We start from the raw sequence: 115,343 nt of genomic DNA, 5'->3' as shown, positions 1-115,343 counted from the left end.
GCGCATTGTGCGTGTGCCCCTTGACCTCGATCATCCATATTGGATCGAGGACCCGGCCTTCTCCGTCGACAATCACATGATCTTCCATGTGGCCGAGAAGTGGGAGCAGGCGCGAGCCGTTCTGGCCGGGGTGCTCCAGGCCCCGATGGATGACCAGCGACCTCCGTGGGAGCTGCATGTCATCTCCGGTGTTCGGGGGGTCGACGGCGTTTCAGGGGAGGTCACGGTCGTGGCGCTCAAGACACATCACGCGGCGGCGGACGGCACGCTCAGTGCCCTGATCGCGCGTCGCCTTTTCGCGCCCGATCCTGCCGAGCCGGACCCGCGTGATTCGAGCACCGACGCGAGGCGGTCTCCCTCCCAACTCGAGCTGTTGTCCCGGGCGATCTGGTCGACTCCGCGGAACTTGGGTCGGCTCGCCCATGGTCTGCTCAAAGCGCACTCGGCGCAGCGAGAACTCCGGCTCGGAGCCGAGCAAGGGCTGTACAGAGCACCCATAGCGGTTCGCCCACGCACGACCTTCAATCAACCGCTGGGTCCGGACCGCGTGTTCAACACGGCGGCCTTTCCTCTGGGCGACCTGCGCGCGATGAAGTCCGCACTGGGCGAGGTGACCATCAACGATCTGGTTCTCGCGGTGGTCGGCGGGGCCATGCGGGCCTACCTGACTGAGACCGGCGATGCGCCCGATCGTTCGATGGGCGCGGGGGTCCCGATGTCGACTCGCGCGACCAGAGAGGCTACATCGAGGAACCAGTTCGTCACCATGTATGTCGATCTGCACACGGACATCGAGGATCCGATCGACAGGACGCGGGCGATCCACGACTCTGCTCTCGACGAACGCGTTCGTACGACCACGCCTGCGTCGGCCACGCTCGACGAGCTCGCAGGCGCCATTCCGGGCGTTCTCTTCCGGGCGGGGCTGGCTGTTCTCGGGGCGATGCCCAAGCGCGAGTCGTCGAGTGTCAGCTTGGGAAACACCCTGGTCTCGAACGTACCCAAGGGCGCGGCGGACATGAAGCTGGGGGAAGCCACGGTGGCCGCGACCTTCGGCCTGTGCCCGCTCATCGGGCTCGCCGGACTGGCTCACAGGGTCGACAGTGTTGGCGACGTCCTCACGATCAACGTCACCGCCGATCCTCGCCAACTTCGTGACGACCGCCGATACGTCGAGTTGCTGCGCGAGTCGTACATCGAGCTCGAAAGTGCAATCATGAACGGCGCCAAGGCGTCACAGTAAGCAAGGTGCCGACGGCCGGTCAGCTGTGCAGCACCGTCAGCATGAGGGCCTGCATCCGGCCGCGGGCCTGCGCGCCGGTGTCGAAATGCAGCAGCCTGCCCACGTCGAGGGTCTGACCGAGGGCCGCGTGCACGAGGAACCTGGCCTCGACCGCGGACAGTTCGGGCCGAACCGCGGTGAGCAGGTGGACCCACTCCTCGACGTGCAGGCGCTGCACGTTGCGGAGGTTCGTGCGCTCCTGCTTGGGCAGGTTCCCGATCTCGGCGAAGTACACCGAGAGCACCTCGGGATGGGCGAAGGCAAGGTCGATGTAGGTTGCCGAGAGTCGACTCAGCGCCTCGTCTGGGTCGGCGGATGCGCCGAGTGCAGCGGCCGTCGCCAAGGCCAGGCGATCGGCCGCCCTGTGGAACGCGGCCGCCAGCAGATCGGCCTTGCTGGGGAAGTGTCGGTAGACGCTGGACGCGTTGATGCCAGCCGCGGCGCCGATCTCCTCGATGCTCGATTCGTGGTAGCCGCGGTCGTTGAATATCTTCACCGCCTCCGCGAGCAGTAGTTCGCGCTTGGATGTCACGGCGAGTCCGCGCTGTGCTGTCGGATCGTCGATCGTGGTCGTCGCGGGCGCGGCCGCGGCCAGGTCACACCGCAGCACACCCCACGCGGTACCGAGCAGGAGTTTCTCGATCCGGCGATTCGCCAGCGCGGCGCTGTGGGCGGTGATGCTGCCGATCACGCTGAGCGCGGCGGTCGCGAGGATCACCGCTTCGCGTTCGGTGAGTTCGGACCTCATCTCGCGCAGCGGCCGCGCGACATTCTGGGTCACTGCGGCGAACTCGGCACGCATCAGGTCCCGGTCGTCGGGCCGGAGGTAGCGGCCCTCCCACCGGTAGAGCCCACCGGTCTTCCGATTCTCGACGGTGGTCACGATCAGCGCTCGCAGCACCCGGTCCAACTGGGCCTCCGGGGTGCGGTCCGGATCGTCCGCCTCGACGGCGGCATCGGAGGCCGATCGCAGCCCACCGACCGTCCCCATCGCGGCGTGGACCAGCAATGCGTACTTGTTCGGAAAGTGGCGATAGAGGGCTGGCCCGGAGATGCCGAGGGTGGCGGCGATGTCGTCCACGCCGACCGCGTGATAGCCCCGTTCGCTGAAGGCCTGCGCCGCCACCATGGCGATCTGCGCCTTGCGGTCCTTCGGCCGTCGCCGAACGGGCGCGGCGGCCGAAGTCGGCCGGCCGGTGGTCGTCTGGGGCATCGACGTCTCCTGACTTCGGTCTCCGCATCTTAACCGAGAGTCGTGCGTCTACGGCCCAAAAGCGAAGTCGGGATTCCGGTGCTGAGGGCGATGGTCCCGCCGGTGTTTCGGCGCAAAGTCCGGACTAGCAACGATATTCGCTATTGACAACCATGGGCCGGTGCATGAAAGTTAACCGCAATTCGCACCATGTGAGCATGCTCACTGGCGGAGGCGCGACCGCGAGCCCGGTCCTCGCCCGCCTCCTCGTCCGCCGACCCGAAAGGGGAAACATGACCATGTCCCGACCTGCAGCGGCGCCGCTGATCTTCGACGCCGTGCGCACACCGCGCGGCCGAGGAAAGGCAACCGGATCGCTGCACTCGGTGAAGCCGATCGACCTCGTGGTCGGCCTCATCGCCGAGATCCGCCGCCGCAATCCCGGGCTCGATCCCAGCGAGATCGACGACATCGTGCTCGGCATCGTCTCGCCTCTCGGTGAACAGGGCGCGGTCCTGCCGAGAGTGGCGGCCGTGACCGCGGGCCTGCCCCAGACGGTGGCGGGCGTGCAGGTGAACCGGTTCTGCGCGTCGGGACTCGAGTCCGTGAATCTGGCGGCCCAGAAGGTGGCCTCGGGCTGGGAGGACCTCGTTCTCGCAGGCGGGGTCGAGTCCATGTCGCGGGTGCCGATGGGATCCGACAGCGGTGCCTGGGGAATGGACCCCGCCACCAACTACGCGACGTACATGGTTCCCCAGGGGATCGGCGCCGATCTCATCGCGACGATGGAGGGCTTCAGTCGAACCCAGGTCGACGAGTTCGCGGTCCGGTCACAGGAACTGGCGGCGAAGGCGTGGGCCGACGGGCGATTCGACCACTCGGTGGTCCCGGTCAGGGATCGGAACGGAATGGTGGTCCTCGATCGCGACGAGCACATGCGCCCCGATGCGACGGTCGCCGGGCTGGCGGCGCTCAAGCCCTCGTTCGCCTCGATGGGCGAACAGGGCGGGTTCAACGCGGTGGCGCTCCAGAAATACCACTGGGTCGAGCGGATCGAACACGTGCACCACGCGGGCAACTCGTCGGGCATCGTCGACGGCGCGACCCTGATGCTGATCGGGACGGCCGAGGCTGGGGCCAGGGCGGGACTGAAGCCGCGGGCGCGCATCGTCTCGACCGCGGTCGTCGGGTCGGAGCCGACGATCATGCTGACGGGCCCGGCGCCGTCGGCGAACAAGGCGCTGGTGAGGGCGGGGCTCACCGCCGAGGACATCGACCTGTTCGAGATCAACGAGGCCTTTGCCTCCGTCCCGCTCAAGTTCGTCAAGGACATGGACATCCCGATGGACAAGGTCAACGTCAACGGTGGCGCCATCGCCATGGGGCATCCGCTCGGCGCGACCGGGGCGATCATCCTCGGCACCCTGCTCGACGAACTCGAGCGTCGCGACAAGCGGTACGGGCTGGCGACCCTCTGCGTCGGCGCAGGCATGGGCATCGCCACCGTGATCGAACGCATCTGAGCCGCGACTTTCTGAATCGGGAGATCAAAAACCATGACCGACAACGCAATCCGATACGACATTGATTCCGAGGGCATCGTAACGCTCACCCTCGATGACCCAGCGCAGTCCGCGAACACGATGAACGAGGGGTTCATCGTGTCCCTGGGAGCGGTGGTCGACAGGCTGGTGGCCGAGCGCGATTCCATCACGGGGGTGATCCTCACCTCGGCCAAGAAGACCTTCTTCGCCGGCGGGGACCTCAATGACATCCTGAGGTCGCAGCGGGGCGAGGCCGAGGCCGTGATCGCCAACGTGAACCGGATCAAGGCACCGATGCGTCGGCTGGAGACGCTGGGCAGGCCGGTGGTCGCCGCCATCGGGGGTGCGGCGCTCGGCGGTGGCCTCGAACTCGCGCTGGTCTGTCACCACCGGATCGCGGTCAACGCCGCATCGGTCGCGGTGGGGCTGCCCGAGGTGACCCTCGGACTCCTCCCCGGAGGTGGTGGCATCGTGCGGACGGTTCGGCTGCTCGGCGTGGTGACGGCGCTGACCCAGGTTCTGCTGCAGGGCCAGCGACACTCGCCGGACAAGGCGCTCGCGCTCGGGCTTGTCGACGAGTTGGTGGAGGACGCCGACGACCTGGTGCCTGCGGCCAAGCGGTGGATCGCCGCGAATCCCGGCGCGGAGCAGCCATGGGACGTGAAGGGGTACAAGATCCCGGGCGGCACGCCTGCAACTCCCGCGCTGGCCGCGAACCTGCCGGCCTTCCCCGCGAACCTGCGCAAGCAGCTCAAGGGCGCGCCCTACCCGGCGCCGATCGCGATCATGAGTGCGGCCGTCGAGGGTGCGCAGGTGGACTTCGACACCGCCCAGACGATCGAGAACAGGTACTTCGCCGACCTTGCGACCGGGCAGATCTCGAAGAACATGATCCGCGCGTTCTTCTTCGACATGCAGAAGGCGAACTCGCTGTTCAAGCAATACGGTGGCGCGGACCGTGAGCCCGTGCGCAAGGTGGTGGTGCTCGGTGCCGGGATGATGGGTGCCGCGATCGCCTATGTGTGCGCGAGATCCGGGATGGACGTCGTACTCAAGGACGTCTCCCTCGAGGCCGCACAGCGGGGCAAGGGCTACTCGAAGAACCTCCTCGACAAAGCCGTCGCCAAGGGCCGCAGCACGCAGGAGAAGGCCGACGCGATTCTCGGTCGGATCCTGCCAACCGACCGCCCCGAGGAAGCCGAGGGCGCCGAACTCGTCATCGAGGCGGTGTTCGAGGATCCGGCAGTGAAGAACAAGGTGTTCGCGGAGATCGACGAGTTCATCGCCCCGGACGCGCTGCTCTGCTCGAACACCTCGACGTTGCCCATCACCCTGCTCGGAGCCGGGGTCTCGCGCACCGAGGACTTCATCGGCCTGCACTTCTTCTCGCCGGTCGACAGGATGCCCCTGGTCGAGATCATCAAGGGGGACAAGACAAGCGACGATGCGCTCGGCCGGGCCCTCGCCGTCGTCCAGCAGATCGGCAAGACCCCGATCGTCGTCAACGACAGCAGGGGCTTCTTCACCAGCCGCGTCATCGGAACGTTCACCAACGAGGGCATCGCCATGCTCGGCGAGGGCATATCGCCCGCCTCGATCGAACAGGCGACGCTGCAGGCCGGCTACCCGGCTCCGGTGCTGGCACTGATGGACGAACTGACCCTCACCCTCCCGCGCAAGATCCGGGAGGAGACCAGGTCCGCGGCGATCGCGGCAGGTCAGGAATGGGTGGCGCACCCCGCGGACGCGGTCGTCGACCGGATGATCGACGAGTTCGGCCGCAGGGGACGGTCCACCGGCGCGGGCTTCTACGAGTACGTCGACGGCAAGCGGGCCGGCCTGTGGTCGGGTCTGTCGGCTTTCGGCGGCACCACGGTGATCCCGTTCGGAGACATGGTGGAACGAATGCTGTTCATCGAGGCGATCGAGACCGTCCGCTGCCTCGAGGAAGGCGTGCTCGACACCGCGACCGATGCAAATGTCGGCTCGATCCTCGGTATCGGCTACCCGGGCTGGACCGGTGGCGTCGCGCGTTACATCGATCAGTATCCCGGCGGGGCACAGGGGTTCGGCGAGCGTGCCCACGAGCTCGCGCAGCGCTACGGCGAGCGCTTCGCGCCACCGCAACTGTTGCTCGACAAGGCGGCCGCGGGCGGCACCTTCGAAGAAGGGAACTGACATGCTGAGCACCAGGTTCACCGAGGCATTCGGCGTCGAGTACCCGATCGTGCAGGGCGGGATGATGTGGGTGGGTCGCGCGGAACTCGTCGCGGCCGTTGCCGATTCAGGCGCACTCGGCTTCCTGACGGCGCTCACCCAGCCGACGCCCGAGGATCTGGCGCGGGAGATCGCCCGCTGCCGGGACATGACCGACAGGCCGTTCGGGGTGAACCTGACGATCCTGCCGTCGATCAACCCGCCGCCGTACGCCGAGTACCGGCAGGCGATCGTGGAGTCGGGGGTGCGGATCGTCGAGACGGCCGGCTCCAATCCGATCGACCACCTTCCCCACTTCAAGGACGCGGGGATCAAGGTCATCCACAAGTGCACCAGCGTCCGCCACGCACTCAAGGCGGAGCAGATCGGTGTCGACGCGGTGAGCATCGACGGCTTCGAATGCGCGGGCCACCCGGGCGAGGACGACGTGCCCGGCCTGGTCCTCATCCCGGCAGCGACTGCGCGGGTACGCATCCCGGTACTCGCATCGGGTGGTATCGCCGACGCCCGTGGACTGGTTGCCGCGCTCGCGCTCGGCGCGGACGGCGTGAACATGGGCACCCGGTTCATGTGCACGCAGGAGTCGCCGGTCGCGGAGCAGGTGAAGCGGCAGATCGTGGCGAACAGTGAGCTCGACACCAGGCTGATCTTCCGCACGCTCCGGAACACGGCACGGGTGGCGGCGAACGCGGTCAGTGGCGAGGTCGTCGGTATCGAGTCGCGTGGCGGGGCGACCTTCGACGATCTTCGGGACCTGGTGGCCGGTGCACGCGGACGCAAGGTCTTCGAGGACGGCGACCTCGACGCGGGCATCTGGACGGCGGGGCAGTGCCAGGGTCTGATCCACGATGTACCGAAGGTGGGTGACCTCGTGTCGCGGATGGTGGCGGAGGCCGAGGAGATCATCACAGGCCGTTTGGCGGGGATCGCTTCTGTGGCCGAGCCGGTGGGGGCCCTCCGATGACCGCGGCCCCCGAACGTGAGGTGATCGGCGGTCTGAGGGTCGAGTTGGCGGAGGGAGTCCTGCGGATCACCATCGATCGTCAGGAGCGGATGAATGCGCTCGATCTGACCTCGATGAATGCTCTCGGCGATGTGCTGACAGGCCGGGCGACCGAACCGGCGGTTCGCGTCGTCGTGATCACAGGTGAGGGGATCGCGTTCTCGACCGGCGCCGACCTCGCAGCTGCCGCAGAGGGTCCCGAGGCGGATCCCCGCGTGGTGATGGAGTCGGCGAACCGGGTGATACGCGCGATCCTCACGCTGCCGGTACCGGTGATCGCGAGGGTGAACGGGCCCGCGGCGGGCGTCGGCGCGTCGATCGCCTTCGCGGCGGATCTGGCGTACGCGGCGCCGAGGGCGTACTTCCTGTTGGCCTTCGTGAACGTCGGGCTGATGCCCGATGGCGGATCGAGTCTGCTCGTCCCCGCGGCGATCGGGCGGGCGAGGGCGACCGAGATGGCGCTGCTCGGCAGGAAGCTCGGCGCAACTGATGCCGCCGCGGCGGGGTTGATCGCCCAGGTGCTCGCCGAGGACGAACTGTCGCCCCACGTGGACGCCGTGGCGGCCAGGTTGGCTCGCGGGCCGCGCCGCGCGATCGAACTGACCAAACGTTCGCTGACCGCCGCAACTCTCGCGCGGATCGACGAGGCGATCGAGCGGGAAACCGAGGGCCAGATCGAACTCCTGGCGGCACCGGATTTCCGGGAAGGCGTCGCCGCGATGCTCGGCGGCCGGGCGCCCGACTTCGGGCGCTGACGGCCGTCGGGCCCGGCTGCCGGGACGCGAGCCCTGATTGGACAAACGTCCAGTTCGGGCCGGGTCCGGCATGCGAATCCTTGTTAACAAAAACGCCGCATGGCGGGTCTTGTATTGCCATACTGGGCGCATCCGTGAGGGTACGTCAGCCACACCGTGCCAGGGAAGGAACACAGATGTCGTTCAGCGATGATCTGCTCTCGCAGCCGCTGCAGTCCCGGAGGAACCACTGGAACAATCAGGTCGCCACTCACGCGCTGATGCGGCCGGATGCGGTCGCACTGCGATTCCAGGGAGCCACCACCACCTGGGCCGAGCTTCATCGGCGCTCGGAGTCGTTCGCGGATGCGCTCGCTCGGCGGGGCATCGGGGCAGGCGACCGGGTGCTACTGGTCATGCTCAACCGTCCCGAGTTCCTTGAGGCGGTTCTCGCGGTCAATTCCCTTGGCGCCATCGCAGTTCCGGTCAACTTCCGCCTGACGCCGCCCGAGATCGCGTTCATCGTGACCGATAGTGGCGCCACCGCGGTCGTCACCGACGTGCCGTTGGCGCCACTGGTCGCCGCGGTGCGCGGTCAGGTCCCGGCACTGTCGACCTGCGTCGTGGTGGGCCAGCCGGGTGTGGAAGGGGCGCTCGGCTACGAGGAGTTGCTCGCGGAAGGCGGGTCGGCGCATGCGCCGATCGACCTGGTCGAGGACACACCTGCCCTGATCATGTACACCTCCGGCACGACCGGTAGCCCGAAGGGGGCTGTGCTGTCGCACGCGAACATGCAGGCGCAGGCACTCACCTGTATCCGGGCCCTGCGCATGTCGGGCGGCGACGACATCGGGTTCTGTGCCTCGCCGATGTTCCACATCGCCGCGCTCGGCAGTATGGCGCCCTCCCTCGTGCTCGGTGTGCCGACGGTGATCCATCCGCTCGGCGCGTTCAACCCAACCGAGTTGCTGGACGTATGGGAGGCGGAGCGCGTGACCACGGCCTTCCTCGTACCGGTGCAGTGGCAAGCAGTGTGCGCGGAACCCACCGTGCGGCAACGTGACCTGGCGCTCCGGGTCATCAGCTGGGGCGCTGCGCCCGCGTCCGACGTGGTGTTGCAGGCGATGTCGGACACCTTTCCCGACGCGGTCAACGTCGCGGTGTTCGGGCAGACCGAGATGTCGCCCATCACCTGCGTCCTGGACGGCGAGGATGCGGTGCGCAAGCTGGGGTCGGTCGGCAAGGTCATCCCGACGATCCAGGCCCGCATCGTGGATGACGAGATGAACGATGTGCTCGCCGGGCAGGTCGGCGAGATCGTCTACCGGGGCCCCACGATGATGCGCGAGTACTGGCGCAACCCACAGGGCACAGCCGATGCGTTCGCGGGCGGCTGGTTCCACTCCGGAGACCTCGTCCGCCAGGACGAAGAGGGGTTCATCTTCGTCGTCGACCGCAAGAAGGACATGATCATCTCCGGCGGCGAGAACATCTACTGCGCCGAGGTCGAGAACGCGCTCTTCGCGCATCCGAAGGTGTTGGAGGCGGCAGTGATCGGACGCTCCGACGACCGGTGGGGTGAGGTCCCTGTGGCCGTCGTCGCGCTGCGGGGTGACGATCTCACCCTCGACGAGCTGTCCGAATTCCTCGATGAGCGACTGGCCAGGTACAAGCACCCGAAGGAATTGATCATCGTGGACGCGCTGCCGCGCAACGCCAGCGGCAAGGTGGTCAAGGGTGACCTGCGCAAGAACCACGGATCGGTGTCGATGACCGCCGGCTGACAACGAGGCGGGGTGGGCGTGGGCGACGATGAGGGTCGTCCACGCCTCCGCATCGCTGCATCGGAGGTTCTCCGCTCGTCTCGCGTAGTCTCAAAGCTCTGTTAACTCGTGTCGTATCTGCGTGTATCAGATAGAACGAAATATTCTGTTGACAACGAGTTTTGCGCATCTCGATCGAGATGCTGCGCGGTCGTCGTGGCCGAAATCCATGAGAATCATCGTTTACTTAATCCTTGCGGTGGGCTGTCTGCCGTGAGAGGCTTCACACACTCGGAGCCCACAGGGCTTCGATCGCGAACTGGCTGAGAGGGGGCTCTGGCGATGACGTACGAACTACCGGTCGCCAAGGGGCCCGTTCGCGACGTCGCGAACCAGGGCGGGTACCTGATCGGTTTCGCGGTTCTGTCGCTCGTCGGGTTGGCTCGCGCCGTGTTCCGGCGTCGTTTGTCGCTGCACGAGACCATCACCCAGACGTTGTTCATCGGCCGGGTCAGCACCGGCCCCTCGTTGCTGCTGATGATCCCGATCGGCGTGTTCATCGCGGTGTCGGTCGGCGAGCTCGCGGGCCGGATCGGCGCGGGTGGGTACTCGGGCGCGGTGGTGGCGTTCATCATCGTCGGTCAGGCCGCCGCGCTCGTGTGCGCGTTGATGATGGCGGGCGTGGCGGGTTCGGCGATCTGTACCGACCTGGGGTCACGCAAGATCCGCGAGGAGATCGATGCCATGGAGGTCATGGGCATCGACGTCGTCGAGCGTCTGGTCGCGCCCCGGCTGGTCGCCGCGGTGGTGGTCTCGCTCGCGCTGTGTTCGATGGTGACCTTCGGCGGCGTGATGGCCTGCTACCTCTATCATATTTACGTTCAACATCTTCCGGCCGGAACGTTCATGTCGACCTTCAGCCAGTACGGGCGGATGTCCGACTTCGTGATGGCGCTGGTGAAGGCGGCGATCTTCGGCCTCACATCGACCCTGGTCGCAACCTTCAAGGGCTTGCACACCAAGGGCGGACCGCGCGGAGTCGCGGACGCGGTCAACGAGGCGGTGGTGATCGCCTTCGCGCTGGTGTTCATCGTCAACGCCGCGCTGTCCGCGCTCTACACAGTGATCGTCCCGGCTGTGGGGTCCTACTGATGGTGGGCTTCGACACGATGGTCCGCGCGCGACGTCGGTCAACGGCGCCCGCCAGGGCGGTCTACGGAGCACTGGTCGACGTCGGCAAGCACGTGACCTTCTACTCACGGACGGTCGCGTCGATTCCGTTCGCGCTCACGAGGTACCGCAAACATGTCCTCGGTCAGATCAGCGAGGTCAGCTTCGGCACGAACTCGCTGCTCTCCGGGGGCGGCACCGTCGGAATCGTGTTCGCGATGTCGCTGGCCGCCGCGATGATGCTCGGTGTCGAGACGCAACGCGGACTCGAGCTGGTCGGGATGACGACGATGTCGGGAATGCTCTCCGCCATCGCGAACACCCGCGAGCTCGCCCCTGTCGTGGTCGCGATCGCGCTGGCGGCCAAGGTGGGCACCGGATTCACCGCGCAGATCGGCGCGATGCGGATCTCGGACGAGATCGACGCGCTAGACGCGATGGCGATCCGCTCGATCCCGTTCCTCGCGGGCACCCGGGTGCTGGCCGCCATGGTCTGCGTCCTGCCCATCTTCATGGTCGGATTGCTCGCGAGCTATCTCTCGACACGGCTGGTGATCGTGTTCTGGGGTGGCGCCTCCGCGGGAACTTACGACTACTTCTTCCACCTTGCACTGTCCCCGCAGGACCTCGTGTACTCCGCCCTCAAGGCGGTGGTCTTCGCCGCGGTTGTCTCGCTTGTGCACTGCGCGTACGGCTACTACGCCTCGGGCGGACCCGCGGGGGTCGGGCAGGCTGCGGGCCGCGCCCTGCGCACCGCGATCCTCGCGATCGGCGTCCTCGATGTGCTGATGACCTTCGCGCTGTGGGGACTGGTCCCCGAGATCCCGGGAATGGGGGTCTGAGGTGGACCAGTTCACGGGGCGGTCGCGTGCGAGCCTCGCGCTGCGCGGGGCGATCGCGGTGCTGGTCGGTGCGCTCGTCGCGGTGACGATGGTGCTGCGCGGATCGGGGAATCTGCGCAGCGATCCCGTGGTGGTCGTCGCCATCCCGGCCTCGGCCGGCCTGATCACCGGTGAGGCGCCGGTGCGTTACTCCGGTGTCAACATCGGCCGGATCGCCGGAATCGACTCGGGCACAGAATCTTCTGTGGTGCGCCTGCAGATCGATGCCGCCGCGATCGGGCAGGTTCCGTCCTCGGTCCGCGCACGGGTAGTACCCCGGACGTTCTTCGGGGACATCTACATCCAGCTGGTCGACGCCCCGGACGCTCAGGCGGGGTCCGCGCTCGCGGACGGCGACGCGATAGCGGTGGATGCCGGTCCGGACGCGGTGGCGCTCTACGGGGTCTACAAGAAGATGGTCGACGTTCTCGACCAGATGCAGCCACAGAAGATGCAGACCGCGCTGACCGCGCTGGGCCAGGCGCTCGACGGCCGGGGGGAGACGGTCGGTCGAATCGTCGACCAGCTCGGTTCGGCATCACGAACGCTGGCCCCAGCCGCAGAGCGGTTCGTCGCCGCCACTCCCGAGTTCCGTTCGGTGATGGCGGCGCTCGACTCGGCCACGCCGGACGTGCTCGCCACCCTGACCGCGGCGACATCGGTGTCGCAGCGAATGGTCGATCACGGCGGGCAGGTTGCGGCGATGTTGGGGAGCGCGGCGGGATTCGCCTCGGTGGCGTCATCGTTCGTCGGGGAGCAGCGCGATCAGATCATCACCGTGGTCGATTCGACCGGAACCATCCTGGCGACCACCGCGGCGAACCCGTCGGGGTTGGTCGACACCCTGACCGGCGCCGAGACCTTCGGGGCGGCGGGCGCACGCGTGTTCGCCACCGGAAAGTTCAACATCACCGCGGTGCCGACGTTCCAGGGTCCGCTGCCGTATACGGCGTCCGACTGCCCGCACTACGGAGACGAGTATGGCGCCGACTGCGGTGGGGCCCAGTCCTTGTCCGCGCAACCGGGACGCCAGCCCGTGGTCGACGTGGGGCGTGAGGCGCCGGTGCTGAACCTCCTCGAGGCCGGCCTGGGGGAGAAGAGCACGAGCACCGATCCGGAGGCAATGCCGAACCCGGCGACCGTCGTCATGCTCGGACCGATGGTGCGGGGCAGCGAGGTGACCGTCCGATGAAGATCGGTTGGGTGCCCGCGCTGAAGGCCATCGGCTTCTGCGTCACCGGCGCGCTGTGCGCGTCGTTCGTGGCGAACACGCTGACGGTTCCGGTGCGCGGGGCCACCGACCGGTACACGCTCGAATTCACCGACGTGGAGGGGCTGAACCCCGGCAACCCGGTGACCATGGCCGGCGTCCGCGTCGGTCGCGTCGAGACCATCGACTTCGCCGACGCGGGCGGCGGCACCAGCAAGGCCGTGGTCCGGATCGAGGTCGGGTCGGAGCACACGCTGGCCAGGGACGTCACGGCCGCGGTCCGATACGGCGACATGCTCGGCGCACGCTACATCGCGCTGACACAACCGGACGGTGCCACGTTCGACACGGTGGCGCTCGCGACCCGAAACGACCGGCAGCGCCCGGCCGCCCTCGAGCCGGGCGGGCTGATCCCGGTCGCGCAGACCACGCCGCCCGTGGACCTGACCGCGCTGATGAACGGGTTCCGTCCGCTGTTCGACGCGCTCGCCCCGGATCAGGTCAACACCCTCACCCGCGGATTCGTGGAGACGTTCAGCGGTCAGGGACAGACGATCGCGGCCCTGCTCGCGCAGATCGGCTCCCTGAGTACCGGGCTGGTCGATCGGCAGGACGTGATCGAGCGGTTGGTCGACAACCTGGCCTCGTTGCTCGGTTCGGTCGAGGCGAGGGCCCCTCAGCTCGAGCAGTTGCTGGCGGGGCTCAGCGGGCTGAGCACCTCGGTGGCGGGCAACAGCGATCAACTGATCGCGCTGCTCGGCGACGGTAATCGTGCCGTTGCTCAGATGGCACAGGCGATGGCCCGGTCCAACGGGGCGTTCGGGAGATCGGTGACCGACCTGAAGGCGGTGACCGACAGTTGGGTCGCGAGCACCGACGAGTTCAACGCCTTCGTGGCGAAGATGCCGGAGTTCGGGGCCACGATCAACCGGATGGGCAGTTACGGCGGGTTCGTCAATCTCTACCTCTGCAACTTCACTCTGAAGGCGGGCGACGTGGAAGCGAACATCTTCGGCACCACGCATTCCCCGGTGTGCTCATGATGTTCCTGGTGAAACTGATCGACATGTTCGTCGGCGTCGTGCGGTTCCTGTTCACCGGCGACCGACGGCCGGGCAGTGGCACGCCGATGGTCCTCGGCGCGCTCGGGATCGTTGCGCTGGTGGCGGGCCTCGGCATCGCGATCGGCGCGCCGAAGGCGTGGTACGTGGCGCGGACCAGTCCCTTTGTCGCCGAGCTCGACAACGCCGCCGGATTGTCCGGCGGTGACCCGGTCTACGTGGCCGGGGTGCCCGCCGGTCGGGTGGAGGAGATCGAGCTGGCCGGCGATCATGTGCGCGTCGACTTCCGGCTGGACAAGCAGCAGCCATTGGGCAATCAGAGCACCGCAACGGTGCGGCTCAAGACCGTGCTCGGCAAGCGATACCTCGAGATCGTGCCCGCCGGGGTGGACGACGGCGGCACCGTCATACCGCGCTCCCGCACCACAGTTCCGTACAGCCTCGACGACGTCAGCAGGGACGCGACGGCGGCGGCCGAGGGTGTCGATGTCGACTCGATACAGGCGATGATGACCACGTTGTCACAGATCATGCCGGCCGATTCGGACCAACTCGGGAAGACCCTCGCCGGGCTCAGTGGCGCATCGGCCGCGTTCGCCGAGAACGGGCAGCAGATCGACGAACTTCTCACGATGTCCCGGTCGCTCTCAGATCTCGTTGTCCGTCAGAGTGATTCGCTGGCGACGACCATGTCGAACGCGCAGACCGTGGTGCAGATCCTCGCCGTCAGGAAGCAGGCGCTGACCGAACTGGTGGACAACCTCAGTGCGGTGGTGGCAACACTGTCCACGTCGATGGCCGACCATCAGGAGGAGTTCGGCCAGCTGGTCACGAACCTCGTGTCGATCACCGACACACTGAGGACCAACGCGGGCAACATCGAGCTGATGATGGATCGGCTGCCACCCGCACTCCGTTCCGCGACCGATGCGACCGGAAACGGGGCCTGGACCGACGTCAATGCGCCCGCCGCGGTGATCCCGGACAACATGCTGTGCGCCCTCGGAGTGATGCAGGGGTGCAGATGACCACCGCTCGATTGTCGCGAGTCGCGACCGCGCTCGCGCTCGCCGTCGGGCTGGTGGCGGCGGGATGGTTCGTCTTCGCCCGCACCGACGACTCGAAGACCGTGTACGCGAACTTCGCCTACGTCAACGGGATCTACCCCGGCAGCAAGGTCACGGTGCTCGGGGTCCCGGTCGGGTCGGTGATCGCGGTGCAGCCCGAGGGCACCTCGGTGCGCGTGACGATGACGGTGCCCGGCGAGGTGGAGCTGCCCGCCGACGCGAATGCCTATGTGCTCAACCCGTCGGTCATCAGCGACCGACACCTCGAGCTCGGACCCACCTACGGTGGCGGGCCGAAGCTCGAGGACGGTGCCGAGATCCCCGTGGAACGCAGCCACGCCCCGATCGACTTCGACGGGCTGATGGGCAGCATCAGCACGCTGACCGATGCCCTCGGCGGCGCACCGGACCGGCCGGGTGGCAGCGCAGGCGACCTGTTGACCGAGGTCGCGGACAACTGGCGGGGCAACGGCGATCAGTTCAACGCCGCCATCAAGAACCTCAGTGCGGCAACGGGAGTGGTCGGAGCGCGGGCCGAGGACATCGGTGCGCTTGTGCGCAACCTCAACACGCTGATGACCGCGCTGGATGCCCGCCAGGTCAGCCTGGACACGCTCGTCGCCGACCTCGGAGAGCTGGGGGACGAGTGGTCGGCGCAGAAGATCGACATCGCAGGACCGCTGCAGGACCTGCGCGTGGTGCTCGATCAGGTCAACAGCTTCATGACCCGACACGGAGACGATGTGGGCACGATTGCCGAGAACACGCGGGTGCTCGGCGACTCGCTGGCGGCGAACCAGGCGGGACTCGCCGAGTTCATGGACGTGGTGCCGCTGCTGATGCAGAACCTGTCCAACACCGTCGGCCCCGACAATCGGGGCCGGATCCGGCTGAATGTCTCGACGGCGCTGACCCAGTTCGCCGTCGCGAAGCCGCTCTGCGATGCCTACCCGCTGCCGCTGTGCACCGGGGCCGGGTTCACCAATCCGATCTCGTTCCCGGTCAGTGCCTCCGATCCGCTCGGCATCGTCTCGGCGGTCACCGGTGGTGCACTGCCGCCGAGGGGGAACTGATGCGCCGCAGATTGATCGGTCTCGCCTGCGCCGCGGTGGCAGGCAGTCTGTTCCTCGCCGGCTGCGGCGTCGGCATCGCGGATCTGCCGCTCGGCCGCACGGCGGACGGTCCCGACTACGCGGTCACGCTGCAGCTCGCCACCGCGGATGGATTGCTGCCGGGTGCCGATGTGCTCAATGGGCAGAAGGTGATCGGTCGCGTCGCCGCCCTGGCGACCGACACGGTGGGGGCAAGGGTCTCGTTGAGTCTCGAACTCGCAACCGAACTGCCGGACAACGTCGAGGCGTCCGTGGAACTGCCGTCGGCGCTGGGGAACCCGTTCATCAGGCTCGCCGAACCCGCGCAGCCCTCGTCGCGACCGCTGCGGGAGGGCGATGTCATCGTCGAGTCCCGCACGACGATCGGACCGCAGATCGAGAGCGCGCTCGCCACCCTCGGCACGATCGTCAGCGGAAGCGGGTTGAGCCAATTGCAGACCGTCGTCGGCGAGTTGAACACGGCGTTTGCGGGCCGGTCGGGTGAGGTGCGGGGACTGATGGACACGCTGGCCTCTCTGATGGCAGGCGCCACCGCCAATCGGAGTGAGTTCGACGCCGCCATCGATCTCGCGGCGCGGGTCTCACAGCAGTTGGTGGACCAGCAACGCGTGGTCGACGGCTACCTCGAGGCGATGCCGGGTGCGGTCGAACTGCTCACGCAGCAAAGAGATTCCATCGCATCGCTGCTCGCCTCGACGACCGCACTGGCGAGCAATGCCGACGTAATTCTCGCCGCATCGCCGCGGGGCATCGACGGCATGCTCGCCGACGCCGGCACGGTGATCGGGGCGTTGAACAGCGTCAACGGCAGGATCGCCTCGACGCTGGACAACATGAACACCTTCCTGGGGAACTTCGGGCGCTCCGTGCACGGGGACTATCTGAACTTCGATGGCGCGCTCGACATCCCGGGCGGTATCGACAAGCTGATCACCGGGGGATCGCTGCCAGGCGGTGCCGTGAGCGCGCCGGCGGGAACACTGGCATCGTTGTTGGCAGGCGGTGTCCCGCTGCCTGCGCCGACCCCGGGTGGTGTCCGATGAGACGCCTCGTGCTGGTCCAATTGGTGCTGTTCGCCCTGACATCGGCGATCGTCATCCCGTTCGGCATCAACTACGTCCTCGGGCCGCAGGCGTTCGGGGATCCGATACGGGTGCATTCCACGATGACGGACGCGCTCGGGCTCACCGCGGGCACCAGCGTCACCTATCGGGGGGTCACGGTCGGGAAGGTGGCGGGTGTCTCGCTCGACCCCGACATCCGTGGTGCCCGTGTGGAGTTCGACCTCGACCCGGGGACCCAGATCCCGCGGGACAGTGTCGCCCGGGTCGGGATGGGGACAGCCGCAGGCATCCAGAACGTCGACATCTTCCCCAACACCGATCGAGGCCCTTATCTCACTGAGGGTGACGAGCTCGCCGCGCCTGCCGAGGAGCAGCCGGTCCAGATGAGTCAGATGATGTTGCAGGCATCCCGACTGTTCGAGGACATCGACCCGCGGGCGGTTCGCGATATCGGCACGGAGCTCGGTGCATCGTTCGACGGTCTCGGTCCGGCGATGGCGAGCATGATCGAGCACGGTGACCGGCTGTCGGCTCAACTCGACGAGCAGGCCCCGACGCTCAAGACCCTTCTCGAGCGGACCACGATTCTGGTCGGAGCGATGGCGGGACAGTCCGATTCATTCGGGCGGGGGATGGCGGCGGCGCGCAATTTCACCGAGCAGCTCGACTCGAGCGGGCCGGTTCTCGTCTACCTCGCCGACACCTCCCCACAGGCACTCGGCAATGCCAGGGCCCTGTTCGATCGCTACCACGACACATTCGGGGCCGTGCTCGCGAACCTGGTGACCGTCGCGCCGGTCATCTCGGACCGCAGCGACGCCCTCGCCGCCGGTCTCGTCGACATCCCGCGGGGTCTGGGCAAGCTGGAGTCGATCGTCACAGGGGACCGGGCGAACTTCGCTCTCGTCGCCACGCAGGGGCCGGTCTGCAGTTACGACACGGTGCGCAGGGCGGTCGGCGACGTGAGTCCGACCGAGACCGACCTCACCTACTACTGCCCGCCGGGAACGAACATTGCGCAGCGTGGTGCCAGGAACGCACCCCGCCCGGGCGGCCTCGGCCTGCAGAACGCGACGACGCCGGGGACGGCCATCGGTCCCCCTGTGGTCGCCGATCCGATCCTCATCCCGACCGGGGTCGAGGCATTGAACTACTGGAAATCGCTTCTGGAGGACCTCGGACATGGCAACTGACAACATGGTCGCGGCGCCGCCGCGTGATCCCGGCGCGATGCAGGCGACCGAGCACGCGGAGGACGACCCCCTGTCGGCTCCTCGCGCGATCCGTTCGCTGCGTCGACCACCGGTCCTCGTGGCGCTCCTGCTGGTGCTCGCGTTGCTCGCGACGGCAGCGGCGCTGACGATTCAGGTGCTCCGTGCCCGGCACCTCGACGAACTGCGCGCCGAGGCGGTCGACATCGCGCGGGAGTACTCGGTGGCGATGTCCTCGTTCGACTTCCAGAGCCTGGATGCGAACCGCGACGCGATCATGGAGATGTCGACCCCGGCGTTCGCGGACAAATACAACCAGATGGTCGACGCGCTCGCGCAGATAGTCACCGAGGGCAAGGGGCAGGCGACCGCCAGCGCGGACCATGTGGCGGTCGAGCGCATCGACTACTCATCCGCGCTGGTGCTCGTCTTCGTTGACCAGCAGGCGAAGAACGTGGTCTCGCCCGACGGCAACTCCCAGAAGTACCGGATGGTGGTCTCCCTCGTCCGTCAGGGCGACCGATGGGTCGTCGACAACGTCGACACGAAATAGCTGACGAGAACGGTCACCAGGACAGGGGAAATCGATGCCCGTGCACTACCCGAAGGACTCGGCCGCCGGACCGGCCCTGACCACGGCGCAGACCAGGATCCGGATCACCTCGTCTGCGCGCAGGTGGACGCGGCGACCCGCGCACATCTCCGAGGCACTGGATTTCTGGTCCTTCGCCGGCGGCGCGGCGAACGTGGTGATGCAGCTGGGCTGGCCCGAGGTGGCCTACGGGGTGATCGAGAGCAAGGTGGAGTCCGGCAGCCTGATGCGCCATCCCTGGAAGCGGGCCAGGACGACCTTTCAGTACCTCACCGTCGCGATTCTGGGAACCGACCAGGAACGTCTCGCCTACCGCGAGGCCGTCAACGTCGCGCACCGTCAGGTGCGCTCGGACGAGAACAGCCCGGTCAGGTACAACGCTTTCAATCGCGAGCTCCAGCTGTGGGTGGCGGCGTGCCTGTACATCGGGTTCGAGGACACCCACCAGCTCCTGCACGGCACGATGTCGGCGGAGGAGGCGGAGTCGTTCTATCAGTCGTCGAGCACGCTGGGGACCACCCTGCAGGTCACCGAGGAGATGTGGCCGGCCACCAGGGCCGACTTCGACCGTTACTGGAACAACGCCTGCTCGCGGGTGTCGATGGACGACACGGTCCGCACCTATCTGATGGACCTGGTGAACCTCCGGATGATCGGGTGGCCGCTGCGGCTGGTCTTCGGGAACCTGTTGACCTTCCTGACCGTCGGTTTCCTGCCGCCGCTGTTCCGTGAGGAGCTCCGCGTCGAGTGGAACGAGGACGATCGCAGGCGGTTCGAGCACCTGTTCGTATTCGTCTCGTTCGTCAACCGGTTTCTGCCTCGCTTCGTCCGGCACGGAGCCAACTACGTGCTGATGCGCGACATCCGCAGGCGTATCGGCGCCGGACGCGCGTTGATCTAGTCCGCCGGGGCGGGTTTCGCCGAAATGTGATGAACGCTAAGTTACTCGCTAGTAACAGGCGCGTGCTGGTAGCAAATAGCGCGTAACGCGTGTCGGCTGAATGGGTCTCCCGTCTTCGGTGTGCGATGATTTCGGTTGCTGTATTGCAGGTCATGACGGACTGCGTGCTGTGGCGGGGGTCATTGGGAGGTGGAGGCAGGCTACGCAACCTGCACAGGCCGATCGAGCGACCCTCGACGCGGTCGCTGGACCGTGCGCGCTGTTCACCGATCGCGGGCACCCTCGCTGACGTGGACTTATGCGCGTGACGCCAGGTTCCTTCGGGAAAACGGCTAACGCGGATCGGCCGAGCGGCGATGAGATGGATGGACTGAACGGAAGACCATTTCGCCGCTTGGGCGGGGCCATGACGGGATACAGCGACGAGTGTTGTCGAGATGGGGGAGCGAACGTTGGACGCCCTGGGTACGGTCGGACCTGCTGAACCTTCGGATGAAGGGGCGCAGGTGAGCGCGCACCCGCAGGATGCCGCACCGTTTCCGCTCTCGTCCGCCCAGCGTGGCATGTGGTTCGCTCAGCAGGCCGCAGGAGACGTTCCCCTCAACATCGCCCAGTACGTCGAGGTCGACGGCGTCCTCGACGTGGACGTCCTCACGGAGGCCTGCCGGTTCGCAGGCATGGAGCTCGGCTCTGCGTACATGCGACTGATCGCCGATGACGGCCTTCCGCAGCAGATCATCGATCGAACGATCGACGATCGCGTCGACTTCGTCGATTTCTCGGGGCACGAGGACCCGGTCGCGGCGGCGCAGGCCTGGATGCGCAACGACTACGGATCCGCGCGCGACCTGTTCGTCGAGCGCCTCAACGTGTCGACGGTTCTGAAGCTGGCCGACGATCGCAGCTACTGGTACTGCCGCTTCCACCACATCTCCATCGACGGCTTCGGTGCGATGAACACGCTCAACCGTGCCGCAGAGGTGTACACGGCGCTCGTGGAGGGCCGGGAGATCGCTCCTGGCAACGCGGCGGATCTCGTCGCGATCTACGAGGACGAGCTCGTCTACCGGAACTCCGACCGGTTCCAGCGTGACCGGGAGTACTGGATCGAGCGGGTCGCCGACCTGCCCGCGGCGCCCAGTCTCGCGGGCCGTACCGCGCCCGTCGATTCGCATGCCACCGTGGCGGGCGAGCAGGTTCCGCCGTCCACGGCCGAGCTGCTCGGCGCGACGGCGTCCGCGAGCGTCGTGGGTGAGACCCCGGCCATCGTCGCCGCCTTCGCCGGCTACCTCGCCGCGATGACCGGCAATGCCGACGTGGTGCTGAGCCTGCCGGTCTCCGCACGGGCGTCCGCGCTGCTGCGCCGGTCGGGTGGCATGGTGTCCAATGTCGTCCCGATCCGGCTGCGGATCGACGGTGACACCACCATCGACGACCTGATGGGGAAGGCGAACCTCGAGCTGACCGGCGCCCTGCGGCGCCAGCGGTATCGGCACGAGGACATGCGCCGCGACGCCGGAACCGTCGACGGCCAGCGCGGTTTCTTCGGACCGTCGATCAACATCATGATGTTCCACCGCGAGATCAAGCTCGGTGATCTCACGGGCCGCCTCACGGTGCTCAGCACCGGTCCCGTGGAGGACCTCGCCGTCAACCTCTACCCGAGCGTCGCGGGCAAGAGCGTGCAGATCGACTTCGAGGGCAACCCCAACCTGTACAGCGCGTCGGATCTCGACGGCTACCACCACCGATTCCTGAGCTATCTCGAGCGCTTCCTGTCGGCGTCGCGCGATTCCGCGGTGCGCGGCGTCGACCTCCTCGAGGCGGGGGAGGCGGAGCGTCTCCGATCGCTCGGCGCGGGTGCGTCGGCCCCCTTCGAGTCGAACATCCTCGATCGCTGGGAAGAGAGCGTTCGGCGTGACGCGGGCGCGGTCGCGGTTGTCGGTTCCGGCAAGACCGTCACAAGGGGTGAACTCGACCGGCGCGCAAATCAGCTTGCGCGCGAGCTGATCGCCAGGGGCGTCCGGGCCGACGACATCGTGGCGCTGATGGTGCCGCGGTCGGTGGACTGGGTCGTCGGGATGCTGGCCGCATGGAAGGCGGGGGCCGCCTACGCCTACGTCGACCCGACGCTGCCAACCGATCGGGTGCAATCGATCCTCGAGGACTGCGCGGTGAGCTGCGTGGTCGCCACGAGCGCGTGGGAGCGGGCGGGATTCGACGGACAGGTCATCCTGCTCGACGATCCGATCTCGCAGGCCGCCGTCGCCGAACTCGACCCCACCGCTCCCGCGAACCGGTGGGCCGAGCCGCACGCGGGCGAGCGCATCGCCTACGTCATCTCGACCTCGGGTTCGACCGGCAGGCCGAAGCCGACGCTCGTCCCGATGTCCGGGTTCGCGAACAACGTGGAGTGGTACCGGGGGCACGTCGCCCTCGAACCGGGCCAAGGTGTTCTCGTCGCGGGCTCGCCGAGCTTCGACCAGACACAGAAGAATGTCTGGGTCGCGCTCTCCGAGGGCTGGTCGCTCCACCTCGCAGGCGAGCCGTTCGATCCGGTGGAAGTGCTCGACATCGTCGAGGGTGGCGTCGCTCGGGCGGCGAACATGGCGCCGAGCCTGTTCAACGTCCTGCTCGATCACGACACCAGGGGCGTCCTTCCCGAACTCGATGCCGTCTTTCTCGGTGGCGAGGCCATGCGTACGGAGCGGCTGGGGCATCTCGCCGCGGCGGGTACCCGGCTGGTCAACCACTACGGTCCCACCGAGGTGACCGACATGACGACCTTCCATGAGTTGGTCGTCGACCACGCGAGCTACCCGGACGGACGGATCCCGATCGGTGGGGCGCTCCCCAACGTCGACCTGTATGTCCTCGACGAGCGCCTGCGGCCGGTCCCTGCCGGGGTGACCGGGGAGCTGTACGTCGGCGGTGCGGGTGTCGCGCGTGGGTACGGCAACCGGTTCGATCTCACGGCGTCGACCTTTGTCGCGGACCCGTTCCGCGGCGCCGGTGCGCGCATGTACCGCACCGGCGACGTGGTGTGGTGGAACTCCGATGGCGAGCTCGAGTTCCAGGGCCGCAGCGACTTCCAGGTGAAGATCCGCGGACTCCGGATCGAGCTGGGTGACATCGAGGCCGCGGTCCTCGCGCACCCCGACGTGGTTGCGGCCACCGTGCTGGTCCACGAGAGCGACCTCGGGCAGCGGCTGATCGGCTACGCCGTTCCCGTCGCGGGCGCCGACCTCGACGTCGCCGCCGTCATCGGTCACGTCGGCGAGCTGGTGCCCAGTTACATGGTGCCCGCGTCGATCATCGTGCTGGATCGGCTGCCGCTGACCGCGAACGGCAAGGTGGACCGGAAGGCGTTGCCGGAACCGGATTTCCGTACCCCGGTCTCGGCGTTCGTGGCGCCTGCCACCGCGATGGAGAAGACCATCGCCGCGGTGTTCGCCGAGGTGCTCGGCCTCGACGAGGTCAGCGTGGAGGACAGCTTCTTCGCGCTGGGCGGCGACAGCATCATGTCGATCCAGCTGGTCTCCCGCGCCAAGGAGGCCGGCGCGGTCTTCACGACCCGGGATGTGTTCGACTGCAAGACGGTCGCGGGACTCGCCGAGGTGGTCACGCGCCGTCAGCTCAGCGACGACGTCCAGGTCGTGCTCGACGAGTTGCCGGGCGGTGGCGTCGGTGACCTCCCGTTGCTGCCGGTGGTCCGATGGATGGTCGATCGCGGGCGCTTCGACCGGCTGGCACAGGCCGTCCTGTTGACGCTGCCCGACGCCGTCGACGACGGACATCTGCGTGACGCCCTGCAGTCCGTGCTCGATCACCACGATGCGCTGCGTTCGCGCCTGGCGCGACATGCGGACGGGGAGTGGAACTTCCAGGTCGGCGAGCCCGGTTCGGTGCGCGCCGGTGATCTCATGCGTACGGTCTCCCTCACGGTCGAGCCCGGTACCGATGAGTTCGAGGCAGCCGTCGACGAACTGCTCGACGCGGCCGCCGATCGCCTCGACCCCGCGGCCGGGGTGATGGTGGCCGTGGTCAGGACGACCTCGCCGTCCGGTGCTGGTCGGCTGCTGATCGTGATCCACCACCTCGCCGTCGACGGTGTCTCCTGGCGGGTGCTGATCCCCGACGTCGCGTTCGCGTGGTCGAACACCGCCGCCGGACAGCCGGTGGCGCTCGAGCCGGTCGGCACCTCCATGCGCCGGTGGGCGCACAGCCTGCTCGAGGAGGCGGGCAGCGACGCCCGCGCGGCCGAGTTCGACCGCTGGCGCGAGGTTCTCGACGGGCCGGACCCCGTGCTCGGCTCGCGCGCGCTGGACACCGCCGTCGACACGGCGGAGACCGCACGGACGGTCCGGATCGACATCTCGCCCGAGGTCACCTCGGCCGTGATGACCAGCATCCCTCGCGCGTTCCACGGCGGAGTCAACGACGGACTGCTGTCGGCGCTGCTGCTCGCGGTGGCCCGCTGGCGCCGCGACCGCGGCGTCGACGAGTCCTCGGTCCTGTTGTCCCTCGAGGGTCACGGACGCGATGACGACGTCATCGCCGGGGCCGATCTTTCCCGCACCGTCGGCTGGTTCACCAGCATCTTCCCGGTTCGCCTCGACCTCGAGGGCGCGGACCTCGACGACGCGCTCGCGGCGGGTCCGTCCGCGGGAGCGGTGGTCAAGGCCGTCAAGGAGCAGCTGCTCGCGGTTCCCGACGGCGGCCTCGGCTACGGCATGCTGCGTCACCTCGGGGAGGTGACCGGTGCCCGTTTGGCCGCCATGCCCGAGCCGCAGATCATCTTCAACTACCTGGGACGCACGGCTTCGGTCGGCGAGCACCTCATCGGCGCACCGTGGACGCCGGACGATTCCGTCGGCATCGGCGGATTCATGTCGACCACCGACGGCACGACCCCGTTGTCGGCGACCGTCGAGATCAACGCGGGCATCGAGGGCGAGGGGCCGAACGCGCACCTGGCCGCCTCCTTCACCTTCGCGGGCGGGCTGCTCAGCGAGGACGAGACCCGATCGCTCGGGCACTGGTGGGCCTGCGCCCTCGAGGCCATCGCGACCTTCGCCAGCGGAAGCGACGCGGGTGGATTGACGCCGTCCGACCTGAATCTCGTCGAGCTGTCGCAGAAGCAGGTGGACCGGCTCGAGCAGCGGTACCCGAAGCTCACCGACGTGTGGCCGCTCGCGCCGTTGCAGCACGGCATGTACTTCCATTCGCTGCTGTCCTCGGACGTCGACGTCTACACCGCGCAGATCCTGCTCGAACTCGGTGGCCAGGTCGATGCCGATCGTCTCCGGACGGCCGGGCAGGCGCTGATCGATCGGCACGAGAACTTCCGGACCGCCTTCGTCCAGGAAGAGGACGGTGGCGAGGTCCTGCAGGTGCTGCTGCACGACGCGCAGTTGCCGTGGACGCAGACCGATCTGTCGTCGATGGACCCGCAGGCCGCCGCGGTCGAGGTGGAGCGGATGCTGGAGGCGGATCGGACCACCCGATTCGATCTCGGCTCGGCGCCGCTGACCCGCTTCCACCTGATCAAGACCGCGCCCGCGAAGTGGCTGCTCACGGTCACCAACCACCACATCCTGATGGACGGCTGGTCGACCCCGTTGATCATCCGCGATCTGCTGACCCTCTACGCGGCGGCCGGCTCGTCCGACGTGCTGCCGAGGGCCCGCTCGTACCGGGACTTCCTGTCGTGGCTCGCGGCCCAGGACGCCGAGGCCACCAAGGCCAGGTGGCATCGGGTGCTCGCGGGCATCGAGGAGCCGACGCTGCTTGCGGCGCGCAGCGAGTCGGCAGCGGAGGATGCGGTGCCCGAGGAGGTGACCGCGGCGCTGTCCGCCGATCTCGACCGGCGCCTGTCCGAGCTGGGCCGGACCCTCGAGGTCACCACGAACACCTTGCTGCAGGCGGCCTGGGGCGTGGTGCTCGGCCAGCTCACCGCCCGCGACGACATCGTCTTCGGTGCCACCGTCTCGGGACGTCCGCCGGAGTTGGCTGGCGTGGAATCGATGGTCGGCCTCTTCATCAACACGGTCCCCGTCCGGATCGAGCTCGATTCCGAGGAGTCGGTCGCGGAGCTGCTCTCCCGTGTCCAGCGTGAGCAGTCCGAGACCCTCGGTCACCAGCACATGGGGCTGAGCGAGATCCTGACGGCGCAGGGCAAGGGAAACCTGTTCGACACCCTGGTGGTGCTCGAGTCCTACCCCGTCGACAGGCAGGGGCTCACCGAGCACTCCGACATCGCGGGCATGCGTCTGCTCGATGTCGGGGTCCGGGACGGCTCGCACTATCCGCTCGCGGTCGTCGGACTGCTCGGCGAGACGCTCGAGCTGAACCTCAAGTACATGCCGTCGGTATTCGACCGCGCGTCTGTCGAGGGCTTCCTCGGCCGCCTCGTGCGGGTACTCGAGGCGTTCGCGGCGGACCAGAATGCGCGCGTCGGCGGAATCGAGTTGCTCGGGGCCGACGAGCGAGCCCGGCTGGTGCCCGTGCGCGGCACGGACTCGGTCGCGGGATCGACTCTGCCCGAGCTGCTTTCGGCGGCCGCTGCGGCCAACCCGCAGTCGGTGGCGCTGGTCGCAGGTGACCGCGAGCTGACCTACGCGGAGCTCGACGAGCGCTCGAACCGGGTGGCCCGCGCGCTCATCGCGGCCGGTGTCGGCCCGGAGACGTTCGTGGCGCTGGCGTTGCCGCGCTCGGTTGAATCCGTGCTCGGTGTGTGGTCGGTGTCCAAGGCCGGCGGCGCGTACCTGCCGATCGACCCCGGATACCCCGAGGACCGGATCGCCCACATGGTGTCCGATTCGGGCGTGCGCATCGGGCTGACCGTCGCCGCGCACCGCGCGGGGCTGCCCGAGTCGGTCACCTGGGTCGTGCTCGACGATCCGCAGTTCCTCGCGCGCTGCGAGGAACTGGCGGCGGGCACCGTGGCCGACGCGGAGCGGTCGGCACCGCTGTGGCTCGAGCACAGCGCCTACATGATCTACACCTCGGGCTCCACAGGATTGCCGAAGGGCGTCGTCGTCACCCATACCGGGCTGGCGAACTTCGCCAGCGAGCAGCGGGAGCGGTATGCGGTGTCCGCATCCTCGCGCACGCTGCACTTCTCCTCGCCGAGCTTCGACGCCTCGGTGCTCGAACTGCTGCTCGCGGTCTGCGCAGGCGCGACGATGGTGATCGCCGGACCGGAGATCTACGGCGGCGAGGAGCTGCGTGCGCTCCTGGCGACCGAGGGCGTCACCCACGCCTTCGTCACCCCGGCCGCGCTGGCGACCGTCGATCCGTCCGGACTCGACACCGTGCGCACGGTCGTCGTCGGCGGCGACGCCTGCAGCCCGGACCTGGTGGCGCGATGGTCCGTCGGCCGGGCGATGTTCAACGCGTACGGCCCCTCCGAGGGCACGGTCGCGACCAACATCAGCGACCGGCTCGTCGCGGGCGAGCCCGTCACCATCGGCGGGCCGATCCGTGGCGTGTCGGCTGTGGTCCTCGACGCGCGACTGCGCCCGGTCCCGGTCGGCGTCGCAGGCGAGCTGTACGTCTCGGGGGTCGCGCTGGCCCGCGGCTATCACGGGCGGGCAGGCCTGAGCGCCGAGCGGTTCGTGGCCGACCCGTTCGGCGCCGCCGGTGGCCGGATGTACCGCACCGGCGACGTGGTGCGGTGGGTCGAGGCGCCTGGCAGCGATACCGGCCTGGCCATCGAGTACGTGGGCCGCAGCGACTTCCAGGTGAAGGTGCGCGGCTTCCGCATCGAACTCGGCGAGATCGACGCCGCGCTCGGAGCCCACGAATCGGTCGACTTCGCGGTCACGGTCGGGCGTCCCGGTCCGTCCGGCGACATCCTGCTGGCCTCGTACGTGGTCCCGGTCTCCGAAGATGCGGTCGACGCCGCGTCGTTGAAGGAGTTCCTCGGCCAGAGCCTGCCGGGGCACATGGTGCCCTCGTCGATCGTGTTGCTCGACGCGCTGCCGCTGACGGTGAACGGCAAGCTGGACCGCAAGGCGCTGCCGGATCCCGAATTCGCTTCGGCCGGAAGTGACTTCGTCGAAGCCGACACTCCGATCGAGGAGACGGTGGCCGCGATCTTCGCGGAGGTGCTCGGCTTGGATCGGGTGTCGGTCGGCGATTCGTTCTTCGCGCTCGGCGGCAACTCGCTCTCCGCGACGCGCGTGGTGGCCAGGGTGAACTCGGCGCTCGGATCGGCTCTCGGCGTTCGAGACCTGTTCGAGGCCGCCACGGTCTCGGAGCTGGCGGCGCGCGCTGTCAGTGCCGAGGGTCGGGCGGCGCGACCGGCCCTTGTCGCGGCTGACCGGCCCGATCACCTGCCGCTCTCGCTGGCGCAGCAGCGGATGTGGCTGATCAACCGTCTCGACCCCACCTCGCCCGCCTACAACATCGCGATCGCGGTCCGGCTGTACGGAAACCTCGACTTCGATGCGCTGGAGGCTGCCGTCTCCGACGTGCTGGCGCGGCACGAGTCGGTGCGGACCGTCTACCCCGAGGACGAGGGCATCCCGCGTCAGGTGGTGCTGCCGGTCTCGTCCGTGCCGATCGACCTGAACCCGGTCACGGTCGAGGAGGACCGACTCACCGAGGGTCTCGTCGCGTTCGCGTCGCAGGGCTTCGACGTCACCTCGGTTCCGCCGCTGCGGACCCGCCTGTTCAGTGTGGGCGAGCAGGAGTTCGTCCTCGGCCTGGTGGTGCATCACATCAGCGCCGATGGCGCCTCGATGGGGCCCCTGGCACGGGACGTCATGCTGGCCTATGGGCAGCGCGTGACGGGCCAGGCGCCCGGCTGGGAACCGCTCGCTGTGCAGTATGCCGACTACGCGCTGTGGCAGCGCGAGGTGCTCGGTGCGGAGGACGCCCCCGAGTCCCTCGCCTCGCGTCAGCTCGACTATTGGGAGCGCGCGCTGCGCGGGATGCCCGGGCTCATCGAGCTGCCGACGGACCGGCCCCGTCCGGCGCGACAGTCGATGCGCGGCGGCAAGGTCGACTTCGAGATCGGCGCGGACCTGACCGCGCGCCTGCACGAGCTCGCGCGCCGCAGCGATGCGACGCTGTTCATGGTCGTTCACGCGGCGCTGGCGGTCCTGCTGGCGCGCCTGACCGGTGGCGAGGACATTGCGATCGCCACCCCGGTGGCCGGGCGTGGCGAGGCCGCGCTCGACGACCTGGTCGGCATGTTCGTCAATACCCTGGTGCTGCGGACCTCGGTGGATCCAGGTGCCCGGTTTGCGGAGGTCGTGCAGCAGGCGAAGCGAGTGGACCTCGAGGCCTACGCGCATTCAGACGTGCCGTTCGACAGCGTTGTGGAACGTCTCAACCCGGAGCGCTCGCCCGCGTACTCGCCGCTCGCGCAGGTGATGCTCTCGTTCGAGAACCTCGGCCGCCCCACCCTGGAGTTGCCGGATCTCACCGCATCGGAATTCGACAGCGGCCTGGTGCCCGCCAAGTTGGACCTGCAGCTCACGGTTCTCGAGAACCGTGACGCCGAGGGCGCCGTGTCCACGCTGTCTGCCGCTTTCCTCTATGCGACAGATCTGTTCGACGAGCCCACGGTGGCACGCTTCCCGGATCGGCTTCTCCGGATCCTCGAGGATGTCACCGAGGACTCGGCCGCGATCGTGGGTGACATCGACATCTGGAGCGAACCCGCAGACACGGTGACCGAAGCCGAGGGCGGCGGACCCGGTGTCGACGACCTGCCCGCGTTGGTCGCGCAGGTGGCAGAGTTCGCCGCGGGCGATGTCGCTCTGAACCATGACGGTATCGCCGTCACCTATGGGCAGTTGGACGAGCGGCTCAAGCTGCTCACCGCATCCCTGGCGGATCGTGGCATGGCGGTCGAGGCGATCGTGACCACCGCGTTGACGAGCCTGGTGCCGACCATTCTGCTAGGGGCGGGCGGCAGCGGCGCGGGAGACGGGTTCGCGGACGTGCTCGCCCGACTGGTCGAGGATGCGGCAACCCGGGTGGCCGGCCACACAGACGATCCACTGGTGCGGGCGGTGACCGGAGGATGAGCAACCGTGCCCGGCCATAGGTCGGCCTAGCGTATCTTCTCAGGGCGGCGTGCCGCTGCCGCGGCGTTCGCGCCGCGGGCGGCCCGCCGCCGTTTTTGTGATCAGTGTTACTGCTTTCGGAGGACCTGTTGTCTGCTGCGGAACTGACTCGATCGATCTCCGCTCTCGCGTCGGACCGACCGGACACGGTCGTCGTGTCCGTGGACGGTATGTCGGCGACCTATCGGGAGCTGGACGAGCGGATGCAGCTGCTGGCCGGCCCGCTGGCCGACCGGGGAATGGACGCCGACGGGATCGTGTCGGTGGTGCTCACCGGCCTCGTGCCGACGATCGTGGCCGCCGAGGGCGGGATCGGCGCGGTGCTCGACCGGATCCGCAGCGACGCGGCCGAGTTGGCGCCAGGCGGACCGGATGCGAGTGCGCCGACCCTGGTCTCGCTCTTCGACGAACAGGTGTCCCGCACGCCTGACTCGGTCGCGCTGACGTTCGACGGCGAGTCACTGACGTACGCGGAGTTCGACGCGCGGGCGAACCGGCTCGCACGTCGACTCATCGCCGAGGGCGTCGGAGCCGAATCCCTTGTCGCGCTCGCCATGCGCCGGTCCTTCGACCTACTCATCGGCATGTACGCGGTCATCAAGGCGGGTGGTGGATACGTGCCCGTCGATCCGGACCAGCCCGCCGACCGGATCAACCACATCCTCGATGTCGCCGCCCCGGTCTGCGTCCTCACCACCTCACGCGACGGGTTCACGGCGGAGGGTCTCGTCCTCGACATCGACACCCTCGACCTCTCGGGTCTCCCGGGAACCCCCGTCACCGACGAGGACCGGGGCCGGCGGATCGACCCCTCGGGCATCGCGTACGTGATCTTCACATCGGGGTCCACCGGGAAGCCCAAGGGCGTCGGGATCGCCCATTCCGCGATCGTGAATCGACTGCTGTGGATGCAGGCCGAGTACCGGCTCGGTCCGGACGACGTGGTGCTGCAGAAGACTCCGGCCACGTTCGACGTGTCGGTGTGGGAGTTGTTCTGGCCGTTGCAGACCGGTGCGCGCATGGTGATCGCGAAGCCCGACGGCCACCGAGACCCCCTCTACCTATCGCGGGTCGTACTCGCCGAGTCCGTCACGACCGCGCACTTCGTGCCGTCGATGTTGGCGGTGTTCGCCGCGGAGCCCACGGTGCACACGTGTGTGTCGTTGCGGCAGATCTTCGCCTCCGGGGAGGCGCTCCCTCCCCAGACCGCCGAGGCACTGAGGGAGGTTCTGCCGCTGGCGCGGCTGCACAACCTCTACGGCCCAACCGAGGCCGCCGTGGATGTGACCTATCACGAGGTGACGGAGGCCGACACCGTCACGGTTCCCATCGGTGCCGCGGTGTGGAACACCGGGCTCCATGTCCTCGATCAACGACTGCACCAGGTCCCGAACGGGGTGGCGGGAGAGCTGTACCTCGCGGGCGTTCAGCTCGCGCGCGGGTACGTCGGACGGGCGGAACTGACCGCCGAGCGGTTCGTCGCGAACCCGTTCGAGCCGTCCGGCGAACGGATGTATCGCACCGGTGACCTGGTGCGCCGGGCCAACAACGGCGAGCTGGAGTACATCGGCCGCAACGACTTCCAGGTCAAGCTCCGCGGTCTGAGGATCGAGCTCGGTGAGATCGAGACCGCCCTGCTGGCGCATTCCGCGGTGTCCCAGGCGGTGGCGCTCGTCTGGGACGGCGCAGACGCCGAACAACACCTCATCGCGTACCTGGTGGGAACCGCCGGTGTCGCACCCGATGTCGAGGAGGTCCGCGAGTCGCTTCGACTGTCGTTGCCGGAGTACATGATCCCGGAAGCGATGGTGGTACTCGACGAGCTGCCGGTTACCGCACACGGCAAGCTCGATCGACGGGCACTGCCGGATCCGTCGCTGGACACCCATCGCGCCGAGTACCGGGAGCCGTCGACGCCAGCGGAGGTCGCGGTCGCGGAGGTGTTCGCGGAGATTCTCGGGGCCGAGCGGGTTGGCGCCGACGACTCGTTCTTCGACCTCGGTGGCAACTCCCTGTCCGCCGCGCGGGTGGTCGCGCGGGTGAACGCGGCGCTCGGCTCGGACGTGAGCCTGCGCGAGGTGTTCGACGCGCCGAGCGTGGCCGGTCTCGCGGAGCTGGCGGCCGGCAGTGCAGGCACAGGGCGGGCCCGACCCGAGCTGGTCGCTGCCGTGCGCCCTGAGCGGCTCCCGTTGTCGCTGGCTCAGTCCCGGATGTGGTTCATCAACCAGTTCGACACCGCCTCGCCCGCATACAACCTGCCGCTCGGTATCCGGTTGACCGGTGCGCTGGACGCCCAGGCCCTTGCGGCGGCGGTGACGAGTGTCCTCGATCGGCACGAGTCGCTTCGCACGGTGTTCCCGGACGACGGGCACGGCCCGCGCCAGGTGGTGCTGCCTGCGGACGGCCTCGACCTCGACCTGGTGCCCATCCCGGTGCGGGACGAGGCCGAGCTCGTGTCCCGCCTCGGTGGACTCGCGTCGCAGGGATTCGACGTCACTGTCGAGATCCCGGTTCGTCCCACGCTTTTCGAGATCAGCGCGACCGAGCACGTGTTGCTGTTCCTGGTTCACCACATCGCGGCGGATGGCGCGTCGATGGCGCCGCTGGCGCGCGATGTCGTGGCCGCGTACGCCGCCTTCGCTCAGGGTGTCGGTCCCGATCGTGCGCCGCTCGAGGTGCAGTACGCGGACTTCGCGATCTGGCAGCGCGAGCTGCTCGGCGAGGAGGGCGATTCCGACTCGCTGCTGGCCCGTCAGGTCGGCTACTGGGTGAACGAGCTCGACGGCATCCCGGACCTGCTGACCCTGCCGACGGATCGGCCGCGGCCGGCGGTGCAGTCGATGCGCGGCGACCGGTTCGGGTTCGAGATCGACGCCGACCTGCACGAGCGGTTGCGCGCGCTGGCACAGCAGCACGAGGCCACCCTGTTCACCGCAACGCACGCGGCATTCGCCGTCCTGTTGTCCAAGCTGTCCGGCACCGACGACATCGTGGTCGGCACGCCGGTGGCCGGTCGCGGTGAGGCCGCGCTCGACGACCTGGTCGGCATGTTCGTCAACACGCTCGCGCTGCGGACCGTCGTGAACCCGGCAGGATCGTTCGCCGAGTTGCTCACCGACACACGAGAATCGGACCTCGGTGCCCTCGTGCACGCGGACGTGCCGTTCGAGCGACTGGTGGAGATCCTGGCGCCGGAGCGCTCGACCGCGCATTCGCCGATCTTCCAGGTCGTGATGTCGCTCGAGAACAACGAGCCCGCGGTGGTGGAGCTGCCCGGATTGACGGTGAGCCCGGTCGACAGCGGCGTCGCGTTCGCCAAGTTCGATCTCCAGCTCGTGCTAGGAGAGAAGCCAGACGGCCCGGGGATGACCGGCGAGTTCGTCTTCGCCACCGACCTGTTCGACGCCGAGACCGTCCGGACCATGTCCGAGCGTTTCGTCCGGCTGCTGGATGCGCTCACCGCGGACCCGACCGCGCCGGTCGGCGACCTGGAGATCGTCAGCGCCACGGAGCGGGCCGCGCTCGCCCCGGTCGCAGGCCCGGCGGGCGAGGAGCCCATCGCGCTGCCGGACCTGCTGGCCGCGGCGGCCGCCGACCGTGACGCGATCGCCCTGATGTTCGGCGACGTCGCGCTGACCTACGGCGACCTCGACGACCGCTCCAACGCATTGGCCCGAGTTCTGATCGGCCGAGGTGTGGGACCGGAGTCGTTTGTCGCGCTGGCTCTCTCGCGCTCGATCGAGTCCCAGATCGCGTTGTGGGCGGTGGCCAAGTCCGGCGCCGCCTTCGTGCCGATGGATCCCGCGTACCCGATCGACCGGCTCGAACACATGGTGAAGGATTCGGGCGCGGTCCTGGGTCTGACCGTCGCCGACAGCGTGGCAGGGCTGCCTGCCGCCACCTGGCTGGTCCTCGACGACCCCGGCTTCGTCGCCGACTGGGACCGGCAGTCCACTGTGACGGTCACCGACGCGGACCGCGTCGCCCCGGTCGATGTGGCTCAGGCCGCGTACGTGATCTACACCTCCGGCTCGACAGGGATGCCCAAGGGTGTGGTGGTCCCGCATGCCGGCCTGGCGAACTTCGCGGTGGAGGAACGCGCCCGCTACGGGGTGAGCCCTGGGGACCGCGTGCTGCACTCGTCGTCCCCGAGCTTTGATGCCTCGATCCTCGAGCTGCTGATGGCGGTGGGCGCGGGCGCCACCCTGGTGATCGTTCCGTCAACCGTGTACGGCGGCATCGAGCTCGCCGAGATCATCGTCGGCGCGGGGGTGACCCATGCCTTCATGACGCCGTCCGCGGCCGCCGCTCTGCCCGTCACGGGGCTGGATCCGCTGCGGGTGCTGGTGCTCGGCGGCGAGGCGATGACCGCGGACCTGGTTGCGCGCTGGGCTTCCCGGGTACGGCTCTACAACGCCTACGGGCCCACCGAGGCGACCGTCATGGTCGCCTCCGGAGATCCGATCGCCCCCGGCGATGCGATCACCATCGGCGGCCCGATCCGGGGCGTGAACGCCCTGGTGCTCGACGCGCGGTTGCGGCCGGTTCCCGTCGGTGTCGCCGGCGAGCTCTACATCGCCGGCACACAGGTCGCTCGCGGCTACCACACCCGCGCGGCGCTCACGGCTGACCGGTTCGTCGCCGATCCGTTTGGTCCGGCGGGGAAGCGGATGTACCGCACCGGTGACGTGGTGCGGTGGGTCGACCGGTCGGCTGCCGGCGATCTGTCCGACCTGGTGATCGAGTACGTGGGACGCAGTGACTTCCAGGTGAAGGTTCGCGGCTTCCGTATCGAGCTCGGCGAGATCGATGCGGCGCTGTCGGCACACGGTTCGCTCGACTTCGCGATGACCATCGGTCGCACCGGGCCCTCGGGCGCAACGGTGTTGGTGTCCTACGTGATGGGCGCCGGCGACGTGGATGCGGACGCCCTCAAGGAGTTCGTGGGACGGTCGCTGCCCGCGCACATGGTCCCGTCGGCGATCGTTGTGCTCGATGAGATCCCGATGACGGTGGGCGGCAAGCTCGATCGGAAGGCGCTGCCGGAACCGGACTTCGGTTCGTCGGCGGAATCGTATGTGGCGCCGGCGAACCCGATGGAGGAGCTGCTCGCCGGCCTGTTCGCCGAGGTGCTCAACGTTGCCAGGGTGTCCGTGGTCGACTCGTTCTTCGCGCTGGGCGGCGACAGCATCGTCTCGATCCAGCTGGTGGCGCGCGCGAAGGCCGCCGGCGTCGTGATCAAGGCACGGGACGTGTTCGAGCGCAAGACCGTCGCCGGCCTCGCCGAGGTGGCCACGATGGCCGCCGACGGCGCCGGAACTGTGGTGCTCGAGGAGCTGCCGGGCGGTGGCGTCGGTGAGATGCCGCTGCTGCCGGTGGCCCGATGGGCGCACGAGCGCGGCGCGGCCGCCCGGTTCTCGCAGGCCGTGCTGCTCACGGCGCCCAAGGGGATCGATCGCGCCACCCTCGCAGGCACGGTCCAGGCGATTCTCGACCAGCACGACATGCTGCGAGCCGAGCTGGTGCCGGGTGCCGACCTGCTGCGCACCGGCGCGGCAGGCGCCGTGGTGGCAGATCCACTGATCACCCGGGTCGAGTTCGACGGCGAGAGCCTTCCCGGCACAGCCGGATTCGAGCGGCTTGCGGCGACGGCCCTCGACGCGGCAGCGGACCGTCTCGACCCCGTCGCCGGGGTGATGGTCCAGGTCGTCTGGTTCGACCCGGCGCCAGGAGCCGGGGAGGTCAACGGGCGCATCCTCGTGGTGCTGCACCACCTCGTGGTGGACGGCGTGTCCTGGCGCCTGCTGGTGCCCGCGTTCGCCGCCGCCTGGGGACAGTTGGTGGCGGGTGTCGAACCGACGGCGGAGCCGGCCGCGACCTCGGCTCGCCGCTGGGCCCACGCGCTGGCCGACGAGGCGCTCACCGACCGGCGGATCGCCGAGCTCGGGCACTGGCGCGCGGTGACCGCGGAATCCGAGGCGCCGCTGGGTGCCCGGCCGCTGGATCGGGCAGTCGACACCATGGACACGGTCGAGTCGATCACGGCGGAACTGCCCACCGACACCACCGAGGCGCTGCTGACCGCCGTGCCCGCCAAGTTCCGTGGCGGCGCACAGGACGGACTGCTGGCCGCGCTCGCGCTCGCCGTTGCGCGGTGGCGCCGCGCTCGCGGCCAGGAGGGCACCAGCGCGGGGATCACCCTCGAGGGCCACGGGCGTGAGGAGCAGGTGATCCCGGGCGCGGACCTCTCGCGCACGGTCGGCTGGTTCACCAGCGTGTACCCGGTTCGTCTCGACCTGGCCGGAATCGACCTCGACGATGCCTTCGCGGCCGGACCGGGCGCAGGCGCCGCGGTCAAGGCCGTCAAGGAGCAGCTGCTCGCGGTGCCGGACAACGGCATCGGCTACGGCCTGCTGCGGTACCTCAACCCGACGACCGCCGCGGAGCTGGGTTCCGCCGCGGAGCCGCAGATCACCTTCAACTACCTCGGTCGATTCGGAACCGACGAGATGTCGGACGAGATCCGTTCGCTCGGCTGGATCCCCGTCACCGACGGCGGATCCCTTGGCGGTGCAACCGATCCCGCGATGGCGGCCGCGTCCGCGCTCGATGTCAACGCATCGGTGCTCGCCGGCGGTGGGCTGTCGATGACGCTGAGCTATCCGCGAGGTGTGCTGACCAGGGGAGAGGTCTCGGAACTGGCGGAACTGTGGCGGGAGGCGCTGACCGCGATCGCGCGGCACGCCCGCTCCGAGGAATCGGGCGGGCTCACCCCGTCCGACGTCCCGCTGGTCGAGCTCACCCAGGCCCAGATCGACGGGTTCGAGCGGCGCTACCCGGGCCTCGAGGACATCTGGTCGCTGTCCCCGCTCCAGCACGGGCTGCTCTTCCACGCGTTGCTCGCCGAGGGCGTGCCCGGCGTCCTTGACGTCTACACCGCGCAGTTCTCGCTGAACTTCGCCGGGACCTTCGACGCGGATCGGCTCGGCCGGGCGGCGGATCGGCTGCTGGTGCGGTACCCGAACCTGCGGGCCGGCTTCGTCGTCGACGAGGCGTCGGGCTCGCTGCAGGTGGTGACCGCGCCGAGTCGTGTCCCCGTGACGGTGCACGAGGTGGGTGCGCTGGACGAATCCGCCCGCGACGCCGAACGGCGCCGCATCCTCGACGCGGATCAGGCCGCGGGCTTCGACATGGCGGCGCCACCGCTGCTGCGCCTGACCGTGCTGCGGGCAGGTGACGAGAGCTGGCAGCTGCTGGTGACCAACCACCACGTGATCCTCGACGGCTGGTCGACGCCGCTGGTGATCCGCGAGCTGCTCACCCTGTACGCCCTCGGCGGCGACGACGCCGTGTTGCCGCGGCCGCGGTCTTACCGCGATTACCTCGACTGGCTGTTCCGGCAGGACCGGGACGAGTCGTTGCGGATCTGGGGCGAGGCACTGGCCGGTATCGACGGGCCCACCCTGCTGGCCCCCGAGGTGGCGGGGGCCGCACACGCCGCCGCGCCCGGCAAGATCGAGCTCGCCCTCTCCGCCGAGCAGACCGCGCGGGCACAGGCGCTCGCAGGCGAGCTGGGCGTCACGCTCAACACCCTCGTGCAGAGTGCCTGGGCCCTCGTGCTGGGAATGCTCAGCGGCCGCGGCACTGTCGTGTTCGGCGCCACCGTCTCCGGCCGACCGGCCGCGCTGGCCGGGGTCGAGGAGATGGCGGGTCTGTTCATCAACACCATCCCGGTGGCGGTGCGGCTCGACCCGGCCGAGAGCGTGCGCGGGCTGCTCACCCGCGTACAGGCAGAGCAGGCGGACCTGCTCGACCACCACTACATGGGGCTCACCGACATCCACAAGGTGGCCGGTGATGCGGCGCAGTTCGACACCGCGGTGATCTTCGAGTCCTATCCGCTCGACACCTCAGGGGTCGGCGGCGACGTCGACATCGCCGGGTCGCGGCTGCTGGGCGTGGACTCCACCGCCGCCAGCCACTTCCCGCTCTCGGTGATCGCGGCAACCAGCGCGGACCGGCTGCACGTCGCAGTCGAGTTCCAGCACGAGGCCTTCGACGAGGCCACGGCGACAGCGCACCTGAACCGCCTGCTGGATCTGCTCGACCGGATGGTGACGGCACCCGATGCCGCTCTTGCGCAGGTGCCGCTGGTCTCGGACGCGGAGCGGGCGCTGCTCGACTCGGACAACCGCACCGAGCTGGCCCGCACGTCCGAGACGCTGCTCGAGCGGATCGACGCGCGCGTGGCACAGGATCCGGGCGCCCCGGCGGTTGTCGAGGGCGGCGTGACGATCAGCCGTGGCGAACTGGATCGGCGCGCGAACCTGCTTGCACACGAACTGATCGCGCTTGGCGTCGGGATCGACGACGTGGTGGCACTGGTGCTGCCGCGGTCGGTGGACTGGGTGGTCGGCATGCTGGCCGCGTGGAAGGTCGGCTCGGCCTACCTGCCGGTCGACACGAAGGCGCCGTCGGACCGGATCGCGGCCATCCTCGAGGACTGCGATGTGGCGGCCGTGGTGACCGCGCGGGCGTGGACCGACGAGATCGGGTACACCGGGCCGGTGGTGCGGCTCGACGACCCGACCACCCGGGCGCGGCTGTCCGATCGCTCGGAGTCCGCCCCGCCGAACCGCTGGCTCGAGCCGGGGGCGGGCGATCGCCTGGCCTACGTGATCACCACCTCGGGTTCCACCGGTCGGCCGAAGCCGACCCTGGTGCCGATGGCCGGCGTCCTCAACACCGCAGAGTGGTATCGCGGTGAGATCCGGCTCGCGCCGGGTGACGGTGCGCTGGTGGCGAATTCGCCGGTGTTCGACCAGACGCAGAAGAACGTGTGGGTGGCGTTGTCCGACGGTGGCGTGCAGTACCTGGCCGCGGACCCCTTCGACCCGGTCGAGATCCTGGAGATCATCGGCGGCGGCTCGGTGGTCAACGCGAACATGGCGCCGAGCGCCTTCGGCGCGCTGCTCGACGCGGACACCGATCAGCGGGTGCTGCCGCGGCTGCGGTCGCTGCACCTGGGCGGCGAGTCCTTCAACCTGGCCCGGCTCGCACACCTCGAGGCCGCGGGCACCCGGTTGCACAACAACTACGGGCCGACCGAGGCCACCGACATGGTCACCGATCACCGGTTGCGGTCGGTGACCACCGGCTACCCGGACGGCCGGGTCCCGATCGGAACGGCGCTGCCGAACTACGAGCTGTATGTGCTCGATCAGCACCTGCGCCTTGTGCCCCCCGGTGTACCCGGCGAGCTGTACATCGGTGGTGTCGGCTTGGCCCGCGGCTACGGAAACCGCTTCGCGCTCACCGCGTCCCGGTTCGTGGCGAACCCGTTCCGCGGTGGCGGCGAGCGGATGTACCAGTCCGGGGACGTCGTGTGGTGGAACACGGACGGCGAGCTCGAGTACGTCGGCCGCACCGACTTCCAGGTCAAGATCCGAGGCCTGCGGGTCGAACTCGGCGAGATCGAGGCGGCGCTGCTCGCCGACCCGCGGGTGGGCCGGGTCGCGGTGGTGGTGAAGACCACCGTCACCGGGATCGACCGGTTGGTCGCCTACGTGGTGCCGGCGGGCGGATCCGAGGGCCTCGCCGAGGCGGTGGTCGAGGTGGCCGGGCGCGCGCTGCCCGACTACATGGTCCCGTCGGCGGTCGTGGTGCTCGACGAGATCCCGTTGACGCCAAGCGGAAAGCTGGACCGCAAGGCCTTGCCGGACCCCGAGTTCGGCGGCTCCGAGGCGGACCACGTCGACCCGGTCGGCGCGACCGAGGAGGCCATCGCCGCCGTCTACGGCGAGCTGCTCGGGCTGGACCGGGTCTCGGCCACGGACAGCTTCTTCACGCTCGGCGGCGACTCGCTGGTCGCCACAAGGGCCGTCGCGCGGGTCAATGCGGCCACCGGGGCCACGTTGCGGCTGCGGGACCTGTACGAGGCGCCCACGGTCGCCGAGCTTGCCGCCCGGGTGAACGCGGCGGGCGCATCCGGTGCGGACCGCCCGGCGCTGGCGCCTCGGCCGCGGACCGGCCGGATCCCGCTCTCGCTGGCGCAGCAGCGCATGTGGTTCCTCAACCAGTTCGACACCGCGTCGGCGGTCTACAACGTGCCGATGGCCATCCGGCTGTCCGGCCGGGTCGACCTCGACGCGATGCGCGCCGCGCTCGCCGACGTGCTGGGTCGGCACGAGTCGTTGCGCACGGTGTTCCCGGACAGCGTGGACGGTCCCCACCAGGTGATCGTGGATGCCGACGGGGTCGACATCGAGGTAGACGTCGTCGCGGCCACAGAGGCGGACCTGGCCGAGCAGATGCTCGCCTTCGCCTCGCGTGGCTTCGACGTCACCGCGGAGATCCCGTGGCGGGTCCGGATCTTCGAGATCGGGGCGGTCGAGCACGTGCTGCTGATCTCGACGCATCACATCTCGTCCGACGGCTCCTCGGTGGCGCCGCTCGCGCGCGACCTCGTCACCGCCTACGTCGCGCGCGCCGCGGGCACCGCGCCGCAGTGGGCGCCGCTCGAGGTGCAGTACGCCGACTTCAGCCTCTGGCAACGCGAGGTGCTCGGTGACGAGTCCGACCCGGACTCGGTGCTCGCCAAGCAGATCGGGTTCTGGCGCGACCGTCTTGCCGGCCTTCCCGAACTGCTCGAACTGCCCACCGACCGGGTCCGGCCCGCGTCGCCGTCCTACCGTGGCGAGTCCGTCGAGTTCACCGTCGGGGCCGAGCTGCACCGCGGCCTGCGCGAGCTGGCCCGCACACACGACGCCAGCCTCTTCATGGTGGTGCACGCGGCGTTCGCGGTGCTGCTCGAGCGGCTCAGCGGCCAGCAGGACATCGCCATCGGCAGCCCCATCGCCGGTCGCGGCGAGCGGGCACTCGACGACCTCGTCGGCATGTTCGTCAACACCCTGGTGCTGCGCACCCGGATCGATCCCGATCAGACGTTCGCCGATCTGCTCGCCGATGTCCGGTCGGACGACGTGGACGCCTTCGGTCACGCCGACATCCCGTTCGAACGGCTCGTCGAGGCGCTCGAGGTGCCCCGGTCCACCGCACACCAGCCGCTCTTCCAGGTGGCGCTGTCGATGGCGAACACCGAGCGGGCAACGCTCGAGCTGCCCGATCTCGAGGTGGGCGAGCTCGCGGCACCCCTCACCGTCGCGAAGTTCGATCTGCAGCTCAGCCTCGGCGAGAACCCCGACACCGACGGCGCTGCCGCCGGGATCACGGCGGTGCTCGACTACGCCACCGACCTGTTCGATCCCGACACCGCCCGCTCGTTCGCCGAGCGTCTGGTCCGGATACTCGAGGCGGTGGTGGCCGAGCCGACCAAGCCCGTCGGCGATATCGGGGTCCTCTCGGCGGCCGAACGCGGCGAGCTGACCGCCTCGGCACCAGTGGAGGCGGGCCCCGTCACCCTGGCCGAGCTGCTGACCCTGAGTGTGAGGCTGCACCCCGATGACATCGCACTGGTCTTCGGCGACATCGAGTGGTCGTACCGCGAGCTCGACGAGCGTGCCAACCGGCTTGCCCGCGAGCTGATCGCTCGCGGCGCGGCGCCCGACACCGTCGTCGCGTTCGCGCTGCGCCGATCGCTGGAATCGGTGCTCGCGATCTGGGCGATCGCCAAGACCGGCGCCGCCTACATGCCGGTGGACCCGCGCTATCCGGTGGAGCGGATCGCGGAGATGTTCGGCGACGCCGATCCGATTGCGGTGCTCACGATCGGCGAGCATCTCGACCGGCTGCCGGCATCCGTTGCGGCCGTGGTGCTCGATGATCCCGAGACCGTCAGCGCGGTGGCCGCGCGTCCCTGCGGCGCGATGACCGAGAGCGACCTGCTCGGCGCGGTACACGTCGACCAGATCGCGTACGTCATCTACACGTCGGGTTCGACCGGTAAGCCGAAGGGCGTGCTGGTGCCGCATCGCGGCCTGTCCACTCTCGCGACCGACATCATCCGGCTGTACGAGACGACCCGCGACTCGCGCCAGTTGCACGTGTGTGCGCCGAACTTCGACGCCTCCGTCGGCGAGCTGATCGCCGCGTTCGGCGTTGGCGCGACCCTTGTGGTCGCCCCGGCCGATGTGTTCGGCGGCGAGGAGCTCGCCGAACTGATCGGCAGGCAGGGCGTCACCGGCATGGTGATCACCCCGAACGCGCTCGCCACGGTCGATCCGGCCGGGCTGGACTCGTTGCGTACGGTGATCGTCGGCGGTGACGTGTGTACCCCCGAGCTGGCCGCGCGCTGGTCGCCGGGGCGCACCTTCCGCAATGCCTACGGCCCCACCGAGGCCACCGTCATCGTCACCGCCACGGCTCCGCTGGTGGCGGGGGAGCCGGTGACCATCGGTGCGCCGATGGGCGGCGTGTCCGCATTCGTGCTCGACTCACGGTTGCGGCCCGTGCCGCGCGGGGTGCTCGGCGAGCTCTATCTCGCCGGACCCGACCTGGCCCGTGGCTACCACGACCGGTTCGCGATCACCGCGGATCGGTTCGTGGCGAACCCGTACGGCCCCGCGGGCAGCCGGATGTACCGCACCGGTGACGTGGTGCGCTGGGTCACGCGGGCGAGCGAAGCGACGGGGGATGTCACCGCCGAGCTGGAGTACGTCGGCCGCAGCGACTTCCAGGTGAAGGTCCGCGGCCTGCGCGTCGAGCTCGGCGAGATCGACAGTGTGCTCGGTGCGCACGAGAGCGTCGAGTTCGTGGCCACCGTGCCGCACGTGCTGCCGACCGGCACCACCGTGCTGGTCGCCTATGTGCTGCCCGCGGCCGGCCACGACCTGGATCCCACCGTGCTGACCGCATTCGCGTCCGAGCGGCTGCCCGTTCACATGGTGCCGGGCACCTACGTCCGGTTGGGCGCGATCCCGCTGACGTCCAACGGCAAGCTCGACCGTAAGGGTCTGCCGGAGCCGGTGTTCGAGCAGTCCGGTGAGTTCGTGGCCCCGCGCAATCCGATCGAGGAGGTCGTCGCGGGGGTCTTCGCGGACGTGCTCGGTGTGGACCGGGTGTCGGTGGGGGAGGACTTCTTCGACGCCGGTGGCAACTCGCTGGTCGCGACCCGGGTGATCGCCCGGGTGAACGCGGCGCTCGGAGTCCGGTTGGGTGTGCGTGAGCTGTTCGACGCGCCCACCGTTGCGGCGCTCGCGGTGGCCGCGGCGTCGGCCGCCGGCCGCGACGGCGACAGGCCCGCGCTGGTGGCCGGGCCGCGCCCCGATCGGGTGCCGCTGTCGATGGCGCAGAAGCGGATCTGGTTCCTCAACCAATTCGACACCGCCTCGGCCGCGTACAACATCCCGCTCGGGGTCCGGCTGACCGGCGACCTCGATGTCGATGCGCTGCACCGCGCCCTCGGGGACGTGCTCGCTCGTCATGAGTCGCTGCGCACGGTGTTCCCTTCGGACGGCGACGCTCCCCATCAGGTCATCCGGTCGGTGGAGGACTCCGCGATCGGCCTCGAGCTCATCCGGACCGCGGAATCGGATCTGATGCCGCGGGCGATCGAGTTCGCCCGCCGCGGCTTCGACGTCAGCGCCGAACTGCCGGTGCGCGCAATGCTGTTCGAGGTGGAGGGCCCCGACGCGCCGACCGCGCGCGACCACATCCTGATGGTCGTGGTCCATCACATCAGCGCCGACGGCGCGTCGATGGCGCCGCTGGCCCGCGATGTCATGCTCGCCTATGTCGCCCGTTCGCAGGGTCAGGCGCCGCAGTGGGAGCCGCTCGCGGTGCAGTATGCGGACTTCGCGCTGTGGCAGCGGGAGGCCCTCGGCGCCGAGACCGATCCCGACTCGGTGATCTCGAACCAGGTGGCCCACTGGCGCGAAACGCTGGACGGGTTGCCCGATCTGCTCGAGCTGCCGACGGACCGGCCGCGCCCGGCCGTGCAGTCGCTCGCAGGCGAACGCCATGAGTTCGCGGTGCCCGCGGAACTGGCGCTGCAGGTGGACCGGCTCGCCCGCGCGAGCGGCGCGACCCCGTTCATGGTGATGCAGGCCGCCTATGCGGTGCTGTTGGCGCACCTGTCCGGTACCGGTGACATCGCCGTGGGCACAGCGGTGGCCGGTCGCGGTGAGGAGGCCCTCGACCCGATCGTGGGCATGTTCGTCAACACGTTGGTGCTGAGGACGCGGGTCGATTCGGGTGCTTCCTTCGAGTCGGTGTTGGAGTCGGTTCGCGAGGGAGACTTGCGGGCGTTCTCGCATGCGGATCTGCCGTTCGAGCGGTTGGTGGAGATCCTCGATCCGCCGCGGTCCACGGCGCACGCGCCGCTGGTGCAGGTCTCGTTCGGGTTCGAGAACATGGACAGTCCGGTCTTCGAGCTGCCCGGGCTCACGGTCGCCGCGATGCCGGCCGACCTCGGGCAGGCGAAGAACGACCTGGAGCTGGCCTTCAGCCGGCACGGCGAGGCAGACGACGCGGCCGAGCTGCGGGGCACCTTCGTGTACGCGACCGCGCTGTTCGACCGTGTCACGGTCGAGCGGATGGCCCGGCGGTACGTCCGGATCCTCGAGGCGGTCGTCGCTGATCCGGGTGTGGTCGTGGGTGATCTGGATCTGCTCGACGCGGGTGAGCGTGAGCGGATGTTGGTGGAGTTCAACCGGACGCGGGTGCCGGTGGAGCAGACCACGCTGGTGGAGTTGCTGGACCGCTCCGTGTTGCGCAACCCCGATGCGCCGGCGATGACGTTCGAGGATTTGACGTTGACGTACGCGGAGTTCGATGCGCGGGTGAATCGTCTTGCGCGTCATCTGATCTCGTTGGGTGTGGGGCCGGAGGACCGGGTGGTCCTGGCGGCGCGGCGCTCGATGGAGATGCTGGTCGGGATGTACGCGGTGATGAAGGCCGGTGGTGCGTATGTGCCGCTCGATCCGGACCAGCCCGCGGACCGGATCGAGCGGGTGCTCTCCCTCTCACGCCCGGTCTGTGTGCTGACCACCCCGCGGGACCAGACGGCACTGCCTGCCGATGTGCAGGTCGTCGAGATCGACAGGGTCGACGTGGCGCACCTGGCGGCCACGCCGATCACCGATGCCGAGCGGGTGCGCCCGCTGCACCGGGCCAACCCGGCCTACGTGATCTTCACGTCGGGTTCGACCGGTGTGCCCAAGGGCGTGTCGGTCAGCCATGCGGCGATCGTCAACCAGCTCAGCTGGTTCATCGGCGAGTACGAGATGACCGCGGACGATGTGGTGATCCAGAAGACGCCGACGGTGTTCGATCCGTCGGTGTGGGAGCTGTTCGTCCCGTTCGTCGTCGGCGGACACCTGGTGATCGCCAAGCCCGAGGGACACCGTGACGCGGAGTACCTGATCGAGCTGTCCCGCCGCCATGGCGCCACGGTGCTCGGCTTCGTGCCGTCCATGCTCGCGGCGTTCCTGTCGGGTCCGGAGCTGGCCTTCCCGCCGTCGGTGCGGGCGCTCCAGCTGGCTGGCGAGGCGTTGAGCCCGGAGCTGGCGACGCGCACGATGCGGGCGTCGGACGTGCGGATCAACAACGCCTATGGTCCGGCCGAGACGACGTTGACGTCGGTGCACTACTGGGCGGACGGCTCGGAGACGACCACGATGCCGATCGGCATCCCGGTGTGGAACTCGCAGGCCTACGTCCTCGACGAGCGTCTGCACCCGGTCGCCCCCGGGGTCAGGGGTGAGCTGTATCTGTCGGGCGGTCAGGTGGCTCGCGGCTATCACGATCGGCCTGCTCTGACGGCGGAGCGGTTCGTCGCGAACCCGTTCGCCGCGGAGCCGGGTGCGGTCATGTACCGCACCGGTGACGTCGCCAGGTGGTCGAGCACTGGACAGCTGGAGTATTTGGGCCGCACGGACTTCCAGGTCAAACTCCGCGGCCAGCGGATCGAGCTCGGCGAGATCGAATCGGCACTGCTGGAGCAGCCGTCGGTCGAGCAGGCGGTCGTGGTGGCCGCGGACACCGAACGCGGCAAGCGGCTCGTCGCCTATGTGGTCGGATCCGGTGTCGAGACGTCCGCTCTGCAGTCCGTGCTGGCGGCAGCCCTGCCCGGTTACATGGTTCCGGATGCGATCGTGGTCCTCGAGCAGATGCCGGTGACCGGGAACGGCAAGTTGGATCGTAAGGCGTTGCCGGCACCGGACTTCGGTGGCGACGAGCATGCGTATGTGGCGCCGCGGACCCCGAGCGAGGAGGCCCTCGCCGCGGTGTTCGCGGAGGTACTCGGTGTGGATCGGGTGAGCGTGGAGGAGTCGTTCTTCGCGCTCGGCGGTGACAGCATCATGTCCATCCAGCTGGTCACGAGGGCCAAGGCGGCCGGGCTGTGGCTGACCGCACGGCAGGTCTTCGAGCATCGCACCGTCGCCGCCCTGGCGACCGTGGCCGAGGACGACAGCGCCCGCACCCGGGTGCTCGACGAGCTGCCAGGCGGCGGTGTCGGGGAGTTCCCTGCGACGCCGATCATGGCCGAGTTCGCCGAGCGTGGCGGATTGCTGCGCCGGTTCTCGCAGTCCAACATGGTGACCCTGCCCGCAGGCATCACCGCCGATGTCCTCGAGGCGACCGTGCAGGCCGTCCTCGACCGCCACGACGCGCTGCGGATGCGTTGGCACGCGGACGGTTCCGGCGGAACCGTGGCGGAACCCGGCGGCCTCGCGGCCGCCGAGGTGATCAGGCGGATCGACCTGGACACGGCCCCCGGCGACGAGGCATACGCGTCCTCGATCCGGGCCGAGTTCGAGGCCGCCGCCGACCGGCTCGACCCGGTCGCAGGCGTCGTCGCCCAGTTCGTGTGGTTCGCCCCGGCGGACCAGGCGGCGAACGGGCGCCTGCTCATGGTCGTGCACCACCTGGCGGTGGACGGCGTGTCCTGGCGGATCCTGTTGCCGGACTTCGCGTCCGCATGGGGTCAGATCCACTCCGGCGCGCAGCCGGAGCTCGCCCCAACGGGTACCTCGCTGCGCCGCTGGGCGCACGGCCTCGTCGAGGCCGCGGCCGGTCGGCGCGGGGAGCTCGCGCACTGGCGCGAGGTGCAGGGCGGCGACGACCCGGTGCTCGGTTCCCGGGCCGTCGACCCCGAGATCGACGTCGTCGAGACCAGCAGGACCGTCCGCGTCGAGGCGTCCGCCGAGACCACCGAGGCCATGCTCACCTCGGTACCGGAGACCTTCCGCGGCTCCGTCAACGACGGGCTGCTGGCCGCGCTGGCGCTGGCGGTGGCGCGGTGGCGCGCCGATCGCGGCGTGCAGGCCCCGGCCGCCCTGGTCGGGCTCGAGGGCCACGGCCGCGAGGAGGAGACCGTGCCGGGCGCGGACCTGTCCCGCACGGTCGGCTGGTTCACCTCCCTGTTCCCCGTCCGCCTCGACGTGGCCGAGATCGACATCGTGGCCGCCTTCGACGGCGGTGCGTCGACGGTCGAGCTGGTCAAGTCGGTCAAGGAACAGCTGCGCCAGGTTCCCGACAAGGGCATCGGCTACGGACTCCTGCGTCACCTCGACGCGGAGGGATCCGTGGCCCTCGCGGGCGGTAACGCCCCGCAGATCGGCTTCAACTACCTGGGCCGGGCCGGATCCGTCGAGATCACCGACGAGATGCGTTCGTTCGGCTGGGTCCCTGCGGGTGACGACGTCGAGCTCGGCTCCGCACTCGACCCGCGGATGCCGGTGACCGCCCTCGACATCAACGCGGTCGTCCAGCACGTCGATGGCCGCGAACGGCTCACCGCCGCTTGGGCTTTCCCGACCGGGGTGCTGTCGGAGGCCGAGGTCGACGAGCTCGCGCGGCTGTGGGTGGCGGCGCTCGACGCCGTGGCCAGGGCCGTCGACGCGCCCGGCGCGGAGGGGCAGACGCCGTCGGACCTTCCACTGGTGTCGCTCACCCAGCGCCAGATCGACGGATACCGGCAGCGTTTCCCGGCGCTGCGCGACATCTGGTCGCTGTCGCCGCTGCAGTACGGCATGTACTTCCACGCCAGCCTCGCCGAGGGTGTCGCGGTCGACGTGTACACCGCGCAGATGGTGATGGGGCTGGCAGGCGACGTCGACGCCGAGCGGATGCGCCGGGCCGGCCAGGCCCTGATCGACCGGCACGAGACCTTCCGCACGGCATTCGTCACCGATGACAGCGGTGTGGCGGTACAGGTGCTGCTCGACCGCGCCGAGCTGCCGTTCCAGGTGCTCGACCTGTCGCAGTTCGACCCGGTGGGGCAGGACGCGGAGCGGGCCCGGCTGGCCGCCGAGGACCGGGAGCGTCCGTTCGACCTGTCGGCGCCGCCGCTGATGCGGTTCCTGCTGCTGCGCCTGGCGCCGCAGCGGTACGAGCTGATCGTGATGACCCACCACATGGTCACCGACGGCTGGTCCACCCCGCTGATCATCAAGGAACTGCTGTTCCTGTACCTGACCGACGGGGACGCCCGTGCACTGCCGTCGGCCAGGACCTACCGGGACTACCTGGCCTGGCTCGGCGACCGGGACCTGCCGTCCTCGCGCCGGGTGTGGGCGGACACGCTCGCCGGTGTGGAGGGCTCGACCCTGCTCGTCTCCGGGGATCGGGGCCGCACCCAGACCTCGACGACCGGCCACCACGAGCTGGACCTGTCCGTCGAGTCGACCACCAGCGCGACCGCGCTGGCGCGGGAGCTCGGGGTCACCCCGAACACCCTCGTCCAGGTGGCCTGGTCGATCGTGCTCGCCGGGCTCACCGGCCGCGACGACGTCGTCTTCGGCGCCACCGTCTCGGGCAGGCCGCCCGAGATCGACGGTGTCGAGTCGATGATCGGCCTGTTCATCAACACGCTGCCGGTACGCGCGACGCTGCGGCCGGCCGAGACCGTGGCAGGGCTGCTCGGCCGCATCCAGCGCGAGCAGGCCGACTTGCTCGACCACCACTTCGTTGGCCTGGCCGACATCCAGCGGCAGGCAGGCGATGCCGCGATGTTCGACACCCTGGTGGTGTTCGAGTCGTACCCGGTCGACATGGCGGGCGCGACGTCGGAGACCGACATCGCAGGCATGCGGGTCGCAGGCGTCTCCGGTGTCGACGCCGCGCACTACCCGGTGGCGTTGACGGTCAGCCTCGGCGAGACGCTGCACCTGAAGTTCATGCACGTGACCGAGCTGGTCGACGCGCGGCAGATCGCCGCGCTCGCCGACCGGTTCGTCCGCGTGCTCGACCAGATGGTGGCCGAGCCGTCGGCGCGGGTGGCCGCGCTGGCGGTGACCTCAGCCGAGGAGCGGGCCGTGCTGGCCCCGGTGGCCGGCCTCCCGTCGGTCGCGCAGACGACCCTGCCCGAGCTGCTGACCGCCGCGGCCGCCGACCGGAGCCGGGTGGCCCTCGTGCACGGTGGCGACGGCAGCGAGATGACCTACGGTGAGCTCGACGACCGGTCGAACGCGCTGGCGCGGTTGCTGATCGACCGCGGGGCCGGCCCGGAGACCTTCGTCGCGTACGCGCTGCCGCGGTCGATCGCCGCGCAGGTGGTCGTGTGGGCGATCGCGAAGACCGGCGCGACCTTCGTGCCGCTCGACATCAAGTACCCGGCCGATCGCATCGAGCACATGGTCACCGACTCCGGCGCGCTGGTCGGGATCACCGACCGGGCGCACGTCGACGCCCTGCCCGGCGGGGTGGACTGGCTGCTGCTCGACGACCCGGCCTTCGAGGCCGAGCTCGGCCGGTACCCGTCCACGCCGGTCACCGATGCCGACCGGCGTGCACCGCTGCACACCGGACACGGGGCGTACATGGTGTACACCTCCGGGTCGACCGGCAAGCCGAAGGGCGTGCTCGTCACGCACACCGGCCTGGCGGACTTCGCGCGCCAGCAGCGCGAGCACTACTCGATCACGGCCTCCTCGCGGACCCTGCACTTCGCCTCGCCGAGCTTCGACGGTGCGGTGCTCGAGCTGCTGCTCGCGGTCGGGGCGGGGGCGACCATGGTGATCGTGCCGACCGGCATCGTCGGTGGACAGGAGCTGGCCGACCAGCTGCGGCGGCACCGGGTGACGCACGGCTTCGTGACCACCGCGGCGCTGGGCACCGTCGACCCGACCGGTCTGGACGAGTTCACCAATGTCGCGGTCGGCGGCGAGGCGGTGTCCGCCGAGCTGATCGCCAAGTGGGCGCCGGGCCGCAACCTGTTCGACGTCTACGGCCCGACCGAGACGTCGATGGTCATCACCATGAGCCCGCCCACCGTTCCAGGGGAGCGGATCACCATCGGCGGCCCGATCCGGGGTGCCGATGCCCTGGTCCTCGACTCCATGCTCCGGCCGGTACCCGTTGGCGTGTCCGGCGAGCTCTACTTCGCCGGACCGGCCCTGGCCCGCGGCTACCACAACCGGTTCGATCTGACTGCGGATCGCTTCGTGGCCAACCCCTTTGGACCGGCCGGCTCGCGGATGTACCGCACCGGCGACGTGGTCCGTTGGGTCGACGGGCACGGTCCCGACTCCGGCAATGCCGGCGGACTCGAGATCGAGTACGTCGGGCGCAGCGACTTCCAGCTGAAGATCCGCGGCTTCCGCATCGAGCTCGGCGAGATCGACGGTGTGCTGTCCGCGCACCCCGCAGTCGACACGGCTGTGACCCTGGGCCGCACCGGTCCGTCCGGGGCGACGCTGCTCGTCGCGTATGTGGTGCCGGCCCCCGGTCGGAGCGTCGATGCCGGCGAGCTGACCGCGCACGTCGGCCAGAGCCTGCCCACCCACATGGTCCCGGCCGCGGTGGTGGTCTTGGACGCGATCCCGTTGACAGTCAACGGCAAGGTCGACCGCAGGGCGCTGCCCGACCCGGACTTCGGGTCGGCCGTCGAGGATCACGTGGCGCCCGCGACGGAGACCGAGCGGGTGCTCGCCGAGCTGTTCGCGGAGGTGCTCGGCGTCGAGCGCGTCGGTGTCACCGATTCGTTCTTCGAGCTGGGCGGCGACTCGATCGTCTCCATCCAGCTGGTGGCCCGCGCCAAGGCGGCCGGACTGCGGCTGCGCACCCGTGATGTGTTCGAGCACCGGACGGTCGCGGCGCTGGCGCAGGTCGTCGCCCCGATCGCCGACACTGCCGCGGAGACCCTCGCCGAGCTGCCGGGAGGCGGCGTCGGCGACATGCCGCTGACCCCGATCATGCGGTGGATGACCGAACGCCAGGGCGGCCACGACCGGCTGCTCATGCCCGCCTACCTGGCCCTGCCCGCAGGTATCGACCGGGCCGGGCTCGTGGCCACCCTTTCCGCGGTCGTGCAGCGGCACGACATGCTGCGTGCGGCGATCCCGCCGGTCGAGGGCGAGCCGATCCTGCGGGTCGCCGAGGAGGTCGACGTCGACGGACTGCTCAGCCGGGTGGAGTTCGGTCCGGACGCGCTGCCCGGCACCGCCGGGTTCGATGCGTTGGCCGGGCCGGCGCTGGAATCCGCGGCCGCCGAGCTGAACCTGACCACGGGCGACGTCGCGCGGTATGTCTGGTTCGACCCGGCCCCCGGCACCGACGCGGTCGGCCGCCTGCTGCTCGTCGTGCACCACCTGGTGGTCGACGGGGTGTCCTGGCGGTTGCTGGTCGGCGACCTGTTCACCGCCTGGCAGGCGATCGCGGCCGGTGACGCGCCCGAGCCTGCCCCGGTCGCGACCTCCATGCGGCGATGGGCGCACGCCCTCGCCGAGGAGGCCGTCCGCCCGGCCCGCGAGGCCGAGCTGGACCACTGGACCGCGGTGGTCGAGGCCGAGGATCCGCTCCTGACCGAGCGGCCCCTCGACCCGAGCCGTGACCTGTTCGCCGACGTCGCGGAGGTGAGTGTCGAGCTCACCCCCGAGACCACCGACGCCCTGCTCACCGCCGTGCCCGCGGCGGTACGGGGCGGGGTCGACGACGGCCTGCTGACCGTGCTGGCCCTCGCCGTCGTGGCGTGGCGCGAGCGGCGCGGAGTGGCGGGCAGCTCGGCGCTGATCAAGCTCGAGGGTCACGGCCGTGAGGAGGACGTGGTCCCGGGTGCCGACCTGTCGCGCACCGTCGGCTGGTTCACCAGCATGTACCCCGTGCGGCTCGACCTCGACGGCATCGACGCGGCGGCGGCACTGGCCGGCGGCGCGGCCGTCGGTGACGCGCTCAAGTCGGTCAAGGAGCAGCTGCGGGCGGTGCCGGACAAGGGCATCGGCTACGGACTGCTGCGGTACCTGAACCCGCGCACGGCCCCGGCGCTGGCCGGGCACCCGTTGCCGCAGATCGGCTTCAACTACCTGGGCCGCATGGGTGGCGGCGAGGACCAGGCTGTGGGGACCCCGGTCGGCTGGCTGCCTGCCCCGGCCGGCGAGCTGTCGGTCTCGGCGGCTCCCGATCCGGACCTGCCTGCCGCCGCGGCGATCGACATCAACGCCGAGGTCAGCGGTGACCGGCTGACGGCCCGATTCGCCTTCCCGCAGGGTCTGCTTACGCGGGACGAGGTGGACGAGTTCGCGCAGCTGTGGGCGCGTGCGGCACAGGCCGTGGTCGCATGGGCGGTGCCGGCCGAGGGGCAGCGCCGGCAGGTGTTCACCCCGTCGGACCTGCCGTTGGTGCGGATCGGCCAGGCCGAGATCGACCGGCTCGAGCGCCGCTACCCGTCACTCGAGGACGTGTGGTCCCTGACCCCGCTGCAGCAGGGCATGGTCTTCCACGCCACCCTGGCGGAGAGCTCGACCTCGCTCGACGTCTACACCTCGCAGGTGGTCGTCAACCTCGGCGGCATCGTCGACGCGGACCGGATGCGGGCCGCCGCGCAGGCGCTGGTGGACCGGCACCCGAACCTTCGGGCCGGGTTCGTCCACGACGAGGACGGCAACCCGCTGCAGGTCGTCGTTGGCCGCGCCGAGGTCGCCTTCCGGTCGATCGACGTGGCCGGGCTGCCGGAGGCCGAGGCCGCCGAGCGGCTGCGACAGGTCCGCGCGGATGACCGCAATGCGCGGTTCGATCTGGCGGCACCCCCGCTGGTGCGGCTGTCGTTGGTGCACACCGCCGCCGACCGGTACGAGCTGGTGCTCACCACTCACCACCTGCTGGTGGACGGGTGGTCGATGCCGCTGATCTTCCGGGACCTGGTGGCGCTGTACGCAACCCGCGGCGACGCCTCGGCGTTCCCGCCCGCACGCTCCTACCGGGAGTTCCTGGCGTGGCTCGGGGCACAGGATGCGGAAGCCTCCCTCGATGCCTGGACGCGGTCGCTGGCAGGCACCGAGGACCCGACGCTGCTGGCACCGGAGGACCGGGGTCGCGAGCAGTCGTCGATGCCCGAGGTGCTGACGCTCGACCTGGACGGCCGGCGCACCGGCGCGCTCGAGTCCCTGTCACGGGACCTCGGCGTCACCCTCAACACGGTGGTGCAGGCGGCGTGGGGCCTGGTGCTCTCGCGCCTGGTCGGCCGTGACGACGTCGTGTTCGGTGCGACTGTCTCGGGTCGCCCGGCCGCGCTGCCGGGTGTCGAGTCGATGGTCGGCATGTTCATCAACACGCTGCCAGTCCGGGTGCGGCTCGACCGCGGCGAGACGCTGCGCGAGCTGCTGTCGCGGGTGCAGCTGGAGCAGTCCGAGCTGCTCGAGCATCATCACGTGGGCCTGCCGGAGATCCAGCAGCGGGCGGGCGGCGGTGCCGTGTTCGACACGATCACGGTGTTCGAGTCCTACCCGGTGGACGCGACCTCGGCCGGCGGCGACGGCGATATCGACGGCATGCGGTTGCTCGGGGTCGAGGGCGTGGACGCGAACACCTTCCCGCTCTCGCTGTACATCGAGCAGGGCGAGGGGCTGGAGATCCAGGCCAAGTACCTGCCGGATGTGTTCGGGCGGGAGCAGATGCAGTCGGTGATCGACCGTATCGATCGCGTGCTCGCGCGCCTCGTGGACGCTCCGGAGAGCACGGTCGCCCAGCTGGAGGTCCTCTCCGGTGCCGAGTTGGCCCGGCTCGACGAGCTCAACGCGACCGATCACGAGATCCCGGCGGCGACGTTGGCCGATCTCTTCGATGCCCAGGTGGTACGGACGCCGGATGCGGTGGCGCTGGTGTTCGAGGGTGAGGAGCTCACCTACGCGGAGTTCGATGCGCGGGCGAACCGGTTGGCCCGTCACCTGATCGAGATGGGTGTCGGCCCGGAATCGATGGTGGGCCTGGGGATCCGGCGTTCGTTGGATCTGATGGTCGGGATGTACGCGATCGTGAAGGCGGGCGGCGCGTATGTGCCGATCGATCCAGATCATCCGGCGGAGCGCACGAACTATGTGCTGGAGACGGCCGACCCGGTGTGTGTGCTGAGCACACGGCGTGACCGGATCGATGTCGATCCGCGTTTCGAGGTCGTCGAGATCGACCTGCTCGACACCTCGGGATACGACGACGCCCCGGTGACCGATGCGGACCGTCGGGCCCCGCTGCATCTGGACAACTCGGCGTACGTGATGTTCACGTCGGGTTCGACCGGTAAGCCGAAGGGCGTGGTCGTCACGCATCGGGCGATCGTGAACCAGTTGGTGTGGAAGCAGTCCGAGTACGGACTGGGCACCGACGACGTGGTGCTGCAGCAGATCGCGATGACGTTCGACGTCTCGGTGTGGGAGTTCTTCTGGGGCTTGCAGAATGGTGCCCGCCTGGTGATCGCCAAGCCGGACGGTCACAAGGACCCGTCGTACCTCGCGGAGGTCATCGCCGAGCACGGTGTCACCACGGCGACGTTCGTGCCGTCGCCGCTGGGTGTGTTCGTCGCGGTGGCCGACGCGCCGTCGTTGCGGACCCTGCGGCGGGCGTTTGTGATCGGTGAGGCGTTGCCGCCGGAGACGGCGGCGCGGTGGCGTGAGCTGACCGACGCGGGCCTGCACAACATGTACGGGCCGACGGAGGCGGCGGTGTCGGTGACGAACTGGGAGGCGCGTGCGGAGGACACGGTCACGACGCCGATCGGTTTGCCGCAGTGGAACGTCCAGGTGCACGTGCTCGACGCCGGTTTGCGGCCGACTCCGGCCGGGGTGGCGGGTGAGCTGTATCTGGCGGGTCCGCAGCTGGCGCGCGGGTATCTGACGCGGCCGGGGATCTCCTCGGATCGCTTCGTGGCGAACCCGTTCGGCGGTTCGGGTGAGCGGATGTACCGGACCGGTGACCTGGTTCGGCGCCGCGGGGATGGGGTGCTCGAGTACATCGGGCGTACCGATTTCCAGGTGAAGCTGCGTGGTCAGCGCATCGAGCTCGAGGAGATCGAGTCGGCCGTGCTCGGACACACCTCGGTGCTGCAGACCGCGGTGCTGGTCGTACAGGACGAGCGCACGGGTGACCAGCTGGTCTCGTATGTGGTTCCCGAGGACGGTCGAGAGGTCGACGGCGAGGAGCTCAAGCGCTTCGTCGGCGGCGCGCTGCCCGCCTACATGGTGCCGAACGCCGTGGTCGTGCTCGACGAGTTCCCGCTGAACGCCAGCGGCAAGCTCGACCGCAAGCTGCTGCCGGTGCCGGAGTTCTCCGACGCGGGCGAGTACCGGGCACCTAGCTCTGCCACCGAGGCCACCGTCGCGGGGGTGCTCGCGGAGGTGCTCGGCCTGGAGCGGGTGTCGGTGGACGCGTCCTTCTTCGACCTGGGCGGCAACTCGCTGACCGCGACCCGGGTGATGGCGCGGCTCGCCGAAGAGCTCGGGGTCACGGTGCCGCTGCGGGCGGTGTTCATGGATCCGACGGCGGCAGGCATCGCCGCGGCGATCGAGGGTGACGCCGATGGTGCGGCCGGTGAGGCGGGCATGTTCGACGTGCTGCTGCCGATCCGCACCGCCGGGGACCGGCCGCCGGTGTTCGTGGTGCACCCCGTGCTCGGGCTCTCGTGGGCGTACTCGGCGTTGTCGTCGGTGCTCGACCCGCGGATTCCGATCTATGGCCTGCAGTCGCCTGCCGCGTCCGGGGACACAGCGCTGCCGGGCTCGATCGAGGGGATCGCGGAGCGGTACGTGACGGAGATCCGGTCGGTCCAACCGGAGGGACCGTACCGGCTGGTCGGCTGGTCGCTCGGCGGCGTGATCGCACACGCGATGGCGGTGCGGTTGCAGGCCGACGGTCAGCAGGTGGAACGGCTGGTGATGCTCGACAGCTTCGCCGGCGACGCCGCCGATCAGCTCGGTGAGCAGGCGGTGACCGCGGAGGAGATCCTCGGTGGCTTCGGCATCGCGGGTGCGGCAGAGCTGGATCCTGAGTCGGCGTCGATCGATGAGGTGCTGGCGTTGTTGCGGGAGTCGACGGGTGGGCCGTTGTCGGCGGTGTCGGAGGACTGGCTGCGGCAGATGGTGGCGTCGGCGACGAACTCGATCGAGTTGATGCACCGGTATGTGCCGCCGACCGTCGACGGGGACATGGTGTTGTTCACCGCGGCGCACGGCCGAGAGGACGACTCCGTCGCGGCGCGCTCCTGGGCGGGTGCGGTGTCCGGTTCGGTTCGGCACAGGTCGGTGCACACCACGCACTGGGCCATGCTCTCGCCCGAGGCGCTCGCGGAGATCGGCCCGGTCCTGCGGGAACTGATGTCGGGCCCCGTCGAGTAGTCCGTGTGTCCCGCGTCACACCACTTCCGTCAGGTGTGACGCGGGCCGACGACGGGATTCGAGCCTGTTGGACGGTTCACGTAAGGTTCTGAGGGCGGCGAAACGTGTGGGGATTTCTGTCCGTGACGGTTCGCCGACGTTTAAACCGAGTGAAACGTCACGGAGGACCTGTTGTCTGCTGCGGATCTGACACGATCGATCTCCGCTCTCGCCTCCGACCGCCCTGACACCGTTGTCGTGTCGGTGGACGGTATGTCGGTGACGTACCGGGAGCTCGACGAGCGGCTGCAGCTGCTGGCGGGGGCCCTTTCCGATCGCGGCATGGATGCCGATGCGATCGTGTCCGTGGTCCTCACCGGTCTGGTTCCGACGATCGTAGCGGCCGAGGGTGGCATCGGTGGCGTGCTCGACAGGATCCACGCCGACGCATCCACCCTCGACCTTCCCGAGGAAGCCGCCGTTGCGCCCGCCGACGGGTGGCCGTTGGTCTCGGCCGTCGCGTTGTGGCAGGAGTGGGTCGAGCGCGATCCCGAGGCGATCGCCGTCGTCGAGGACGGCCGCCCGACCACCCGTGGCGAGCTCAACCGCAGGGCCAACCAGTTGGCGCGGGAACTCGCGTCTCGGGGCGTGCGACCCGATGATGTCGTCTCGCTGATCGTTCCCCGATCACTCGAGTGGATCGTCGGCATGCTCGCGGCGTGGAAGCTCGGCGCCGCCTACTCGCCGCTCGATCCCGCGTGGGCCATCGAGCGGACCGTGGGGCTCATCGAGGCGAGTGGGGCGAGGGCGGTGGTCGCGCTGAGCAGTTGGCCCGCGCTGGCCGAGGCTCCGTTCGAGGTGACGGTCCTCGACGATCCCGACACCGCGGCGCGCATGGAGGCGCACGAGGCGGCGGACCCGGATCGGGACCCGTGGACCGACGACGACGCGGGTATGCGACTGGCCTATGTCATCTCGACGTCGGGATCGACCGGCCGTCCGAAGCCGACGTTGGTGCCGATGCGCGGCGTGTCCAACACCTTCCAGGCCTACCGCCGCATGCTGGACTTCGGTGCGGGCACCGGCGTCCTGATGGCGAACTCGCCCCTTTTCGACCTGACCCAGAAGAACATCTGGGTCGCGCTCGCGTACGGCGGCGTGCTGCACCTCTCGGAGGACGGTTTCGACCCGCAGCCGATCCTGCGTCAGATCGGCTCGGGGGACGTCCGGATCGCCAATATGGCGCCGAGCGCCTTCGAGGTGCTGGCCGATCTCGACACCGAGGGCGTGCTGACGAACCTGGGTGCCGTGATCCTCGGCGGTGAGCAGATCAGGCCCGCCGCGTACAGCGGGTTGATCGGCTCCGGGACGCGGATGATCAACAGCTACGGTCCGACCGAGGCCTCCGACGTCACGTCGATCTATGAGCTGGACCTCTCCACGCCGGACGCCGAACAGGGCCAGATCCCGATCGGTACCGCCTGGGAGGGAGTCGAGTACCACGTCCTCGACGGCCGGCTGCGACCGGTGCCCGCGGGTATCACGGGTGAGCTCTACATCGGTGGCAATGCGGTCGGCCGCGGCTACGGGGGCATGACAGCACTGACCGCCTCGCGATTCATCGCGAGCCCGTTCGGAACCGGCGGCACCCGGCTGTACCGGACCGGCGACCTGGTGCGCGAGCGCAGCGACGGCGAGCTGGTGTTCCTGGGGCGCAGTGACTTCCAGGTCAAGATCCGCGGTCTCCGGATCGAGCTCGGTGAGATCGAATCCGCGCTGGTCGCCAATGCCGACGTTCTGCAGTCCATCGTCGTCGTGCACGACGACAACCGGGTGCAGCGGCTCGTCGGGTACGTGACCGCGGCCGCGGGCACGACGATCGACACCGATCAGGTGCTGGCCGACCTGGGTCGGACCCTGCCGGCGTACATGGTCCCCGACCTGTTGCTGGTACTGGACGAGATGCCGCTCAACACGAGCGGGAAGATCGACAGGAAGGCACTGCCACGCCCGCGGTTCGAGTCGCATTCCGATCACTACCGGGAGCCGTCCACCCCGGCCGAGATCGTGGTGGCGCAGATCTTCGGCGAGATCCTCGGCATCGAGCGGGTCGGCGCTGACGATTCGTTCTTCGAGATCGGTGGCAACTCGCTGTCGGCGGCCCGGGTGGTGGCGCGGGCCAACGCGGCACTCGGCTCGGACGTGAACCTGCGCGAGGTGTTCGACGCGCCGACCGTGGCCGGGCTGGCCGCGCTCGCGGCCGCTGGGGCGGGGACCGGTCGTCGTCGGCCGGAACTCGTGGCGCAGCCGCGACCCGAGCGGATCCCGTTGTCGCTGGCCCAGTCTCGGATGTGGTTCATCAACCAGTTCGACACCTCGTCGCCCGCGTACAACCTGCCACTCGGCATCCGGTTGACCGGCGCGTTCGACACCGAGGCCCTTGCGGCCGCGGTGACGAGTGTGCTCGAGCGGCACGAGTCGCTGCGCACCGTGTTCCCGGACGACGGGGACGGTCCGCACCAGGTGGTGTTGCCCACCGACGGCCTCGGCATCGATCTGACGCCGGTCCAGGTCCGTGACGATGCCGACCTGATGGCCACCCTCGGGGACCTCGCGTCGCAGGGCTTCGACGTGACCGTCGAGATCCCGGTCCGGCCGCGCCTGTTCCGGTTGGCCGAGAACGAGCACGTGCTGCTGTTCCTGGTGCACCACATCTCCTCGGACGGCGCGTCGATGGCGCCGCTGGCGAGGGACATCGTCGTCGCGTACTCGAGCTGGGTCAGCGGTGAGCGCCCCGAGTGGGCGCCGCTCGAGGTCCAGTACGCGGACTTCGCGATGTGGCAACGCGAACTGCTCGGCGTCGAGGACGATCCGGAGTCGCTGCTGGCGCGCCAGGTCGGCTACTGGGTCGACGAGCTCGCCGGGATCCCGGAGGTGCTGCCGCTGCCGACCGATCGCCCGCGTCCCGCGGTCATCTCCATGGAGGGCGCCCGGGTCGAGTTCGAGATCGGTCCGGATCTGCACGGCCGGTTGCTCGAGCTGGCGCGCGAGCACGAGGCGACCCTGTTCACCGCCGTGCACGCCGCGTTCGCCGTGCTCCTCTCGAAGCTGTCCGGCACGGACGACATCGTCCTCGGTACGCCGACCGCGGGTCGCGGCGAGCGTGAACTCGACGACCTCGTCGGCATGTTCGTCAACACCCTGGCATTGCGGACCGTGGTCGACCCGGCGAAGTCCTTCGTCGAGATGCTGCGCAGCACAAGGGAATCGGACATCGGTGCGCTCGCGCACGCGGACGTGCCGTTCGAGCGTCTGGTGGAACTCCTCGCTCCCGAGCGGTCGACCGCGCACTCGCCGATCTTCCAGGTTGTCATCGCGCTGGAGAACACCGAGGCCGCGGTCCTGGAACTGCCCGACCTCGTGGTCGGCGAGGTCGACCCCGGCGTGACCTTCGCGAAGTTCGACCTGCAGCTCTCACTGGGCGAGAAGGCCGATCGGTCGGGGATGACCGGCACCCTGGTCTACGCGACCGACCTGTTCGACGAATCGAGCGTGCGCACCCTCGGGGAGCGGTTCGTGCGTCTGCTCGAGGCGGTCACCGCTGATCCGTCGGTTCCGGTCGGCAACGTGGAGATCACCAGCCCGGACGAGCGGCGGGCCCTCACTCCCGTGCGCGGCGCGGATTCCGCGGCCTCGGTGTCGCTGGCGGACCTGCTGACCTCCGGAACCGCGGAACGCGGTGCGCCTGCCCTGGTCTCCGGCGACCGCGTGGTGTCCTACGGGGAGCTCGACGATCGATCGAGTGCCCTTGCCCGGGTGTTGATCTCGCACGGAGCAGGCCCCGAGACCTTCGTGGCGCTCTCGCTGGCGCGGTCGATCGAGTCGGCGGTCGCGGTATGGGCCGTCGCGAAGAGCGGCGCGGCGTTCGTGCCGATCGATCCCGCCTATCCCGCCGACCGGATCGAGCACATGGCCTCGGACTCGGGGGCGACGCTCGGCCTGACCACGGCGGGGGCGCTCTCCGGACTGCCGTCCGGCGTGCGCTGGCTGGCCATGGACGATCCCGGCTTCCTTGCGGACTGGAACGCCGAGCGCACGGATCCGATCCTCGACGCCGAGCGCACCACTGCTGCGCACGTGGACAACCCGGCGTTCATGGTCTACACCTCGGGATCCACCGGGCTGCCCAAGGGCGTCGCGGTCACGCACACCGGCCTGGTCAACATCGTTGCCGAGCACCGGGAGAAGTTCGGCGTGCAGGCCACGTCCCGGGTGCTGCACTTCGCGTCGCCGAGCTTCGACGGCGCGGTGTGGGAACTGCTGATGGCCTCGGTCGCGGGCGCGGCCGCCGTCATCGTGGCACCGGGCATCTACGGCGGCGACGAGCTGCGCGAGGTGATGCTCGAGCAGCGGGTCACGCACGGTTACACCGGACCCGCCGCGTTGAACACCGTCGATCCCACCGGTCTGGTGGACCTGGAGTCGATCTCGGTCGCCGGTGAGGCCGTCAGTCCGGAGCTGGTGTCCAAGTGGGCGCCCACCTATCCCTTCCGGAACCTGTACGGCCCCACCGAGACCACCATGATCGCGACCATCTCGGAACCGATGGTCGCAGGCGCGCCCGTCACCATCGGCGGCCCGATCCGCGGGGTGTCCGCGGTGGTCCTCGACGGGCGACTGCGCCCCGTCCCCTTCGGCGTGACGGGCGAGCTCTATCTCGCGGGTCCGGCGCTGGCCCGCGGCTATCACGGCCGTTTCGACCTGACCGCGGCCCGGTTCGTGGCCGACATGTCCGGTGGGGCGGGTGCTCGGATGTACCGCACCGGTGACCTCGTCCGCTGGGTCGACAGGTCTGCCGCGGGGGACCGGTCCCGGCTCGAGATCGAGTACGTGGGGCGCAGTGACTTCCAGCTCAAGGTGCGTGGCTTCCGGATCGAGCTCGGTGAGATAGACGGCGCACTGGCGGCGCACGATTCCGTCGACACCGCATACACGATCGGCCGGGAGGGGCCTGCCGGCGGCACCGTGCTGGTGTCCTACATCGTGCCCGTGCCAGGTGCCGCGCCAACGGACCGCGAGCTGATCGAGTTCGTGTCCCGTTCGCTGGCGCCGCACATGGTGCCCTCGGCGATCGTGGTGATCGACGCGCTGCCCGTGACGATCAACGGCAAGGTGGACCGGAAGGCGCTGCCGGAACCGGACTTCGGTTCGGCCGCGGACTCGTATGTCGCTCCGTCGAACGCGATGGAGGAACTGCTGGCCGGTCTGTTCGCCGAGGTGCTCGGCGTCGACCGGGTCAGCGTTGCCGACTCGTTCTTCGCGCTGGGCGGCGACAGCATCGTCTCGATCCAGTTGGTGGCCCGTGCCAAGGCCGCGGGCGTGCTGATCAAGGCCAGGGATGTCTTCGAACGCAAGACCGTCACCGGTCTCGCCCAGGTCGCGACCACGGCCGCCGAGGCGGGCGTCGCGGTGCTGGAGGAGATTGCAGGCGGCGGTGTCGGCGACATGCCGCTGCTGCCGGTGGCGCGCTGGGCACTGGAGAGCGGCGCGGGGTCGCGCTTCTCCCAGGCGGTGTTGCTGACGGCGCCGCTCGGACTCGACCGCGACACCCTGGCGGCGACGGTGCAGGCGGTGCTCGACCAGTATCCGATGCTGCGGTCGGTGCTGGCCTCCGCGGACGGGGGCGCACCCGTGCTGCGCACCCGCGAGGTCGGTGCGGTCGACGCGAAGGCGGTGATCGACCGGATCGAATTCGACGCCGAGAACACCCCCGGCAGTGCGGGATTCGAGCGGATCGCGGCCGCGGCACTGGACGCGGCCGCGGACCGACTCGACCCCGCCACCGGTGCGATGGTGCAGGTCGTCTGGTTCGATCCGGCGCCGCAGCTCGGTGAGGCGAACGGACGCCTGCTCCTGGTGCTGCACCACCTCGTGGTGGACGGCGTGTCCTGGCGCCTGCTGGTGCCCGCCCTCGCCTCGGCCTGGGGCCAGATCGTCGCGGGCGGTACGCCGAGCTTCGAGCCGGAGATCACCTCGATGCGGCGGTGGGCACACGCTCTCGCCGACGAGGCACGTTCGGACTCGCGGGTGGCCGAACTCGGTTACTGGCGTGAGGTTCTCGCGACGCAGGAGGCGCCGATCGGTTCGCGGCCGCTCGACGCGCAGCTCGACACCGTGGCGACGAGGGGACAGGTGTCTCTCGAGTTGCCCGCCGCGGTGACCGACGGACTGCTCACCGGGGTGCCCACCCGATTCCGGGGCGGTGCCCAGGACGGACTGCTTGCGGCCCTCGCCGTCGCCGTCGCCGCATGGCGGCGAGCCCGCGGCGGAAGCGGCGCGGGGGAGTCCTCGACCCTGATCACCCTGGAGGGACACGGCCGCGAGGACCAGGTGGCGCCGGGCGCCGACCTCTCGCGGACCGTCGGCTGGTTCACCAGCGTGTACCCCGTTCGGCTCGACCTCGGTGGCGCCGACCTCGATGACGCGCTTGCGGGCGGGGCGGCGGCGGGAACGGCGGTCAAGGCTGTCAAGGAGCAGCTGCTGGCGGTGCCGGACAACGGCATCGGGTACGGCCTGCTGCGGTACCTCAACCCCGAGACCGGCGCGGAGCTCAGCTCAGGGGCGGCTCCGCAGATCAGCTTCAACTACCTCGGCCGGTTCGGGACCGGAGAGCTCACCGACGAGATCCGTGGGCTCGGCTGGATCCCGGTCACCGACGGCGGCGAGCTCGGTGGTGCGGCCGATCCGGCCATGGCACCCGAGTCCGCGTTGGAGATCAACGCGTCGGTGCTGCCCGGCGGCGGCCTGTCGGCCACCCTGTCGTACGCGACCGGCGTGCTCACCGCGGCGGAGGTCGAGGAGTTCGCCGGTCTCTGGCGCACCGCGATGACCGCGATCAGCGAGCACACACGCACCGAGGCGGCCGGTGGTCTGACCCCGTCCGACCTTCCGCTGGTGTCGCTCACGCAGGACCAGATCGAGCTGTTCGAGTCCCGGTACCCGAGCGTCGAGGACCTCTGGTCCCTGTCCCCGCTGCAGCACGGCCTCCTGTTCCACGCGCTGCTCACTGAGGGCATGCCGGACGTGGTGGACGTCTACACCGCGCAGTTCGTGCTCGACCTGGCCGGATCGGTCGATGCCGATCGGCTGCGCCGCGCCGCCGACCGGCTCCTGGTCAGGAACCCGAACCTGCGCTCGGTGTTCCTCGTCGACGAGGCCGTGGGATCGGTCCAGGTCGTGGTCGGCGACACGCGGGTCCCGCTCACCGTGCACGATCTCAGCGGCCTCGACGAGGAGTCGAGGGCGGCCGAGCGGCAGCGGATCCTCGACGCGGACCGGGCGACGGGCTTCGACATGGCGACACCGCCGCTGGTCCGGTTGACCCTGCTGGCACTGGCGGCCGATCGCTGGCAGCTCGTGTTCACCAACCACCACGTGATCCTCGACGGCTGGTCCACCCCGCTGGTCATCCGTGAGCTGATGGCGCTCTACGCCGTGGACGGCGACGATTCGGTGTTGCCCCGGGCCAGGGACTACAAGGACTACCTGCAGTGGCTGGCCGGACAGGATCGTGCGCAGTCGCTCGAGACCTGGCGCGCGGCGCTTGCCGTTGCGGACGACCCGACCCTGCTGGCGCCGGCGGTGCAGGGCGTCAACCACGCCGCGGTGCCCGGCAAGGTGGAGGGCTCGCTCTCCGCCGAGGAGACCGCGGGCGCCGAGGCGCTGGCGGCCGAGCTCGGCGTCACGCTCAACACGCTGGTGCAGACGGCCTGGGGTGTCGTGCTCGGCATGCTCAGCGGCCGCGGCACCGTCGTGTTCGGTGCCACCGTGTCCGGCAGGCCGTCGGACCTGTCCGGGGTCGAGTCGATGGCCGGACTGTTCATCAACACGATTCCCGTTGCCGTGCGGCTCGATCCGCGCGAGGCGGTTCGTGACCTGCTGGCCCGCCTGCAGTCCGAGCAGGCCGGTCTGCTCGACCACCACTTCCTCGGCCTCACCGACATCCACCGTGCGGCAGGAGATGCCGCGCTCTTCGACACCGCCGTGATCTACGAGTCCTACCCGGTGGACACCTCCGGAGTGGGCGGCGACGTCGACATCGCCGGCATGCGGTTGATGGGTGTGGAATCCGCTGCCGCGAGCCACTTCCCGCTCTCGATCGTGGCGGCTCCGGTCGACGGCCGTCTGCACCTCGCCGCCGAGTTCCAGCACGAGGCCTTCGACGAGGCGACCGTCGCCGGTCATCTCGATCGCACGATCCGGGTGCTGCGCGAGTTCGTGGCGCGTCCGGAGGCGAACGTCGGCTCGCTGCGGCTCATCACCGACGACGAGCTGCGACTGCTCGACTCGTACAACCGCACCGAACTCGCCCGCACCTCCGAGACGTTGCTCGAGCGCATCGATGCGCGTGTCGCGCAGGACGCCTCCGCGATCGCCGTGGTGGCAACGGGCACGACCGTCACGCGCGGCGAGCTCGACCGCCGAGCCAACCGGTTGGCTCATGAGCTGATCGCGGCAGGCGTCGGCATCGACGACGTGGTGGCGCTGATCGTCCCGCGGTCGGTGGACTGGGTGGTCGGCATGCTGGCGGCGTGGAAGGTCGGCGCGGCCTACCTGCCGGTCGATCCGAAGGCGCCGTCGGACCGGATCGCGGCCATCCTCGAGGACTGTGAGGTCGCCGCCGTGGTGCTCGCGGACGGGTGGGGCGAGGAGCTCGCCTACTCCGGAGCGCTCGTGCGCCTTGGCGACGCGGACACCGAGGCCCGGCTCGCGAGCAGGCCCGAGACGGCCCCGCCGAACCGCTGGACCGAACCGGGTGCCGGTCATCGCCTCGCGTACGTGATCACCACCTCGGGATCGACCGGTAGGCCGAAGCCGACCCTGGTGCCGATGGCGGGCGTCCTCAACACCGCCGAGTGGTATCGCGGCGAGATTCTGTTGGAGCCGGGTGACGGTGCGCTGGTGGCGAACTCGCCGGTGTTCGACCAGACACAGAAGAACGTGTGGGTCACCCTGTCCGACGGTGGCGTGCTGCACCTGGCGGGGGACCCCTTCGACCCGGTCGAGATCCTGGAGATCATCGGCGGCGGCTCGGTGGTCAACGCGAACCTGGCGCCGAGCGCCTTCGCCACGCTGCTCGACGCGGACGCGGACCAGTCGGTCCTGCCCGCGCTGCGGTCGCTGCACCTGGGCGGTGAGTCGTTCAACCCGGCCAGGCTGGCGCATCTCGAGGCGGCGGGCACCCGCATCCACAACAACTACGGGCCGACCGAGGCCACCGACATGATCACCGATCACCGGCTGCACTCGGTGCTGACCGGCTACCCGGACGGTCGGGTCCCGATCGGTCCGGCGCTGCCGAACTACGAGCTGTACGTGCTCGATCAGCAACTGCGCCTGGTGCCCCCCGGTGTCGCGGGTGAGCTGTACATCGGCGGTCCGCTGGTGCTCGCCCGCGGCTACGGCAACCGGGTGGTGCTCACCGCGTCCCGGTTCGTGGCGAACCCGTTCCGTGGCGGCGGCGAGCGGATGTACCAGTCCGGCGACGTCGTGTACTGGAACGCCGACGGCGAGCTCGAGTACGTCGGCCGCACCGACTTTCAGGTCAAGATCCGAGGCCTGCGGGTCGAACTCGGCGAGATCGAGATGGCGCTGCTCGCCGACCCGCGGGTGGGCCAGGTCGCCGTGGTGGTGAAGACCACCGAGACCGGGATCGACCGGTTGGTCGCCTACGTGGTGCCCGCCGACTCCCCGGACGGACTCGAAGAGGCGGTCACCGAGATCGCCCGGGGCGCCCTGCCCGACTACATGGTGCCCTCGGCGGTCGTGGTCCTCGACGAGTTCGAGCTGACCCCCAGCGGCAAGGTCGATCGGAAGGCACTGCCGGATCCCGATTTCGGCTCCGCGGATGAGGCCTACGTGGCGCCGGCGACCGTCGTCGAGGAGATCGTCGCGGCCGTCTACGGCGAGCTGCTGTCGGTGCCCCGGGTGTCCGCGACCGACAGCTTCTTCGCCCTCGGCGGCGACTCGCTCGTCGCGACCAAGGTCGTGGCCCGGGTCAATGCGGGGACCGGGGCGGCGCTGCGTCTGCGCGACCTCTTCGAGGCGCCGACGGTATCCGAGCTGGCCGCCCGGATCGAAAACGGGGAAGGCCGCGCCGAGGCGCGCATCGAACTGGCGCCCCGGCCGCGCTCCGCCCGGATCCCGTTGTCGCTGGCGCAGTCTCGGATGTGGTTCCTGAACCAGTACGACATCACCTCGCCGGTCTACAACATCCCGATGGCGATCAGGCTCAGCGGCGCCCTCGACACCGACATCCTCCGGGCCGCGCTCGGTGACGTCCTCGAACGCCACGAGTCCCTCCGGACGATGTTCCCGAACACCGACGACGGTCCGCACCAGGTGATCGTGCCCGCGGCGGACGTCGACCTCGACGCGCGCACCGCGACCGTCGCGGAGTCCGAGCTGCCGGCCGAGCTGATCGCGTTCTTCTCCACGGGCTTCGACGTGACCACCGCGATCCCGTTGCGGGTCACGATCGTCGAGATCGCCGATGCGGATGCCGCCGAGCACGTGCTCGCGATGTCGATCCATCACATCTCGTCCGACGGCGCCTCGACCGCGCCGCTGGCCAGGGACCTCGTCACGGCCTACCTGGCACGCGTCGCCGGGGAGGCGCCGCGGTGGTCCCCGCTCGAGGTCCAGTACGCCGACTTCAGCATCTGGCAGCGCGAGGTCCTCGGCACCCCCGACGACCCGAAGTCGTTGGCGGCGCAGCAGATCGAGTACTGGAAGTCCGCGCTGGACGGGATCCCCGAGGTCCTCGAACTCCCGGGCGACCGGCCGCGGCCCCCGCAGCAGTCCTTCCGGGCGGGCAGCGTCGCCTTCACCGTCGACCCCGAGCTGCGGAGGCGCCTCGACGCGCTCGCCCGCGAGCACGGTGCCACCCTGTTCATGGCCGTCCACGCGGCACTCGCGGTGCTCCTCTCGAGGCTCGGCAACACCGACGACATCGCCATCGCGACCCCCGTCGCCGGTCGCGGCGAGCGCCAGCTCGACGATCTCGTCGGCATGTTCGTCAACACGCTGGTGCTGCGCACGGCCATCGACGCGAACGCCTCGTTCGCCGAGCTCCTCGAGCAGGTCCGGGAGACCGACCTCGGCGCGTTCGGCAATGCCGACGTGCCGTTCGAGCAGCTCGTCGAGGCCCTCAACCCGACCCGCTCGCGGGCGCACTCGCCGTTCGCCCAGGTGATCCTCGGATTCCAGAACCTCGAGCAGGCCGCGCTGGAACTGCCCGGTCTCACGGTGAGCGCACTGGAGAGCGGCCTGCAGGTCGCGAAGTTCGACCTGCAGCTGATGATGATGGAGAGTGATCCCGCCGGTGGCGGCGCGCTGACCGCCGAGTTCACCTATGCCGCCGATCTGTTCGACGAATCGACGGTCGCGGACTTCGCCACCCGCTTCCTGCGGGTCCTGGAATCGGTCGTCGAGGCGCCATCGCGCGCGGTCTCCGATGTGAGGCTGCTCGACCGCGACGAGCTGGCACGGCTCGCGCCGGTGTCGGGCGCCCCTGGGGTCGCGCCCGCGAGCCTGCCGGAGCTGCTGGCCGCGGCGGTCACGCTGAATCCGGACGCCAACGCGGTGGAGTACGGCGACCTCGCAGTGACCTATCGCGAACTCGACGAGCGCTCGAACAAGCTGGCGCGCAAACTGATCCGGCTGGGTGTCGGGCCGGAGGACTTCGTCGCGGTGGCGCTGTCGCGCTCGATCGAGTCGGTGCTCGCGGTCTGGGCGATCGCGAAGACCGGCGCCGCGTATGTCCCGCTCGACCTGTCGTACCCGCGGGAGCGGATCGAGTACCTGATCGCCGACTCCGGTGTTCGGGTCGGGCTGGCGACGGGCGCAGGCATGGCGACGCTGCCCACCACCGTGACGTGGCTGCCGCTCGACAGCGCCGAGCTCGCCGCGGAGGTCGAGGCCGAGTCCGCGGCCCCGATCGGCGACGCGGACCGGACCCGCCCGCTGTCCCTCGAGTCCGGTGCTTACATGGTCTACACCTCCGGCTCGACGGGTCGGCCGAAGGGCGTCCTGATCACCCACACCGGCCTGGCGAACCTCGCCGCGCAGGAGCGCGAGCACTTCTCGGTGACCCCGCAGTCGCGGACGATGCACTTCGCGTCGCCGAGCTTCGACGGCGCGGTCCTCGAACTCCTGCTCGCGTTCGGCGCGGGCGCGACGATGGTGATCGTCCCGCAGGGCATCTACGGTGGCGCCGAGCTCGGCGACTTCCTGCGCGAGCGGAGGATCACCCACGCCTTCGTGACCACCGCGGCGCTCGCGACGGTCGAGCCGACCGGACTCGACGCGCTCACCCATGTCGCGGTCGGTGGCGAGGCGGTGCACGCCGAGCTGGTGGTCAAATGGGCACCCGGCCGTCGGATGTACGACATCTACGGTCCGACAGAGACCACCGTCGTCGTCACGATGAGCGCGCCGATGGTGCCGGGCGAGCGGATCACCATCGGTGGCCCGACCCGGGGAACGGACGCCCTCGTGCTCGACGACCGTCTGCGGCCGGTCCCGGTCGGCGTGCCCGGTGAGCTGTACTTCGCCGGCGCGGCGCTGGCCCGCGGGTACCACGAGCGGTTCGCGCTGACCGCGGACCGGTTCGTGGCGAACCCGTTCGCGGAGACCGGCTCCCGGATGTATCGCACCGGCGACGTCGTCCGCTGGGTCGAGGTCGACGGCGAACTGGCCATCGAGTACGTCGGCCGCAGCGACTTCCAGCTCAAGGTGCGCGGATTCCGCATCGAGCTCGGCGAGATCGACGCCGCCCTCTCGCGGCACGAGAGCGTCGAGTTCGCGGCCACCGTCGGACACAAGACGGCCTCGGGGAACACCGTCCTGGTCGCCTACGTCCTCGCGGCGGACGGCCACTCGATCGACAGGTCCGCACTGACCGAGTACGCGGGCGTCGAGATGCCGGCTCACATGGTGCCGTCGGCGTTCATGGAGATCGACGCGATCCCGCTGACCCCCAATGGCAAGTTCGACCGCAGTGGCCTGCCGGAGCCGGTGTTCGAGCAGTCCGGTGAGTTCGTCGCCCCGCGTAACCCGATCGAGGAGGTCGTCGCCGGGGTCTTCGCCGACGTGCTCGGCGTCGACCGGGTGTCAGTGGACGAGGACTTCTTCGACGCCGGCGGCAACTCGTTGGTCGCGACCCGGGTGATCGCCCGGGTGAACGCGGCGCTCGGAGTCCGGTTGGGTGTGCGTGAGCTGTTCGACGCGCCGACGGCGGCGTCTCTCGCGGTGGCGGCGGCCTCGGCAGGCCGCGACGGCGACCGGCCCGCGCTGGTGGCCGGCCCGCGCCCCGATCGGGTGCCGCTGTCGATGGCGCAGAAGCGGATCTGGTTCCTCAACCAGTTCGACACCGCCTCGGCCGCCTACAACATTCCGCTGGGGGTCCGGCTGACCGGTGAGCTCGATGTCGCCGCGCTCGAGGCGGCCATGCGCGATGTGCTGGCGCGGCACGAGTCGCTGCGCACTGTATTCCCGTCCGGCCCCCATGGTCCCGAGCAGCGGGTGATCCCGGTCGAGTCGGCGCACGTCGACCTGACCCGGAGCACCGTCGGCGAGGTGGACCTGATAGCGCGGGCGGCCGAGTTCGCCGGCCGTGGCTTCGATGTGACGGACTCGATCCCGTTGCGCGCGGTGCTGTTCGAGGTTGCGCCGGACGACCACGTCCTGCTCGTGGTGGTGCATCACATCAGTGCCGACGGCTCCTCGATGGCGCCCCTGGCCCGGGACGTGATGCTCGCGTACGTCGCTCGTTCGCAGGGCGAGGCGCCGCAGTGGGAGCCGCTCGCGGTCCAGTACGCGGACTTTGCGCTGTGGCAGCGGGAGGCGTTGGGCTCGGAGGACGACCCGGAGTCCGTGATCGCGACGCAGATCGAACACTGGCGCACCGCGCTGGACGGCCTGCCGGACCTGCTGGAACTGCCGACGGACCGGCCGCGCCCGGCCGTGCAGTCGATGGCAGGCGAACGGGTGAGCTTCCCCGTTCCCGCGGAGGTCACTGCCGGCGTCGAGGCCCTGGCACGGCGGTCGGGTGCGACCTCGTTCATGGTGATGCAGGCCGCCTATGCGGTGCTGTTGGCGCACCTGTCCGGTACCGGTGACGTCGCGGTGGGGACGGCGGTGGCAGGTCGCGGTGAGGAGGCCCTCGACCCGATCGTGGGCATGTTCGTCAACACCTTGGTGCTGAGGACGCGCGTCGATTCGGGTGCTTCCTTCGAGTCGGTGCTGGAGTCGGTTCGCGAGGGTGACCTGCGGGCGTTCTCGCACGCGGATCTGCCGTTCGAGCGGTTGGTGGAGATCCTGGATCCGCCGCGGTCCACAGCGCACGCGCCGTTGGTGCAGGCTTCGTTCGGGTTCGAGAACATCGATTTCCCGGTCTTCGAGCTGCCTGGCCTGCGGGTCACCGGCCTCGACACCGACCTCGGTCAGGCCAAGTACGACCTCGAGCTGTCGTTCTCCGAGATCGGCTCGGGTTTCGAGGGCACCTTCGGGTTCGCCACTGCGCTGTTCGACCGTGTCACGGTCGAGCGGATGGCTCGGCGGTATGTCCGGATTCTCGAGGCCGTCGTGGCCGATCCGTCGATGGTGGTGGGGGATCTGGATCTGCTCGACGACGCCGAGCGTGAGCGGATGCTGGTGGAGTTCAACCGGACACAGGTGCCGGTGGAGCCGACCACGTTGGTGGAGTTGCTGGATCGTTCGGTGGCGCGCAACCCCGAGTCCGCGGCGGTGACGTTCGAGGGTGTGACGCTCACCTACTCGGAGTTCGATGCGCGGGTCAATCGTCTTGCGCGGCATCTGATCTCGTTGGGTGTGGGGCCGGAGGATCGGGTGGTCCTGGCGGCGCGGCGCTCGATGGAGATGCTGGTCGGGATGTATGCGGTGATGAAGGCCGGCGGTGCGTATGTGCCGGTGGATCCGGATCAGCCGGCGGACCGTGTGGAGCGGGTCCTCGAGCTGTCGCGGCCCGTGTGTGTGCTGACCACGTCGTGGGACGAGGCGGCGCTGCCCGAGGGTGTGACCGTGGTCGAGATCGACCGGGCGGACGTCGGGCATCTCGACGCCGCCCCGATCACGGATGCGGAGCGGGTGTGTCCGTTGCACCGGGCGAACCCGGCGTATGTGATCTTCACGTCGGGTTCGACGGGTGTGCCGAAGGGTGTGTCGGTCAGTCACGCGGCGATCGTCAACCAGCTGGGCTGGTTTGTCGGTGAGTACGGGATGACCGCTGCTGATGTGGTGATTCAGAAGACGCCGACGGTGTTCGATCCGTCGGTGTGGGAGTTGTTCGTCCCGTTCATCGTCGGTGGGCATCTGGTGATCGCCAAGCCCGAGGGGCATCGTGATGCGGAGTATCTGATCGAGCTGTCGCGCCGGTATGGGGCGACGGTGCTCGGGTTTGTGCCGTCGATGTTGGCGGCGTTCCTGTCGGGTCCGGAGTTGGCGTTCCCGCCGTCGGTGCGGGCGCTGCAGTTGGCTGGTGAGGCGTTGAGCCCGGAGTTGGCGGCGCGGACGATGCGGGCGTCGGATGTGCGGATCAACAATGCGTATGGTCCGGCGGAGACGACGCTGACGTCGGTGCATTACTGGGCCGGCGGGTCGGAGACGGTCGCGATGCCGATCGGTGTCCCGGTGTGGAATTCGCAGGCGTATGTGCTCGATGAGCGTTTGCACCCCGTCGCCCCCGGGGTCAGGGGTGAGCTGTATCTGTCGGGTGGTCAGGTCGCACGCGGCTACCACGACCGGCCCGCACTGACCGCGGAGCGGTTCGTCGCGAACCCCTTCTCGGCGGACGGCGCTGTCATGTATCGCACCGGTGACGTCGCCCGGTGGGGTGCGGACGGGCAGTTGGAGTATTTGGGCCGCACGGACTTCCAGGTGAAGCTGCGTGGTCAGCGGATCGAGTTGGGTGAGATCGAGTCGGCGCTGCTGGAGCAGCCTGCGGTGGAGCAGGCGGTCGTGGTCGCCGCGGACACCGAGCGCGGCAAGCGGCTGGTGGGCTATGTCGTCGGATCCGACGTGAACACCGCGGATCTCGGTGCGGCGCTGTCGGCGGCGCTGCCCGGTTACATGGTTCCGGACGCGATCGTGCTGCTCGAGGCCATGCCGGTGACCGGGAACGGCAAGCTGGATCGTAAGGGGTTGCCTGCGCCGGACTTCGGTGGCGACGAGCGGGCGTATGTGGCGCCGCGGACGCCTGCGGAGGAGACCCTCGCGGCGGTGTTCGCTGAGGTGCTGGGTGTGGATCGGGTGAGTGTGGAGGAGTCGTTCTTCGCGCTCGGTGGTGACAGCATCATGTCGATCCAGCTGGTGACGAGGGCCAAGGCCGCGGGCCTTGCCTTCACAGCCCGTCAGGTCTTCGAGCACCGCACGGTCGCGGGGATTGCCGCGGTCGCCGGGGAGGCCACCGTGGCCGCCATCGCCCTGGCGGAGCTGCCGGGCGGCGGAGTGGGCGAGATGCCGCTCATGCCGATCATGCGGGCCACCGCCGAGCGTGGTGGCCTGCTGCGCCGGTTCTCGCAGTCGAGCTTCGTGACGTTGCCGCACGGAATCGACCGTGCCACGGTGGAATCGACGATCCAGTCCGTGCTCGATCGGCACGACGCGCTGCGTCTGCGATGGAACGCCGACGGCTCCGGGCTCACCGTCACCGAGGCCGGGTCGGTCCCGGCGGCACGGCTGGTCCACCGCGTCGAGTTCGGGTCGCGACCCGGTGCGGAGGAGTTCACCGCGCTCGTCCGTGGCGAGTTCGAGGCGGCCGCAGACCGGCTCGATCCCGCTGCCGGGGTCGTGGCCCAGTTCGTCTGGTTCGACCCGGCGGCCGGGGCGGGTGCCACCAACGGTCGTCTGTTGATGGTGATCCACCACCTCGCGGTTGACGGTGTGTCCTGGCGGATCCTGTTGCCGGACTTTGCTTCCGCGTGGGGCCAGGTGCAGTCGGGTGTGCAGCCCGAGCTGGCCGAGGTGGGTACCTCGCTGCGCCGGTGGGCTCACGGGCTCGCCGAGGCCGCGGTGTCCGAGCGGCGCGCCGGGGAGCTCGGCTACTGGCGGAGCGTGCTCGAGGGCGCCGACCCGACCCTCGGGTCGCGGCCGGTCGATCCCGCGATCGACGTGGTGTCGACGACCGCGGGGGCCCGGGTCGAGGCGTCCGCCGAGACCACCGAGGGGCTGCTGACCGCGGTGCCGCGGGCCTTCGGCGGCGGTGTCAACGACGGACTGCTCGCCGCCCTGGCGCTCGCGGTGGCGCGCTGGCGTGAGCGGCGCGGCATCGCCGCGTCGGCGACCCTGCTCGGCCTGGAGGGACACGGCCGCGAGGAGGAGGCGGTCGAGGGTGCGGACCTGTCCCGCACCGTCGGCTGGTTCACCTCGCTGTTCCCGGTTCGGATCGACGTGTCTGGGGTGGACCTGGACGACGCCTTCGCGGCCGGCCCGGCCGCGGGCCAGGCGATCAAGATGGTCAAGGAGCAGCTCCTCGCCGTCCCGGACCGGGGCATCGGATACGGACTCTTGCGGTACCTGAACGCGGACACGGCCCCGGAGCTGAGCGGCTTCGCCGCCCCTCAGATCGGCTTCAACTACCTCGGCAGGACCGGTGCGTTCGAGGTCACCGACGAGATGCGCGAGATGGGCTGGGTGCCCGTCGGTGACGGCGGCGTCCTCGGGTCGGCCCTCGACCCGGACATGCCGGTGTCCGCGCTCGACATCAACGCGGTCGTCTCGAACTCCGAAGGCGTCGAGACGCTCTCGACGGCGTTCGACTTCGCGACCGGCGTGCTGTCGGGCGAGGACGTCGCCGAATTGGCGGAGCTGTGGACCGCCGCGCTCGACGCGGTCGCGAGCCATGCGGGCAGCGAGGGCGCTGGTGGGTTCACCCCCTCCGACCTTCCGTTGGTCTCGCTGACGCAGTCGCAGATCGAAGGGTACGAGGCGCGCTTCCCGACGATGTCGGACATCTGGTCGCTCTCGCCGCTGCAGTACGGCATGTACTTCCATGCGGCGCTGGCAGAGTCCGCCGTCGACGTCTACACGGCACAGCTGTGTCTGCGGCTCGGCGGCGTCGTCGACGCCGACCGGATGCGCCGGGCCGCCCAGGCACTGATCGATCGGCACCCCAGCTTCCGTACCGCCTTCGTCACCGACGACACGGGCATCGCGGCGCAGGTGGTGCTCGAGGACACCGAGATCCCGTTCGTCACCGTCGATCTGTCCGGCCTGGACGAGGCCGACCGGGGCGCCGAGCGGACCCTGATCGTCGAACAGGACCGACTGGCCAAGTTCGACCTCGGCGAGCCGCCGCTGATGCGGTTGACGCTGATCACCCTCGGCGAGGGTGAGTACGAGCTGGTGGTGATGAACCACCACATCGCGATCGACGGTTGGTCCACGCCGTTGGTGCTCAAGGAACTGCTGGTGCTGTACGCGGCGGACGGCGACGCCTCGGTGCTGCCGCAGGCGCGCTCGTACCGCGACTTCCTGGCGTGGCTGGCCGAGCGCGACCACGCGCGTTCGCTGCTCGCGTGGGAGGACTCGCTCGCCGGTGTGGAGGGGCCGACGCTGCTCGTCTCCGGCGACCGGGGCCGCCAGCAGGACAACACCTCCGGCCAGTACCTCACCCAGCTGGGTGCGACGGAGACCGCGGAACTCGTCTCCCGTGCACGCGAACTCGGCGTCACGCCGAACACCTTCGTGCAGGTCTCCTGGGCGATCCTGCTCGGCGCGCTCACCGGCCGCGAGGACACCGTGTTCGGAGCCACCGTCTCGGGCCGGCCGCCGGAGATCCCCGGCGTGGAGTCGATGATCGGCCTGTTCATCAACACGGTGCCGCTGCGCGTGCACCTGGATCCGTCGGAGTCGGTGGCACAGCTGCTCACCCGTGTGCAGGCCGAGCAGGCCGACCTGCTCGACCATCACTACGTCGGCCTGGCCGAGATCCAGCGCGCCGCAGGCGAAGCCGCGATGTTCGACACCCTCGCGGTGTTCGAGTCTTTCCCCGTCGACATGGCGGGTGCGACCTCGCAGACCGACATCGCCGGAATGCGGGTGCTCGGCATGGACGGCATCGATGCCGCGCACTACCCGGTCGCGATGACCGCCAGCCTCGACAGCGCGCTGCACCTGAAGTTCATCCACGCCACCGAACTGGTCGACGAGGCGGCGGTGCGGACCCTGTCCGAGCGGTTCATCCGCGTACTCACCACGGTGGTCGCCGAACCGTCGACGGCGGTGGGCGACGTGGCCGTCACCGACGCGGCCGAGCGCGCGGCGCTGTCCCCGGTGCGGGGACCGGTCCGACCGGAGCCGGCCCGGACGCTGCCCGAACTGCTGGCCGCCGCGGCCGCGGACCGGGCTGCGACCGCCCTGATCCTCGGCGACCGGACCGTGTCCTACGGGGAACTCGACGATCGTTCGAACGCGCTCGCGCGGGTGCTCATCGAGGCGGGTGTCGGACCGGAGTCGTTCGTGGCCCTCGCGTTGCCGCGCTCGATCGAGTCGCAGGTGGCGCTGTGGGCGATCGCGAAGACCGGTGCCGCGTTCGTCCCGATGGACCCGGCGTACCCGTCGGACCGCATCGAGCACATGGTCACCGACTCCGGAGCGGTGCTCGGGCTCACCGACACCGAGCACGCGGCGGACCTGCCGGGCGGAGGATCCGCCGCGGCCCTCTCGTGGCTGGTCCTCGACGACCCGCGGTTCGCGGACCGGTGGGCGGCCGCCTCGACCGCACCGCTGACCGACGCCGATCGCACGGCACCGGTGCGCGAAACCGGTGCCGCGTACGTGATCTACACGTCCGGGTCGACCGGACTGCCGAAGGGCGTCGTCGTCTCCCATGTGGGCCTGGCGAACTTCGCGGCCGAGCAGCGCGAGCGCTATTCGGTGACCTCGGGGTCGCGGGCGCTGCACTTCTCGTCGCCGAGCTTCGACGCGTCGATGCTGGAGCTGTTGCTGGCGATCGGGTCGGGTGCGGCCCTGGTGATCGTGCCGCCGGTCGTCTACGGCGGGTCGGAGCTGGCCGAGGTGATCGCCACGGGCGGCGCGACGCACGCGTTCATCACCCCGGGCGCGCTGGCCTCGCTCTCGCCCGAGGGCCTGGACTGCCTGCAGCATCTGGTCGCGGGCGGTGAGGCGGTGCCGGACAACCTGGTCGACATCTGGGCGCCGGGCCGCAACTTCTACAACGGTTACGGCCCTACCGAGACGATCATCATGGCGGCGATCAGCAACGCGCTGACCCCCGGCGAGCTGCTCACGATCGGCGGACCCATCCGGAACATGACCGCCGTGGTCCTCGACTCGCGGCTGCGGCCGGTCCCGGTCGGGGTGGCCGGCGAGCTGTACATCGGCGGCGTCCAGATGGCCCGCGGCTACCATGCCCGCCCGGCATTGACCGCGGATCGATTCGTGGCCAACCCCTTCGGTGATCCCGGTGCCCGCATGTACCGAAGCGGCGACGTGGTGCGCTGGGTCCGACGTGGGGCGAGCGGAGCGACGGGGGATGTCACTGCCGACGGACTCGAGATCGAGTACGTCGGCCGCAGCGACTTCCAGGTGAAGGTGCGCGGTTTCCGCATCGAGCTCGGCGAGATCGACGCGGCGCTGTCCGCACACGAGACGGTGGACTTCGCGGTCACCGTCGGCAGGCAGGGACCATCGGGGGCCACGGTGCTCGTGGCGTACGTCGTGCCGGTCGCATCCGCGACGGTCGAGGTCGCCGCCCTGACCGAGTTCGTCGGCCGCTCGTTGCTCGCGCACATGGTGCCGTCGGCGATCGTGGTCCTCGATGCGATCCCGTTGACCGTCAACGGCAAGGTGGACCGCAAGGCGCTGCCCGAGCCCGACTTCGGTTCCTCGCTCGAATCGTTCGTGGCTCCCACGAACCCGGTGGAGGAGATCCTGGCCGGACTGTTCGCCGAGGTTCTCGGCGTGGACCGGGTCAGCGTGGTCGACTCGTTCTTCGCGCTTGGCGGCGACAGCATCGTCTCGATCCAGCTGGTCACCCGGGCAAAGGCGGCCGGCGTGCTGATCCGGGCGCGTGATGTGTTCGAGCGCAAGACCGTCGCCGGATTGGCGCAGGTCGCCACGCTCACCTCGGAGTCCGGCGGCGCGGTGGTTCTCGCCGAGCTCGAGGGCGGGGGAGTCGGCGACATGCCGCTGACCCCGATCATGCGATGGATGACCGAACGCCCGGGTGGCCACAACCGGCTGCTCATGCCGGCCTATCTCGCGCTGCCCGAGGGCATCGACCGGGCCGGTCTCCTGGCCACCCTTGGTGCGCTCTTCGAGCGACACGACATGCTCCGGTCGTCGATCCCCGGAGCCGACCCGATCCTGTCGATCGGCACCGCGGGGTCCGTCGACGTGGACGCGTTGATCAGCCGGGTCGAGTTCGATGCCGGGTCGCTGCCGGGCAGCCCTGAATTCGAGGCCCTCGCGGCTCCCGCCTTCGAGGAGGCGGCCGGTCTCCTCGACCTCGCCACGGGTTCGGTCGTGCGGTTCGTGTGGTTCGACCCGGCCCCCGGCACCGAGGGCGCAGGCCGACTGCTCATCGTCGCCCACCACCTCATCGTCGACGGCGTCTCCTGGCGCATCCTGGTCGCGGACCTGCTGGCCGCGTGGCAGTTCGTCGCCGGGGGCGCCACTCCGGAGCTGCCGCCGGTCGGGACCTCCATGCGCCGCTGGGCGCACGGTCTCGCCGACGAGGCGAACAGCGCGGCCCGGGAAGCCGAGATGTCGTACTGGCGAACGGTGCAGGGCGGGGACGACCCGTTGCTGGCGTCGCGCCCGCTCGACCCTGCGGTCGACGTGTTCGCGTCCATCGCCGAAGTGAAGGTCGAACTGTCCGAGCAGGTCACCGACGCGCTGTTGACGGCGGTGCCCGCGGCCGTCCGGGGCGGCGTGAACGACGGCCTGCTCGCCGCGCTGGCCCTCGCCGTCTCTGCATGGCGTCGTGATCGCGGCGTGGACGAGTCCTCGACGCTGATCAAGCTCGAGGGCCACGGCCGCGAGGAAGACACTGTGCCCGGTGCGGACCTGACCAGAACCGTCGGCTGGTTCACCAGTATGTTCCCGCTCCGACTCGACCTGCCGGGGATCGATCTCGACGCCGCACTGGCAGGCGGTGCCGCCGTCGGTTCGGCGGTCAAGGCAGTGAAGGAACAGCTGCTCGCGCTGCCGGACAAGGGCATCGGGTATGGCCTGCTGCGGTACCTGAACGAGCGGACGTCGGCCGAACTGGCCGCACTGCCGCTGCCGCAGATCGGCTTCAACTACCTCGGTCAGCTCGGCGGCGAGGAGCCGGCGGATTCCGCGCCGATCGGCTGGCTGCCCGCCCCGAAGGGCGAGCTGTCGGTGTCGGCTGCCCCGGACGCGGACCTGCCCGCCGCGGCGGTCGTGGACATCAACGCCGAGGTCACCGGGGCCCGGCTGAGCGCCACCTTCGCGTACCCACCGGGACTGATCGACGAGTCCGAGGTGCGTGCGCTGGCCGAGTTGTGGTCGCGCGCCCTCGAGGCCATCGGGCGCTGGGCCGAGGCGACGCCGAGAGCGACGTTCACGCCCGCCGATCTGCCGCTGGTGTCGTTGTCGCAGCACGAGATCGAGAGGGTCGAGGCCGAGTACCCGTCACTGGCGGATGTCTGGTCGCTGACGCCGCTGCAGGAGGGCATGTTCTTCCATGCGGTGCTGGCGGAGAGCTCGACCTCGCTCGACGTCTACACCTCGCAGGTGGTGATGGAACTCGGCGGAGCCGTCGACGTCGCCCGCCTGCGCGCGGCGGCACAGGCGCTGGTGGACCGGCACCCGAACCTGCGGGCCGGTTTCCGGCATGACGACGAGGGCAACGCGATCCAGGTGATCGTGGACGGGGCGAGCGTTCCGTTCCGCGAGGTGGACCTCGGCCGCAACGGCGACGACGGCGACCGCCAGCGGATCCTGGACGAGGACCGCAGGCAGCGGTTCGAGATGTCCGAGCCCCCGCTGGTCCGGTTCAGTCTCATCACGCGAGCGGACGGTACGTATTCGCTTGCGATGACGAGCCACCACATCCTGGTCGACGGTTGGTCGATGCCGTTGCTGCTCAAGGATCTGATCGTGCTGTACGCGGTCCGCGGCGACGGATCGGTGCTGCCGCCGGTCCGCTCCTACCGGGACTTCCTCGAATGGCTGTCCACCCGCGACGCGGCGGCCTCTCTCGAGCAGTGGAGCGCGTCCCTGGTGGGTGCGGAGGAGCCGACGCTGCTGGCGCCCGCCGACCGTGGTCGCGAACAGTCCTCGCTTCCTGGGCAGGTCAGTCTGCACCTGTCGGCCGAACGGACCGACCTGCTGGCGGGTCTCGCGCGCGAACTGGGCGTCACCCTCAACACGGTGGTGCAGATGGCGTGGGGTCTGGTGCTCTCGCGCCTGATCGGCCGTGACGACGTCGTGTTCGGTGCCACGGTCTCGGGTCGCCCGCCCGAGCTGTCGGGCGTGGAGTCGATGGTCGGCATGTTCATCAACACGCTGCCCGTGCACATCCGCGTGGATCGCGCCGAGACGGTGACCGAGCTACTGCGCCGCATCCAGGGTGAGCAGTCGGACCTGCTCGAACACCATCACGTGGGCCTGCAGACGATCCAGCAGCGCACCGGCGCGGGCTCCGTGTTCGACACCATCACCGTGTTCGAGTCGTACCCGGTCGATGCCGCCGCCGCGACCGCGGACGCGGACATCGACGGCATGCGCCTGCTCGGCGTTGGTGGCGCGGACGCGAACACCTTCCCGCTGTCGCTGTACATCGAGGCGGGTGATCGCCTGCAGTTGGACGCGAAGTTCCTGACGGACCTCTTCGCCCCCGAGGAAATCGAGGCGATCCTGGACCGGGTCGACCGGATCCTCGCCGCGGTGGTCGCGGATCCGGGCGTCAGGGTCGGGGGCCTCGACGTGCTCTCCGACATGGAGTACGCCGAACTCGAGCGCTGGAACGCGACCGATCACGAGATCCCGGCGGCGACGTTGGCCGATCTCTTCGATGCCCAGGTGGTGCGGACGCCGGATGCGGAGGCGCTGGTGTTCGAGGGTGAGGAGCTCACCTACGCGGAGTTCGACGCGCGGGCGAACCGGTTGGCCCGCCACCTGATCGAGATGGGCGTCGGCCCGGAATCGATGGTGGGGCTTGGTATCCGGCGTTCGCTGGATCTGATGATCGGCATGTACGCGATCGTCAAGGCGGGCGGCGCGTATGTGCCGATCGATCCGGATCACCCGGCGGAGCGCACGAACTATGTGCTCGAGACGGCGAACCCGGTGTGCGTGCTGACCACCTCGCGGGACCGGTTCGAGGTGGACGGGCGTTTCGACATGCTCGAGATCGACCGTCTGGATGTGTCCGGCAATGCGGCGACCCCGGTCACCGATGCGGACCGTCGCGCCCCGCTGCACCTGGACAACTCGGCGTACGTGATGTTCACGTCGGGTTCGACCGGCAAGCCGAAGGGCGTCGTCGTCACCCACCGTGCGATCGTGAACCAGCTGGTGTGGAAGCAGTCCGAGTACGGACTGGGCACCGACGACGTGGTGCTGCAGCAGATCGCCATGACGTTCGACGTCTCGGTGTGGGAGTTCTTCTGGGCCTTGCAGAACGGTGCCCGCCTGGTGATCGCCAAGCCGGACGGCCACAAGGACATGGAGTACTTGGCCGGGCTGATCGCCGGGCACGGTGTCACCACGGCGACCTTCGTGCCGTCCCCGCTGGGCGTGTTCGTCGCGGTCGCCGACGCGCCGTCGTTGCGGACGCTCAAGCGGGCGTTTGTGATCGGTGAGGCGCTGCCGCCGGAGACGGCGGCGCGGTGGCGTGAGCTGACCGACGCGGGCCTGCACAACATGTACGGGCCGACGGAGGCCGCGGTGTCGGTGACGAACTGGGAGGCGCGTGCGGAGGACACGGTCACGACGCCGATCGGTTTGCCGCAGTGGAACGTCCAGGTGCACGTGCTCGACGCGGGGCTCCGGCCCACCCCGGCCGGGGTGGCGGGTGAGCTGTATCTGGCGGGTCCGCAGCTGGCGCGCGGGTATCTGACGCGGCCGGGGATCTCCTCGGATCGCTTCGTGGCGAACCCGTTCGGCGGTTCGGGTGAGCGGATGTACCGGACCGGTGACCTGGTTCGGCGCCGCGGGGATGGGGTGCTCGAGTACATCGGGCGTACCGATTTCCAGGTGAAGCTGCGTGGTCAGCGCATCGAGCTCGAGGAGATCGAGTCGGCAGTGCGGGGCTTCGACGGGGTGCGGCAGACCGCCGTCCTGGTGCAGTCCGACGAGCGCGGCGACCATCTGGTCGCCTACGTGGTGCCGGAGGACGGTGGCACGGTGGATGCGGACGAGCTGAAGCGGTACGTGGCGACGGTGCTACCGGTGTACATGGTGCCGAACGCGGTCGTCGTTCTCGACGAGTTCCCGCTCAACCCCAGCGGCAAGCTCGACCGCAAGCTGCTGCCGGTGCCGGAGTTCGAGGACACCGGCGAGTACCGGGCCCCGAGCACGGCCACCGAGGCCGCCGTGGCGGAGGTGCTCGCGGAGATACTCGAGATCGAGAAGGTGTCCGTGGACGCGTCCTTCTTCGACCTGGGCGGCAACTCGCTGACCGCGACCCGGGTGATGGCGCGGCTCGCCGAGGTGCTCGGGGTGTCGGTGCCGTTGCGGGCCGTGTTCCTCGACCCGACGGCCGAGGGCATCGCGGCGGCGATCGACGCCGAGTCCGGCGCGGAGAGCGCAGGCGGGACCGGGGCGGACATGTTCGACGTCCTGCTCCCGATCCGCGCGGCCGGTGAGCGGTCGCCCGTCTTCGCCGTGCACCCGGTGCTGGGGCTGTCGTGGGCGTACACCGCTCTGACCCCGGTGCTGGACGGGCAGACGCCGGTCTACGGTCTGCAGTCGCCCGCGGCGTCCGGCGACGCCACGCTGCCGGACTCGATCGAGGAGATCGCGCACCGGTACGTGACGGAGATCCGAGCTGTGCAGCCGAGCGGGCCGTATCGGCTGCTGGGCTGGTCGCTCGGTGGTGTGATCGCGCATGCGATGGCCGTCGAGCTCCAGGCCGCGGGGGAGTCGGTCGAGCGGCTGATCATGCTCGACAGCTTCGCGGGCGAGGCGGCGGACGCACTCGGTGACGGCGCGGCGGTGACGGCCGAGGAGATCCTCGGCGGCTTCGGTATCGCGGCGACGGCAGACCTCGATCCGGCGGAGGCCGGCATCGACGAGGTGCTGGAACTGATCCGGGCGTCGACCGGCGGTCCGCTGTCCGCGGTGTCCGAGGACTGGCTGCGACAGATGGTCGCGTCGGCCACGAACTCGGTGGAGCTGATGCGCCGCTACGTCCCCGGCCGCTTCGAAGGCGACCTGGTGCTGTTCACCGCGGGCCACGGGCGCGAGGACGACACCATCGCGGCGCGGTCCTGGTCCCCGGCGGTGTCGGGCACGGTCCGGCACCGGTCCGTACACGCCACGCACTGGGCGATGATGAGCCCCGCCGCGCTCGAGGAGATGGGGCCGGTGCTTCGGGAACTGCTTGCGGGCCCGATCGAGTAGCCAACCGCACGAGAAAGGCCCCGCCCGTGAGGGCGGGGCCTTTCTCGTCGATCGGGAGCAGGGCGGGGCCTAGGAGAACGGGTTGTGTGCGGCCCTCTGGTAGCCCTTGATGGCGGGGTAGGTGAACAGCAGCACGGCCCCGATCGACCACAGCGCCGTCTTGATCAACGGCTCCGCGACCGGTCCGCCCAGGGTCAGGCCCTTCATCGTGTCGATCGCGCACGACATGGGCTGGTTCTCGACGAAGTTCTGCAGCCACGTCGGGTAGGCCGCGGTCGGCACGAACCCGGAGTTGAAGAACATCATCAGGGTGCACAGCAGCGAGAGGAGCTCCACCAACGGCGCCTTGGCCGCCATCACCGACAACATCGTGACCAGTGTCGCGAAGCCCAGTCCCAGCAGGAGCGGGACGAACAGCATGCCGACGGCCGCGAGGAAGCCCTGTGTGAACCGGAACCCGAGCGGGATCGCCACCAGCACGATCAGCACAGTCGTGATCATGATGCGCACCGACTCGGCGATCAGGCGGCTCACCAGGCCGGCGGCCCGGTGCATCGGGAGGATCCAGAAGCGCGCGAGCAGCCCGGTCTTCCACTCCTTCTTGAGTGAAAGGCCACTGGCGATGCAGCCGAACATGGCGCCGACCAGGGTCATCATCGGGGCGGTGCCGAAGATGCTGTTCACCCCGGTCGCCTTGGTGATCGAGATGCCCAGCACGGCCCAGAACATGAGCATGGTGACGGCGGGGTAGATGACCGCCTGCAGGATGGTGAACGGGTCGCGGAGCCAGCCGCGGAGCAGCCTGCCCGCCTGCAGCAGGCTGTGCTCGTAGAGGGCAGGCCAGGACGTCTCGGACGGTGGGTCGGTGACGACCGGAAAGCCTTGGGTGGCCGGGGTGGCCACCCGGGTCTGAAGGTCGGTCATCCTCGCCTCACGTTCGCCCAGATCGACAGCGGGACCGCCAGGACCAGCAGACCCGCGCACCACAGCAGCGATGGTGTCAGCTGGTGCAGGGTGATGCCGCCCTCGGCCATCGACCGCATCGAGACCGAGAACTGCGAGATCGGCTGGTTACGGACGAAGCCCTGAGACCACTCGGGGAATTGGGACTCAGGAACGAATCCGCTCGAGAACATGCCCAGGATGAGCTGCGGGAGGGTCAGCGACTGGCTGGTGATCTCGGGACTCTTGGTCAGGGTTCCGAGGGCGTCGCCCGCCATCGCGAGGGTCATGCCGACGCCGAGCGCCATCACGCAGAAAACCACCGCGAGTGATGTGCCGCCGACGAAGCGGAACCCGATGACGTAGCCGTAGGTGACCGCGGCGGCCAGCGAGATCACCGCATGGATGAACATCGCGGTCACCCGCGAGGCCAGCGGGACCGCGGGGAAGATCGGCATCGTCTGGAACCGCGCGTTCATCCCGTTCGACGCTTCGGACGCGGCGCGGCCCGCCGCGGAGATGGCCGTGAACGCCATGGCCTGCAGCACGATGATCGGCATCACGAACTGTGCGTAGTCGATGCCCTGGACCTTCATGACGAACTTCAGCGGCAGGTAGAAACCGAGCGTGAAGATCAGCGGTGCCAGGACCGCGACGAAGATCTGTCCGTGCGACCACATGGTGTGCACGTTGCGTCCCGACAGCGCCAGCCACTGCTGCACGCTGGACAACTGCGGCTTGCGGTGCCGCCCGGTGCGTGCGATCACGACCGGGCTGGCGGCGACCGCGGTCACGACGCAACGCTCGCTTGTTCGGATTCCTCGTCCTCGGCCCTCGTTCCGGTCAGCGCCAGGAACACGTCATCGAGCGACGGGCGGCGCAGCGCGATGTCGGCGAGCGGGATCCGCGCGATGTCGAGCCGGCGCAGCACCTCGGCGAGGGTCTGCGCGCCGTACTGCGCGGGAATCGAGAGCCGGTCGTGTCCGGTCTCGGTGATGTACTCGGGCGGAACCAGGCTCATCAGCACGTTGAAGACCCGCGGCAGGTCTGCGAGCTGCACGGGCACCACCTCGCAGTAGCTACCGCCGGTGCGCTCCTTGAGCTGGTCGGCGGTGCCCTCGGCGATCACGGTGCCCTTGTCGATGACCACGATGTTGTCGCTGAGGACGTCGGCCTCTTCGAGGTACTGCGTCGTCAGCAAGATGGTGATGCCCTGCTGCTTGAGCTCGGACACCAGCGACCACACACCCTGACGGCTGCGGGGGTCGAGGCCGGTGGACGGCTCGTCCAGGAAGACCACCTCGGGTCGGGTGACGAGGCCGCAGGCGATGTCGACGCGCCGCCGCATGCCGCCCGAGAAGCCCGACACCTTGCGGTCCGCGGCGTACCCCAGATCGAACTGGCGGAGCAGTTCCTCGGCGCGGCCCTTCGCGGACTGCTTGGTCAAACCAAGGAGTCGCCCGAAGAGCACGAGATTCTCACGGGCGGTGAGTGATTCGTCCAATGCCGCGTACTGGCCCGTCGTCATGATGCTGCGTCGCACCGAGGCGGCCTGCGTCACCACGTCATGGCCGGCCACGAACGCGCGGCCCGAGTCGGGGCGCAGCAGCGTCGAGAGCACATTGACCGTGGTGGTCTTGCCTGCGCCGTTCGGGCCCAGGATGCCGAGCACGGTCCCTCGGGGAACCTCGAAGCTGACGCCGCGCAGTGCGTGCACGTCGCCGAACGACTTCTTGATTCCCTCGACCAGGACGGCAGAGTGGGGTGAAGGCATGCACGCGAGTATGTCATGCGTCCACTTCGTGGGTGGTCGACAGCGCTGGATTCGTCACATGTTGGGGTCCGGTTCGCCTTCTCGCGGACTCGATGTCGCGACCAGTTCGTCCGTCCCGGTGTTCGGACGGTCCGTCGCCTGGCGGTTCGATGATTAAGTTAACAGAAAATCTGGATGCACTCGCGCTCTACAGATCTCATTTGTTGCCTTTGAACACGTCTTTTGAGTGACATCCCGAAAGGTCTGGTGAACCAGACCGCAGTGTGATTGCATGGCGAGCATGAGTCGACGGGCGGCAGTGACAATCCAGGATCTGGCGGGCGAGGGGATCATGCTCGCCGCGGGCGGGCGGGCGATCCTGCTCCAGGTGGCGAATCGTGGCGTCGGTCACGGGGTCGCGGACCACAGTGATTTCGCCTATCGGGCGGTCGACCGCCTGCGGACGACGATGACCTATATATATGCCGTCGTCTACGGCACCGACGAGGAGCGCGCTGCCGTCATCAGGATGGTCAACAAGGCGCACGCCAAGGTGCGTTCGGATGACTACAACGCCTTCGACCCGCAGCTCCAGCTGTGGGTGGCCGCCACCCTCTACGAGAGCGCGGTCACCCTGTACGAACGCGTCTTCGGCGCGCTCGACGACGCGAATGCCGACGCCCTGTACCGCGAGTACGCGATCCTCGGCACCGCGCTCCAGGTGCCGGACGGGCTCTGGCCGCGCGATCGCGCCGAGTTCGCCGCGTACTGGAAGCGGGAGATAGACGGTGTCGAGGTCGACGCGAAGGTCCGGGCCGTCTCGAGGGACCTCTTCCATCCGGTCCGGGCGCCCTTGCTCATCCGCGCGAATCTGCCCGCGTATCGGTGGCTGACGACCGGGCTGCTGCCCGAGCGATTGCGGCAGCAGTTCGAGCTGCCGTGGAACGAGCGGGACCGGCGCAGGTTCGATCGGGTGATGACGCTCGCATCCTGGGTGTACCCGCGGATCCCGAGGGTCGTCCGGCATGCACCCAGGTCCGTCTACCTCTGGGACATGCGTAGGCGGCTGCGCTCGCGGGGCTCGCTCTCGGCCTGACGGCGCAGCCGCCGGTGGCTACTTGGGGGTCACCCAGATGGTGATGTCCGCGTGCACCACCTCGGTGCCGGCCTTGTCATAGAGCGCGACGGACACCACGAGGTCCGTGCCGGAGGTGATCTCGGCGAAGTCAGGCAGGTCGGGAACCGTCGCCACGGCGCGCAGCCCGGTGTCGGCCTTGGTGAGGTACCGGGTGTTCATCGACTTCGGGATCCACCGGTGCGAGGTGGGCACCGTGGCCTCCGCGAGCATGCCCATCGCCGCCTCGGCGAGGTTGCATGCGGCGATGGCGTGGAAGGTGCCGATGTGGTTGTGCACGCCCCACCACTTCGGTGCCCTCGCCTCGCAGAGTCCCGGTTCGAGGCGGGTGACGTGGGGGAGCACCGTCGCGAAGTAGGGGACCCGCAGGCACATGCCCAGCGAGAACAGTGTCGAGCCGACGCGGTTGCGGGGGAGCTTGAGCCAGCCGCGGTAGGTGGGTGTCTGAGTCGTCATGGCGCTATCTTACTTTGGAGTAAGTTCTGGCGCGCGGTGTCGCCTCGGATCGGATTTGAACTCCCGGCCGGTCTGCGGCATACTGTTCGGGTTGCCTAGACCCCGGTCGTGTTCCACTGCGTCCGGCGCCTGGCGAGAGATGACCGAAGCTCCGGCAGTCAGTGCGGGGCCGAGGCCAATGCAGGACGGAAGCAGTACCTGCGCTCACTTGCGAGCGCATCCGGTATTCATGTTCAGGGGACAATTGTGCCTTGAGTATGAGAGGTAGGGCGACACGCCCGACCGCGTGTACCGGAGAACCATGACAGATGAACAGCGGCAGCGGATCGGGTACTTGCCCGGTCGCCAACGTTCGGACAGTCATGGGCAAGGCAGGAACTGTGCAAACGAGGTAGCCCATGACGGGTCTACACGAACGAGGTAGCCCCCCAGGGTCTACAAGGGCCTAATTCATAACGGGCAAGGAAGAGGACACAAGCGTGGCGGGACAGAAGATCCGCATCAGGCTCAAGGCCTACGACCATGAGGCGATCGATGCGTCAGCACGCAAGATCGTCGAGACGGTGACCCGTACCGGGGCCCGTGTCGTTGGACCGGTGCCGTTGCCGACTGAAAAGAACGTGTACTGCGTCATCCGCTCGCCGCACAAGTACAAGGACTCGCGCGAGCACTTCGAGATGCGTACCCACAAGCGGCTGATTGACATCCTCGACCCGACGCCCAAGACAGTCGATGCGCTCATGCGCATCGATCTGCCGGCCAGCGTTGATGTCAACATCCAGTGAGCGCGGCGGAGACAAAAACAATGACTGAGAACAAGATCAAGGGAATCCTGGGCACCAAGCTCGGCATGACCCAGGTCTTCGACGAGAACAACCGGGTCGTCCCGGTCACCGTCGTCAAGGCCGGACCGAACGTCGTCACCCAGATCCGCACCGAGGAGCGCGACGGCTACAGCGCCGTGCAGCTCGCCTTCGGCGCGATCGACCCGCGCAAGGTCAACAAGCCGGTTTCCGGCCAGTTCGCCAAGGCCGGTGTGACCCCCCGTCGCCACGTCGTGGAGCTCCGCGTTGCGGACGCCTCCGAGTACGAGGTCGGCCAGGAGCTCACCGCCGAGGTCTTCGAGGACGGCGCCTACGTCGACGTCACCGGAACCAGCAAGGGCAAGGGCTTCGCCGGAACCATGAAGCGGCACGGCTTCGCCGGCCAGGGCGCCTCCCACGGCGCGCAGGCCGTGCACCGTCGCCCGGGTTCGATCGGTGGCTGCGCCACCCCCGGCCGCGTGTTCAAGGGCATGCGCATGTCGGGCCGCATGGGTAGCGACCGCATCACGACGCAGAACCTCTCGGTCCACAAGGTGGACGCCGAGAACGGTCTGCTGCTCATCAAGGGTGCGATCCCCGGCCGCAAGGGTGGCCTCGTGATCGTCAAGACCGCAGTGAAGGGTGGTGCGTCCGCATGACCGAGACCGCAACCAAGCTGACCCTCGACGTCAAGGCCGCCGGTGGCAAGACCAACGGCACCGTCGATCTCCCCGCTGAGATCTTCGACGTCACGGCCAACATCGCGCTGATGCACCAGGTTGTCGTCGCTCAGCTCGCCGCGGCACGCCAGGGCACGCACTCCACCAAGACCCGCGGCGAGGTCCGCGGTGGTGGCAAGAAGCCGTACCGCCAGAAGGGCACCGGCCGCGCCCGTCAGGGCTCGACCCGCGCCCCGCAGTTCGCCGGTGGTGGCGTCGTCCACGGCCCGCAGCCGCGTGACTACTCCCAGCGCACCCCCAAGAAGATGAAGGCAGCCGCCCTGCGCGGAGCCCTCTCCGACCGGGCGCGCAACGAGCGCATCCACGTGATCACCGAACTGGTGTCGGGTCAGACCCCGTCCACCAAGGGTGCGAAGTCGTTCCTCGGTGAGATCTCGGATCGCAAGAAGCTTCTGCTCGTCGTCGGTCGCGAGGACATCGCGGCATGGAAGAGCGTGCAGAACCTGGAAGGCGTGCACCCCATCGCACCCGACCAGCTGAACACCTACGACGTGCTCAACAGCGACGATGTCGTGTTCAGCGTCGAGGCGCTCAACGCGTTCATCCACGGGCCGGCCGAGTCCGCCCAGGCAGACAGCAAGGAGGAGAGCAAGTGAGCACCATCGCTGACCCCCGCGACATCTTGCTGGCCCCGGTCATCTCTGAGAAGTCCTACGGACTGATCGAGGAAGGCACCTACACCTTCCTGGTGCACCCGGACTCGAACAAGACGCAGATCAAGATTGCCGTCGAGCAGGTCTTCGGCGTCACCGTGACCAGCGTCAACACCGCCAACCGTCAGGGCAAGCGCAAGCGGACCCGGTTCGGTTACGGCAAGCGCAAGGACACCAAGCGCGCGCTCGTGACCCTCTCGGCCGACAGCAAGCCCATCGAGATCTTCGGAGGACCGGTCGCGTAAGCGGGCGGGACTTGACGAGACATAGAGGACGAGAAGACTCATGGCAATCCGTAAGTACAAGCCGACTACCCCGGGCCGTCGCGGCTCGAGCGTCTCGGACTTCGCCGAGATCACTCGGTCGACTCCCGAGAAGTCGCTTATCCGCCCGCTGCACGGTCGCGGTGGACGTAACGCCCACGGTCGCATCACCACCCGTCACAAGGGTGGCGGTCACAAGCGCGCCTACCGGCTGATCGATTTCCGTCGCAACGACAAGGACGGCGTGCCGGCCAAGGTCGCTCACATCGAGTACGACCCCAACCGCACCGCCCGCATCGCCCTGCTGCACTACCGGGACGGCGAGAAGCGCTACATCATCGCGCCGAAGGGCCTCGAGCAGGGTGCCCTCGTGGAGTCCGGCCCCGCGGCCGACATCAAGCCGGGCAACAACCTGCCGCTGCGCAACATCCCGACCGGTACCACCATCCACGCGGTGGAGCTGCGTCCGGGCGGCGGTGCCAAGATGGCCCGCTCCGCCGGCGCCAGCATCCAGCTGCTGGGCAAGGAAGGCCCCTACGCGACCCTGCGTATGCCCTCCGGTGAGATCCGTCGCGTCGACGTGCGCTGCCGCGCATCCGTCGGCGAGGTCGGCAACGCCGAGCAGTCGAACATCAACTGGGGCAAGGCCGGCCGTATGCGCTGGAAGGGCAAGCGCCCGACCGTCCGTGGTGTCGTGATGAACCCGGTCGACCACCCGCACGGTGGTGGCGAGGGCAAGACCTCCGGTGGTCGCCACCCGGTCAGCCCGTGGGGACAGCCTGAGGGCCGTACCCGCAAGCCCAACAAGCCGAGCGACAAGCTCATCGTCCGCCGCCGCCGTACCGGCAAGAACAAGCGCTAGGAGGGAGTTCAGAATGCCACGCAGCCTGAAGAAGGGCCCGTTCGTCGATGACCACCTCCTCGCGAAGGTGGATGTGCAGAACGAGAAGGGAACCAAGCAGGTCATCAAGACCTGGTCCCGTCGTTCCACGATCATCCCGGACTTCATCGGACACACGTTTGCGGTCCACGACGGCCGTAAGCACGTCCCCGTGTTCGTTTCCGACTCGATGGTCGGACACAAGCTCGGAGAGTTTGCACCGACCCGTACGTTCAAGGGTCACATCAAGGATGATCGGAAGGCGAAGAGGCGATGAGTAACACCGAAACCGCCAACCCGACCGCCAAGGCTGTCGCGCGCCACGTGCGTGTGACGCCGATGAAGGCGCGTCGTGTCGTGGATCTGGTTCGCGGGCGCTCCGTCGAGGACGCGCTGTCGATCCTGAAGTTCGCGCCGCAGGCAGCGAGCGAGCCGGTCGCCAAGGTGATCGCCTCCGCAGCGGCCAACGCCGAGAACAACCTCGACCTGGACCCGAGCACGCTTGTCGTCGCCACGGCGTTCGTGGACGAGGGTGCGACCCTCAAGCGGTTCCAGCCGCGTGCACAGGGCCGTGCGTTCCGGATCCGCAAGCGCACTAGCCACATCACCGTGATCGTGGAGAGCCTGCCCAAGGCCGGCACCTCGACCCGCAATCGCCGGAAGGGAAGTGCTCAGTAGTGGGCCAGAAAATCAACCCGCACGGCTTCCGCCTCGGCATCACCACCGACTGGAAGTCTCGCTGGTACGCAGACAAGCAGTACGCGGAGTACGTCAAGGAAGACGTCGCCATCCGCAAGCTCCTCGCCACCGGCATGGAGCGGGCCGGCATCGCGAAGGTGGAGATCGAGCGCACCCGTGACCGGGTCCGCGTCGACATCCACACCGCGCGTCCGGGCATCGTCATCGGTCGCCGTGGCGCCGAGGCCGATCGCATCCGCGCCGAGCTGGAGAAGCTGACCGGCAAGCAGGTGCAGCTCAACATCCTCGAGGTCAAGAACGCTGAGGCCGAGGCCCAGCTCGTGGCCCAGGGTGTCGCGGAGCAGCTGTCGAACCGCGTCGCGTTCCGTCGCGCCATGCGCAAGGCCATCCAGTCGGCCATGCGTCAGCCGAACGTCAAGGGCATCCGGGTGCAGTGCTCGGGCCGCCTCGGCGGCGCCGAGATGTCCCGCTCGGAGTTCTACCGCGAGGGTCGGGTTCCGCTGCACACGCTGCGCGCGGACATCGACTACGGGCTCTACGAGGCCAAGACCACCTTCGGCCGCATCGGCGTGAAGGTCTGGATCTACAAGGGCGACATCGTCGGTGGCAAGCGTGAGCTCACCGCCAACGCTGCTGCCCCGGCCGGCGATCGCCCCCGTCGCGAGCGTCCGAGCCGTCCGCGTCGCTCCGGTGCCTCGGGCACCACGGCGACCAGCACCGAGGCGGGCCGCGCAGCGACCGCCACCGCCGAAGCTCCGGCTTCGACCGAGCCGAATCAGGAGGGCTGACGCATGTTGATCCCCCGTCGGGTCAAGCACCGCAAGCAGCACCACCCGAGCCGTTCGGGTGCCGCCAAGGGTGGAACCCAGGTGACCTTCGGTGACTACGGCATCCAGGCTCTCGAGCCCGCCTACATCACCAACCGTCAGATCGAGTCCGCTCGTATCGCCATGACGCGCCACATCAAGCGTGGCGGCAAGATCTGGATCAACATCTTCCCGGATCGTCCGCTCACGAAGAAGCCCGCCGAGACCCGAATGGGTTCCGGTAAGGGTTCGCCCGAGTGGTGGGTCGCGAACATCAAGCCCGGTCGGGTCATGTTCGAGATGACTTACCCGAACGAGGAGATTGCTCGCGAGGCCCTGCGCCGCGCGATGCACAAGCTCCCGTGCAAGTGCAGGATCGTCACGAGGGAGGAGCAGTTCTGATGGCTACTGGAACCCCAGCCGCAGAGCTCCGCGAGCTCAGCGAAGAAGAGCTGGTCACCAAGCTCCGCGAGTCGAAGGAAGAGCTGTTCAACCTTCGCTTCCAGATGGCGACCGGTCAGTTGGACAACAACCGTCGCCTGCGCACTGTCCGTCACGAGATCGCGCGCGTCTACACGGTCATGCGTGAGCGTGAGCTCGGCCTCGCCGCCGGCCCGGATGCGGGTGACGCGGCATGAGTGAGAAGAAGGACAACGCAGTGACTGAAGAGCGTGGGACCCGCAAGGTCCGCATCGGCTACGTCGTCTCCGACAAGATGGAGAAGACGATCGTCGTCGAGCTCGAGGATCGTGTGAAGCACCCGCTGTACGGCAAGATCATCCGCCGTACCACCAAGGTGAAGGCGCACGACGAGAACGGCATCGCCGGCATCGGCGACCGCGTCCAGCTCATGGAGACCCGACCGCTGTCGGCGACCAAGCGCTGGCGTCTGGTCGAGGTGCTCGAGAAGGCCAAGTAAGAGCACTAAACCGAAACGGCCCGTCCCCGGTTGGGGGCGGGCCGTTTTGCGTGTGCCACCAGCGGGGGAGCGCACAACCACAATCGAGGCCGATCGCGCGCGATTTGGATTCCCTCGGCGTGTTCCCTACACTAGAGCGGTTGCCTGTGCCTCCGCATGCCCGCATGCGGGTAGGGCTGGGTAACAGACCGCGCGCATCGGGTCGGTAATCCGGTGCGTACGAAAATCCAGGTCTTAGGAGAGATCAGTGATTCAGCAGGAGTCGCGACTGCGTGTCGCCGACAACACGGGTGCCAAGGAGATTCTCTGCATCCGCGTTCTCGGCGGTTCGTCTCGTCGCTACGCCGGGATCGGCGACATCATCGTCGCCACCGTCAAGGACGCCATCCCGGGTGGAAACATCAAGAAGGGCGAGGTCGTCAAGGCCGTCATCGTCCGCACCACCAAGGAGCGCCGCCGTCCGGACGGCTCGTACATCAAGTTCGACGAGAACGCTGCGGTTCTCATCAAGCCTGATCACGATCCCCGTGGCACCCGCATCTTCGGACCCGTCGGTCGCGAGCTGCGTGACAAGAAGTTCATGAAGATCGTTTCGCTCGCCCCGGAGGTGCTGTGATGAAGGTGCACAAGGGTGACACCGTTCTGGTCATCGCCGGCAAGGACAAGGGCGCCAAGGGCAAGGTCATCCAGGCCTTCCCGGCGACCGAGAAGGTCCTCGTCGAGGGCGTGAACCGGATCAAGAAGCACACCGCGGTCTCCGCGAACGAGCGTGGCGCCTCCTCCGGCGGCATCGTGACGCAGGAAGCCCCGATCCACGTGTCGAACGTGCAGGTCGTGGACTCGGACGGTAACGCAACTCGCGTGGGCTACCGCACCGATGAGAACGGCAAGCGGGTTCGGATCTCCCGTAAGAACGGGAAGGACATCTGAGATGACTAGCACTGAGAACAAGATCGTTCCCCGTCTGAAGACCCGCTACCGCGCCGAGATCAAGGACGCGCTGAACGCGGAGTTCGAGTACGCGAACGTCATGCAGATCCCCGGCGTGGTCAAGGTCGTCGTCAACATGGGTGTCGGCGACGCCGCCCGCGACGCGAAGCTGATCAACGGAGCGGTCCACGACCTCGAACTGATCACCGGCCAGAAGCCCGAGATCCGCAAGGCCCGCAAGTCCATCGCGCAGTTCAAGCTGCGTGAGGGCATGCCCATCGGCGCGCGCGTCACCCTCCGTGGCGACCGCATGTGGGAGTTCCTCGATCGCCTGGTCAGCATCGCGCTGCCCCGTATCAGGGACTTCCGTGGCCTGTCCGGCAAGCAGTTCGACGGCAACGGCAACTACACCTTCGGTCTCAACGAGCAGTCGATGTTCCACGAGATCGACGTGGACAAGATCGATCGCCCGCGCGGTATGGACATCACCGTCGTGACGACCGCGACCAACAACGAAGAAGGCCGTGCCCTGCTCAAGCACCTCGGCTTCCCGTTCAAGGAGAACTGAGCCATGGCGAAGAAGGCACTGGTCAACAAGGCCAACAAGAAGCCCAAGTTCGCGGTGCGCGCCTACACCCGCTGCCAGCGGTGCGGCCGTCCCCACTCGGTGTTCCGCAAGTTCGGCCTGTGCCGAATCTGCGTTCGCGAGATGGCGCACGCGGGCGAGCTGCCCGGCGTTCACAAGAGCTCCTGGTAGTCAGAAACTTCTGGCTCGCATCCGTGAGCCAGTCCAAAGGAAAACCCCTTCGCTGTAGGCCCACGGCCGGCCGGTGCTCCTCGAGTGCCGATCCCGGTGTTGCATGGGAACCGCTGCGAGAAAGGTGAACAGGTCAACCCCATGACCATGACCGATCCGATCGCAGACTTCTTGACGCGTCTGCGCAACGCCAACTCGGCGTACCACGACGAGGTGAAGCTTCCCCACTCGAAGATCAAGGCGAACATCGCCGAGATCCTCAAGCGCGAGGGCTACATCTCCGATTTCCGTACCGAGGACGCCGAGGTGGGCAAGACCCTCGTCGTCGACCTGAAGTACGGACCCAGCCGTGAGCGCAGCCTCGCGGGTGTCCGGCGCGTTTCCAAGCCCGGTCTCCGGGTTTACGCGAAGTCCACCAACCTGCCCAAGGTCCTGGGCGGCCTCGGCGTGGCGATCATCTCCACGTCTTCCGGCCTGCTCACGGATCGTCAGGCGGCCAAGCAGGGCGTCGGCGGCGAAGTCCTCGCCTACGTCTGGTAAGGGAGGCCACCACAATGTCGCGTATTGGAAAGATTCCGGTCACCGTCCCCGCGGGCGTTGACGTCACCATCGAAGGACAGAACGTCTCGGTCAAGGGCCCGAAGGGCACCCTGGCGCTGACGATCTCCGAGCCGATCAGCGTTGCCAAGAGCGAGGACGGTGCCCTTCTGGTCACCCGTCCGGACGACGAGCGTCGCAGCCGCGCGCTGCACGGCCTCTCGCGCACCCTGGTCGCCAACCTGATCACCGGTGTCACCGAGGGCTACACCACGAAGATGGAGATCCACGGCGTGGGTTACCGCGTCGCGCTCAAGGGCAAGGACCTCGAGTTCGCGCTGGGTTACAGCCACCCGGTGCCGATCGAGGCCCCCGAGGGCATCACCTTCGTCGTCGAGTCGCCCACCCGGTTCTCGGTCTCGGGTATCGACAAGCAGAAGGTCGGCCAGATCTCGGCCAACATCCGTCGTCTTCGCCGTCCGGACCCGTACAAGGGCAAGGGCGTGCGTTACGAGGGTGAGCAGATCCGCCGCAAGGTCGGAAAGACGGGTAAGTGATATGAGCCAGACTGCAAACCAGAAAGCCAAGCGGATCCCGCTGGGCAAGGATGCGTCCACCACGCGTCGTCTCTCGAAGACGCGTCGTCACTTCCGTCTGCGCAAGAAGGTCTCGGGCACGCCCGAGCGTCCGCGCCTGGTCGTGAACCGGTCCTCGCGCCACATCCACGTCCAGCTCGTGGACGACCTGGCCGGCCGTACCCTGGCCGCCGCGTCGACCACCGAGGCGGACCTGCGTGTTGCCGAGGGCGACAAGAAGGCCCTCAGCGCGAAGGTCGGTCAGCTGATCGCCGAGCGCGCGAAGGCAGCAGGCGTCGAGGCAGTGGTGTTCGACCACGGTGGCCACGGCTACCACGGTCGCATCGCGGCCCTGGCGGACGCTGCTCGCGAAGGCGGGTTGAAGTTCTGATGATGAAGCTCACGAATGGAAGGACAGTCTGATGCCGGGACGTCAGAGGCGTGACGGCGGCAGCGGACCCGCCGGACAGGGTGGCCCCAACACCGGGGACAACCGTGGCGGCGGCGATCGCCGTGGCGGCGGTCGTGACGATCGTCGTGGCGGCCAGGCGGCCGAGAAGTCGAACCACATCGAGCGCGTTGTCACCATCAACCGCGTGTCGAAGGTCGTCAAGGGTGGTCGTCGCTTCAGCTTCACCGCTCTCGTGATCGTGGGCGACGGCAACGGACTCGTTGGCGTCGGCTACGGCAAGGCCAAGGAAGTTCCCGCGGCCATCCAGAAGGGTGTCGAGGAGGCTCGCAAGAGCTTCTTCCGCGTTCCGATGATCGGCGGCACCATCACTCACCCCGTCCAGGGTGAGGCGGCCGCCGGTGTGGTCATGCTCCGTCCGGCCAGCGCCGGTACCGGTGTCATCGCCGGTGGCGCGGTGCGTGCCGTGCTCGAGTGCGCGGGTATCCACGACATCCTGTCGAAGTCGCTCGGTAGCGACAACGCAATCAACGTCGTCCACGCGACCGTTGCCGCCCTCAAGGGCCTCCAGCGTCCCGAGGAGGTGGCCGCTCGCCGCGGACTGCCGCTCGAGGACGTGGCCCCGGCCGGCATGCTGCGTGCACGTGCGGGACAGGGAGTCTGAGATGGCTGAACTGAAGGTCACCCAGGTAAAGAGCTCTATCGGTACCAAGAAGAACCAGCGCGACAGCCTGCGCACCCTCGGTCTGAAGGGCATCCGTCAGACCGTCGTCCGCGAGGACAACGCGCAGAACCGTGGCCTGGTCAACGTGGTCCGCCACCTCGTCACAGTTGAGGAGGTCTAACCATGACCATCAAGTTGCACCACCTGCGCCCCGCTCCCGGTGCCAAGTCCGACAAGATCCGCGTCGGTCGAGGCGAGGGCGGCAAGCGCGGTAAGACCGCAGGTCGCGGCACGAAGGGCACCAAGGCCCGCAAGAACGTGCCCGCCGCCTTCGAGGGTGGACAGATGCCGCTGCACATGCGTCTGCCCAAGCTCAAGGGATTCAAGAACCCGTTCCGGACCGAGTACCAGGTCGTCAACGTGGGCGATATCGCCCGGCTGTTCCCCAACGGTGGGACCATCGGCGTTGCCGAGCTCGTCGAGGCAGGCGCGGTTCGCAAGAACCAGCTCGTGAAGGTCCTCGGCGACGGAGAGCTCACGGTGTCCGTTCAGGTCACCGCGAACAAGTTCACCGGTTCCGCCAAGGAGAAGATCACCGCTGCCGGTGGGACGACCACCGAGCTGTGATCCACCAGTAGTTCGAGACCGATGGCCGCAGCGCATCCCGACGGGGCGTGCTGCGGCCATTCGTCTAACCTGACTCACACGGCCTATCGGGGCTGAGTGAACGGGTGCCACTGCTAGTGTTCTAAAGTTCATTTCGCCTCGTGAGCGATCCCGCTCGCTATCTGCCAGTGCCAGGAGGATCTTTGCTTTCCGCCTTCGTCTCGGCCCTCAGGACTCCCGACCTGAGGCGGAAGATCCTCTTCACCCTCGGCATCATCGCGTTGTACCGGTTCGGTGCGACGCTGCCGTCGCCCGGCGTCGACTACTCGAACGTCAAGACCTGTATCGACCAGATCTCCGGTGGTGACTCGGCGGGCATCTACTCGCTGATCAACCTGTTCTCCGGTGGCGCGTTGCTGCAGCTGTCGGTGTTCGCGATCGGCATCATGCCGTACATCACGGCCAGCATCATCGTGCAGCTGCTGACGGTGGTCATCCCCAGGTTCGAGGAACTCCGCAAGGAGGGCCAGTCGGGCCAGGCGAAGATGACCCAGTACACGCGGTACCTGTCGATCGCGCTGGCCATCCTGCAGTCCACCGGCATCGTCGCGCTCGCAGCGCGCGGCCAGCTGCTGCAGGGCTGCCAGGAAGACATCATCGCCGACCAGTCCATCTTCGGCCTGGTGACCATCGTCCTGGTGATGACGGCCGGCGCGGCCCTGGTGATGTGGTTCGGCGAGCTGATCACCGAGCGCGGTGTCGGCAACGGCATGTCGCTGCTGATCTTCTCGGGTATCGCCTCGCGCATGCCCGCGGAGGGCGGGGCGATCCTCGACAGCCGAGGCGGGCTCATCTTCGCGATGGTCTGTGTCGCCGCCCTCGCCCTCATCGCGGGCGTGGTCTTCGTCGAGCAGGGCCAGCGGCGCATCCCGGTGCAGTACGCCAAGCGGATGGTCGGCCGGAAGATGTACGGCGGGTCCTCGACGTACCTGCCGCTCAAGGTCAATCAGGCCGGCGTCATCCCGGTGATCTTCGCGTCCTCGCTGCTGTATCTGCCGAACCTGATCGCCCAGCTGACCGGCGCCAGCACGGCGACCGATCCGAGCTGGTGGCAGGAGATCATCCAGAAGTACCTGGTGAACCCGAGTAACCCGGTCTATATCCTCATCTACTTCCTGCTCATCGTCTTCTTCACCTACTTCTATGTCGCGATCACCTTCAATCCCGAAGAGCGCGCGGACGAGATGAAGAAGTTCGGTGGCTTCATCCCGGGCATCCGCCCGGGCCGCCCGACGGCGGATTACCTCAACTACGTGCTCAGCCGCATCACGCTGCCGGGCGCCATCTACCTCGGTCTCATCGCGGTGCTGCCCAATTTCTTCCTGAGCGGAAGTGCGGGTAGCAGCATCTTCGGTGGTGCGGCGGTGCTGATTCTCGTCAGCGTCGGCCTCGACACCGTCAAGCAGATCGAGAGTCAACTCATGCAGCGCAACTACGAAGGGTTCCTCAAGTGAGACTTGTCCTCCTTGGTCCTCCCGGTGCCGGTAAGGGCACTCAGGCCGCCATCCTGTCGGAAAAGCTCGGCGTTCCGCACATCTCCACGGGCGACCTGTTCCGCGCCAACATCGGGCAGCAGACGGCGCTCGGACTCGAGGCGAAGAAGTACCTCGACGCAGGCGACCTGGTGCCCAGCGAGATCACCAACAACATGGTTCGCGCCCGGGTCTCCGAGCCGGACGCCGTGAACGGTTTCCTGCTCGATGGTTTCCCCCGCACGGTCGATCAGGCGCAGGCGCTCGAGGGCATCCTCGGCGAGCTGAACGCCAAGCTCGACGGCGTGCTCGCGTTCGAGGTCGACGACGACGTCGTGGTGGAGCGGATGCTCGCCCGCGGTCGCGCGGACGACACCGAAGACGTGATCCGCAACCGGATGCGTGTCTACCGCGAGGAGACCGCTCCGCTGCTGGACCACTACGCAGGTCAGATCGTCACCGTCGACGCCGTCGGCGAGGTCGACGAGGTCAACGCGCGCGCGCTCGCCGCGCTCGGTAAGTAAGAGGCCGTCGTGGGGTTTCGTCGTAAGAAGGTCGTTCCCTTCCGCACCGCGGGCGAGCTGGACGCGATGGCGGCGGCCGGCGCCGTCGTCGGCGCGACACTCGTCGCGGTGCGCAATGCGGCGAAACCCGGCGTGAGCACGCTCGAGCTAGATCAGCTGGCAGAGCAGACCATTCGCGACGCCGGTGCCGTGCCGTCGTTCCTCGGGTATCACGGGTTCACCGGATCGATCTGCTCGTCGGTCAACGACCGTGTGGTGCACGGGATCCCGTCGGCCGAGGACGTCCTCGTCGAGGGTGACCTGGTGTCCATCGACTGCGGCGCGATCCTCGACGGCTGGCACGGCGACTCCGCCTGGACCTTCGGCGTCGGGACGATCATCGAGGCCGACGAGCTGCTCAGCGAGGCCACCAGGCTCTCGATGGAGGCGGGCATCGCGGCCATGATCGCAGGCAATCGCCTCACCGACGTCTCGCACGCGATCGAGCTGGGCACCCTGGCCGCCGCGGAGGCGCACGGTCGCAAGTACGGCATCGTCGACGGATACGGCGGTCACGCCATCGGCCGCGAGATGCACATGGATCCGTTCCTGCCGAACGAGGGGGCGCCCGGCAAGGGGCCCGAGCTCGTCATCGGCTCCGTGTTGGCCATCGAGCCGATGCTGACGCTCGGTACCCACGAGACCGTGGTGCTCGACGACGAGTGGACCGTCGTCACCACCGACGGATCGCGGGCAGCGCACTGGGAGCACACCGTCGCGGTCACCGAGGACGGCCCGCGGATCCTCACCCTGCGCCCCGAGTAGGCGCACTCCATCGGAGAACGGGCACTCACGGTCGAACCCGACCGTGGGTGCCCGTTCTCGGTTTCGGGATCCGGGGGATCGTGGCGACGTGCAGGCTCAGGACTCGAGCAGCAGGGTGACCGGGCCGTCGTTGACCGAACTGACGCGCATGTGCGCGCCGAAGTGGCCGGTCTCGACCTGTGCGCCCAATCCGCGCAGCGCGTCGGCGAACGCGTCGACCAGTGGCTCGGCCACGGCGCGCGGCGCGGCCGCGGACCAGGACGGGCGGCGGCTCTTGCGGGTGTCCGCGAGCAGCGTGAACTGGCTGACCACCAGGATCGGCGCGCCGATGTCGGAGGCCGAGCGCTCGTCGTCCAGGATGCGGAGCTTCCACACCTTCGCGGCGAGGGCGTCGGCGACCGCGGAATCGTCGCCGTGGCCGACGCCGAGCAGGACCAGCAGCCCCTGGCCGGCCGGGTCGATCCTGGCGACGGTGTGACCGTCCACCTCGACGGCCGCCTCGGTGACCCGTTGCACCACAGCGCGCACTCTTCACATCCCTTCGGGGGTCCGGGGCGATACAACCCGCATTTGGCCTGGTGAGCGAACTCCGGTAAGCTAGATCAACGGTGCGCCCTGCGTGCCGGTCGTTTCGTGCGTCTGTGCGGCTCGCCGGTTCTCTACCGCGTGCGCATCACCGTAACGGAGAACGATGCCCACCAACGGATCGCGGAGGATATGGCTAAGAAAGACGGGGCCATCGAGGTCGAGGGACGCGTAGTCGAACCGCTGCCCAATGCAATGTTCCGCATTGAGCTCGAGAACGGCCACAAGGTCCTCGCGCACATCAGCGGGAAGATGCGTCAGCACTACATTCGCATCCTGCCGGAAGACCGTGTCGTCGTAGAGCTGTCGCCCTATGACCTCTCTCGCGGTCGCATCGTCTACCGGTACAAGTAACACACACTTCCCGGGCCACATCTGGCCTGGGGGAACCATGTCCACCCACCGGTGGGCGACACACAGGAGATTAGACAGACGTGAAGGTTCAGCCCAGCGTCAAGAAGATCTGCGAGAAGTGCAAGGTGATCCGTCGTAACGGCCGGGTCATGGTCATCTGCGACAACCTGCGTCACAAGCAGCGTCAGGGATAACCACCTGCACGACTTGCGATCGGCTTGTCCGACGCAACTGAAAAGAAGACCTCTCAGCACCAGCCGGGATGACGGCCAACGGGTTCAGGCCCGAACAGCACATCCCGGTGCACCCCCGGCACGGAGGCCGGGGCCCCACTGAGTTAGTTGAAAGACGCTCTGAGCGATCAGAGGACACAGGGGACGGACTGGGAGCAGACCTCCGCACACCGATAGGAAATGCCAACATGGCACGTCTCGCAGGTGTTGATCTTCCTCGCGAAAAGCGCATGGAGATCGCACTGACCTACATCTACGGCGTCGGCCGTACCCGCTCCAAGGAGATCCTCGCGGCCACGGGTGTCAACCCGGATCTGCGCAGCAAGGACCTCAGCGACGAGGATCTGACCAAGCTCCGCGAGTACATCGAGGAGTCGCTGAAGGTCGAGGGTGACCTTCGCCGCGAGGTTCAGGCGGACATTCGTCGCAAGATCGAGATCGGCTGCTACCAGGGCCTGCGCCACCGTCGTGGTCTGCCCGTGCGTGGACAGCGCACCAAGACCAACGCGCGCACCCGTAAGGGCCCCAAGCGCACCATTGCCGGCAAGAAGAAGGCGAAGTAATGCCCCCTAAGTCACGCACCGGTCCGAAGAAGACCCAGAAGGCACGTCGCAGGGACAAGAAGAACGTCCCGCACGGCGCAGCTCACATCAAGAGCACCTTCAACAACACCATCGTGTCCATCACGGACCCGTCCGGCAACGTCATCTCCTGGGCGTCCTCGGGCCACGTGGGCTTCAAGGGTTCGCGTAAGTCGACCCCGTTCGCCGCTCAGCTGGCCGCCGAGAGCGCTGCCCGCAAGGCGCAGGAGCACGGCGTGAAGAAGGTCGACGTCTTCGTCAAGGGCCCCGGCTCGGGACGCGAGACCGCGATCCGCTCGCTGCAGGCTGCTGGCCTCGAGGTCGGCACCATCTCCGATGTCACCCCTCAGCCGCACAACGGCTGCCGTCCGCCCAAGCGGCGTCGGGTCTAGCGGGAAGGAAAGGTTTAGAAAATGGCACGTTATACCGGCCCCATCACCCGCAAGTCGCGTCGTCTGCGCGTCGACCTCGTCGGAGGAGACCAGGCGTTCGAGCGTCGCCCCTACCCGCCGGGCCAGCACGGCCGCGCGCGGATCAAGGAGAGCGAGTACCTGCTCCAGCTGCAGGAGAAGCAGAAGGCTCGCTTCACCTACGGCGTCATGGAGAAGCAGTTCGTCCGCTACTACAAGGAAGCGGTGCGTCGCCCGGGTAAGACCGGCGAGAACCTGCTGCGCATCCTCGAGACCCGTCTCGACAACGTCGTGTACCGCGCCGGACTGGCCCGTACCCGTCGTCAGGCCCGCCAGCTCGTCAGCCACGGCCACCTTCTTGTGAACAACAAGAAGGTCGACATCCCGAGCTTCCGCGTTTCTCAGTACGACATCATCGATGTCAAGGAGAAGTCGCTGAGCACGCTGCCGTTCCAGGTTGCCCGCGAGACCGTCGGCGACCGTCCGGTTCCCGGCTGGCTGCAGGTCGTTCCGGGTCGCCTCCGCGTCCTGGTCCACAATGTGCCCGAGCGCGCGCAGATCGACGTTCCGCTGCAGGAGCAGCTGATCGTGGAGCTGTACTCGAAGTAATGCCTTGTGCCCCGTGCGCCTTTCTGACAGCTCCGGCTGTCGGAGGGCGCACGGTGCCGGAGGCGCCATCCATCGTGGGCGTCAAATAGCGGACGTCCGTACAGGAGGAAAACCACATGCTCATTTCTCAGCGACCCACGCTGACCGAAGAGGTCATCGCTGACAACCGCTCGAAGTTCGTCATCGAGCCCCTTGAGCCCGGCTTCGGGTACACCCTCGGCAACTCGCTTCGCCGCACCCTGCTGTCGTCGATCCCCGGCGCTGCTGTCACCAGCATCCGTATCGACGGCGTCCTGCACGAGTTCACCACCGTTCCCGGCGTGAAGGAAGATGTCACCGACATCATCTTGAACCTCAAGGGCCTGGTCGTGAGCTCCGAGGAGGACGAGCCCGTCACCATGTACGTCCGCAAGCAGGGCCCCGGTGCCGTGACTGCAGGCGACATCGTGCCTCCGGCCGGCGTCACGGTGAACAACCCGGATCTGCACATCGCCACCCTGAACGACAAGGGCAAGCTGGAGATCGAGCTCGTCGTCGAGCGCGGTCGCGGCTACGTCCCCGCCGTCCAGAACAAGGCGTCCGGCGCCGAGATCGGCCGTATCCCGGTCGACTCGATCTACTCGCCGGTGCTCAAGGTCACCTACAAGGTGGAGGCCACCCGCGTCGAGCAGCGCACCGACTTCGATCGGCTCGTGCTGGACGTGGAGACCAAGAACTCCATCACTGCTCGGGATGCGCTCGCCTCGGCGGGCAAGACCCTGGTTGAGCTCTTCGGCCTGGCCCGTGAGCTGAACGTCGAAGCAGAAGGCATCGAGATCGGACCCTCGCCCGCCGAGGCCGATCACATCGCTTCCTTCGGACTGCCGATCGAGGACCTGGACCTCACCGTCCGTTCCTACAACTGCCTCAAGCGCGAGGGTGTTCACACCGTCGGCGAGCTGGTTGGTCGCACCGAGTCCGATCTGCTGGACATCCGCAACTTCGGTCAGAAGTCCATCGACGAGGTGAAGGTCAAGCTGCATTCGCTCGGCCTTGCCCTCAAGGACAGCCCGGCCTCCTTCGATCCGACCACCGTTGCCGGCTACGACGCCGCCACCGGAACCTGGAGCGACACGGACGCCGGTGCCTTCAACGATGCCGATGGCAACGACCAGGACTACGCCGAGACCGAACAGCTGTAGTCAGCTCACCGGTTCCTTACTAGGAGATTCATCATGCCCAAGCCCAAGAAGGGTGCCCGCTTCGGCGGGTCGGCTTCGCACCAGAAGGCGATCTTCGCCAATCTGGCCACCGCGCTCTTCGAGCACGGTCGCATCACCACCACCGAGGCCAAGGCCAAGGCCCTGCGGCCCTACGCCGAGAAGCTCGTCACGCACGCGAAGGCCGGCACGCTGGCCCACCGTCGTGAGGTGCTCAAGGTCATCCGCAACAAGGATGTCGTGCACACCCTGTTCGCGGAGATCGGTCCGTTCTACGCGGAGCGCGATGGCGGCTACACCCGCATCATCAAGACCGTCCCCCGCAAGGGTGACAACGCTCCGATGGCGATCATCGAGCTCGTCAAGGAGCAGACCGTCACCTCCGAGGCCAACCGCGCGCGCCGCGTGAAGGCTTCGCAGGAGGCCCCGGCCGAGAACGTCGTGGAGGCCGTCGAGGCCGAGGCGACCGAGGCCGAGGTCGAGAACGCGGACGCAGTCGTGGAGGCCGTCGAGGACGAGACCGCCACCGCCGCCGACGCGGACGAGGCCAAGAAGGACTAACGCTGAACGCGTCAGAACCTCGCAACGAACCCGTCGCCCCCTCCGGGGGTGGCGGGTTCGTTCGCTATCGCCTCGATGTGACCTACGACGGCACCGACTTCTCCGGCTGGGCGCGCCAGCCCGGGCTCCGGACCGTGTGCGGGGTGCTCGAGCAGGCCCTGTCGACCGTGTTCCGCGAACCGGTCGAGCTGACCGTCGCCGGTCGCACCGATGCGGGCGTGCACGCGGCCGGACAGGTCGCGCACATGGACCTCACGGCGCCGCTGGACGATCCCAGCCGGCTGGTTCGCCGATTCGCGCGGTTCCTGCCGCCGGACGTCCGGATCAAGGCGATCGCCACGGTGCCCGCGGAGTTCGACGCCCGCTTCTCCGCGATCCGCAGGCACTACGAATACCGCATCAGCACGGCGAAGTACGGCGTCGAGCCGTTGCGGGCCCGCGACACCGTCTCGGTGCCGAAGGACCTGGACCTGGACGCGATGAGAAGGGCGTCGGCCGGGCTGCTCGGTCTGCACGACTTCGCCGCCTTCTGCAGGCGGCGCGACGGCGCCACCACGGTTCGGGAGTTGCAGCGCTTCGACTGGGTGCGCGATGGCGACATCGTCACCGCGCACGTCAGCGCGGATGCCTTCTGCTGGTCGATGGTTCGCAGCCTGGTCGGCGCGATGCTGGCGGTTGGCGAGGGCCGCCGCAGCGTCGAGTGGACGGTCGGGCTGTTGGAGGAGCGCGAGAGGTCGAGTTCGGTGCTGGTCGCGCCCGCGCACGGGCTGAGCCTGGTGCGGGTCGACTACCCGGCCGACGAGGACCTCGCCGAGCGCAACGCCGTCACCCGTGAGGTGCGGGCGGTGCCCGGCGGTTGCTGCGGCGACTGACCGCCGTCGCCGAGTGTGCAGTTACCGGGGCGTCGGCCGTGAGGGTGCGTCGGTAGCTGCATACTCGGCGGGCTGCGGCGCTGGCAGCGGTGGGCGTCGACCGCCTGCGCCGCCGAGCCGGGCGAGCGCGATGCCGCCGAGCACCCCGGCGCCACCGACGATCTGGACGGGCGACATCGACTCGCCGAGCAGGAGCAACGAGGCGAGGACCGCGAACAGCACCTCGGTCAGCAGGATCAACGAGGTCAACGTCGGCCCGATCCTGGCGACCGCGGCGCTCCCCGACAGGTAGGCGACGACGGTGCTCACGAGGATCAGCAGGGCGAGCGGGACGAACCACGCCAGCTGGACCGACCCGAGGGTCGTCTCCGCGGCCGTCACGCTCAGTGGCAGCACACCCAGCAGTCCGACGCAGCCGATCGCGACGGCGCCGACGCTCATCCCGGTCGCGGTCAGCACCAGCGGGCTGAACGTCTCGGACGTCCGGTCCGAGATGACGAAGAAGCAGGCCAGGCAGACCATCGAGATCGCAGACCAGGCGACGCCTGCGAGGCTGACCTCGACGGACCCGAACATGTCGAGCACGCCAACCGCGCCGGCCAGCGCCAGTCCCGTGCCGAGCAGGGTCACCGCGCCGGGGCGCTCGCCCCGAGTCGCCCATGCCCAGCCGATGACCAGCAGCGGCGCGAGGAACTGGATCATCAGTGCGACGCCGACCGAGAGGTACTGCAGCGCCAGGAAGAAGCTGGCCTGAACGCCTGCCACCGCCATCAGCCCGTACAGCACGATCGTCCTGGCGTGCCGGTGCGCGGTGCGCAGGCCGGCCGGGTCGGCGATCGCGGCGACGACCAGCATCACGACGGCGGCACCGGCGATCCGGGCGAGCACGGTGCCGCCGGGGGACCAGCCGACACCCATCAGCGACTTGGCGAACGGACCCGACAGCCCGAAGGTGAAGGCGGAGAGCACGCTCAGGCCGGTACCGGTTCGGATCGCAGCGGCCGCACTGCTGTGCACGTCGGCGTCTCCTGTCATGAGTCAAATCTGATTAGACTCATGACGGTATGAGGCGAGTCGTCAGGAGTCAAAGTGTATATAGCCCATGACACCGAGAGGGCCCTGATCGGCGCGACGGCATTGGTCAACACCGGCCTCGGCGGCCGTGAGCTGCTGCCCGACGTGGCCGCACTCGACGCGTTCCTGACCGAACACGACTGGAGCGGCAGGCGGGACGGCACCGAGTCGGAGTTGCGCGCGGTGCGGTCGCTGCGGCCACGGCTCGCTCGGTTGTGGCAGTCGGGCAGTGACCGCGACGCGGCGCAGATCGTGAACGCGTTGCTCCGTGAGGCGAAGGCCATGCCCCGGCTGACCGAGCACGGCGACTGGGGCTGGCATCTGCACGTGACCGCGGACGACGATCCGTTGGTGCATCGGATGGGAGCCGAGGCGGCGATGGCGATCGTCGACGTGATCCGGGTCGGCGACCTCGACCGACTGCGTCACTGCGTGGCACCCGATTGCGATTCGGTGCTGATCGACTTGTCCCGCAACAGGTCCCGCCGGTACTGCGATACGGGGAACTGTGGAAACCGGGCGAACGTGGCGGCGTACCGGGCGCGCAGGGCGGAGGCCGCCGCGCGCTGAGTGACGCGGTGCTCTGGGTCAGCCCTGCCGCGCGACGCCCTCGACCACGGTCATCACGACGGTTTCGGCGTTGTGGCGGGCGACTGATTTGTTCACCTTGACCCGGATGACGCCGCCGTCCTTGCGCACCAGGTCGACATCGGCAGACAGGCCGAGTTGCTCACCGTTGATCAACTGGGTGTGTCCGCGATCGTGTTCTTCGATGAGGCTCGGATGGACGAACTGGCGCGGGCCGAGGCCGCGCGCCTCGGGCAGTGAATACCCGAGGAGGTCAGCGAAGGCCCGGTTGACGTCGACAACGTGATCGTCGCTCTTGTGCACGATGACCGGCATGTTGACGTTGTGGATGAGTGCCCGATAGTGGGCCCCACTGATCGCACTCACGGAACTCGAAGACACCCGCGACCTCCCGACTGGTCTGCGCAAGCACTCGATCCAACGTTGTGGATCGTTCAACCAATGTGACAGCGGGGGAAGTGTAAGTGCAACGTGATGGGCAACACATCGGTTTTCTGTGTGTAGAGCACCGAAATGGTTTTGGTCCGGTCAGCCCGCCAGGGATCGGGCGATCACGAGGCGCTGAATCTGATTGGTGCCCTCGAAGATCTGGGTGATCTTGGCCTCGCGCATGTACCGCTCCACCGGGAAATCCTGGGTGTAGCCGTACCCGCCGAAGACCTGGACGGCGTCGGTGGTGACCTTCATGGCGGCGTCGGTGGCGACGAGTTTCGCGACGCTGGCATTGCGCGAGTAGGGGACACCGGCGTCCCGCCTGCGTGCCGCGTCCAGGTAGGTGGCGCGGGCCGAGTCGACCGCGGCGGCCATGTCCGCGAGCAGGAACCCGAGGCCCTGGTGGTCGATGATCCGCTTGCCGAAGGCCCTGCGCTCCTTGGCGTACGCGACGGCGTCGTCGAGCGCGCCCTGGGCGAGCCCCACCGCGACCGCGGCGATGCCGAGGCGGCCCGAGTCGAGCGCGCTGAACGCGATGGGCAGGCCCTGTCCCTGCGCTCCGATCAGCCGTTCCTGCGGGACGAAGGCGTCGTCGTAGTGGGCGGACGTGGTGGGGACGGCGCGCAGCCCCATCTTCTCCTCGGGCTTGCCGAAGGTCAGACCCTCGGTGCCGGAGTCCACCAGCAGGCAGGAGATGCCGCGCGGACCGTCGTCGCTGGTCCGCGCGAACACGGTGTAGAAGTCGGCCCGACCGCCGTTGGTGATCCAGGCCTTGGCTCCGTTGACCCGGAACCCGCCGTCCACGGGCGTCGCCTTGCAGCTCAGTGCGGCGGCGTCGGAGCCGGCCTGCGGCTCGGAGAGGCTGTACGCGCCGATGGTGTTGCCGCCCAGCATGTCCGGGAGCCACCGGGACTTCTGTTCGTCGGTGCCATGAGTGGCCAGCGCGAAGCAGGAGAGGCTGTGCACGCTGGTCGCGACGGCGACGGCGGCCCAACGCGCGGCGAGCTCCTCGAGCACCTGTAGGTACACCTCGTACGGCTGGTTGCCGCCGCCGAACTCCTCGGGATACGGCAGGCTCAACAGCCCGGCCTGGCCGAGGGCGGGGAAGACGCCTTCGGGGAAGGTCTCCGTCTTCTCGTGCTCGTTCACCTTGGGGGCCAGCACCTTGTCCGCGACGTCGCGGGTCAGTTCGATCAGGTCGCGGGCTTCCTGGCTGGGCAGCAGGCGTTCGACGGGCACGGCGGGCTCCTTCGTGAGTAGTACTAGAAAAGATACTGCAGTACTGTTAGAGGTATGGCAACCCGGTCCAGTGCCCCAGCTGTGCGTGGCGCCGCGCGGCGCGCGCAGCTGCTCGATCAGCTCGTCGACCTGCTCCTTCAGGAGGGCTTCGCCCATCTGACGCTCGACGACATCGCGGGCAGGTTGAGGTGTTCGAAGTCGACGCTGTACGCGCTCGCGGACAGCAAGGAGCAGCTCGTCCGCACGGCGACGGTGCACTTCTTTCGGGGCGCCACCGAACGCGTCGAATCCAGGCTCGACGGCGTCGTCGGCGCTCGCGAACGAATCGGGACCTATCTGGAGGCGGTGGGCGAGCAACTCCGGCCGGCCTCGACCCGCTTCATGGACGATCTCGCGAGCAACGCGGCGGCCCGCGAGATCTATGAGCGCAACACGCGGTTTGCCGCCCGCCGAGTGCAGGAACTGATCACGGCCGGGGTCCGGGAGGGTGAGTTCCGGGACGTCAACGCCGCCTTCGTCGCCGACGTGGCCGCGGCGATGATGGTCCGCATCCAGCAGCGCCGGGTCGCGGAGTCAACGGGGCTCCCGGACGCCCAGGCGTATCTCGAACTCGCAACGCTGCTCACCAACGGTCTCGCGGTATGAGCCTCTGAACTGCATCTTTCCTGTTGGACGAATGTCCGTAAAGGCAATCATCTCAATTTGGCATCTTAGTGTTGGACGGTTGGTTATGGTTGCCGCATTTCGTGCGATCTGTAACCGGTTCTGGCTATGCATTCGCGCGGGTCCCTGGATGCATGGAGGAACGAGAATGTCTCATGCGGTGATGCGTCGCGCGGTGGCGGCGGTGAGCGCGGCCGCCGTTGTCGCCCTTGGTCTCGGGGTCGGTGGTGGTGTCGCGTCGGCGGCGCAGACGTCGGCGACGGTGACCGCCACGAACATCGTGGCGACCAAGACGCTGCTGGGTGATGGTTCTGTGTTTCCGGGTGAGGTGGTGACGTATCGGACCGAGTTCTCGGTGAACAGCATCATCGATCGGTACCTGAACAAGATCACCGATGTGCATCCGGCTGGGTTCGAGTATGTGCCGGGTAGTGCGAAGGTGTCGGCGGCGTCGACCTCCTCGCCGACGCCGAGCGTGGAGGTGGCGAACAACCGGGTGTCGGTGTCGAACTCGGTGAGCGCCTGGATGCTGTCGAAGAACGTCAACCGCAAGGTGTCGCTGGAGCTGTCGTACAAGGTTCCGGACAACGCGCCCGCAGGCACGTTCAACAGTGGTCTGACGTTCGACGTGAACACCTTCGGTTCGACCCAGACGTTCAATCCGATCGGCGTGACGATCGATGTGCAGACTCCGCCGGACGTCGCGACGACAACGACGCTCACCGCGCCTGCGACGGCGAATGTGGGTGCTGCGGTTGAGTTGAAGGCGACTGTTGCTCCGGCTGCTGCGGGTGGCACGGTTCAGTTCAAGGATGGCGCTGCGAACATCGGTGGGCCGGTTGCGGTGAACGCCGGTGTGGCGACCTTGTCGCACACGTTTGATGCGGCGGGTGCGAAGTCGATCACCGCTGTGTACTCGGGTGGTGCCGGTTTCACGGGTTCGACGTCTGCTGCGGCGACGGTGACGGTGTCGGTGCCGGATGAGGCGACCACGACCACGATCACGGTGCCGGCGACGGCGAATGTGGGTGCTGCGGTTGAGCTGAAGGCGACCGTTGCTCCGGCTGCTGCGGGTGGCACGGTTCAGTTCAAGGACGGCGCAGCGAACATCGGTGGGCCGGTTGCGGTGAACGCCGGTGTGGCGACCCTGTCGCACACGTTCGATGCGGCGGGTGCGAAGTCGATCACCGCTGTGTACTCGGGTGGTGCCGGTTTCACGGGTTCGACCTCTGCTGCGGCGACGGTGACGGTCTCGGTTGCTGATGTTGCGACCTCGACTCAGCTGACGGTTCCGGCCACGGCAAACGTGGGTGAGGCGCTCGATCTGTCGGCCACGGTGTCGCCTGCTCCCGCTGGTGGCACGGTTCAGTTCAAGGACGGGGGCACCGCCCTCGGTGGCCCGGTGAACGTGGTGGACGGCAAGGCCGCGATCCCGCATGCGTTCGACGCCGCCGGTCCGCACAGCATCACCGCGGTCTACTCCGGGGCTCCCGGCTTCAAGACGTCGACCTCCGCCGCGGCGACGGTGACGGTGTCGGTTGCTGATGTGGCGACGACGACGCAGGTGACCGTTCCGGCGTCGGCGTTTGTTGGTGCGGCCGTGGATCTGAAGGCGACGGTCTCGCCTGCTCCTGCCGGTGGCACGGTGCAGTTCAAGGATGGGGCCGCGAACATCGGTGCTCCGGTGAATGTGGTGGACGGTAAGGCGGTTCTGTCGCATACGTTCGCTGCTGCTGGTGCGCACGCGATCTCGGCGGTGTTCTCGGGTGCTCCCGGTTTCCTGGGTTCGACTTCTGCGGTGCAGTCGGTGTCGGTTCCGGTTCCCGATGTGGTGACGTCGATTGCGTTGACTGCGCCTGCGACTGCGGATCGTGGTGTGGTGGTGGAGTTCTCGGCGACGGTGTCGCCGACCCCGAACGGTGGCACGGTGCAGTTCAAGGACGGCTCGACCCCGATCGGTGGTCCGGTGAACGTGGTGGACGGTAAGGCGAAGCTGTCGCACACCTTCGACACTGCGGGTGCTCATTCGATTACGGCGACGTACTCCGGGTTCGCTGGTTTCTCGGGTGCGGGTTCGCAGGCGAGCACGGTGACGGTGGCCGGTGCCGGTGGGGACGGGTCGTTCGGCTCGAGCCAGTTCGGTTCCTGATTCTCTAGCTCTGTTTCGATCCAACAATGCTCGGTTCTGCAAATGGAGGAACGTTCATGTCCGGTCTGATGATGCGTCGCGCGGTGGCGGCGACGAGTGGCGCCGCTCTCGCGGTGCTCGGTCTCGGGGTCGGTGGTGGTGTCGCGTCGGCGGCGCCGGGCTCGGTGACCTGGGATGACGGGAGCGAGCGGATCACCCGCACGATCAGCGATGTCACCCCGGCCGCGGGCGACACCATCACCTCGACGACCGTCTTCGACCGGACCGGTGGTGTCGTCGAGTACATCCAGCAGGTCAAGGACATTCATCCGCCGTGCCTGACGTATGTGGACGGCTCCGCGAAGGTCGACGGCTCCCCGCGCGGGCTCGACAGTCAGGGTGCCGACTTCGCGAAGGTGGCGGGCAGTTGGGCGCTGTACCCGCACATCTCGCCGAACCTGCGGACCTTTGAGTTCTCGTACAAGGTGGGTGCCGACTGTGCTCGCGGCGTTCCGCTGATGACGACGGTGCACTACTCCGGGACGCTCGGCAGCGGCACCTATGACGGCAAGGGCCCGACGGTGTCGGTCCGTAAGAACGCCTCGACCACCACGCTGGCCCCCGTGCCGGCCGCCACTGTGGGGCAGGGCGTGCAGCTGACCGCGACCGTCGCCGGCGGTGCCGCGGGCAACGTGGTCGAGTTCTATGACGGTGCGGCGAAGATCGGCGAGGGCCCGCTGGTCGGCAGCTCTGTGACGGTCGGCTGGACGCCGTCCACCGCTGGCGCGCACAACCTGTCCGCGAAGTTCCTGGCAACCGCCACGGCCGAGGGGTCGCAGTCGGCCCCACAGTCGGTGACGGTGTCGGCTCCCGACGCGGCTACCACGACGACGCTGACGGTTCCGGCGACGGCGAATGTGGGTGCTGCGGTTGAGTTGAAGGCGACTGTTGCCCCTGCTGCTGCTGGTGGCACGGTGCAGTTCAAGGATGGTGCCGCGAACATTGGTGGGCCGGTTGCGGTGAACGCCGGTGTGGCGACCTTGTCGCACACGTTTGATGCTGCGGGCGCGAAGTCGATCACCGCGGTGTACTCCGGTGGTGCGGGTTTCACGGGTTCGACGTCCGCTCCGGCGACGGTGACGGTGTCGGTTCCGGATGAGGCGACCACCACCACCGTCACGGTGCCGGCGACGGCGAATGTGGGTGCTGCGGTTGAGTTGAAGGCGACGGTTGCTCCTGCTGCTGCGGGTGGCACGGTGCAGTTCAAGGATGGCGCCGCGAACATTGGTGGCCCGGTCACTCTCGCCGGTGGTGTGGCGACCCTGTCGCACACGTTTGATGCTGCGGGTGCGAAGTCGATCACCGCTGTGTACTCCGGTGGTGCCGGGTTCACCGGCTCGACCTCTCCTGCGGCCACGGTGACGGTCTCGGTTGCTGATGTGGCGACCTCGACGCAGCTGACGGTGCCTGCGACGGCGTTCGTGGGTGCGGCTGTGGATCTGAAGGCGACGGTTGCGCCTGCTCCTGCTGGTGGCACTGTTCAGTTCAAGAACGGTGATCTGGCGCTGGGTGCTCCGGTGAATGTGGTGGATGGTAAGGCGGTTCTGTCTCATACGTTCGCTGCTGCTGGTGCGCATGCGATTTCGGCGGTGTTCTCGGGTGCTCCTGGTTTCCTGGGTTCGACGTCTGCGGTGCAGTCGGTGTCGGTTCCGGTTCCCGATGTGGTGACGTCGATTGCGTTGACGGCGCCTGCGACTGCGGATCGTGGTGTGGTGGTGGAGTTCTCGGCGACGGTGTCGCCGACCCCGAACGGTGGCACGGTGCAGTTCAAGGACGGATCGACCCCGATCGGTGGTCCGGTGAATGTGGTGGACGGTAAGGCGAAGCTGTCGCACACCTTCGACACGGCGGGTGCTCATTCGATTACGGCGACGTACTCCGGGTTTGCTGGTTTCTCGGGTGCGGGTTCTCAGGCGAGCACGGTGACGGTGGCTGGTGCCGGTGGGGACGGGTCGTTCGGTTCCAGCCAGTTCGGTTCCTGAAATCCCTAGATCGATCTCGATATCAACAATGCTCGGTGCTGCAAATGGAGGAACGTTCATGTCCGGTGTGTTGATGCGTCGCGTGGCGGCGGTGAGTGGCGCCGCCCTCGCGGTGCTCGGTATCGGGGTCGGTGGTGGTGTCGCGTCGGCGGCGCAGACGTCGGCGACGGTGACGACCACGAACATCGTGGCGACGAAGACGCTGCTGGGTGATGGTTCGGTGTTCCCGGGTGAGGTGGTGACCTACCGGACCGAGTTCTCGGTGAACAGCATCATCGATCGGTACCTGAACAAGATCACCGATGTGCATCCGGCCGGGTTCGAGTATGTGCCGGGTAGTGCGAAGGTGTCGGCGGCGTCGACGTCGGCGGTGACGCCGAGCGTGGATGTGGCGAACAACCGGGTGTCGGTGTCGAACTCGCTCAGTGCGTGGATGCTGTCGAAGAATGTCAACCGGACGGTGTCGTTGGAGCTGTCGTACAAGGTTCCGGACAACGCGCCCGCAGGCACCTTCAACAGTGGTCTGACGTTCGACGTGAACACCTTCGGTTCGACCCAGACGTTCAATCCGATCGGCGTGACGATCGACGTGCAGGGTCCGGCCGCGACCACGACGCAGCTGACGGCTCCCGCGGCCGCAACCGTTGGTGTCGCGGTTGACCTGTCGGCCTCGGTGTCCCCGTCCGTTGCGGGTGGCACGGTGCAGTTCAAGGACGGCGACGTGAACATCGGTGCGCCTGCCAATGTCGTGAACGGCACCGCGACGTTGTCGCATGCGTTCGCAACGGCGGGCCCGCGCAGCATCACCGCGGTGTACTCGGGCGTGCCGGGATTCGCGGGTTCGACCTCCGCGCCCTCGACTGTGGCGGTGTCGTTGCCTGACGTGGCGACCTCGACGGTGCTCAGCCTCGCGAGCGACGCGCAGACCGGCGTCCAGGCGAGCCTGGTGGCCGCCGTGACCCCCGCCCCGAACGGCGGCACGGTGCAGTTCAAGGACGGTGACATCCCGATCGGCGGCCCGGTGGTCATCGTGGACGGCAAGGCCACGCTGTGGTTCACGTTCAACACCGCGGGTGATCATCAGATCACCGCCGTGTACTCCGGGGCGCCCGGCTTCAAGACGTCGACCTCCGCGGTCACCGCGCTCAAGGTCACCGGGGCGAACACCGGTGGCACCGGGTCG

Annotated in this window: 66 protein-coding genes (2 of these 66 running past the window's edge); 57 read left to right on the top strand and 9 right to left on the bottom strand. The window is 68.6% G+C overall.

Annotated elements, in window-relative coordinates:
* On the top strand, nucleotides 1–1,243 hold the 3' portion of the coding sequence (locus tag RM1_RS03675; RefSeq protein ID WP_072750028.1) for a wax ester/triacylglycerol synthase domain-containing protein. Its footprint begins 179 nt before the window's first position; only the last 1,243 of its 1,422 coding nucleotides appear in the window; its start codon lies beyond the left edge, outside the window; its stop codon occupies nucleotides 1,241–1,243.
* A gap of 19 nt (nucleotides 1,244–1,262) precedes the next feature.
* Here the strand turns inward: RM1_RS03675 and RM1_RS03670 are convergent, their stop codons facing one another.
* Nucleotides 1,263–2,495: a TetR/AcrR family transcriptional regulator gene (locus tag RM1_RS03670; RefSeq protein ID WP_072750027.1), complete on the bottom strand. Its 1,233-nt coding sequence runs from the start codon at nucleotides 2,493–2,495 to the stop codon at nucleotides 1,263–1,265.
* A 272-nt stretch (nucleotides 2,496–2,767) separates the two neighbouring features.
* On the opposite strand from RM1_RS03670, the gene RM1_RS03665 reads away from it, so the two are divergent.
* From RM1_RS03665 to RM1_RS03580, 18 genes are all read left to right on the top strand, one after another.
* Entirely contained in the window at nucleotides 2,768–3,997 is a 1,230-nt protein-coding gene (locus RM1_RS03665; RefSeq protein ID WP_092667758.1) for an acetyl-CoA C-acetyltransferase, read from the top strand.
* Between the two features lie 33 nt (nucleotides 3,998–4,030).
* Nucleotides 4,031–6,196 carry a 3-hydroxyacyl-CoA dehydrogenase NAD-binding domain-containing protein gene (locus tag RM1_RS03660; protein ID WP_072750026.1) on the top strand — a complete coding sequence of 722 codons (2,166 nt, stop codon included), beginning with the start codon at nucleotides 4,031–4,033 and terminating at the stop codon, nucleotides 6,194–6,196.
* Between the two features lies 1 nt (nucleotide 6,197).
* Nucleotides 6,198–7,199 (top strand): NAD(P)H-dependent flavin oxidoreductase, encoded by a 1,002-nt coding sequence (locus tag RM1_RS03655; protein ID WP_072750025.1) that lies wholly within the window; start codon nucleotides 6,198–6,200, stop codon nucleotides 7,197–7,199.
* Complete coding sequence (locus RM1_RS03650) at nucleotides 7,196–7,993, top strand: enoyl-CoA hydratase (protein ID WP_072750024.1); 798 nt, start codon at nucleotides 7,196–7,198, stop codon at nucleotides 7,991–7,993. The genes RM1_RS03655 and RM1_RS03650 overlap by 4 nt, the downstream gene beginning before the upstream one ends.
* 176 nt (nucleotides 7,994–8,169) lie before the next feature.
* Complete coding sequence (gene fadD5 / locus RM1_RS03645) at nucleotides 8,170–9,756, top strand: fatty-acid--CoA ligase FadD5 (protein WP_072750023.1); 1,587 nt, start codon at nucleotides 8,170–8,172, stop codon at nucleotides 9,754–9,756.
* A 321-nt stretch (nucleotides 9,757–10,077) separates the two neighbouring features.
* Entirely contained in the window at nucleotides 10,078–10,887 is an 810-nt protein-coding gene (locus RM1_RS03640) for an MlaE family ABC transporter permease (protein ID WP_072750022.1), read from the top strand.
* The gene (locus RM1_RS03635) at nucleotides 10,887–11,747 is read left to right on the top strand and encodes an MlaE family ABC transporter permease (protein ID WP_072750021.1); all 861 of its coding nucleotides are present in this window, start codon (nucleotides 10,887–10,889) and stop codon (nucleotides 11,745–11,747) included. The genes RM1_RS03640 and RM1_RS03635 overlap by 1 nt, the downstream gene beginning before the upstream one ends.
* Before the next feature lies 1 nt (nucleotide 11,748).
* Nucleotides 11,749–12,978, top strand: a complete 1,230-nt coding sequence (locus RM1_RS03630) for an MCE family protein (protein ID WP_072750020.1) — start codon at nucleotides 11,749–11,751, stop codon at nucleotides 12,976–12,978.
* Complete coding sequence (locus RM1_RS03625) at nucleotides 12,975–14,039, top strand: MCE family protein (RefSeq protein ID WP_072750019.1); 1,065 nt, start codon at nucleotides 12,975–12,977, stop codon at nucleotides 14,037–14,039. Before RM1_RS03630 ends, RM1_RS03625 begins: the two co-directional genes overlap by 4 nt.
* A complete protein-coding gene (locus RM1_RS03620; protein ID WP_072750058.1) occupies nucleotides 14,039–15,085 on the top strand; it encodes an MCE family protein in 1,047 nt (348 codons plus the stop codon). The genes RM1_RS03625 and RM1_RS03620 overlap by 1 nt, the downstream gene beginning before the upstream one ends.
* Nucleotides 15,082–16,197: an MCE family protein gene (locus tag RM1_RS03615; protein WP_072750057.1), complete on the top strand. Its 1,116-nt coding sequence runs from the start codon at nucleotides 15,082–15,084 to the stop codon at nucleotides 16,195–16,197. Before RM1_RS03620 ends, RM1_RS03615 begins: the two co-directional genes overlap by 4 nt.
* The gene (locus RM1_RS03610; protein ID WP_072750018.1) at nucleotides 16,197–17,279 is read left to right on the top strand and encodes an MCE family protein; all 1,083 of its coding nucleotides are present in this window, start codon (nucleotides 16,197–16,199) and stop codon (nucleotides 17,277–17,279) included. The genes RM1_RS03615 and RM1_RS03610 overlap by 1 nt, the downstream gene beginning before the upstream one ends.
* On the top strand, nucleotides 17,276–18,493 hold the full coding sequence (locus tag RM1_RS03605; RefSeq protein WP_072750017.1) for an MlaD family protein: 1,218 nt from the start codon (nucleotides 17,276–17,278) through the stop codon (nucleotides 18,491–18,493). The genes RM1_RS03610 and RM1_RS03605 overlap by 4 nt, the downstream gene beginning before the upstream one ends.
* Entirely contained in the window at nucleotides 18,483–19,064 is a 582-nt protein-coding gene (locus tag RM1_RS03600) for an Rv1363c family protein (RefSeq protein WP_245815998.1), read from the top strand. The genes RM1_RS03605 and RM1_RS03600 overlap by 11 nt, the downstream gene beginning before the upstream one ends.
* A gap of 34 nt (nucleotides 19,065–19,098) precedes the next feature.
* Nucleotides 19,099–20,004 (top strand): oxygenase MpaB family protein, encoded by a 906-nt coding sequence (locus RM1_RS03595; protein WP_072750016.1) that lies wholly within the window; start codon nucleotides 19,099–19,101, stop codon nucleotides 20,002–20,004.
* A 506-nt stretch (nucleotides 20,005–20,510) separates the two neighbouring features.
* A complete protein-coding gene (locus RM1_RS03590) occupies nucleotides 20,511–30,047 on the top strand; it encodes a non-ribosomal peptide synthetase (RefSeq protein ID WP_072750015.1) in 9,537 nt (3,178 codons plus the stop codon).
* 128 nt (nucleotides 30,048–30,175) lie between these two features.
* A complete protein-coding gene (locus tag RM1_RS03585) occupies nucleotides 30,176–56,587 on the top strand; it encodes a non-ribosomal peptide synthetase (RefSeq protein ID WP_169922281.1) in 26,412 nt (8,803 codons plus the stop codon).
* Between the two features lie 171 nt (nucleotides 56,588–56,758).
* Nucleotides 56,759–83,203 carry a non-ribosomal peptide synthase/polyketide synthase gene (locus RM1_RS03580; protein WP_143069401.1) on the top strand — a complete coding sequence of 8,815 codons (26,445 nt, stop codon included), beginning with the start codon at nucleotides 56,759–56,761 and terminating at the stop codon, nucleotides 83,201–83,203.
* Between the two features lie 69 nt (nucleotides 83,204–83,272).
* Here the strand turns inward: RM1_RS03580 and RM1_RS03575 are convergent, their stop codons facing one another.
* From RM1_RS03575 to RM1_RS03565, 3 genes are read right to left on the bottom strand one after another with little or no spacing between them, the layout of a single operon-like run.
* Complete coding sequence (locus tag RM1_RS03575) at nucleotides 83,273–84,127, bottom strand: ABC transporter permease (RefSeq protein WP_027503146.1); 855 nt, start codon at nucleotides 84,125–84,127, stop codon at nucleotides 83,273–83,275.
* Nucleotides 84,124–84,939, bottom strand: a complete 816-nt coding sequence (locus tag RM1_RS03570) for an ABC transporter permease (RefSeq protein ID WP_072750012.1) — start codon at nucleotides 84,937–84,939, stop codon at nucleotides 84,124–84,126. Before RM1_RS03570 ends, RM1_RS03575 begins: the two co-directional genes overlap by 4 nt.
* On the bottom strand, nucleotides 84,936–85,919 hold the full coding sequence (locus RM1_RS03565) for a daunorubicin resistance protein DrrA family ABC transporter ATP-binding protein (RefSeq protein WP_027503148.1): 984 nt from the start codon (nucleotides 85,917–85,919) through the stop codon (nucleotides 84,936–84,938). Before RM1_RS03565 ends, RM1_RS03570 begins: the two co-directional genes overlap by 4 nt.
* Before the next feature lie 271 nt (nucleotides 85,920–86,190).
* Between RM1_RS03565 and RM1_RS03560 the strand changes: the two genes are divergently transcribed.
* A complete protein-coding gene (locus RM1_RS03560) occupies nucleotides 86,191–86,994 on the top strand; it encodes an oxygenase MpaB family protein (RefSeq protein WP_245815996.1) in 804 nt (267 codons plus the stop codon).
* 18 nt (nucleotides 86,995–87,012) lie between these two features.
* Here RM1_RS03560 and RM1_RS03555 read toward each other — a convergent pair whose 3' ends face one another.
* On the bottom strand, nucleotides 87,013–87,489 hold the full coding sequence (locus RM1_RS03555; RefSeq protein ID WP_027503149.1) for a hotdog fold domain-containing protein: 477 nt from the start codon (nucleotides 87,487–87,489) through the stop codon (nucleotides 87,013–87,015).
* 479 nt (nucleotides 87,490–87,968) lie between these two features.
* Between RM1_RS03555 and rpsJ the strand changes: the two genes are divergently transcribed.
* The 24 genes from rpsJ to map all read left to right on the top strand — a co-directional run bounded on the left by rpsJ (nucleotide 87,969) and on the right by map (nucleotide 100,590).
* The gene (rpsJ, locus tag RM1_RS03550) at nucleotides 87,969–88,274 is read left to right on the top strand and encodes a 30S ribosomal protein S10 (RefSeq protein ID WP_003938093.1); all 306 of its coding nucleotides are present in this window, start codon (nucleotides 87,969–87,971) and stop codon (nucleotides 88,272–88,274) included.
* A gap of 20 nt (nucleotides 88,275–88,294) precedes the next feature.
* Entirely contained in the window at nucleotides 88,295–88,951 is a 657-nt protein-coding gene (gene rplC, locus RM1_RS03545; protein WP_027503150.1) for a 50S ribosomal protein L3, read from the top strand.
* Nucleotides 88,948–89,628, top strand: a complete 681-nt coding sequence (rplD, locus tag RM1_RS03540) for a 50S ribosomal protein L4 (protein WP_027503151.1) — start codon at nucleotides 88,948–88,950, stop codon at nucleotides 89,626–89,628. The genes rplC and rplD overlap by 4 nt, the downstream gene beginning before the upstream one ends.
* Nucleotides 89,625–89,930, top strand: a complete 306-nt coding sequence (rplW, locus tag RM1_RS03535) for a 50S ribosomal protein L23 (RefSeq protein ID WP_072750011.1) — start codon at nucleotides 89,625–89,627, stop codon at nucleotides 89,928–89,930. Before rplD ends, rplW begins: the two co-directional genes overlap by 4 nt.
* Before the next feature lie 40 nt (nucleotides 89,931–89,970).
* Nucleotides 89,971–90,810, top strand: a complete 840-nt coding sequence (gene rplB, locus RM1_RS03530; protein ID WP_027503153.1) for a 50S ribosomal protein L2 — start codon at nucleotides 89,971–89,973, stop codon at nucleotides 90,808–90,810.
* Between the two features lie 13 nt (nucleotides 90,811–90,823).
* Entirely contained in the window at nucleotides 90,824–91,105 is a 282-nt protein-coding gene (gene rpsS / locus RM1_RS03525; protein ID WP_003940820.1) for a 30S ribosomal protein S19, read from the top strand.
* The gene (gene rplV / locus RM1_RS03520; protein ID WP_027503154.1) at nucleotides 91,102–91,506 is read left to right on the top strand and encodes a 50S ribosomal protein L22; all 405 of its coding nucleotides are present in this window, start codon (nucleotides 91,102–91,104) and stop codon (nucleotides 91,504–91,506) included. Before rpsS ends, rplV begins: the two co-directional genes overlap by 4 nt.
* Nucleotides 91,506–92,315 carry a 30S ribosomal protein S3 gene (rpsC, locus tag RM1_RS03515; protein WP_027503155.1) on the top strand — a complete coding sequence of 270 codons (810 nt, stop codon included), beginning with the start codon at nucleotides 91,506–91,508 and terminating at the stop codon, nucleotides 92,313–92,315. Before rplV ends, rpsC begins: the two co-directional genes overlap by 1 nt.
* A 3-nt stretch (nucleotides 92,316–92,318) precedes the next feature.
* A complete protein-coding gene (rplP, locus tag RM1_RS03510) occupies nucleotides 92,319–92,735 on the top strand; it encodes a 50S ribosomal protein L16 (RefSeq protein WP_027503156.1) in 417 nt (138 codons plus the stop codon).
* The gene (gene rpmC, locus RM1_RS03505) at nucleotides 92,735–92,971 is read left to right on the top strand and encodes a 50S ribosomal protein L29 (protein ID WP_027503157.1); all 237 of its coding nucleotides are present in this window, start codon (nucleotides 92,735–92,737) and stop codon (nucleotides 92,969–92,971) included. Before rplP ends, rpmC begins: the two co-directional genes overlap by 1 nt.
* Nucleotides 92,968–93,252 carry a 30S ribosomal protein S17 gene (gene rpsQ, locus RM1_RS03500; RefSeq protein WP_027503158.1) on the top strand — a complete coding sequence of 95 codons (285 nt, stop codon included), beginning with the start codon at nucleotides 92,968–92,970 and terminating at the stop codon, nucleotides 93,250–93,252. The genes rpmC and rpsQ overlap by 4 nt, the downstream gene beginning before the upstream one ends.
* A gap of 247 nt (nucleotides 93,253–93,499) precedes the next feature.
* Complete coding sequence (gene rplN, locus RM1_RS03495; protein ID WP_027503159.1) at nucleotides 93,500–93,868, top strand: 50S ribosomal protein L14; 369 nt, start codon at nucleotides 93,500–93,502, stop codon at nucleotides 93,866–93,868.
* A complete protein-coding gene (gene rplX / locus RM1_RS03490; protein WP_027503160.1) occupies nucleotides 93,868–94,182 on the top strand; it encodes a 50S ribosomal protein L24 in 315 nt (104 codons plus the stop codon). Before rplN ends, rplX begins: the two co-directional genes overlap by 1 nt.
* A gap of 1 nt (nucleotide 94,183) precedes the next feature.
* Nucleotides 94,184–94,750 (top strand): 50S ribosomal protein L5, encoded by a 567-nt coding sequence (rplE, locus tag RM1_RS03485; RefSeq protein WP_027503161.1) that lies wholly within the window; start codon nucleotides 94,184–94,186, stop codon nucleotides 94,748–94,750.
* Between the two features lie 3 nt (nucleotides 94,751–94,753).
* Nucleotides 94,754–94,939 carry a type Z 30S ribosomal protein S14 gene (locus RM1_RS03480; protein ID WP_005239644.1) on the top strand — a complete coding sequence of 62 codons (186 nt, stop codon included), beginning with the start codon at nucleotides 94,754–94,756 and terminating at the stop codon, nucleotides 94,937–94,939.
* Nucleotides 94,940–95,080: 141 nt separating this feature from the next.
* Nucleotides 95,081–95,479, top strand: coding sequence for a 30S ribosomal protein S8 (gene rpsH, locus RM1_RS03475; RefSeq protein WP_007531931.1), 399 nt, complete (start codon nucleotides 95,081–95,083; stop codon nucleotides 95,477–95,479).
* A 14-nt stretch (nucleotides 95,480–95,493) separates the two neighbouring features.
* Nucleotides 95,494–96,033 carry a 50S ribosomal protein L6 gene (gene rplF, locus RM1_RS03470; protein ID WP_027503162.1) on the top strand — a complete coding sequence of 180 codons (540 nt, stop codon included), beginning with the start codon at nucleotides 95,494–95,496 and terminating at the stop codon, nucleotides 96,031–96,033.
* A 1-nt stretch (nucleotide 96,034) separates the two neighbouring features.
* Nucleotides 96,035–96,442, top strand: a complete 408-nt coding sequence (gene rplR / locus RM1_RS03465; protein WP_037178049.1) for a 50S ribosomal protein L18 — start codon at nucleotides 96,035–96,037, stop codon at nucleotides 96,440–96,442.
* Between the two features lie 31 nt (nucleotides 96,443–96,473).
* Nucleotides 96,474–97,124, top strand: a complete 651-nt coding sequence (rpsE, locus tag RM1_RS03460) for a 30S ribosomal protein S5 (RefSeq protein ID WP_027503164.1) — start codon at nucleotides 96,474–96,476, stop codon at nucleotides 97,122–97,124.
* A gap of 1 nt (nucleotide 97,125) precedes the next feature.
* Complete coding sequence (gene rpmD / locus RM1_RS03455) at nucleotides 97,126–97,305, top strand: 50S ribosomal protein L30 (RefSeq protein WP_027503165.1); 180 nt, start codon at nucleotides 97,126–97,128, stop codon at nucleotides 97,303–97,305.
* 2 nt (nucleotides 97,306–97,307) lie between these two features.
* A complete protein-coding gene (gene rplO, locus RM1_RS03450; RefSeq protein WP_072750010.1) occupies nucleotides 97,308–97,751 on the top strand; it encodes a 50S ribosomal protein L15 in 444 nt (147 codons plus the stop codon).
* Nucleotides 97,752–97,933: 182 nt separating this feature from the next.
* On the top strand, nucleotides 97,934–99,244 hold the full coding sequence (gene secY / locus RM1_RS03445) for a preprotein translocase subunit SecY (RefSeq protein ID WP_072750009.1): 1,311 nt from the start codon (nucleotides 97,934–97,936) through the stop codon (nucleotides 99,242–99,244).
* Entirely contained in the window at nucleotides 99,241–99,786 is a 546-nt protein-coding gene (locus tag RM1_RS03440) for an adenylate kinase (RefSeq protein ID WP_027503168.1), read from the top strand. Before secY ends, RM1_RS03440 begins: the two co-directional genes overlap by 4 nt.
* Before the next feature lie 9 nt (nucleotides 99,787–99,795).
* Entirely contained in the window at nucleotides 99,796–100,590 is a 795-nt protein-coding gene (gene map, locus RM1_RS03435; RefSeq protein ID WP_027503169.1) for a type I methionyl aminopeptidase, read from the top strand.
* A 96-nt stretch (nucleotides 100,591–100,686) separates the two neighbouring features.
* Here map and dtd read toward each other — a convergent pair whose 3' ends face one another.
* Nucleotides 100,687–101,118 carry a D-aminoacyl-tRNA deacylase gene (gene dtd, locus RM1_RS03430; RefSeq protein ID WP_072750008.1) on the bottom strand — a complete coding sequence of 144 codons (432 nt, stop codon included), beginning with the start codon at nucleotides 101,116–101,118 and terminating at the stop codon, nucleotides 100,687–100,689.
* Nucleotides 101,119–101,307: 189 nt separating this feature from the next.
* Here dtd and infA point away from each other — a divergent pair, with 189 nt between their 5' ends.
* The 8 genes from infA (at nucleotide 101,308) to truA (ending at nucleotide 105,994) form a co-directional block, all read left to right on the top strand.
* Nucleotides 101,308–101,529 carry a translation initiation factor IF-1 gene (infA, locus tag RM1_RS03425; protein ID WP_003418601.1) on the top strand — a complete coding sequence of 74 codons (222 nt, stop codon included), beginning with the start codon at nucleotides 101,308–101,310 and terminating at the stop codon, nucleotides 101,527–101,529.
* A gap of 80 nt (nucleotides 101,530–101,609) precedes the next feature.
* The gene (rpmJ, locus tag RM1_RS03420) at nucleotides 101,610–101,723 is read left to right on the top strand and encodes a 50S ribosomal protein L36 (RefSeq protein ID WP_025347279.1); all 114 of its coding nucleotides are present in this window, start codon (nucleotides 101,610–101,612) and stop codon (nucleotides 101,721–101,723) included.
* Nucleotides 101,724–101,950: 227 nt separating this feature from the next.
* The gene (gene rpsM / locus RM1_RS03415; RefSeq protein ID WP_027503171.1) at nucleotides 101,951–102,325 is read left to right on the top strand and encodes a 30S ribosomal protein S13; all 375 of its coding nucleotides are present in this window, start codon (nucleotides 101,951–101,953) and stop codon (nucleotides 102,323–102,325) included.
* Nucleotides 102,325–102,735 (top strand): 30S ribosomal protein S11, encoded by a 411-nt coding sequence (gene rpsK / locus RM1_RS03410; protein ID WP_027503172.1) that lies wholly within the window; start codon nucleotides 102,325–102,327, stop codon nucleotides 102,733–102,735. The genes rpsM and rpsK overlap by 1 nt, the downstream gene beginning before the upstream one ends.
* 21 nt (nucleotides 102,736–102,756) lie before the next feature.
* Entirely contained in the window at nucleotides 102,757–103,362 is a 606-nt protein-coding gene (rpsD, locus tag RM1_RS03405; RefSeq protein ID WP_027503173.1) for a 30S ribosomal protein S4, read from the top strand.
* A gap of 116 nt (nucleotides 103,363–103,478) precedes the next feature.
* Nucleotides 103,479–104,543, top strand: coding sequence for a DNA-directed RNA polymerase subunit alpha (locus tag RM1_RS03400; protein WP_027503174.1), 1,065 nt, complete (start codon nucleotides 103,479–103,481; stop codon nucleotides 104,541–104,543).
* Nucleotides 104,544–104,576: 33 nt separating this feature from the next.
* A complete protein-coding gene (rplQ, locus tag RM1_RS03395; RefSeq protein WP_027503175.1) occupies nucleotides 104,577–105,122 on the top strand; it encodes a 50S ribosomal protein L17 in 546 nt (181 codons plus the stop codon).
* A gap of 2 nt (nucleotides 105,123–105,124) precedes the next feature.
* Nucleotides 105,125–105,994 carry a tRNA pseudouridine(38-40) synthase TruA gene (truA, locus tag RM1_RS03390; RefSeq protein ID WP_072750007.1) on the top strand — a complete coding sequence of 290 codons (870 nt, stop codon included), beginning with the start codon at nucleotides 105,125–105,127 and terminating at the stop codon, nucleotides 105,992–105,994.
* 21 nt (nucleotides 105,995–106,015) lie between these two features.
* Here truA and RM1_RS03385 read toward each other — a convergent pair whose 3' ends face one another.
* Nucleotides 106,016–107,029: an EamA family transporter gene (locus RM1_RS03385; protein WP_083576504.1), complete on the bottom strand. Its 1,014-nt coding sequence runs from the start codon at nucleotides 107,027–107,029 to the stop codon at nucleotides 106,016–106,018.
* A gap of 54 nt (nucleotides 107,030–107,083) precedes the next feature.
* Between RM1_RS03385 and RM1_RS03380 the strand changes: the two genes are divergently transcribed.
* The gene (locus RM1_RS03380) at nucleotides 107,084–107,638 is read left to right on the top strand and encodes a CGNR zinc finger domain-containing protein (RefSeq protein WP_072750006.1); all 555 of its coding nucleotides are present in this window, start codon (nucleotides 107,084–107,086) and stop codon (nucleotides 107,636–107,638) included.
* 18 nt (nucleotides 107,639–107,656) lie between these two features.
* Here RM1_RS03380 and RM1_RS03375 read toward each other — a convergent pair whose 3' ends face one another.
* Both RM1_RS03375 and RM1_RS03370 read right to left on the bottom strand, forming a co-directional pair.
* Nucleotides 107,657–108,037, bottom strand: coding sequence for a PAS domain S-box protein (locus tag RM1_RS03375; RefSeq protein ID WP_143069400.1), 381 nt, complete (start codon nucleotides 108,035–108,037; stop codon nucleotides 107,657–107,659).
* Nucleotides 108,038–108,184: 147 nt separating this feature from the next.
* Nucleotides 108,185–109,327, bottom strand: a complete 1,143-nt coding sequence (locus RM1_RS03370) for an acyl-CoA dehydrogenase family protein (RefSeq protein WP_072750005.1) — start codon at nucleotides 109,325–109,327, stop codon at nucleotides 108,185–108,187.
* 54 nt (nucleotides 109,328–109,381) lie between these two features.
* On the opposite strand from RM1_RS03370, the gene RM1_RS03365 reads away from it, so the two are divergent.
* From RM1_RS03365 to RM1_RS03350, 4 genes are all read left to right on the top strand, one after another.
* Entirely contained in the window at nucleotides 109,382–109,972 is a 591-nt protein-coding gene (locus tag RM1_RS03365) for a TetR/AcrR family transcriptional regulator (RefSeq protein ID WP_051637692.1), read from the top strand.
* Between the two features lie 166 nt (nucleotides 109,973–110,138).
* Entirely contained in the window at nucleotides 110,139–112,139 is a 2,001-nt protein-coding gene (locus RM1_RS03360) for an Ig-like domain-containing protein (RefSeq protein WP_169922280.1), read from the top strand.
* Nucleotides 112,140–112,195: 56 nt separating this feature from the next.
* Nucleotides 112,196–114,160: an Ig-like domain-containing protein gene (locus RM1_RS03355; protein WP_169922279.1), complete on the top strand. Its 1,965-nt coding sequence runs from the start codon at nucleotides 112,196–112,198 to the stop codon at nucleotides 114,158–114,160.
* Nucleotides 114,161–114,218: 58 nt separating this feature from the next.
* A protein-coding gene (locus RM1_RS03350; RefSeq protein WP_169922278.1) for an Ig-like domain-containing protein crosses the window boundary here: on the top strand, nucleotides 114,219–115,343 show its 5' portion. It continues 18 nt past the right edge of the window; 1,125 of the gene's 1,143 nt are visible here — the first part of the coding sequence; its start codon is at nucleotides 114,219–114,221; the stop codon falls past the right edge of the window.

Origin of the sequence: Rhodococcus maanshanensis NBRC 100610, from assembly GCF_001894865.1 — a bacterium.
Taxonomy (GTDB): Bacteria; Actinomycetota; Actinomycetes; order Mycobacteriales; family Mycobacteriaceae; genus Rhodococcus_G; species Rhodococcus_G maanshanensis.
This window is presented reverse-complemented; position numbering and strand designations above follow the sequence as displayed.

Bases quoted from the DNA above. Each gene is read 5' to 3' on its own strand.
- RM1_RS03670 (WP_072750027.1), bottom strand. From the start codon at position 2,495: ATGCCCCAGACGACCACCGGCCGGCCGACTTCGGCCGCCGCGCCCGTT.
- RM1_RS03665 (WP_092667758.1), top strand. From the start codon at position 2,768: ATGACCATGTCCCGACCTGCAGCGGCGCCGCTGATCTTCGACGCCGTG.
- RM1_RS03660 (WP_072750026.1), top strand. From the start codon at position 4,031: ATGACCGACAACGCAATCCGATACGACATTGATTCCGAGGGCATCGTA.
- RM1_RS03655 (WP_072750025.1), top strand. From the start codon at position 6,198: ATGCTGAGCACCAGGTTCACCGAGGCATTCGGCGTCGAGTACCCGATC.
- RM1_RS03650 (WP_072750024.1), top strand. From the start codon at position 7,196: ATGACCGCGGCCCCCGAACGTGAGGTGATCGGCGGTCTGAGGGTCGAG.
- fadD5 (WP_072750023.1), top strand. From the start codon at position 8,170: ATGTCGTTCAGCGATGATCTGCTCTCGCAGCCGCTGCAGTCCCGGAGG.
- RM1_RS03640 (WP_072750022.1), top strand. From the start codon at position 10,078: ATGACGTACGAACTACCGGTCGCCAAGGGGCCCGTTCGCGACGTCGCG.
- RM1_RS03635 (WP_072750021.1), top strand. From the start codon at position 10,887: ATGGTGGGCTTCGACACGATGGTCCGCGCGCGACGTCGGTCAACGGCG.
- RM1_RS03625 (WP_072750019.1), top strand. From the start codon at position 12,975: ATGAAGATCGGTTGGGTGCCCGCGCTGAAGGCCATCGGCTTCTGCGTC.
- RM1_RS03620 (WP_072750058.1), top strand. From the start codon at position 14,039: ATGTTCCTGGTGAAACTGATCGACATGTTCGTCGGCGTCGTGCGGTTC.
- RM1_RS03615 (WP_072750057.1), top strand. From the start codon at position 15,082: ATGACCACCGCTCGATTGTCGCGAGTCGCGACCGCGCTCGCGCTCGCC.
- RM1_RS03610 (WP_072750018.1), top strand. From the start codon at position 16,197: ATGCGCCGCAGATTGATCGGTCTCGCCTGCGCCGCGGTGGCAGGCAGT.
- RM1_RS03605 (WP_072750017.1), top strand. From the start codon at position 17,276: ATGAGACGCCTCGTGCTGGTCCAATTGGTGCTGTTCGCCCTGACATCG.
- RM1_RS03600 (WP_245815998.1), top strand. From the start codon at position 18,483: ATGGCAACTGACAACATGGTCGCGGCGCCGCCGCGTGATCCCGGCGCG.
- RM1_RS03595 (WP_072750016.1), top strand. From the start codon at position 19,099: ATGCCCGTGCACTACCCGAAGGACTCGGCCGCCGGACCGGCCCTGACC.
- RM1_RS03575 (WP_027503146.1), bottom strand. From the start codon at position 84,127: ATGACCGACCTTCAGACCCGGGTGGCCACCCCGGCCACCCAAGGCTTT.
- RM1_RS03565 (WP_027503148.1), bottom strand. From the start codon at position 85,919: ATGCCTTCACCCCACTCTGCCGTCCTGGTCGAGGGAATCAAGAAGTCG.
- RM1_RS03560 (WP_245815996.1), top strand. From the start codon at position 86,191: ATGGCGAGCATGAGTCGACGGGCGGCAGTGACAATCCAGGATCTGGCG.
- RM1_RS03555 (WP_027503149.1), bottom strand. From the start codon at position 87,489: ATGACGACTCAGACACCCACCTACCGCGGCTGGCTCAAGCTCCCCCGC.
- rplC (WP_027503150.1), top strand. From the start codon at position 88,295: ATGACTGAGAACAAGATCAAGGGAATCCTGGGCACCAAGCTCGGCATG.
- rplD (WP_027503151.1), top strand. From the start codon at position 88,948: ATGACCGAGACCGCAACCAAGCTGACCCTCGACGTCAAGGCCGCCGGT.
- rplB (WP_027503153.1), top strand. From the start codon at position 89,971: ATGGCAATCCGTAAGTACAAGCCGACTACCCCGGGCCGTCGCGGCTCG.
- rpsS (WP_003940820.1), top strand. From the start codon at position 90,824: ATGCCACGCAGCCTGAAGAAGGGCCCGTTCGTCGATGACCACCTCCTC.
- rplV (WP_027503154.1), top strand. From the start codon at position 91,102: ATGAGTAACACCGAAACCGCCAACCCGACCGCCAAGGCTGTCGCGCGC.
- rplP (WP_027503156.1), top strand. From the start codon at position 92,319: ATGTTGATCCCCCGTCGGGTCAAGCACCGCAAGCAGCACCACCCGAGC.
- rpmC (WP_027503157.1), top strand. From the start codon at position 92,735: ATGGCTACTGGAACCCCAGCCGCAGAGCTCCGCGAGCTCAGCGAAGAA.
- rpsQ (WP_027503158.1), top strand. From the start codon at position 92,968: ATGAGTGAGAAGAAGGACAACGCAGTGACTGAAGAGCGTGGGACCCGC.
- rplX (WP_027503160.1), top strand. From the start codon at position 93,868: ATGAAGGTGCACAAGGGTGACACCGTTCTGGTCATCGCCGGCAAGGAC.
- rplE (WP_027503161.1), top strand. From the start codon at position 94,184: ATGACTAGCACTGAGAACAAGATCGTTCCCCGTCTGAAGACCCGCTAC.
- RM1_RS03480 (WP_005239644.1), top strand. From the start codon at position 94,754: ATGGCGAAGAAGGCACTGGTCAACAAGGCCAACAAGAAGCCCAAGTTC.
- rpsH (WP_007531931.1), top strand. From the start codon at position 95,081: ATGACCATGACCGATCCGATCGCAGACTTCTTGACGCGTCTGCGCAAC.
- rplF (WP_027503162.1), top strand. From the start codon at position 95,494: ATGTCGCGTATTGGAAAGATTCCGGTCACCGTCCCCGCGGGCGTTGAC.
- rplR (WP_037178049.1), top strand. From the start codon at position 96,035: ATGAGCCAGACTGCAAACCAGAAAGCCAAGCGGATCCCGCTGGGCAAG.
- rpsE (WP_027503164.1), top strand. From the start codon at position 96,474: ATGCCGGGACGTCAGAGGCGTGACGGCGGCAGCGGACCCGCCGGACAG.
- rpmD (WP_027503165.1), top strand. From the start codon at position 97,126: ATGGCTGAACTGAAGGTCACCCAGGTAAAGAGCTCTATCGGTACCAAG.
- rplO (WP_072750010.1), top strand. From the start codon at position 97,308: ATGACCATCAAGTTGCACCACCTGCGCCCCGCTCCCGGTGCCAAGTCC.
- infA (WP_003418601.1), top strand. From the start codon at position 101,308: ATGGCTAAGAAAGACGGGGCCATCGAGGTCGAGGGACGCGTAGTCGAA.
- rpsM (WP_027503171.1), top strand. From the start codon at position 101,951: ATGGCACGTCTCGCAGGTGTTGATCTTCCTCGCGAAAAGCGCATGGAG.
- rpsK (WP_027503172.1), top strand. From the start codon at position 102,325: ATGCCCCCTAAGTCACGCACCGGTCCGAAGAAGACCCAGAAGGCACGT.
- rpsD (WP_027503173.1), top strand. From the start codon at position 102,757: ATGGCACGTTATACCGGCCCCATCACCCGCAAGTCGCGTCGTCTGCGC.
- RM1_RS03400 (WP_027503174.1), top strand. From the start codon at position 103,479: ATGCTCATTTCTCAGCGACCCACGCTGACCGAAGAGGTCATCGCTGAC.
- rplQ (WP_027503175.1), top strand. From the start codon at position 104,577: ATGCCCAAGCCCAAGAAGGGTGCCCGCTTCGGCGGGTCGGCTTCGCAC.
- RM1_RS03385 (WP_083576504.1), bottom strand. From the start codon at position 107,029: ATGACAGGAGACGCCGACGTGCACAGCAGTGCGGCCGCTGCGATCCGA.
- RM1_RS03365 (WP_051637692.1), top strand. From the start codon at position 109,382: ATGGCAACCCGGTCCAGTGCCCCAGCTGTGCGTGGCGCCGCGCGGCGC.
- RM1_RS03360 (WP_169922280.1), top strand. From the start codon at position 110,139: ATGTCTCATGCGGTGATGCGTCGCGCGGTGGCGGCGGTGAGCGCGGCC.
- RM1_RS03355 (WP_169922279.1), top strand. From the start codon at position 112,196: ATGTCCGGTCTGATGATGCGTCGCGCGGTGGCGGCGACGAGTGGCGCC.